103 protein-coding genes and 7 pseudogenes (1 of these 110 only partly in view) are annotated in these 115343 nt (G+C 59.4%); 46 read left to right on the top strand and 64 right to left on the bottom strand.

Annotation, left to right across the window (positions count from 1 at the left end; genetic code table 11):
• Positions 1-363: 363 nt before the first annotated feature.
• Positions 364-1764 (bottom strand): glutamate decarboxylase, encoded by a 1401-nt coding sequence (locus PVA48_RS08980; RefSeq protein ID WP_102728561.1) that lies wholly within the window; start codon positions 1762-1764, stop codon positions 364-366.
• Between the two features lie 472 nt (positions 1765-2236).
• Here PVA48_RS08980 and PVA48_RS08975 point away from each other — a divergent pair, with 472 nt between their 5' ends.
• Positions 2237-5890 (top strand): autotransporter outer membrane beta-barrel domain-containing protein, encoded by a 3654-nt coding sequence (locus PVA48_RS08975; protein WP_022396579.1) that lies wholly within the window; start codon positions 2237-2239, stop codon positions 5888-5890.
• A gap of 231 nt (positions 5891-6121) precedes the next feature.
• Here PVA48_RS08975 and PVA48_RS08970 read toward each other — a convergent pair whose 3' ends face one another.
• From PVA48_RS08970 to PVA48_RS08955, 4 genes and pseudogenes are all read right to left on the bottom strand, one after another.
• The gene (locus tag PVA48_RS08970; protein ID WP_423231619.1) at positions 6122-6586 is read right to left on the bottom strand and encodes a GNAT family N-acetyltransferase; all 465 of its coding nucleotides are present in this window, start codon (positions 6584-6586) and stop codon (positions 6122-6124) included.
• A gap of 90 nt (positions 6587-6676) precedes the next feature.
• Entirely contained in the window at positions 6677-7105 is a 429-nt protein-coding gene (locus tag PVA48_RS08965; protein WP_423232512.1) for a hypothetical protein, read from the bottom strand.
• Positions 7106-7117: 12 nt separating this feature from the next.
• Positions 7118-10200: pseudogene (gene dnaE / locus PVA48_RS08960) on the bottom strand (DNA polymerase III subunit alpha); the annotation flags it as partial.
• Positions 10201-10232: 32 nt separating this feature from the next.
• The gene (locus PVA48_RS08955) at positions 10233-11279 is read right to left on the bottom strand and encodes a quinone-dependent dihydroorotate dehydrogenase (protein WP_102728468.1); all 1047 of its coding nucleotides are present in this window, start codon (positions 11277-11279) and stop codon (positions 10233-10235) included.
• Between the two features lie 87 nt (positions 11280-11366).
• Between PVA48_RS08955 and thiE the strand changes: the two genes are divergently transcribed.
• Positions 11367-12011 carry a thiamine phosphate synthase gene (gene thiE / locus PVA48_RS08950; RefSeq protein ID WP_102728467.1) on the top strand — a complete coding sequence of 215 codons (645 nt, stop codon included), beginning with the start codon at positions 11367-11369 and terminating at the stop codon, positions 12009-12011.
• A 42-nt stretch (positions 12012-12053) separates the two neighbouring features.
• Here the strand turns inward: thiE and PVA48_RS08945 are convergent, their stop codons facing one another.
• From PVA48_RS08945 to PVA48_RS08920, 6 genes are all read right to left on the bottom strand, one after another.
• Entirely contained in the window at positions 12054-12728 is a 675-nt protein-coding gene (locus PVA48_RS08945) for a TetR/AcrR family transcriptional regulator (protein ID WP_022396574.1), read from the bottom strand.
• A gap of 29 nt (positions 12729-12757) precedes the next feature.
• Entirely contained in the window at positions 12758-13498 is a 741-nt protein-coding gene (locus tag PVA48_RS08940; protein WP_022396573.1) for a thioredoxin-like domain-containing protein, read from the bottom strand.
• Between the two features lie 19 nt (positions 13499-13517).
• Complete coding sequence (locus PVA48_RS08935) at positions 13518-15797, bottom strand: tetratricopeptide repeat protein (RefSeq protein ID WP_102728466.1); 2280 nt, start codon at positions 15795-15797, stop codon at positions 13518-13520.
• Positions 15798-15892: 95 nt separating this feature from the next.
• Positions 15893-17218, bottom strand: a complete 1326-nt coding sequence (locus tag PVA48_RS08930; protein ID WP_102728465.1) for a hemolysin family protein — start codon at positions 17216-17218, stop codon at positions 15893-15895.
• Positions 17215-17688 carry a transporter associated domain-containing protein gene (locus tag PVA48_RS08925; RefSeq protein ID WP_423231618.1) on the bottom strand — a complete coding sequence of 158 codons (474 nt, stop codon included), beginning with the start codon at positions 17686-17688 and terminating at the stop codon, positions 17215-17217. Before PVA48_RS08925 ends, PVA48_RS08930 begins: the two co-directional genes overlap by 4 nt.
• Positions 17664-18548: a hemolysin family protein gene (locus PVA48_RS08920; RefSeq protein ID WP_423231617.1), complete on the bottom strand. Its 885-nt coding sequence runs from the start codon at positions 18546-18548 to the stop codon at positions 17664-17666. The genes PVA48_RS08925 and PVA48_RS08920 overlap by 25 nt, the downstream gene beginning before the upstream one ends.
• Positions 18549-18722: 174 nt before the next feature.
• Here PVA48_RS08920 and PVA48_RS08915 point away from each other — a divergent pair, with 174 nt between their 5' ends.
• Positions 18723-19889, top strand: a complete 1167-nt coding sequence (locus PVA48_RS08915; protein ID WP_418177666.1) for a hypothetical protein — start codon at positions 18723-18725, stop codon at positions 19887-19889.
• A gap of 318 nt (positions 19890-20207) precedes the next feature.
• On the opposite strand, the gene PVA48_RS08910 is transcribed toward PVA48_RS08915, so the two are convergent.
• From PVA48_RS08910 to PVA48_RS08835, 16 genes are all read right to left on the bottom strand, one after another.
• On the bottom strand, positions 20208-22352 hold the full coding sequence (locus PVA48_RS08910; RefSeq protein WP_423231616.1) for a polyribonucleotide nucleotidyltransferase: 2145 nt from the start codon (positions 22350-22352) through the stop codon (positions 20208-20210).
• 453 nt (positions 22353-22805) lie between these two features.
• Positions 22806-23141, bottom strand: coding sequence for a TolC family protein (locus PVA48_RS08905; RefSeq protein ID WP_423231615.1), 336 nt, complete (start codon positions 23139-23141; stop codon positions 22806-22808).
• A complete protein-coding gene (locus PVA48_RS08900; protein ID WP_423231614.1) occupies positions 23090-23947 on the bottom strand; it encodes a TolC family protein in 858 nt (285 codons plus the stop codon). Before PVA48_RS08900 ends, PVA48_RS08905 begins: the two co-directional genes overlap by 52 nt.
• Complete coding sequence (locus PVA48_RS08895; RefSeq protein ID WP_423231613.1) at positions 23878-24204, bottom strand: hypothetical protein; 327 nt, start codon at positions 24202-24204, stop codon at positions 23878-23880. The genes PVA48_RS08900 and PVA48_RS08895 overlap by 70 nt, the downstream gene beginning before the upstream one ends.
• The gene (locus tag PVA48_RS08890; RefSeq protein ID WP_180975189.1) at positions 24201-25745 is read right to left on the bottom strand and encodes an MFS transporter; all 1545 of its coding nucleotides are present in this window, start codon (positions 25743-25745) and stop codon (positions 24201-24203) included. Before PVA48_RS08890 ends, PVA48_RS08895 begins: the two co-directional genes overlap by 4 nt.
• A 24-nt stretch (positions 25746-25769) precedes the next feature.
• Complete coding sequence (locus tag PVA48_RS08885; protein WP_423231612.1) at positions 25770-26159, bottom strand: HlyD family secretion protein; 390 nt, start codon at positions 26157-26159, stop codon at positions 25770-25772.
• The gene (locus PVA48_RS08880) at positions 26114-26779 is read right to left on the bottom strand and encodes an HlyD family secretion protein (RefSeq protein ID WP_423231611.1); all 666 of its coding nucleotides are present in this window, start codon (positions 26777-26779) and stop codon (positions 26114-26116) included. The genes PVA48_RS08885 and PVA48_RS08880 overlap by 46 nt, the downstream gene beginning before the upstream one ends.
• Complete coding sequence (locus PVA48_RS08875; RefSeq protein ID WP_102728460.1) at positions 26776-27393, bottom strand: TetR/AcrR family transcriptional regulator; 618 nt, start codon at positions 27391-27393, stop codon at positions 26776-26778. Before PVA48_RS08875 ends, PVA48_RS08880 begins: the two co-directional genes overlap by 4 nt.
• Positions 27394-27541: 148 nt before the next feature.
• The gene (rpsO, locus tag PVA48_RS08870) at positions 27542-27796 is read right to left on the bottom strand and encodes a 30S ribosomal protein S15 (RefSeq protein WP_022396563.1); all 255 of its coding nucleotides are present in this window, start codon (positions 27794-27796) and stop codon (positions 27542-27544) included.
• A gap of 101 nt (positions 27797-27897) precedes the next feature.
• Complete coding sequence (locus PVA48_RS08865; protein WP_102728459.1) at positions 27898-28539, bottom strand: sugar O-acetyltransferase; 642 nt, start codon at positions 28537-28539, stop codon at positions 27898-27900.
• Entirely contained in the window at positions 28517-29167 is a 651-nt protein-coding gene (locus tag PVA48_RS08860; RefSeq protein WP_423231610.1) for a L,D-transpeptidase, read from the bottom strand. Before PVA48_RS08860 ends, PVA48_RS08865 begins: the two co-directional genes overlap by 23 nt.
• The gene (locus tag PVA48_RS08855; RefSeq protein WP_423231609.1) at positions 29143-29379 is read right to left on the bottom strand and encodes a hypothetical protein; all 237 of its coding nucleotides are present in this window, start codon (positions 29377-29379) and stop codon (positions 29143-29145) included. Before PVA48_RS08855 ends, PVA48_RS08860 begins: the two co-directional genes overlap by 25 nt.
• A gap of 116 nt (positions 29380-29495) precedes the next feature.
• Complete coding sequence (locus PVA48_RS08850; RefSeq protein WP_102721919.1) at positions 29496-31127, bottom strand: hypothetical protein; 1632 nt, start codon at positions 31125-31127, stop codon at positions 29496-29498.
• Positions 31114-36297 carry a hypothetical protein gene (locus tag PVA48_RS08845; RefSeq protein WP_423231608.1) on the bottom strand — a complete coding sequence of 1728 codons (5184 nt, stop codon included), beginning with the start codon at positions 36295-36297 and terminating at the stop codon, positions 31114-31116. Before PVA48_RS08845 ends, PVA48_RS08850 begins: the two co-directional genes overlap by 14 nt.
• Positions 36297-36863: a hypothetical protein gene (locus PVA48_RS08840; protein WP_423231607.1), complete on the bottom strand. Its 567-nt coding sequence runs from the start codon at positions 36861-36863 to the stop codon at positions 36297-36299. The genes PVA48_RS08845 and PVA48_RS08840 overlap by 1 nt, the downstream gene beginning before the upstream one ends.
• Positions 36823-37602 (bottom strand): hypothetical protein, encoded by a 780-nt coding sequence (locus tag PVA48_RS08835; RefSeq protein ID WP_423231606.1) that lies wholly within the window; start codon positions 37600-37602, stop codon positions 36823-36825. Before PVA48_RS08835 ends, PVA48_RS08840 begins: the two co-directional genes overlap by 41 nt.
• A gap of 115 nt (positions 37603-37717) precedes the next feature.
• On the opposite strand from PVA48_RS08835, the gene truA reads away from it, so the two are divergent.
• Entirely contained in the window at positions 37718-38509 is a 792-nt protein-coding gene (gene truA / locus PVA48_RS08830) for a tRNA pseudouridine(38-40) synthase TruA (RefSeq protein ID WP_102728456.1), read from the top strand.
• Here the strand turns inward: truA and nadD are convergent.
• Complete coding sequence (nadD, locus tag PVA48_RS08825; RefSeq protein WP_423231605.1) at positions 38454-39107, bottom strand: nicotinate (nicotinamide) nucleotide adenylyltransferase; 654 nt, start codon at positions 39105-39107, stop codon at positions 38454-38456. The genes truA and nadD overlap by 56 nt on opposite strands.
• A 21-nt stretch (positions 39108-39128) precedes the next feature.
• Entirely contained in the window at positions 39129-39806 is a 678-nt protein-coding gene (locus PVA48_RS08820; protein ID WP_022396555.1) for a M23 family metallopeptidase, read from the bottom strand.
• A 190-nt stretch (positions 39807-39996) separates the two neighbouring features.
• Between PVA48_RS08820 and PVA48_RS08815 the strand changes: the two genes are divergently transcribed.
• Genes PVA48_RS08815 through PVA48_RS08805 form a run of 3 tightly spaced genes read left to right on the top strand, consistent with a single transcriptional unit; the run spans position 39997 to position 42073 of the window.
• On the top strand, positions 39997-40650 hold the full coding sequence (locus tag PVA48_RS08815) for an alpha-L-fucosidase (protein ID WP_309557248.1): 654 nt from the start codon (positions 39997-39999) through the stop codon (positions 40648-40650).
• Positions 40647-41681, top strand: coding sequence for a discoidin domain-containing protein (locus PVA48_RS08810; RefSeq protein ID WP_423232511.1), 1035 nt, complete (start codon positions 40647-40649; stop codon positions 41679-41681). Before PVA48_RS08815 ends, PVA48_RS08810 begins: the two co-directional genes overlap by 4 nt.
• Positions 41678-42073: a discoidin domain-containing protein gene (locus PVA48_RS08805; protein WP_423231604.1), complete on the top strand. Its 396-nt coding sequence runs from the start codon at positions 41678-41680 to the stop codon at positions 42071-42073. Before PVA48_RS08810 ends, PVA48_RS08805 begins: the two co-directional genes overlap by 4 nt.
• A gap of 154 nt (positions 42074-42227) precedes the next feature.
• Here the strand turns inward: PVA48_RS08805 and PVA48_RS08800 are convergent, their stop codons facing one another.
• From PVA48_RS08800 to rph, 3 genes are all read right to left on the bottom strand, one after another.
• Positions 42228-43076 (bottom strand): PEP-CTERM sorting domain-containing protein, encoded by an 849-nt coding sequence (locus PVA48_RS08800; RefSeq protein WP_102726618.1) that lies wholly within the window; start codon positions 43074-43076, stop codon positions 42228-42230.
• A gap of 349 nt (positions 43077-43425) precedes the next feature.
• Positions 43426-44184 (bottom strand): type II secretion system protein, encoded by a 759-nt coding sequence (locus tag PVA48_RS08795; RefSeq protein WP_022396552.1) that lies wholly within the window; start codon positions 44182-44184, stop codon positions 43426-43428.
• 191 nt (positions 44185-44375) lie between these two features.
• Positions 44376-45167, bottom strand: a complete 792-nt coding sequence (gene rph / locus PVA48_RS08790; RefSeq protein ID WP_251828029.1) for a ribonuclease PH — start codon at positions 45165-45167, stop codon at positions 44376-44378.
• Between the two features lie 80 nt (positions 45168-45247).
• Between rph and PVA48_RS08785 the strand changes: the two genes are divergently transcribed.
• On the top strand, positions 45248-46627 hold the full coding sequence (locus tag PVA48_RS08785) for an alkaline phosphatase family protein (RefSeq protein WP_249853118.1): 1380 nt from the start codon (positions 45248-45250) through the stop codon (positions 46625-46627).
• Positions 46628-46645: 18 nt separating this feature from the next.
• On the opposite strand, the gene PVA48_RS08780 is transcribed toward PVA48_RS08785, so the two are convergent.
• The 4 genes from PVA48_RS08780 to cdaA all read right to left on the bottom strand — a co-directional run bounded on the left by PVA48_RS08780 (position 46646) and on the right by cdaA (position 50577).
• Positions 46646-48811: a family 20 glycosylhydrolase gene (locus tag PVA48_RS08780; protein WP_423231603.1), complete on the bottom strand. Its 2166-nt coding sequence runs from the start codon at positions 48809-48811 to the stop codon at positions 46646-46648.
• A gap of 190 nt (positions 48812-49001) precedes the next feature.
• The gene (gene bioD / locus PVA48_RS08775) at positions 49002-49643 is read right to left on the bottom strand and encodes a dethiobiotin synthase (RefSeq protein WP_102728451.1); all 642 of its coding nucleotides are present in this window, start codon (positions 49641-49643) and stop codon (positions 49002-49004) included.
• A gap of 12 nt (positions 49644-49655) precedes the next feature.
• Positions 49656-49808: a hypothetical protein gene (locus PVA48_RS08770; RefSeq protein ID WP_012419453.1), complete on the bottom strand. Its 153-nt coding sequence runs from the start codon at positions 49806-49808 to the stop codon at positions 49656-49658.
• The gene (gene cdaA / locus PVA48_RS08765; RefSeq protein WP_022396547.1) at positions 49786-50577 is read right to left on the bottom strand and encodes a diadenylate cyclase CdaA; all 792 of its coding nucleotides are present in this window, start codon (positions 50575-50577) and stop codon (positions 49786-49788) included. Before cdaA ends, PVA48_RS08770 begins: the two co-directional genes overlap by 23 nt.
• A 393-nt stretch (positions 50578-50970) precedes the next feature.
• On the opposite strand from cdaA, the gene PVA48_RS08760 reads away from it, so the two are divergent.
• Positions 50971-51579 (top strand): hypothetical protein, encoded by a 609-nt coding sequence (locus PVA48_RS08760; protein WP_146021129.1) that lies wholly within the window; start codon positions 50971-50973, stop codon positions 51577-51579.
• A gap of 365 nt (positions 51580-51944) precedes the next feature.
• On the opposite strand, the gene PVA48_RS08755 is transcribed toward PVA48_RS08760, so the two are convergent.
• Positions 51945-52097, bottom strand: coding sequence for a hypothetical protein (locus PVA48_RS08755; protein WP_417001613.1), 153 nt, complete (start codon positions 52095-52097; stop codon positions 51945-51947).
• On the opposite strand from PVA48_RS08755, the gene PVA48_RS08750 reads away from it, so the two are divergent.
• Positions 52096-52737, top strand: a complete 642-nt coding sequence (locus PVA48_RS08750) for a M28 family peptidase (protein WP_423232510.1) — start codon at positions 52096-52098, stop codon at positions 52735-52737. The genes PVA48_RS08755 and PVA48_RS08750 overlap by 2 nt on opposite strands.
• A 35-nt stretch (positions 52738-52772) precedes the next feature.
• On the opposite strand, the gene PVA48_RS08745 is transcribed toward PVA48_RS08750, so the two are convergent.
• Both PVA48_RS08745 and panC read right to left on the bottom strand, forming a co-directional pair.
• Positions 52773-53426 carry an ABC transporter ATP-binding protein gene (locus PVA48_RS08745; RefSeq protein WP_022396544.1) on the bottom strand — a complete coding sequence of 218 codons (654 nt, stop codon included), beginning with the start codon at positions 53424-53426 and terminating at the stop codon, positions 52773-52775.
• 29 nt (positions 53427-53455) lie between these two features.
• A pseudogene (gene panC / locus PVA48_RS08740) lies at positions 53456-54300 on the bottom strand (pantoate--beta-alanine ligase).
• Between the two features lie 149 nt (positions 54301-54449).
• Between panC and PVA48_RS08735 the strand changes: the two are divergent.
• Positions 54450-55046 carry an OmpH family outer membrane protein gene (locus PVA48_RS08735; protein ID WP_022396542.1) on the top strand — a complete coding sequence of 199 codons (597 nt, stop codon included), beginning with the start codon at positions 54450-54452 and terminating at the stop codon, positions 55044-55046.
• A gap of 39 nt (positions 55047-55085) precedes the next feature.
• Positions 55086-56123, top strand: a complete 1038-nt coding sequence (gene lpxD / locus PVA48_RS08730) for a UDP-3-O-(3-hydroxymyristoyl)glucosamine N-acyltransferase (protein ID WP_102721935.1) — start codon at positions 55086-55088, stop codon at positions 56121-56123.
• 56 nt (positions 56124-56179) lie between these two features.
• Here lpxD and PVA48_RS08725 read toward each other — a convergent pair whose 3' ends face one another.
• From PVA48_RS08725 to PVA48_RS08715, 3 genes are read right to left on the bottom strand one after another with little or no spacing between them, the layout of a single operon-like run.
• Positions 56180-56971, bottom strand: a complete 792-nt coding sequence (locus tag PVA48_RS08725) for an ABC transporter permease (protein ID WP_022396540.1) — start codon at positions 56969-56971, stop codon at positions 56180-56182.
• Positions 56968-57756 (bottom strand): ABC transporter ATP-binding protein, encoded by a 789-nt coding sequence (locus PVA48_RS08720; protein WP_102721936.1) that lies wholly within the window; start codon positions 57754-57756, stop codon positions 56968-56970. Before PVA48_RS08720 ends, PVA48_RS08725 begins: the two co-directional genes overlap by 4 nt.
• The gene (locus tag PVA48_RS08715; protein WP_102721937.1) at positions 57753-58799 is read right to left on the bottom strand and encodes an ABC transporter substrate-binding protein; all 1047 of its coding nucleotides are present in this window, start codon (positions 58797-58799) and stop codon (positions 57753-57755) included. The genes PVA48_RS08720 and PVA48_RS08715 overlap by 4 nt, the downstream gene beginning before the upstream one ends.
• A 229-nt stretch (positions 58800-59028) precedes the next feature.
• On the opposite strand from PVA48_RS08715, the gene PVA48_RS08710 reads away from it, so the two are divergent.
• Positions 59029-59688: a hypothetical protein gene (locus tag PVA48_RS08710; RefSeq protein WP_146019193.1), complete on the top strand. Its 660-nt coding sequence runs from the start codon at positions 59029-59031 to the stop codon at positions 59686-59688.
• Between the two features lie 103 nt (positions 59689-59791).
• Here PVA48_RS08710 and PVA48_RS08705 read toward each other — a convergent pair whose 3' ends face one another.
• The 6 genes from PVA48_RS08705 to PVA48_RS08680 form a co-directional block, all read right to left on the bottom strand.
• Positions 59792-60886, bottom strand: coding sequence for a discoidin domain-containing protein (locus PVA48_RS08705; protein ID WP_423231602.1), 1095 nt, complete (start codon positions 60884-60886; stop codon positions 59792-59794).
• A complete protein-coding gene (locus tag PVA48_RS08700; protein WP_423231601.1) occupies positions 60883-62784 on the bottom strand; it encodes a beta-N-acetylglucosaminidase domain-containing protein in 1902 nt (633 codons plus the stop codon). The genes PVA48_RS08705 and PVA48_RS08700 overlap by 4 nt, the downstream gene beginning before the upstream one ends.
• A gap of 346 nt (positions 62785-63130) precedes the next feature.
• Positions 63131-63451 (bottom strand): hypothetical protein, encoded by a 321-nt coding sequence (locus PVA48_RS08695; protein WP_423231600.1) that lies wholly within the window; start codon positions 63449-63451, stop codon positions 63131-63133.
• 180 nt (positions 63452-63631) lie between these two features.
• Positions 63632-64138 carry a D-glycero-alpha-D-manno-heptose-1,7-bisphosphate 7-phosphatase gene (locus PVA48_RS08690; protein ID WP_022396534.1) on the bottom strand — a complete coding sequence of 169 codons (507 nt, stop codon included), beginning with the start codon at positions 64136-64138 and terminating at the stop codon, positions 63632-63634.
• Positions 64128-64697, bottom strand: a complete 570-nt coding sequence (gene gmhA, locus PVA48_RS08685) for a D-sedoheptulose 7-phosphate isomerase (RefSeq protein WP_102721941.1) — start codon at positions 64695-64697, stop codon at positions 64128-64130. Before gmhA ends, PVA48_RS08690 begins: the two co-directional genes overlap by 11 nt.
• Positions 64694-66184, bottom strand: a complete 1491-nt coding sequence (locus tag PVA48_RS08680; protein WP_102721942.1) for a PfkB family carbohydrate kinase — start codon at positions 66182-66184, stop codon at positions 64694-64696. The genes gmhA and PVA48_RS08680 overlap by 4 nt, the downstream gene beginning before the upstream one ends.
• Positions 66185-66413: 229 nt before the next feature.
• Here PVA48_RS08680 and rpsU point away from each other — a divergent pair, with 229 nt between their 5' ends.
• The 3 genes from rpsU (at position 66414) to PVA48_RS08665 (ending at position 69140) form a co-directional block, all read left to right on the top strand.
• A complete protein-coding gene (rpsU, locus tag PVA48_RS08675; RefSeq protein WP_022396531.1) occupies positions 66414-66665 on the top strand; it encodes a 30S ribosomal protein S21 in 252 nt (83 codons plus the stop codon).
• A gap of 82 nt (positions 66666-66747) precedes the next feature.
• Positions 66748-68028 carry a glutamate-1-semialdehyde 2,1-aminomutase gene (gene hemL, locus PVA48_RS08670; protein ID WP_102728448.1) on the top strand — a complete coding sequence of 427 codons (1281 nt, stop codon included), beginning with the start codon at positions 66748-66750 and terminating at the stop codon, positions 68026-68028.
• Between the two features lie 50 nt (positions 68029-68078).
• Positions 68079-69140 carry an ankyrin repeat domain-containing protein gene (locus tag PVA48_RS08665; RefSeq protein WP_423231599.1) on the top strand — a complete coding sequence of 354 codons (1062 nt, stop codon included), beginning with the start codon at positions 68079-68081 and terminating at the stop codon, positions 69138-69140.
• 317 nt (positions 69141-69457) lie between these two features.
• On the opposite strand, the gene PVA48_RS08660 is transcribed toward PVA48_RS08665, so the two are convergent.
• The 3 genes from PVA48_RS08660 to PVA48_RS08650 form a co-directional block, all read right to left on the bottom strand.
• Positions 69458-71419: an MFS transporter gene (locus PVA48_RS08660; protein ID WP_022396528.1), complete on the bottom strand. Its 1962-nt coding sequence runs from the start codon at positions 71417-71419 to the stop codon at positions 69458-69460.
• Between the two features lie 80 nt (positions 71420-71499).
• Positions 71500-71724, bottom strand: a complete 225-nt coding sequence (locus PVA48_RS08655; RefSeq protein ID WP_146021128.1) for a hypothetical protein — start codon at positions 71722-71724, stop codon at positions 71500-71502.
• Positions 71725-71763: 39 nt separating this feature from the next.
• Positions 71764-73287, bottom strand: a complete 1524-nt coding sequence (locus PVA48_RS08650) for a HEAT repeat domain-containing protein (RefSeq protein ID WP_102728446.1) — start codon at positions 73285-73287, stop codon at positions 71764-71766.
• 523 nt (positions 73288-73810) lie between these two features.
• Here PVA48_RS08650 and PVA48_RS08645 point away from each other — a divergent pair.
• The 9 genes and pseudogenes from PVA48_RS08645 to PVA48_RS08605 all read left to right on the top strand — a co-directional run bounded on the left by PVA48_RS08645 (position 73811) and on the right by PVA48_RS08605 (position 83662).
• A pseudogene (locus tag PVA48_RS08645) lies at positions 73811-75489 on the top strand (glutamine--tRNA ligase/YqeY domain fusion protein).
• A gap of 23 nt (positions 75490-75512) precedes the next feature.
• A pseudogene (locus PVA48_RS08640) lies at positions 75513-76714 on the top strand (bifunctional 3,4-dihydroxy-2-butanone-4-phosphate synthase/GTP cyclohydrolase II).
• A gap of 24 nt (positions 76715-76738) precedes the next feature.
• Complete coding sequence (gene ribH, locus PVA48_RS08635; RefSeq protein ID WP_102728444.1) at positions 76739-77227, top strand: 6,7-dimethyl-8-ribityllumazine synthase; 489 nt, start codon at positions 76739-76741, stop codon at positions 77225-77227.
• Positions 77228-77258: 31 nt separating this feature from the next.
• A complete protein-coding gene (gene nusB / locus PVA48_RS08630) occupies positions 77259-78152 on the top strand; it encodes a transcription antitermination factor NusB (protein WP_102728443.1) in 894 nt (297 codons plus the stop codon).
• 15 nt (positions 78153-78167) lie between these two features.
• Positions 78168-79016, top strand: coding sequence for a signal recognition particle-docking protein FtsY (gene ftsY, locus PVA48_RS08625; protein WP_022396522.1), 849 nt, complete (start codon positions 78168-78170; stop codon positions 79014-79016).
• 17 nt (positions 79017-79033) lie between these two features.
• On the top strand, positions 79034-80113 hold the full coding sequence (rlmN, locus tag PVA48_RS08620; RefSeq protein ID WP_102728442.1) for a 23S rRNA (adenine(2503)-C(2))-methyltransferase RlmN: 1080 nt from the start codon (positions 79034-79036) through the stop codon (positions 80111-80113).
• Between the two features lie 101 nt (positions 80114-80214).
• Positions 80215-81669 (top strand): replicative DNA helicase, encoded by a 1455-nt coding sequence (dnaB, locus tag PVA48_RS08615; protein ID WP_022396520.1) that lies wholly within the window; start codon positions 80215-80217, stop codon positions 81667-81669.
• A 391-nt stretch (positions 81670-82060) separates the two neighbouring features.
• Complete coding sequence (locus PVA48_RS08610; RefSeq protein ID WP_102749484.1) at positions 82061-82888, top strand: PEP-CTERM sorting domain-containing protein; 828 nt, start codon at positions 82061-82063, stop codon at positions 82886-82888.
• 153 nt (positions 82889-83041) lie between these two features.
• Positions 83042-83662, top strand: coding sequence for a methyltransferase family protein (locus PVA48_RS08605; protein ID WP_215451144.1), 621 nt, complete (start codon positions 83042-83044; stop codon positions 83660-83662).
• Between the two features lie 90 nt (positions 83663-83752).
• Here PVA48_RS08605 and PVA48_RS08600 read toward each other — a convergent pair whose 3' ends face one another.
• Positions 83753-84895 (bottom strand): competence/damage-inducible protein A, encoded by a 1143-nt coding sequence (locus PVA48_RS08600; protein WP_423231598.1) that lies wholly within the window; start codon positions 84893-84895, stop codon positions 83753-83755.
• Between the two features lie 112 nt (positions 84896-85007).
• On the opposite strand from PVA48_RS08600, the gene pyk reads away from it, so the two are divergent.
• Complete coding sequence (pyk, locus tag PVA48_RS08595; protein ID WP_022396515.1) at positions 85008-86429, top strand: pyruvate kinase; 1422 nt, start codon at positions 85008-85010, stop codon at positions 86427-86429.
• Positions 86426-86944 (top strand): GNAT family N-acetyltransferase, encoded by a 519-nt coding sequence (locus tag PVA48_RS08590; protein WP_022396514.1) that lies wholly within the window; start codon positions 86426-86428, stop codon positions 86942-86944. The genes pyk and PVA48_RS08590 overlap by 4 nt, the downstream gene beginning before the upstream one ends.
• Here PVA48_RS08590 and PVA48_RS08585 read toward each other — a convergent pair.
• Positions 86932-87642: a hypothetical protein gene (locus PVA48_RS08585; RefSeq protein ID WP_146021154.1), complete on the bottom strand. Its 711-nt coding sequence runs from the start codon at positions 87640-87642 to the stop codon at positions 86932-86934. The two genes, PVA48_RS08590 and PVA48_RS08585, sit on opposite strands and share 13 nt — an antisense overlap.
• A 34-nt stretch (positions 87643-87676) precedes the next feature.
• On the opposite strand from PVA48_RS08585, the gene PVA48_RS08580 reads away from it, so the two are divergent.
• Positions 87677-88048 carry a hypothetical protein gene (locus tag PVA48_RS08580; protein ID WP_423231597.1) on the top strand — a complete coding sequence of 124 codons (372 nt, stop codon included), beginning with the start codon at positions 87677-87679 and terminating at the stop codon, positions 88046-88048.
• A 64-nt stretch (positions 88049-88112) separates the two neighbouring features.
• Here the strand turns inward: PVA48_RS08580 and PVA48_RS08575 are convergent, their stop codons facing one another.
• The 6 genes and pseudogenes from PVA48_RS08575 to queG all read right to left on the bottom strand — a co-directional run bounded on the left by PVA48_RS08575 (position 88113) and on the right by queG (position 92872).
• Positions 88113-89039, bottom strand: coding sequence for a hypothetical protein (locus tag PVA48_RS08575; protein WP_022396512.1), 927 nt, complete (start codon positions 89037-89039; stop codon positions 88113-88115).
• Between the two features lie 124 nt (positions 89040-89163).
• Positions 89164-89931, bottom strand: a complete 768-nt coding sequence (locus PVA48_RS08570; RefSeq protein ID WP_102728715.1) for an HAD family hydrolase — start codon at positions 89929-89931, stop codon at positions 89164-89166.
• A 156-nt stretch (positions 89932-90087) separates the two neighbouring features.
• A pseudogene (rpsD, locus tag PVA48_RS08565) lies at positions 90088-90698 on the bottom strand (30S ribosomal protein S4).
• Positions 90699-90730: 32 nt separating this feature from the next.
• The gene (rpsK, locus tag PVA48_RS08560) at positions 90731-91282 is read right to left on the bottom strand and encodes a 30S ribosomal protein S11 (RefSeq protein WP_102728716.1); all 552 of its coding nucleotides are present in this window, start codon (positions 91280-91282) and stop codon (positions 90731-90733) included.
• Positions 91283-91316: 34 nt separating this feature from the next.
• Positions 91317-91694, bottom strand: coding sequence for a 30S ribosomal protein S13 (gene rpsM, locus PVA48_RS08555; RefSeq protein ID WP_022396508.1), 378 nt, complete (start codon positions 91692-91694; stop codon positions 91317-91319).
• A 311-nt stretch (positions 91695-92005) separates the two neighbouring features.
• On the bottom strand, positions 92006-92872 hold the full coding sequence (gene queG, locus PVA48_RS08550; RefSeq protein WP_423231596.1) for a tRNA epoxyqueuosine(34) reductase QueG: 867 nt from the start codon (positions 92870-92872) through the stop codon (positions 92006-92008).
• A 100-nt stretch (positions 92873-92972) separates the two neighbouring features.
• Between queG and PVA48_RS08545 the strand changes: the two genes are divergently transcribed.
• The 4 genes and pseudogenes from PVA48_RS08545 (at position 92973) to dprA (ending at position 96208) form a co-directional block, all read left to right on the top strand.
• Positions 92973-93896 carry a mitochondrial fission ELM1 family protein gene (locus PVA48_RS08545; RefSeq protein WP_022396506.1) on the top strand — a complete coding sequence of 308 codons (924 nt, stop codon included), beginning with the start codon at positions 92973-92975 and terminating at the stop codon, positions 93894-93896.
• Positions 93893-94291, top strand: coding sequence for a glycosyltransferase (locus PVA48_RS08540; RefSeq protein ID WP_423231595.1), 399 nt, complete (start codon positions 93893-93895; stop codon positions 94289-94291). Before PVA48_RS08545 ends, PVA48_RS08540 begins: the two co-directional genes overlap by 4 nt.
• Entirely contained in the window at positions 94288-95004 is a 717-nt protein-coding gene (locus tag PVA48_RS08535; protein ID WP_423231594.1) for a glycosyltransferase, read from the top strand. The genes PVA48_RS08540 and PVA48_RS08535 overlap by 4 nt, the downstream gene beginning before the upstream one ends.
• Positions 95001-96208 (top strand): annotated as a pseudogene (dprA, locus tag PVA48_RS08530) (DNA-processing protein DprA). The gene PVA48_RS08535 and the pseudogene dprA overlap by 4 nt, the downstream one beginning before the upstream one ends.
• A 17-nt stretch (positions 96209-96225) precedes the next feature.
• On the opposite strand, the gene PVA48_RS08525 reads toward dprA, so the two are convergent.
• The gene (locus PVA48_RS08525; RefSeq protein WP_022396502.1) at positions 96226-96840 is read right to left on the bottom strand and encodes a hypothetical protein; all 615 of its coding nucleotides are present in this window, start codon (positions 96838-96840) and stop codon (positions 96226-96228) included.
• Positions 96841-97408: 568 nt separating this feature from the next.
• On the opposite strand from PVA48_RS08525, the gene PVA48_RS08520 reads away from it, so the two are divergent.
• The 5 genes and pseudogenes from PVA48_RS08520 to gcvP all read left to right on the top strand — a co-directional run bounded on the left by PVA48_RS08520 (position 97409) and on the right by gcvP (position 104066).
• Entirely contained in the window at positions 97409-98332 is a 924-nt protein-coding gene (locus PVA48_RS08520) for a D-alanyl-D-alanine carboxypeptidase family protein (protein WP_022396501.1), read from the top strand.
• A gap of 58 nt (positions 98333-98390) precedes the next feature.
• Positions 98391-99512 carry a redox-regulated ATPase YchF gene (gene ychF / locus PVA48_RS08515; protein WP_022396500.1) on the top strand — a complete coding sequence of 374 codons (1122 nt, stop codon included), beginning with the start codon at positions 98391-98393 and terminating at the stop codon, positions 99510-99512.
• Positions 99513-99587: 75 nt separating this feature from the next.
• Positions 99588-100670, top strand: coding sequence for a glycine cleavage system aminomethyltransferase GcvT (gcvT, locus tag PVA48_RS08510; protein WP_423231593.1), 1083 nt, complete (start codon positions 99588-99590; stop codon positions 100668-100670).
• 70 nt (positions 100671-100740) lie between these two features.
• Positions 100741-101121, top strand: a complete 381-nt coding sequence (gcvH, locus tag PVA48_RS08505; protein ID WP_012419500.1) for a glycine cleavage system protein GcvH — start codon at positions 100741-100743, stop codon at positions 101119-101121.
• Positions 101122-101218: 97 nt separating this feature from the next.
• Positions 101219-104066: pseudogene (gene gcvP / locus PVA48_RS08500) on the top strand (aminomethyl-transferring glycine dehydrogenase).
• 137 nt (positions 104067-104203) lie between these two features.
• Here the strand turns inward: gcvP and PVA48_RS08495 are convergent.
• Complete coding sequence (locus PVA48_RS08495; protein WP_102728720.1) at positions 104204-104935, bottom strand: alpha/beta hydrolase; 732 nt, start codon at positions 104933-104935, stop codon at positions 104204-104206.
• 92 nt (positions 104936-105027) lie between these two features.
• Positions 105028-105384 carry a DUF805 domain-containing protein gene (locus PVA48_RS08490; protein WP_423232509.1) on the bottom strand — a complete coding sequence of 119 codons (357 nt, stop codon included), beginning with the start codon at positions 105382-105384 and terminating at the stop codon, positions 105028-105030.
• Between the two features lie 69 nt (positions 105385-105453).
• Between PVA48_RS08490 and PVA48_RS08485 the strand changes: the two genes are divergently transcribed.
• A complete protein-coding gene (locus tag PVA48_RS08485; RefSeq protein ID WP_423231592.1) occupies positions 105454-105585 on the top strand; it encodes a hypothetical protein in 132 nt (43 codons plus the stop codon).
• A gap of 80 nt (positions 105586-105665) precedes the next feature.
• Here PVA48_RS08485 and PVA48_RS08480 read toward each other — a convergent pair whose 3' ends face one another.
• Positions 105666-107825, bottom strand: coding sequence for a sulfatase-like hydrolase/transferase (locus PVA48_RS08480; protein WP_423231591.1), 2160 nt, complete (start codon positions 107823-107825; stop codon positions 105666-105668).
• A gap of 385 nt (positions 107826-108210) precedes the next feature.
• Between PVA48_RS08480 and PVA48_RS08475 the strand changes: the two genes are divergently transcribed.
• A complete protein-coding gene (locus PVA48_RS08475) occupies positions 108211-108417 on the top strand; it encodes a hypothetical protein (RefSeq protein WP_102722657.1) in 207 nt (68 codons plus the stop codon).
• Positions 108418-108486: 69 nt separating this feature from the next.
• Here the strand turns inward: PVA48_RS08475 and PVA48_RS08470 are convergent, their stop codons facing one another.
• Complete coding sequence (locus PVA48_RS08470; RefSeq protein ID WP_102722656.1) at positions 108487-110301, bottom strand: DEAD/DEAH box helicase; 1815 nt, start codon at positions 110299-110301, stop codon at positions 108487-108489.
• A 221-nt stretch (positions 110302-110522) separates the two neighbouring features.
• Between PVA48_RS08470 and PVA48_RS08465 the strand changes: the two genes are divergently transcribed.
• The 7 genes from PVA48_RS08465 to PVA48_RS08435 all read left to right on the top strand — a co-directional run.
• On the top strand, positions 110523-110753 hold the full coding sequence (locus PVA48_RS08465; protein ID WP_423231590.1) for a hypothetical protein: 231 nt from the start codon (positions 110523-110525) through the stop codon (positions 110751-110753).
• A complete protein-coding gene (locus tag PVA48_RS08460; protein WP_423231589.1) occupies positions 110753-110977 on the top strand; it encodes a hypothetical protein in 225 nt (74 codons plus the stop codon). The genes PVA48_RS08465 and PVA48_RS08460 overlap by 1 nt, the downstream gene beginning before the upstream one ends.
• Positions 110935-111297 carry a hypothetical protein gene (locus PVA48_RS08455; RefSeq protein ID WP_423231588.1) on the top strand — a complete coding sequence of 121 codons (363 nt, stop codon included), beginning with the start codon at positions 110935-110937 and terminating at the stop codon, positions 111295-111297. Before PVA48_RS08460 ends, PVA48_RS08455 begins: the two co-directional genes overlap by 43 nt.
• Before the next feature lie 11 nt (positions 111298-111308).
• A complete protein-coding gene (locus PVA48_RS08450; protein WP_022396491.1) occupies positions 111309-112847 on the top strand; it encodes a sialate O-acetylesterase in 1539 nt (512 codons plus the stop codon).
• Positions 112848-112868: 21 nt separating this feature from the next.
• Complete coding sequence (locus PVA48_RS08445) at positions 112869-113846, top strand: GDSL-type esterase/lipase family protein (protein ID WP_102728725.1); 978 nt, start codon at positions 112869-112871, stop codon at positions 113844-113846.
• Between the two features lie 235 nt (positions 113847-114081).
• Positions 114082-114543: a DoxX family protein gene (locus tag PVA48_RS08440; RefSeq protein WP_022396489.1), complete on the top strand. Its 462-nt coding sequence runs from the start codon at positions 114082-114084 to the stop codon at positions 114541-114543.
• Positions 114544-114646: 103 nt separating this feature from the next.
• Positions 114647-115343, top strand: partial view of a phosphoribosylformylglycinamidine cyclo-ligase gene (locus PVA48_RS08435; RefSeq protein WP_423231587.1) — the 5' portion only. Its footprint extends 134 nt past the window's final position; the window shows 697 of its 831 coding nt (coding positions 1-697); the start codon lies at positions 114647-114649; its stop codon lies beyond the right edge, outside the window.

Genomic DNA, 115343 nt, shown 5'->3' with positions numbered 1-115343 from the left:
AAGCATGCCTTTTCCCAAACGAAACGGAAGACGCAGGAATAACAAAATCCCCGGTCTTTTTATAAGAAGACGGGGAACGCGCAGGATTTCACGAAGCAACTTGGAAACACGGCATTCCGCGAATTCCGGAGGGGGAACGGAAAAGTCCGCCAGGTCTCACAAAGCCCCTTTTGGAAACAGTTCCGGAGCGGTCCGCGTTCATCCGCAACAGAAGCCTCCATCACGCTTCCGCCGTCCGCGGCGCAGCCGCCGGAGCATAAAAAAACTCCGCAGCCGCCAGGTCCACGCACAAACCTTGACAACTGCGGAGCTGCGCTTACACACACTTATTCATCCAACAAAAATCACTCAGCGTGGCTTCCATCAGGAGTGGTGGAAGGCCGTGCCTTCTTCCGCCGTCATCGGGGAAGTGACCGGGTGTTTCTCGAAGAAGGCCAGCATGCGCTTGAAGTCTTCCAGGAACAGGTCTGCCAAGTCCTTGGTGAAGCCCTGGCGGACCATCACGCGCATCACCACCGTATCCTGGCAATTGGCAGGGAGGGTGAAGGCGGGCACCTGCCAGCCGCGGGTTCTCAGCTTGTCCGAAAGGTCGAAGAGGGTATAGTTCGTCTTGGCTCCGTCCTTGATGAAGAAACAGACGGCGGGAATGCCCTTTTCCGGATCGCCCGTGCAAATGAATTCGTACGGCCCGAGCTTGGAAACCTCATCTGAAATGTACTTGGCCACTTCATAGGCCTGGGTATGGATGTTGGTATACCCTTCCTTGCCCAGACGGATGAAGTCATAATACTGGCAGATGATCTGTCCGGCCGGCCGTGAGAAGTTAATGGCGAAGTTGGGGATTTCACCGCCAAGATAGTTGACGTTGAAGATCAACCCTTCAGGCAGGTCGGCGATGTCTCTCCATACCACCCAGCCCACTCCGAGCGGAGCCAGGCCGTATTTGTGGCCGGAAGCGCTGATGGACTTGACGCGGGGAATGCGGAAGTCAAAGACAATGTCCGGAGCGCAGAACGGGGCCAGGAAACCGCCGCTGGCGCCGTCCACGTGGATGTCCACACTGATGCCGGTCCTGTCTTCGTAATCGTCCAGGGCCTTGGCAATCTCCGCCGGCAGTTCATAAGCGCCCGTGTAGGTCACGCCGAACGTGGGAACCACCACGATGGTGTTTTCGTCAATCTGTTCCAGCATGCTGTCCACATCCATCTTCCATTTTCCGGGTGACATGGGGATTTCACGCATTTCAATATCCCAGTAGCGGCAGAACTTGTGCCAGCAGATCTGGACGGGCCCGCATACCAGGTTGGGCTTGTCAGTGGGTTTGCCGGCAGCTTTCTGGCGGGCTCTCCAGCGCCACAGGGCGGCCATACCCCCGAGCATGCACGCTTCACTGGAACCGATGGTGGAACAGCCGATGGGTTTTTCATCCTGGCTGGCGTTCCAAAGGTTGGCAATGATGGCAGCACAGCGCATTTCAATAGCGGCTGTCTGGGGATATTCATCCTTGTCGATCATATTCTTGTTAATACTGATATTCATCAGCATCCTGACCTGCTTTTCATCCCACGTCTGGCAGAAGGTGGCAAGGTTCTGGCGGGCATTGCCGTCCAGCATCAATTCATCGGACACCAACTGGAAGGCGTCCTCCGCACGCATGGCGTAATCCGGGAACTGATCCTTGGGCAGTAGGTTGTCTGCTTCCGGAGAGCCGAAAATGGAATTTTCTGCCCGGGCTGTATCGGGTTTTTGATTTGGATCAAACATGACGGTATCTATTGTTTCATCATTTCCGGGCCAGCCGTGAAAGACCGCCCGCATGAAGGATAGAAGCTTCTACGAACAAAAGTGTTCATATTTCTATTGTCATTCACCCCCGCATAACTTTTCTACAAAAATACAGGAACAAGCTTTATTTTATTATCCATGCGTTACTAAAAATCATTAAATTACAAAATTTGTTATATTTCCTGACCTACACTCATAAAACACCCTATGTATGACACAGGCCATATTTTCACAGATGAGGGGCCCGGACGTTTTCAGCTTCAACGGCCAAGCGGAATAATATGTTAGAAGAGCCTTGCGCATAGCATGACATCCGTTGAGAAAAAACGCGCTCAAAAGACTCTTATAGTTTCCAGACACCGGTGCCAGCGCGCGCAAAAGCCCCCACCCGGGCGCCCGGGCAAAAGACGGCTCAGGTCTGGTACCTAACAAAGAACCTTACCGCATACTAATGAAACCAAAATTTGCAGTATCCGCCATCCTTCTCCTGATGACAGCCTCCCTGGCGCAGACGGGAACAGCCCAACAGGCTGAAGACCTCTATCAGGGCACCGTTGTCACGCGCCAGGAGACGCAGGACAGCATCACTTACACCTTGAAGGAGGACCTGAGCTTTTCCGGATTCCGGACGGAAGACACCGTCTTCGCAGGCAGCGTCTTCTTCAATCAGCTGGCAGACCACACCCGGCCCGCCAGCGAGTCCGTCATGACATTTACCGGCACGGGAATGTCCATGAGCTTTGACGATTGTTCCTCCATCCACAGCGACCGCTGGGTCAATGACAACGAAGGGGGAGGCGCCATCCGCGGAGAAACGCTCACCTTCACGGACATGGGCGACCTTTCCTTCAACAACTGCAAATCCATCGTGAATGCGGATACGAATGCCGGGGGCGCCGTGAACGCAAGGGGTGACATCACCTTCTCCCACATGGGCAATATTTCCTTCACCAACAACATGCTGGGTGACGACAGCCAGCAGGGGCAAGCCCTCGGAGGGGCCCTGTTCACGTGGGGAAAGATCGACTTTGAAAATACCAAGTCCATCCTGTTCAGCGGAAACTCCACCGGACACTCGCCCACGAGCGCCCACTCCAACATCGGGGGCGCCATTTATGCAGGCGCGCATGATTCCACTTCTACGGCAACCAAGGCTTACATTCCCGCCGGGGAATATGCGCTGACGTTCCAGAACGTTACCGGAAACATGACCTTTGAAAACAATTCCGCATGGATAGCCGGCGCCATTTACGCTTATGCAGGCGCCGTAGACGGCTACGATAATACCGGAGGCGGCATGAAGATAGCCGGCGTCACCGGAGACGTGATTTTCAGGAACAACCGGGCGGACGCCGGGGAACTGGCCTCCGACTGGAACGGCAACTTCGGCGCAGTATACAGCGGCCAGGACCTGGACATCTCCAACATCGGCGGAGACCTGCGCTTTGAAGGCAACCAGGCCAGCAACAGCGCCGGGGCATTCGGCGTCAGCGGAAACTTCAACCTCAATAACATCGGCTCCATCACCTTCATCGGCAACCACGCGGACAAGACGTATGCCGTAGGCTGGATCAGCAAGGACTGGAACGTCACCAATACGGGAAACATCACCATTTCAGGAAACAGCTCGGACAATCAAATGGGAGGTGTAGCCGTCTTCGGCAATACCACGTTCAGCAACAATGGGGACATCACTGTGGAAGGAAACTCCACCAAGGGTTCCAACGGAGCCCTGCGCTTTTACGGAACGTTCAGCGTGACGGATGCAGGGAACATTTCCCTTTCCGGAAACAGCGCGGACCAGTACAACGGCGCCATTGAGGTGACCGGTAATACCTCGTTCACCCGGACCGGAAACATCTCCATGGACAATAATACGGCGGGCTGGCACTACGGCGTGGGGCAGTTCCACGGGAACCTGTCCTTTGCCAACACGGGAGACATCTCCATTTCCGGCAACAAATCCACGGACTACGGTTATGGCGCCCTCCTGGTGGATGGGAAAACATCCTTCGTCAATACGGGGAAGGTCACCATCTCCGGCAACTCGGCCAAATGGGACGTTGGAGCACTTCAGGGGGCCAACGGCCTGGAGTTCATCAACAACCGCGGCGGTGTGCTTATTGAGAACAACTCCGTTGACGGTGTTGCGGGAGCCATGCTCCTCTATTACAAGGATGCCGTCTTTTCCGCTGACCAGGGGGACATCATCGTGAAAGGCAACACGGAAAAACGCGGCGGGGCCAACCCTATTCTGAACTCCCTGGTGTTTGGAACCAACGGAAGCGCTTCCATGGACAGCGTGGTGCTCCGCGCGCAGGAAGGAAGGACGGTCACCTTCTACGACCCCTTCCGGAATGAAGGCGACGGAGCGGAGTATGACAACATTGTCTATGACTTCAACAAGTCCGAAGGAGTGGATACCACTCCTTACAACGGAACGGCTCCGGAATTCACCGGAACCATCCGCTTTTCCGGAGCGGAGGCGGACAAGCTGATCACCCAGGCCGCCGGAGAAACGGAAGCCGACTGGCAAAACCGGCTGGCGGAGTCCAAGTACTTCAATGTCAGCGGAAAAACCACCTTGTACGATGGTACCCTGATTCTGGAAGACGGTGTGACATACGGCAACAAGGACCTCACCAAAGACTCATCCTTCACTGTGAATAAGGGCGTTCTGGAAATCACGGGAAACAGTTCCGTGAACAGCAGGAACATCACCATTGAATCCGGCGTGACCCTGAGAACCGGAAGGGGCGCCGCCTTCCATGCGGACACGATCGACATCAGCAAGGGCGTCATCTTTGACTTCCGCCCCTTCATGGACGATTACAGCTCCGGCCTCAGCATTGAGCAAGCCAACAGCCACACCATGGGCGGCTCCATGGGAGTAGCGGATTCCCTGGAGGATTACGCCCACAAGAGATGGGCCGAGAAGCAGCGCTTCCTGGCCATGGCCATCGGGGAAGCGGCCATTCCCGGAACTTCCGGGGATTTTGACGACATCTATTCCACAGCCACCGGAACCAATACGGTCAACTCCCCCTATACCTACGAAGGGTACTGGACCAAGGAATGGGAAGACCTGGACGGAGACGGAATCAACGACCATCTGTACGCCGTCTGGAACCCCACCGCCGGCATTGAAGAGATTCTCCCGGAACTGGACGGGGCGGACATCGGCAACTCCATGTGGAGCTCCGCTTCCAACATGAAGTCCGTTTCCAATGCCGCTCTGGGCCAGGTGGGCATCACCCGGTTCCTGATGGGTCCGAAGAATAACTTCTGGATCAAGGGAATGGGAGACTTCACCTACCATGCCACCCGCGACGGCATTGACGGCTACGACTACAATGGCGGCGGCTATGCCGTGGGTGCGGACCGCAGGTTCACCCCGAACACCATTCTGGGCGCCGCCTTCGGCAACCTGTACGGCACCAACAAGAGCCGCAGCTGGCCCAGCGAAGTGGACCAGACCTCCTACGTTGCCCTGCTTTACGGAGCATGGAGAAAGCAGCTTGCCCCCAAGGACATGCTGACCATCAGCGGAACAGCCGGCTTCGGATGGACAACCAACAAGCTGGACTCCTATTATGACGGAGGGGCTTCCCACGGCAAATGGCAGAACAGAATGGGCTTCGCCACCCTTCAGGCCACGTGGGACCACAGCCTGAACAAGGGCTGGACGCTCTCCCCCTTCCTGGGAATCGAGTACACCCAGGTCAACCAGAATTCCTTCACGGAAACGGGATATGACGCCCGGCACTTCGACCGCGGGAATCTGAAGAACCTGAGCCTGCCCGTGGGCGTAGGCGTCAGCAAGGCCCTGCAATTCAGCAACGGCGTGCTGTGGGTGAACAGCCTGTCCGTAAGCTACGTGCCCGACGTGGTGCGTGACAACCCGGAAACCAGGGCCACGCGCCTGCTGAACGATTTCAGCTGGACCGCGAGGGGTTCCCGCCCGGACCGGAACGCCGTACGCGTCAATTACAACAGCACCGTCGTCATCAACCCCAAATGGACGGCCTACGCCGGCTATGAATTCGAAGGCAGGAGCAAGTCAACCTACCACCGGGTCAACGCCGGGGTAAGCTACGCCTTCTAAGTCGCGCATGACGGCAGCGGGCACGTTCCGCTGCCCTGCGCCCCCTGCCCAGTCAACGGGCTGCATTCCTCCGGGATTGCAGCCCGTTCGATTTTTTCCGGAAACCGGCAGCAACAAGCGTAAAGAACGCACTGGCCATTTCACCGGAAATGCACGCGTCCGTTGCTTTCCAGGAGGCAGAACAATTAAAAAAATGGACCGGCCGGCTACACCGGAAACCCCGTCATGGAATCATGCGTGGGAAGCTTCCCTTACATACAGCACATGCGGATACAGGACGGAATCCGGAGCTACTTTGGGATGGTTGAATTCCGCCGTCTTCCTCATTCCGGCACGCTGCATCACGGCCTGGGAAGGAAGATTCACACAGACGGTGAAGGAATACACCCGGTCAAGGCCCAACCTGGCAAAACCGTGCTCCAAACAAGCCCTGGCCCCTTCCGTGGCGTAGCCATGCCCCCAGGCTTCCGGCACAAGCCGCCAGCCTATTTCCACACAGGGCGTGAAGTCCGCTTTAAAATCCGCCCAATGAAAACCAAGGAGGCCGATGAGGGAGCCGGAAGATTTCAGCTCTACGGCGTACACCCCGTAACCCTTTTCATCCAGTTCCGCCCGCAGGCGGTTCCACATGGCGCGGGATTCCTCCTCCGTCATGACGGCGGGGAAGAAACGCATCACCCGGGGATTGGCGTTCATGGCCGCAAAAAAGGGCCAGTCCCTTTCCCCCACGCCCGGAATGCCAGCCGTTCCGATTCCGGCAAGAGCAGTTTTCCTCCCGGCATGGCGCTAGTTGTACATGGAAAGTTCCGTTTCCAGCTCCGGACAGCGGTTCACGCGGAACCGTTCGTCCAGCTCCAGTATTTGACTATGGCCCAGGCTGTCCTTGATCGTGAGATTGACCTTGGAACGACCGGGGTACCTTTTCAGGATGTCCCGTATCTGCTCCAGATTTTTCCTCGTGTGGCGCAGGGGGCTGACAATGATATTCAGAGGGCCCTGGTCCCCGGCCTTGGACTTGCGCCTCCTGCCTCCCAGCGGGTCCACGCTCTGCGCGGCCACGCTCTTGGCGGAAGTGCGGTCATCCTCCCGGATGTTGGCGCGCACGGAGACGAAGACGCCCGGTTCCAGGCCGCCTTCCATTTCCAGGGCCTTTTCATAGACATCCGACCACAGCAGCACTTCAATGCTGCCGGTAAAGTCTTCCAGTGTGAGGATGGCGAATTTCCTGCCTGCCTTGCTGATCTTGGGGATGATGGAGCGCACCATGCCGGCGATCTGGTGCTTCTGCTTGAGTTCGTGCGACTCCAGCGCGTCAATGAGACCGATGCGGGTGTATTTTTCCGCATCAATGACGCCGCGCATGGAGTCCAGCGGATGGCCGCAGAAGTAGGCGCCCAACAGGTCCTTTTCATCCCCCATGCGCTGCTCCTTGGACCATTCCAGAACAGCAGGCTCATCCTTCACCCTGGGAGCTTCAAAAGTCATGTCAAACAGGGCGCCCTGCCCCAGGGCCTTGTCCTTGTGCACCTGGGATGCGCCGCTGAGGGCCAGGTCCACCCGCTCAAACAGGGCGCAGCGCGGTTCCAGCGTCCAGTCCAGCGCTCCCGCGCGAATCAGGGATTCCAGAATCTTCTTGTTGACGGATTTGGAATCCAGCCTGTTGCAGATGTCCTCCATGCTGGTGAATTCCCCGTTTCTTTCCCTTTCCTCCAAAAGAATCTGCATGGCTCCTTCCCCCACATTCTTGATGGCCGCCAGTCCGTAGCGCACGGCCAGCTTGCCGGAAGGCGTTTCCTCCGGAGTGAATTTGAGCATGGATTTGTTCACGTTGGGGGGCAGGATTTCAATGCCCATGCGGTTGGCTTCCTGAATGAACACGCCGATCTTGTCGTTGTTCGCTTCATTGGACATCAGGCCGCAGAGGAATTCCACCGGGAAGTGTGCCTTGAGGTAGGCCGTCCAGTAGGAAATGTGGCCGTAACAGGCGGAGTGGGATTTGTTAAAGCCGTACCCGGCGAATTTCTCAATCTTGTCAAAGATGGCCGTAGCCGTCTTTTCATCAATCTGGTTGGTTTTCCAGCACCCTTCCACGAAGTGGGCCTTTTCCTTGGCCATTTTTGCAGGGTCCTTCTTGCCCATGGCGCGCCTCAGCAGGTCGGCCCCGCCGAGCGTGTAGCCCGCCAGCAGCTTGGCCGCCGCCTGAACCTGTTCCTGGTAAATCATCACGCCGTAGGTCTCTCCGCTGACCTGTTCCAGCAGCGGGTGTTCATACACCACCTGGCGCAGCCCCTTCTTGACCTCGATCATTTCATCCATGAACTGCATGGCTCCCGGACGGTAAAGGGCCAGCAAGTCAATGATGTCTTCAATCTTCTGGATGCCGTAGCGCCGGCAGGTATCCACCATGCCGCCGGATTCCAGCTGGAACACGCCCATCGTGTCCCCCTGTTCAGCAGGTCCAGCGTTTCCCGGTCATCCAAGGGCACGGAATCCAGCTTGAAGTCCGGCACGCGCCAGCGGGCGTATTCCTCCGCATCATGCATGACGGTCAGGGTTTTCAGACCCAGGAAGTCCATTTTCAAGAGACCCACTTCATAAATCGCGCTCATGTCGCACTGGGCGACGACGGCTGCATGAGGATCAGACAGGTCGTCACGGGTGAGCGCCACATGCTCGTCCAGCGGACGGTCACCAATCACGACGCCCGCCGCGTGCACGCCCACGTTGCGGATCAGCCCTTCCAAGCGCGTCGCATAACCCCAGAGCTCCGCGTATCCTTCATCGGAGGCGATCAGCTCCCGCAGTTCCTCACTGCTCTTGTAGCTGGACTGGAGGGTTACCTTGGGACCGGGTTCAATCAGCTTGGAAATGCGGTCTCCATCCGCGTAGGACATGTCCATCACGCGGGCCACGTCCCTGAGCACGGACTTGGCGCCCATGGTGCCGTACGTGATGATGTGAGACACGGCGCGCTCCCCGTATTTCTGCCGCACATAGTCAATCACCTCCGGACGGCGCGTCTGGCAGAAGTCAATGTCGATATCCGGAGGGCTGACGCGCTCCGGGTTCAGGAAACGTTCAAAGATCAGCCCGAACCGCAGGGGGTCGATGTTCGTGATCTTCATGGCATACGCCACCAGAGAACCGGCGGCGGAACCGCGGCCGGGCCCCACGGGAATGTCATGGTCCTTCGCCCAGTTGATGAAATCCGCCGTAATCAGGAAGTAGGAGGGGAATTTCAACTGGTTGATAATCCCCAGCTCATAATCCAGGCGGTCGCGGAGTTCCTTGTCCTTAGCCACGCGTTCTTTGCCGTACCGCTCCTCCAGTCCTTCATAGCATACCTTGCGCAGGTAATCCTCACGCGTGGAGCCGTCCGGAGTGCCGAATTCCGGGTATTTTTCCGTACTGGCGGAGTCCAGCTTGATGGTGACGTTGCACCGTTCCGCGATTTTCAGCGTGTTTTCCACGGCGTCCGGATAGTCCCTGAACACCTCCCTCATTTCCTCGGGGGATTTCAGGTAGACTTCCGTGGAGTAGCGCATGCGCTTGGGAGAAGCCAGCTTTTCGTTGGTGCCGATGCAGATCAGCACGTCGTGCATGTCGTGGTCCTCCTTCCGGAGGAAGTGCACGTCATTGGTAGCTAGAATGGGGGTATTGGTCTTGCGGGCGATGCGCACCAGCTCCGGCAGGCATTTTTTCTGCTCCTCCATGCCATGGTCCTGAAGCTCCACAAAAATGTTGTCGTCCCCGAAGATATCCTTCAGCGCCAGGAGGGCTTCCTCCGCCTTTTCAGGCTGGTCATTGAGCAGCCATTCGTTCAGCGGCCCGGCAAGACACGCCGTACAGCAAATAAGGCCTTCATGGAATTCCCGCAGGGTTTCCATGTCCACGCGGGGCTTGTAATAAAAACCTTCCAGATGGGACCGGGATACCAGCTTGACCAGGTTCTGCCAGCCGGTTTCATTTTCCGCCAGCAAAAGCAGGTGCGTATATTTGCGGCGCCCGGGAAGCTGTTTTTTCACGCCGATGGGCGTGGGGGAAAGGTACACCTCGCAGCCGAAGATGGGCTTCACCTCCTGCTTCTGCGGTCCTTCCGGATGTTCCTTGTTCCAGGCGGCCACGGATTTGTTAAGGCTGTTCGCCTCCATGACCAGCTCAATGGCTCCGAAGAGGTTGCCGTGGTCCGTGATGGCTACGGCCGGCATTCCCATGCGGGAACATTCGGCAATGAGGTCCTTGATATGGACTGCGCCGTCCAGCAGAGAGTATTCCGTGTGATTGTGAAGATGTACGAAGGAACCGGGCATGAATGAAACCTGTAGGCAGTGAATAAGGAGAATCAGGAGTTAACGGGGCATTCAGCCTTCATGGCTTCCACGCATTCCCGGATGAGGTCCGGCCCGCGGTAAATGAACCCTGTGTAGAGTTGCACCAGGCTGGCCCCGACCTTGATTTTCGCGACGGCGTCCGCGCCGCTCATGATGCCGCCTACGCCAATGATCGGGATGCGCCCCTTCAATTCGGAGGCGAACGCTCCAATGACTTCCGTAGACCGCGCCGTCAACGGCGCGCCGGACAGGCCGCCGGCTTCTTCACGGCGCGGGCTGGCTTCCACCCCGGCCCGGGAAAGCGTGGTGTTCGTGGCAATGAGGCCGTCCAGGCCTTCATCCAGGAAAACGCGGCTGAGTTCCGCAATTTGCTCATCCGTCACATCCGGCGCCACCTTCATGAAAATGGGCACATTGCGTCCGGTTTCCACAGCCAGGTTGGACTGCTCCGATTTCAGGGATGCCAGCAGGCGCGCGGCGGGTTCGGCCGCCTGAAGGTCGCGCAGTCCGGGCGTGTTGGGAGAAGAGAAGTTGATGGCAATGTAATCCGCCACGGGCCATGCCGCACGCAGGCAGGTCAGGTAGTCCTGGGCCGCATCTTCATTGGGCGTCACCTTGTTTTTTCCGATGTTAACTCCCAGGACGCCATGAAAACGGGTGGCGGAGCGGATGTTCTCCACTCCGGCGGCAATGCCTTCATTGTTGAATCCCATCCGGTTGATAATGGCCTGCTGGGGAATCAGGCGGAACAGGCGGGGTTTGTCATTGCCCGGCTGCGGCCGCGGCGTCAGCGTGCCTACTTCCACAAAGCCGAACCCGGCCTGGCCGAAGGCGTTCACCGTATCCGCCTCCTTGTCCATTCCGGCGGCGAGACCCACACGGTTGGGGAATTTCATCCCCAGGATTTCCACGGGGTCGGAAGGAACCTCCCCCATCAGAAGGGGCAGTACGCGCATCTTTTCTGCCAGGCGCAGCCCCCACAAGGTCACTTTGTGGGCGGTTTCCGGATTCATCTGGAACAGTACACTTTTAGCGGCGGAATATAAGGCGGGTGACACGATGCGGGGAGTGTATCACACCCTCCTTTAGGGTCAAGAATGGGAAGCGTCTTGCCGGGATGATTTTATCCGGTACAATTCCCTGCCATGAACAGGAAGGAACGCCTCTCATCCTGCCGGCTATACGGCATCGCGGATATGGGATATACCGCTGAACATCAATTAATCTCCGTTACGGAAAAATTGCTGGCGGGCGGTCTGGGCATCCTCCAGCTCAGGGCGAAAAACCATGATCCGGAACATATCGCGCGCATGGGTAGCCGGCTTGCCCCGCTGTGCCGCGAATACGGCTGTCTTTTCATCATCAACGACTATCCTGAAATTGCCCTGGGCACAGGGGCGGACGGCGTCCATCTGGGCCAGGACGACGGGGAACTGGCTCCCGTGCGGGCCATGCTGGGGGCGAACGCCATCATCGGGCGTTCCACGCACAGCCCGGAACAGGCTCTGGGCGCGTTCCGGGAGCGGGCGGACTACATCGGATTCGGCCCCTTGTTTCCCACGGGCACCAAGCCGGGAAGGCCGGCGATCGGCCTGGAAGACATTGCAGGCGTGCGGCGGCAATTGCCGGAAGAGTTTCCCGTCTTCTGCATCGGAGGCATTAATGGAAACACGCTGCCCTCCGTTCTGGAGGCGGGAGCAAGCAGGGTCGTCATCGTTTCCTGGCTGCTTACACACCCGGATATAACGGAAACGGTCGCGGCGCTTAGAAAAAGACTGGGAGAAGCGTGAGGAAAGACGCGCCTTCCCGGGTATTGCATTCCACTTCCGCGGTTACCCCTGTCTTTCCTCTACCTCCGGAGAAAGAGCCGGACGGGAAATCAGCAGGACCGCCGTATCTACAATCATTTGCAGGATGCGGTCCTGATCCTTCATCCACGGCTCCTTGTCATGAAGTTCCAGCCGTGTGACGTATTTCCCCAGCGTGGCATGGAAAATGGAACTCATGATATGTATGTGCCAGGATATGGAAAGCTCATCGTCCCATGGGCAGAATCGGCGAACCCTCAACGTCATCTCCCGGATGAGCGGAGCATAGAATTCATCGTAAATCTTCCTTCCCAGGTATTCCGGTTCCTGGGGCAGCCGCCACAGCAGGCGCGCGTGATCCGGACCGCCCAGATTTTTATCCAGCAGCAAACGGAAAGCGGGCTCAATGAAGGCACGGGCATACGCCCTGAGGGACGGATGAAGGTCCGCTTCTTTCAGCATTTTCATGCGCTCCTCCATCAGGGGTTCCGCATATTGCCTGAAAACGGCCAGGTACAGTCCTTCCTTGTTTTCAAAGTAGTAAACAATGGAGGCCAGATTCACCCCTGCTTCAGAGGCAATCGCCCTCATGGTCACTCCGTCAAATCCCCTGAGGGCAAAAAGTTTCTGCGCGGCACGGAGAATTTTACCGCTGGTTTCCGCAGAGCGGTCCGACTGGGATTTGCGGATGGAAGCCATCGTTTCAAAAGATCAAACGGTGCTGCCGCTTAGCGGGAGGAACGGCTTGAACCAGCGGCTTTCACCAACTGTTCCATGTCCTGGGAAGACTGGATGGGCTTGCCGTCCTTATCCACCAGAATCATCGTAGGGATGCCGCGCGGAGCCACCTTCTTGGCAAGCTCCGTCAAATCCTGCCTCAGCAGGATGGGCCAGGGCATGTTGTTGGCGGCGGCCCATTTCTGGGCGGCTTCCAGGTTCTGGTCCAGATTGCACATGATCACTTCCACATCCGGGTTGTCCTTCACCGCCTTGTTGTAGGCCTCCACGCTGTGGGGCGCATTCCGGCAGCACGGGCCGCACCAGCTTGCGCTGAAATACAGGATGAAATGCCCGGGATTCAGCTTCCCGTCCTTCTTTTCAAGCTTGCCGTTTTCCAGCATGTAGGTTTTCCCCTTCATTTCCTCCGCCACGGGGCCGGACGGCACGGAGGACCATTCCGCAACAGGCTTGCCTATCACTTCCTTGTGTTCCTCCAGCCACGCGCGGTCTTCCTCGGAAAGCTTTTCCAACGGCATGGTGATGGGCTTTTTGGCCGTAGTTACCAGCTTGACGGTCTTCATGTTCAAGGCAATAGGACGTGCCTCCACCGTACTGCCCGTGCTTTTATTCGTCCAAATGCGGAGGGACGGATCCTCCGACGCTCCGGGAGCGTCCGCAAAACAGAAGGAGGAACCCGCTACGAATGCGGACACCAGCAGAATACGCCAGGGGGAAAATTTCATGCGCATAACGCTGATATACTACTTCTTACCTTCCATGTCGAGAAGCTGATTCCAAAATCTGCCTTGCCTGCGCGTGCCCAGGATCGCGGCGCAGGGCTTCCGCGGCGGCGGCGGCGGCGTCACGGTACCGTCCGTTGCGGTAAAGCATCACCGCCAGCGTGAACGGAATATCCGCATTCTCCTTGTCCAGGGAGGAACAGTTTTCCAGGTCCTGAAGAGCCTGTTCCAGCCGTCCCACCTTTTCATTCAGCAGGGCGCGGTTGAACAGGGCACGGATGAAGGAGGGTTCTATTTTCAGAGCTTCATTAAAGGATTCCAGCGCGCCCGGCTCATCGTTGTTTTCAATCTGGCCCAGGCCCAGCAGATACCACAGATTGGCATCCTTCGGAGCCAGCCGCACGGCCTCCCTCATCTGGTCCACCGCCTCCCCGCTGCGGCCCTGGGAGGCCAGGAAAACGGCATAATCCCGGTGCACCACGGAAGAGGTGGCATCCCATTTCAAAGCCTTGGCAAACCACTGTTCTGCCGCCTTCGCATCCTTGCGGCTGATGGCTATCTGGGCCAGCTTCATCGCCCCGGACGGCTGGTCCGCCTGGTGCAGGGCGGCGGCGGTCAGCTCCTTCATGCCGGGGCTGTCCGGCGGCAGGGAATCCCGGAGGGCCCACTCCGCCTGCAGGCGCACTACCTTGAAGGGATCATTGAGCAGTTTGCCCGCGGCGGGATTGCCCGCACGGCCCATCACCTTGGCGGCGGCGGCGCGCGTCAGGGAGTCCGGATCCTTGACCGCCGCTGCAGCCAGCTCCTGAACGGCAGGTTCATGCGCCCAGGCATCCATCAGATCCAGCAGCGTCGCGCGCCATGCGCCCACTTCCTCCCGCTTGAAGCATTCCATCAGGAGGGGCAGCACATCCTCCCGCCCTTCATAGGCACGCTGCACGGCCCGGGTGCGGTCCCTGTACTGCGCCATCTTGGGCTTGGCCCCGTAATATTTTTCCACCGCTTGCGCGGCCCATTCATTACTCTTTTCCCGGTGGCACATGGTACAGGCATTCGGAATGCCCAGCTCCACGCTCAGGAGGGGATCGGGAGAATTGAAGGAATGGTCCCTGCGCGGATCGCGGGCCATGTACAGGCTTTCCGGCATGTGGCATTCCACACAGCGGGCGCCCATGCTGGACTGCGGACACGGCGTATGCCTGGCCATGTCAATGACGGGGGCTTTTACGCCGTTTACCGCCTCCCCGGTGCCGTGGCACCGCAGGCAGAGCGTGTTATCCTCCTGCGGAAGCTTCAGCGTTCCCGTATGCGGGTCATGGCAGTCCAGGCAGGTGACGCCCGCCTTGCCCATGCGGCTCAGGCGCAGCCCGGTTTCGCAATAATCCTCATCCCTCTGCATGCCGTTGGGCCAGAAAACGCCGGGCTGTACGGGAAGCACGAGCTGGAAATGGTTGTCAAAACGGTCGCCAACGGCAAAATCGTGATCGAATTCATCCCGCCGGGCATGGCAGGACGCGCAGTTGTCGTGAATTTGCTCCGGCGTCAGCTTGTTTTTGGTGGAAATCATGCATCCCGTTCCCGCCTCCGGCTTATCCAGCAAGGGGCCGTGGCACTGGATGCAGGTCACGCCGGGTTCTGTCCAGGTGGAGGCATAGCGGTCCTTGACCGGATCATAATTTTTATGGAACAGGGACATGTGGCACCACGCGCACTGCGTGTTCCAGTTCATGCCGCGGCCCGTCCAGTGCCCCCAGTCCCCTGGTTGCCGGGCATCCTTGCCAAAGATATCAAACCATTCCTTGCGGTTCACGTCCCACGCGGCGCTCAGGGTATGATAACCGCCGTCCTTGGCGGGAACCAGGTACTGCACCAGGGGGATTCTCCCCGTGGCCCAGTCCGCGCGCCAGGAGGTTGAGGACTGGCCGTCATGCACCATGCGCCCCTCTGCATTTGTGGAGAATTGAAGAATGCTGCCGTGGGCGTTCAGCTTCATGTTATGGAACGCCTCAGATTCCCACTGGTCCCCCAGCTTGCGGAACGCCCAGGCGTGATCCGATCCGGCCCACTGCCGGAATTCCTTTTCATGGCAAGCCCCGCACTGCATGGAGATGGGAACTTCATTCTGGTCCCAGTGCTCGCTGCCGCCTGAGAAAACGGCCGGCTGGGCCTCCGCGCCGGAACGCCGGTCCATCCATGCCTTCATCATCGTGCCTACCCCGATCAGCGCCCCAAGAACAACAAGGAGAACAACCCACTTTTTCATGGAGGGGCGTTTCATGGAAGCATCGGCGGACTCAGGTTGGGACATGACGGAAAATATTCTGCCATATCATACGCGCTCCACCAAGGAACTTTTGCACAAAGCAACGCGGTTCCGGCGCATTCCCGCCTGAGTCCCGCGGATTATTCCTCTTCTTCCAAAGCTTCCTCCCGCATCAGTGGAGTAATCCGGGTTACGGTGCAGCGTTCCACACCGCCGTTCTCCGTCCGGGTCACCTTGAATTCCAGGCCGCGGTAGCCCACAGTGTCCCCTTCCTCCGCCGGAGCTTCCAGCAGATTGAGAATCAGGCCGCCCACAGTATCGATTTCCTCACTCTGCAAGTCCATGTCCATGGCTTCCCCCAGCTCCTCAATACGGGCGAGTCCGGACACGTCGCAGGAGAAGCCCACTGCGTCCCGCGGCAGGTCTGTCAATACTCTGATGCGGCCGCGGTCCCAGCCCATCACCTCGGAAAACACGTCCGTCAGGGTCAGCAGGCCGGAGGTTCCCCCATGCTCGTCCAGAATGATGGCAAGGCGCACATTGTCCTTCCTCATGATCTCCACCACGTTGTCAAACTTCACCGTCTTGGGCACCTTGGGAATGGCGTGGATGTATTCGGACGTCAGGGCCTTCCCGCGCAGCATGATGCGGAACAGGTCACGGGCATGCACCATGCCCACCACGTGGTCCAGGTCCCCGCGGTAGACAGGGTAGCGGGTACGGCGGGTGCGGCGCACGATTTCCCTTATCTGCTCATGCCCAGCTCTTTCCGGAATGGCGTCTATCCTGACGCGCGGAGTCATGACCTGGTGAACATACAGGTCTTCCAGGTCAAACAGGCCGTCCATGATGCGGCCGGATTCCTGCGGCAGGGCGCCGTTTTCATGGCTTTCCTCAATGATGTACTGAAGTTCTTCCGCAGAATGGTAATGGGATTTGGATTCATTCCTGTCCACGCCCAGCAGCCTCAGGAAGAAGTTGCCCAGGGTGTTCATGCCCACCACCAGCGGATACAGGCAGAGCTGAATCACGTACATGGGCATCGTAATGATGAGGCAGAGCTTCGTGGCGTACTGGAGGGAAAGAGCCTTGGGCACCATTTCCCCGAGCACGATGTGCAGGTACGTCAGCACCGCTACGGACAGAACGCTGGCTGCGCCATGCGCCACCAGCCAGGAGGCCCAGCCGTACTGGGCCAGCCATTCGTGGAGCCATCTGGCCACGGCATGCTCCCCGTACATGCCCAGCCCCAGGCTGGCGAATGTGATGCCGAGCTGGGCCGTGGCAATGTAGCGGTCCTGCAAACGGGGCGTTTTCAATATCTGGGAAACACGGCGCGCCACCATGTTGCCGGACGCCCCCATTTGCTCAAGAGCCGCGCGGGGCGCGCCAAGCAGCGCAAATTCCGCGGCCACAAACAGGCCGTTCAGTACAATCAGCAGCAGAATAATAAAAATCGTCATCATGATTCCACCCCGCTTTCCATGGCAGGTTCATCCTCCTTTTTCTCCGGAGGCAACAGAAGGATGGAGGAAACGCGGTTGTGGTCCATCTTTTCCACCACCAGCACGCGCCCCGCAATAATCAGGCGGTCCCCCTCCTTCGGAATGCAGGACATGTGCTTGATCACGCAGCCGCCCACTGTGGTGGCGCCGTTCATCAGGAAGGGCACCAGGCATTCCGCCTTATGGGCGCGCATCATGCCGGGAATACGCACGGAACCGTCCGGCAGGTATTCCACCTTTTCCCCGGAGCGGATGAATTCCTCATCAATATCCCCCACCATTTCACCCAGCAGCCGTTCCAGCGTCACCAGCCCCACGAACTTGCCGTACTCATCCAGCACAAAGGCTTCCTTGGCCTTGTCCTCCCGCAGACGAGACATCAGCATCTCCACCGTCTGCATCTCCATCACGCACGGCACCTGCCGCAGCATGGAGCGCAGGGGGGCAGAACACCCTTTTCCGCATACGCGGCCACCATGTCCTTGATGTGCAGCATGCCGATGACGGCCTCCCGGTTTCCTTCATACACCGGAATATGGGTATGGGGCCTGTCCGCAATCATGTTCAGAATATCCTCCTGGGTAGCGTCCACATCCAGGCAGACGAGCTGGAAACGGGGAATCATGATCTGCTCCACCGTACGTTCCGCCAGGGAAAGCGCGCTGTGCAGCCGTTCGTGTTCATCCTCCTCCAGCATGCCGCCCTGGTGGCTTTCATCCAGCAGCATGTTGATCTCCTGCTGGGAGTGGATGTGCTGGTGGCCTCCGGGGGGCAGACGGAACAGTTTAAGCAGCAGAAGACCGCTTCCGTTCAGGAAGTCAATGAACCATGCGAAGAAGGTCAGCGTCCAGCGCATGGGGTAATACGTGTACAGGGCCGCCTGCTTGGGAAACTGCAGCGCCAGGGACTTGGGCATCAGTTCCCCCAGAATCACCTGCAGGACCGTCAGGACGACCAGCACTACAATGGCGGCTACGGAATTGGCCATCACGGAATCCATGCCGCCAAACCGTTCAAACAGGGGGAGCAGGTAGGCGGACAGTTCCACCTGGCCGTACGCACCCAGAATCAGGCTGGAAATGGTAATGCCGAACTGGCAGGCCGCAATGTAGCGGTCCAGTTCCTTCGTGTTTTCCAAAATCCTCAGCAAATGGGCAGCCACCTTGCTGCCGCCTTCCGCCATCTCCCGGATCATGTTGCGGCGCACGCTCACCGCTGCGAATTCTGCGGCAACGTAAAAGGCGTTGACCAGAATCAGGAAAAGAATAACGAAGATGATAAAAAGAATCATGTATGGCGGGGGTGTCCGTAAAACGCAACGGGCATCCGCATCATAGGAACCAAAAAAATCCTGTCAAGAACGGGAAACAAAAAAATCTGCCATGCGGACCGCGCACTTCATTCCTCCAGCATTGCTTCCCGCCCTTCTTCCATGATAGGCTGGGGAATGCCTTCTATCCGCTTTTTGCTGCTTCCACTGCTTCTTTTCAACCTTTGCGTGGCCTCCATGCCGGAAACGCAGCCGCCTTTCAGCGGCCAGTCCATGGAACGTCTGGCTTCCCTGCTGGACATCCCCTCCACTTCCGGAGCGGAAGCCCCCCTCCAGCAATTCTGGCTCAAGCACGTGGCGCCCCTGGCGGACAGTTCCGGCACGGACGCGCATCAAAATGCCTGGGCTACGTTCCGCAGCCCGGACCCGGACGCACCGGAATTGCTGATAGACGCCCATGCCGACGAAGTGGGCGTTGTCATTGCAGGCATCACTCCGTCCGGCTTTCTGAAAGTAAGGCCCGTCGGCTTTCCGGACTTCCAGTCCATGCTTTCCTGCCCTTACCGTTTTGACGGGGAACACGGCCCCGTCACCGCCTTTGCCGGGGCGGTTCCCGGCTGGTGGCTGAACCGCGAGCCCCTTCCGGCAGGAGGGGAATACATCCTGTTTGACGCAGGGGCATCCAGCGCGGAGGAAGCACGGGAAATGGGCTTGAGCGTCGGCCGGCGCGGCGTTCCCTCCACCAAGCCGGAATTGCTGCACGGCACGCGCCTGATGGCCCACGGCCTGGACTGCCGCCTCAATTCCTTCATGCTGATGGAGCTGGCCTCCTTCCTGTCCCGGCACAAAAAAGACCTGAAATACCACGTCACGCTCCTTTCCTCCTCCCAGGAAGAAACAGGGCTGGCAGGAGCCACGGCGTATTGCGGCAGGAACCGTCCCAAACTAGCTATTGTTATTGACTGCACGCTGGATACCGTCCAGCTGGACGACCTGCCGCCCCGTGAAGAAAACGAGCGATTGAGCCGCCAGGCCATGGGGGAAGGCCCCGTCATTTTTACTCATGACAAAATTTTTTACCAGCCTATCACTGCCCAACTGCTCCAACTGGCGGAAGAACACGGGATTCCGTTCCAGAAGGACGCCGCTTTCCCGCCCGGCATGGCCAATTTCGTCCCCGTCAAGCTTTACGGCGGCCACGCCGCTTTTCTGGGCCCCCCCATCCGCTACATGCATTCTCCCCGGGAGCTGGCGGACCTGAAGGAAGTGAAAGCCACGCTGGATCTGCTGGGCCGCTTTCTGTGCACGCCTCCTTCTGCTGAAGTGAAAACGGCGTCCGTGCAGAAAAAGGAACATCCCTGACGTCCCGCAGGAATGCCGTACGGCAAAAAAATCTTCTTACGGAAGGAACGGCAATAACGCAGGCGCGAATCCAGCCCGCGGTCCAGAAACATACCGCTGCAAAAACAAAACCGCCTTCCGGTTTCTTCCGCAGCCTGTTCTCCTTGGCTGCCTGATTTTTCCCGGCTCCTCCCTGAAACAGCAAAAAAACATCCGGAAGATCACGCGAACAGCCCTTCCCTTCTTACAGTCAACCCCCCCCTTAAACAATCAAACAGCCCCGCTCCCGGAACAAACCGGAAACGGGGCTGGAAGTTTAAAGGCTCAATGGAAAAACCGTTATTCCGTGATGCCGGCGGCTTCCGCTTCGGCTGCCTTGGCGTCGCGCAGAGCGGCGCGCACGGACATCTTCACACGGCCCTTGTCGTCGATGCCGATGCACTTGGCAGTCACCACGTCTCCCACGCTAACGACGTCTTCCGTCTTGGCGGTGCGGCCTTCGGCCAGCTCGGAGATGTGAATCAGGCCGTCCTTGCCGGGAAGCACTTCCATGAACGCGCCGAAGGTGGTCGTGGAAACAATCTTGCCGGTGTACAGTTCACCGATTTCAATGGTCTTGAACATGCGGGTGACCAGTTCCAGCGCACGGTCCAGGCCTTCCTGCTTGGAGGCGTAGATGTGCACGGTGCCGTCTTCCTCAATGTTGATGTCGGCGCCGGATTCAGCCTGGATGGCCTTGATGTTCTTGCCGCCGGGGCCAATCAGCTCGCCAATGCGGTCGGCGGGAATCTTGGTGGTCTCAATGCGGGAAGCATTCGGGCTCATCTGGGCCGGAGCCGCAATGGCGTCATTCATGACTTTCAGCACGTCCGTGCGTCCGGCCTTCGCCACGTGGATGGCTTCTTCCAGAATGGAGAGGGGGATGCCGGGCAGCTTGAGGTCCAGCTGGTAGCCCGTCACGCCTTCAGACGTGCCGCAAAGCTTGAAGTCCATGTCACCGTAGAAGTCTTCGGAACCGATGATGTCCAGAAGGGTCTTGTACGTGGTGATTTCATGCTGGTCATTCTGTTCCGTCACCAGGCCCACGGAAATGCCCGCCACGGGGCGCTTGAGGGGCACGCCGGCCGCCAGCAGGGACATCGTGCCCGCGCAGACGGAAGCCATGGAGGTGGAACCGTTGGATTCCATGATTTCAGAAGAAATGCGGATGGCGTACGGGAATTCCTGTTCACTCGGGACAACCGGAGCGATGGAACGTTCCGCCAGGGCGCCATGGCCGATTTCACGACGGTTCTGACCGCCGAAACGACCGGTATCGCCCACGGAGAAGGGCGGGAAGTTGTAGTGCAGGATGAAGCGCTTTTCATTCACGCTGCCCGTGTAGTTGTCCATGTACTGGCGTTCTTCCATCGGAGCGAGCGTCGCCAGGCAGAGGGACATGGTTTCACCGCGGGCAAACATCGCGGAGCCGTGCACCACGGAGGGCAGCACGTTGATTTCCGCGGTCAGGGGGCGCAGTTCCTTGAGGGCGCGGCCGTCGGCGCGCTTGTCCTTGTCCATGATGGAGATGCGGAAGGCCTTCTTCTGAATGTATTCAAAGACCTGTTCCACGTCAAAATCGGTAGCTTCCGGATGGCGTTCCTTGATGGCGGCTTCCACTTCGTCGCGCAGGGCTCCCACCTTCTTCTGGCGTTCCACCTTGGAGGCGGCATAGATGGCGTCTTCAATGCGGTCACCGGCGATTTCATAGCCGATTTCCAGCAGTTCCGGCTTGGCAAGGCAGAGTTCGTAGGAACGCTTTTCCTTGCCGCAGACGGCGCGGAGCTCTTCCTGCTTTTCGCAAAGAACCTTCACGTTTTCCTGAGCCAGGCGCAGGGCGGCGATGAAGTCTTCTTCCGGCAGTTCGTTGGCGGAACCTTCAATCATGATCACCTGGTCCTTCGTCCCGGCAAACACCAGGTCAAGCTGGCTGTTTTCACGCTGGGAATTGGTCGGGTTGATGATGAACTGGCCGTCAACGCGGCCCACGCGGACGGCGCCCACGGGTTCGGCAAAGGGGAGGTCGGAAACGACGCAGGCGGCGGAAGCGCCGTTGATGCTCAGAATGTCCGGTTCATTTTCACCGTCGGCGGAAAGCAGAAGGGTGATCACCTGCGTATCATAGAAGTAGCCCTTGGGGAACATCGGGCGCAGGGGGCGGTCCGTCATGCGGCACGTCAGGATTTCCTTTTCCGTGGGGCGGCCTTCACGCTTGAAGTAACCGCCGGGGAACATGCCCGCGGCAGCGGCCTTTTCCTTGTATTCCACGGACAGGGGGAAGAAGGTCTGGCCTTCCTTGACTTTGGTGGCGCTCACCACGGTCACGAGAACGACGGTATCGCCGCTGCGGACGACAACCGCGCCGTCTGCCAGACGGGCCATTTTTCCGGTTTCAATCGTGATGGGATTCGTACCAACGTTGCATTCAACTGAATGTATGCTCATTATATTTCTTGTCTTTCAGTCACCCGCAGCCTCATCAGCCCATTCAGACCGGCTCCGGGCGGGAAGCCTGAATGGCGTCAGGTACGGGCAGTGCCTCAGGAAGAGTGTTATCCGCAGCAGCCTTTTCCCAAAAATAAAGGGGAACACTGTCCGCGCGGCAGGGCGCACATCCCAGATGGATCAAACGCTCCGGCCCAGTCTTACCGGCTTGACAGCCTGTGAAAATCCGAAAATTTCTCAAGGCATGCCCGACAGAAACGCACCGGGAAACGAGTCCCCGAACGTCGGATGCCAGCATAAGCCCTGTCAAGGAGAATGCAAGCAAATAGTTTGATAGCCCCGCTGTTCCGTGCTTTTCCCCGCCACCTGCCGGGAATGGACATCCCCTCCCTTCCCTGCCGGAAAACTTCCTCCGGAGCAGATGGGGGCATCCCCGGCGGCAAGAACCGTTCCTCATGAGGAACCGGGGCGCCGCTGCCATCCGCCGCCGAGAGCCTTGCAGAATTTGACGACGGCATTCAGCCGCATCTGCGCGGCATCCGCCATGTCCAGCTCCCCGCTCAGCAGGCTCCTGTGCGTATCCAGGGCATCCATCAGCCCCACATACCCGGCCTCATACTGCCTGGACGCAATGTCCCAGCTGCGGCGCAGGCAGTTCACTTCATCAAGCGTGGCCTCGTAAACCTCCGCGCTTTTGCGGCGTTCCACCAGGGCATCCCTGATTTCCCGGAAAGCGTTCAGGACAGCCTGCTCATACGCGGCCTGGACGGCGGCGCATTTGGCGTCCACGGCGCGCACGACGGCTCGCTTCCTCCCCCGTCAAACAGGGTCTGGAGAATGCCCGCTCCCAATTCATAATTTCTGGAAGACTGGTTCAGCAGTTCGTTCAACTGGGTGCTGACCTGCCCCAGCTGCCCCGTCAGCACCAGGGACGGGAACCTGTCCTTCCGCGCCGCCTCCCTTCCGTAAAAGGCGGCTTTCAGCCGGGATTCCAGCTCCCAGATATCCGGACGGCGTTCGATCATGTCACCAGGGAGCCGCGCCGGAATGACCGGAGGAGAAGCCAGCAGGGCGGCATTACCCCCGCCGGGCCTTCCGCCCTTCATCACCTGCCTGGGACTGTCCCCCACCAGCACGGACAGCACGCTTTCAGCACGGGACAGTTCGTTTTCCGACAGCCTGAGCTGGGCCAGCGTTTTGGAGCGCTCCGCCTGGACGCGGCGCAGGGCAAGCTCCGGGTACTGCCCCTGCACAAACCTTTTTTCATACATGGCGCAGGTCTGTTCATAAGAGGCATGGACGCGGCGGATGATAAGGCATTTTTCCTCCCACGTGCGCACATTGATGTAGGCGGAGGCCACTTCCGCCGTCAGCCGCAGATAAACCGCATCCCGAGCGGCGGCGGAAGCCAGCAGTTCCGCCCGGGCGACCTCCGTGCGCGCCCGCAACTTCCCCCACAGGTCCACTTCATAGGAGAGCACGCCGGACATGGACCACAAATCCCTCGCCCGGTCCGGCAGGTTGTTCATATAGCGTTCACCTTCGGACAGTTCCTCGCTGCTGGCTCCAGCTTCCAGTTCCGCCCGGGGCAGCATGGCGGATCCGCCTGCGCCGCCAGGGCGGAGGCCTGGTCCACCAAGGCGGCCGCGCGGACAAGATCGCGGTTATGAGCCACGGCCTTTTCTTCCAGGCGGTCCAGCGCACGGTCATTGAAGATGCGCCACCACCCGGTCCCCACGGGAGAAGTCCGGGCCGTTCCCTCCGGCATTTCCATGACGGGCCTTTCAAATACGGCGGGACTGCCGCAGGAAGCCAGCAGTGCGGCCATGAGAAGAAGCATCAGACGTTTCATGAAGCGGCCTTCCTTTCCTGGCCGGATTTCAGGCAGAACAGGGCAAACAGCACACCTGCCGCCCCCACGATCACGGTGCAAAGATAAAAGGTATCCACGGAGAACACCTGGCTCTGGAGCGCCACGGCCTTTTGCAGCACCGCATCCACGGATGCATGGATTTCCCGCGCCGTGCCGCCGGTTTCCGCAAAGTGCCTCTGCCACATGTCAAGCGTATGCGCCGTTCCCGGGGAATCGTCCCTTACCTGTTCCGCCATGCTGAAGCGGAACCCCGTTTTCATATGGGCCAATACCGTGCTCACACTGCTGACGTACAGGGAAATAAAGATGTAGCGCACGGTGTTCAGCGTCCGGGAGGAAGCGGCGGCGGAACGCCCCTCCACCCCTCTCAGGGCAAGCGGCGTAGCCGTATTCAAACAGAAAGCATAACCGATTCCGAACAGCCCCAGGGGCCACGCCACGTCCAGCCAGGAGCAGCCCGCGTCCAGCCGGGACAGGAAGAAGGCGGAGGCGCCCAGCGCCAGCAGCCCCGCCATCATGCCCACCCGCAGGGCCAGCCTGCCCTTCTGCATCAGGGGGAGCACCAGCGCCGCGCCGCCGCAAAATCCGGCCACCAGAACCATGAACACATAGGCAATGCCCACCGGTTCATAGTTCATGACATTGCGCATGAACTGCACCGTCCCCACCCGCACCCAGCAAATGCAGAAGATGTTGCACAGGGACGCCAGCAGGCCGCACAGGAACCGCCAGTTGCCCAGCACGCGGACATCCAGCAGGGGGGTGCGGTGGGTCATGCAGGAAATGAAGGCCAAGGCAAAGGAACAAAATCCGCCGTACATCCAGGCCAGCACGCCGGGCGCCGTCCAGCCGTCCGTCTCCCCGTAAATAAGCACCATCAGCATGCACACGCATCCCATCCCCACCGCCAGGAAGGAAAACCAATCGAATTTCCCTCCCTTGGGAATCTTCTGGTTGGGAACGTACAGCGTCGTCAGCACGGCCAGGACGGCCGCGGCCGCACCCACGATGACGAACAGCCCCCGCCAGTGCCAGTACTGCACCAGCAGGCACCCCACTACCGGGCTGGCGCAGGAAGCCAGGCCAATGGAACAAAGTTTCACGCCCATCGCCACGCCGCGGCGCTCCGGCGGCAGGGCGGCATTCACCAGCCCCGTTCCGTACACCAGCGCCAGGCCGCCTCCGGCCCCCTGAAGGAAGCGGGCCGCAATCATGAGGAAGAAATGGTCCGCCGCCAGTCCCAGCAAGGTTCCGGCCAGCATGATCAGCAGGGCCGTGCGCAGGGACCTTCTCAGCCCGATGCGCGCCCACAGATACGCCGCCACGGTAAAGGAAAGGGCAGTTCCCAGCGGACACGCCGCACCCGACCAGGAAACATCCAGGGTGCCAACCACAAATGTGCCTGACAAATCCGGTGTGGCCGCCGTGATGCAGCCCATATTCAGAAACGTCAGCATCGTGCACGCGCAGGCCATCCCCGTCAGCAGGCGCCGTTTCCACGCCGGAAACATTGTTTGCATAACCGGACCGCTCATACTTTTTCCTTAAAAATCAATGGAAACCTTTCCCTGCATTCCCGGGCGGAATACTACGCCATCCTCCGGCTTCGGCAGGCTCACCTTGACGGGAAAGCGCTGCATGACCTTGGTGAAGTAACCGCTGACGTTCTCCGTGGAAATCAGGGAGAATGTCGCATAGGTGGCCGCCCCTATTTCATAAACCGTGCCGTGAAAAACCCTGCCGTCATAACCGTCCAGCGTGAACTGCACGTCCTGACCCTGCCGGATGCGCCCTATCTTGGTTTCCTCCACGCGGACGTTGAGCCAGACGTCCCCGCCGTCCACAATAGAAAATAGCTTCTGGCCGGAACTGACCATCTCCCCGCCGTTCACCAGCTTGCGGGCCACCACGCCGTCCACGGGGGATTTAACCACGCATTCCCCGCACAGCACTTCCAACTCCTCCAGTTCCGCCCGTGCGGCTTCCAGCTGGGCCTGGGCGGATCTTTTTCCTCCTCGCGGTAACCTTCCAGCTTGAGGGCCAGATTCTCCTGCTCCGCCTTCTCCAGCGCCTGCGCCGCCAGGTAGGTGGCCCGTACGGCGTCCCGGTCCGCGGAGCTGATGCCTGCCTGCTCCCTCACCAGCTTTTCAACGCGCTCGTAATCACGCCGCGCATGTTCCAGGCTGGCGGAGGCCTGGGCCGTCCTGGCCCGCTGGGACTCGATTTCCTGAGGGCGGAAGCCGGCCAGCATCTCGTCATGCCTGGCCTGCATCAGCTTGACGCGGGAACGCGCGGCCATCAGGCGCGCCTGCATGGTGCGGCTGTCCAGATGGGCAAGCGTCTGCCCGCGGCGGACGGTTTCCCCTTCCTCCACATCCACGCTGGTGACGCGCTCCGCCAGCTTTGATCCCACGGAAACGATGCTCGCCTCCACGCGGCAGTCGTCCGTTTTCATGGTGCGGCTCTCCCGGAAATGCCAGACTCCCCAGCCGATGGCTCCCACGGCCGCCAGGGCCATGCTGCCCAGTGATATAGCCTTCAAATGCTTGCTCATGCGCCGCAGGATGTGCATTGCCGGGAAAATCCCTGAATGAACAGGCCAATGGTCAGCTTCATGGAGGCCACCTTGTCCTGCCATGCCTTGCTGTCGTCATTCAGGCAGTACATCAGCATGTAGCCGTGCAGGGTATTGACAAAGGCGCGCACCATGAGCCCCACATCCCCCTCCCTGACCTTTCCTTTTTCCTGCATGGCGCCCATGTAGTCACACAGGAAGGAATGAAGCTCCCGCGGGTCGCGCAAAAAATCATCTCCGTTCGTATCCACGGAGTCCAGCGCGCTCAAGTAGGCCCGGAAGGCGTTCCTTTTGGCCTTCGTCGCCTGGAAGTACAGGCGCGCAGCCAGTTTCAGGTCATGCGCCAGGTCCCACGTTTTCCTGTTCTCGAATTCCTTTTTCAGTTCGCTGGCATATTCCCGGTACCGGATGATTTCATCCAGCAGGGACTTTTTGGTGGCAAAGTAGCGGAAGACGGTCTTTTCACAAATACCGGCCTTTTTCCCTACTTCCTGAACGCTGACGCGGTGGAACCCTTTTTCACTCATCAGTTCAATGGCCGCCTCCACGATTTTTCTCAGCGTGTTCTGCTGGACCCGTGTCATTTGTTCCATAGATGTCTGTCAGGCTAACAGACATTTTTTAAAGGTCAAGGCCTCTTCCGGAACAAAAATACGGGGAACCGCCCTTCCCCCCGCGGCAAAAAAACGACCGCTGCGGAAAACCGCAACGGCCGAATCAAACGGGAATATGCTCCGCCGTTTAGCGGCGAAGGCCAAGACGCTGAATCAGGCTCTGATACTGGGCCAGATCTTCACGCTTGACGTAATCAAGAAGCTTGCGGCGCAGAGCCACCATCTTCAACAACCCGCGGCGGGAAGAAACATCGTGCTTGTTCGTGCTCAGGTGGTCGGTCAGGTGGGCGATGCGCTGGGTCAGGTGGGCGATCTGGTAGCTGGAGCTACCGGAATCCTTTTCATGCATCTTGAATTCCTGCAAATTGATTTCGTTACTCATAAGTGTTTTCTTTGAATGTATTTAGCTCGTGGCAGCGGCTAATCGACACTGTGAGGGCGCCAACTATGCACCATCCGTCCCCAAAAGCAATTCAAATTTCATCATGCAGGAGAATTTGCCTCCGTTCCTGCGGTAGCGGCCTCCCCACCATTTTCCACCGCACCCCAGGCCTCGCGGTCCTTTTCCGTAATGGGCCGTATCACGCGGCAGGGGTTTCCCACAGCCACCACGTTGGCGGGAATGTCCTTCGTCACCACGCTTCCCGCGCCTATCACGGAATTGCGCCCGATGCGCACGCCCGGGCCAATGGCCGTATGGCCGCCTATCCACACCCCGTCCTCAATGGTGACGGGAAGCGCAAATTCCAGACCGTCCCGCCTCAGCCCCGGGTCCACGGGGTGCGTGGCGGTGTAAATCCCCACATTGGGGCCTATCAGCACATCACTGCCGATTGTGACGGCGGCACAGTCCAGCACCACCAGGTTGAAGTTGGCATATACGCGATCCCCCAGCCGGATATTCGTTCCATAGTCACACCGCAGCGGAGGTTCCAGATAGCAGTTTTCCCCCATGCCGCCGAAGAGCTCCCGCGCCAATTCCCGGCGCAGTTCTTCCTCCTCCGGGGCGGACTGGTTGTAACGGAAGACGAGCTTGCGCGCCCGAAGGCGCCTGGCTGTCAATTCGGAATCCTGGGCATGGTACAAACGCCCGGCCAGCATGTTATTCCAGTCCTTCGAGTCCATGGGATGAAGAGGGGGTCACGGCGTCCGCGCCGGAAGAAGGCAGCGGCGCGTTTTCCTGTTCTCCAACAGGCGGCATGGCAGCGGCATCCTTCTCTACGGACGCCTCTGACTTTACAAGCTCCTTCTTCCCGGAGGAAGCTGAATTTGCGCCAGCCCGCTGGGCGGACGGCTTATGCACCGTTCTGAAAATACCGGACGGCTTTTTCTGAAGCTCGTGAATATTCCAATCCCCGTCTCTGACAATCACGCGGGTTCCCACGGGAGCCACTTCAAACAGGTTCTTCGCCACCAGATGGGGGATGCGGATGCACCCGTGGGAGGACGGGCGGCCGGGCAGGTACCCCTCATGAATGCCTACAGCCCCGTTCACCCTCATGAAATAGGGCATCTTGGCCGGTTCAAACCTTTCTCCGGGCCGTGCGGCATCCTTCCGTATATCCCCGTCCCGCAGCTCCCCGGCGGCATTGATGAACGCGCCGTAATAGGAATGGTGGTCCGCATCCTTGGAGGCGATGCGGAAATAGCCGGAGGGCGTCATGCCGGAACTCCTTCCGGAACTGATGGGCGCATACGCGATGCGGTGCGTCCCGCGGTACACGTACATCATCTGCTTCTTCTTGTCCACCACGACCAGAACTTTCCGGGCAGGGACGGATTGTCCTCCCATTTGAGCAGGTGTCCCGGAATGGTTCCGCTTTCCTCAAAATACCCGGTCATTTCCTCCACCGGAACATTGGAAGAGGAAGAAGGGGAAGAGCCCCCACCCGTGGTGCCGCAGGAGGAAAACAGGAACGGAACGCACAGGCAGGGAACCAGCAGATGGAAAAGGGGTAACTTCATCTCGGGGAGTCGCATCACTGCGTTAGACAACGGAAAGCCGGAAAAAGGAACCGCTTTTTGACAAAACTGTCAACCATCAATCAAAAAAATCTCTTCCCGGCCCCGTTTTCCTTCCATCACCACATCCGTGCGCGCCTGCCGCGGCCCCGGTCATTCCCGGGCCCGTGGAGCAGTCCATGGGACCACGCCTCTGCAAATGTGCGCGCGGCATCCGCCGTATGGGAATGTCCGTCATGCACGGGGCTCTCCACCACGGAACCGCCCGCACCCGGCGGCCTGGACCTGTACAATTCCAGATGTTCCACGCCGCCGGGCTCTTCCTCTCCGCGCACGCCGCGCACCCTTTCCTGGGTGCGGGCATGGAAGAAGCTGCGCTCCAGCAGTTCCCGCAGCGTATTGATGCCGCGCCAGACGTCCGTGGTCCTGGGAACGACGCGCACGTTCGCCAATCCCAGACGTGACATGTTCTCCACGTAGGAAATGCCGTGGGCATCCCTCCGCGCGGCGTCGTGGGGCAGCAGATGGGCCGTTACCGCCACGCCGTGCGCCTTCTCCCATTCCTTCATTTTTTCCACATAATGGGCCAGGGGCTGCTGGTTGGCGGCGTAATGGTCCAGCCAGTGGAAGCTGTCCCCCATCACCTGCACAAGCCAGATGGCCGTATGATCGCTCAACCCCAGGTCCCACGCCGTGAAGGTGGGGGCGTCCGGGTCCGCCGCAAACTCCGTCCCCACGCGCCCGCGTTCCCGCAGGGCCATGATGCGGCTGCCGTAAATGCTCCCCTCCTCCCCGGTGGAGAAAGCTTCCTGCGGCGTTCCCGGGTACTCCTGCTTCATGGCCGCCCCCATCACGCGGGCCATCCTGGCGTACCACCTTTTCTGGCCCGCATCCAGCGCCACCCCGGTTTCCCGTTCCAGGGAAAGGAAGTACTCGTCCAGTTCCCGGCTCCATCTGCCGCGCCCCGGCAACGTGTACTCCTCCTGGTCAAACCAGCTAAAGAAGAAGAACCGGAAATCCAGGGGAGAAAGCTCGCTCTTGCCCATGTTCTCCATGGCCTGGCGCGTCAGTTCGTAATTCACGCCATACCGGCCGCCCTCATGGGTGCTCTCCTTCAGGATAAAGCCGCCGGGGGGCACCGTATTGATCGCCCCCGTGCGGATTTCCCTGGCACGCCACGGGGCGTGCACGGAAACATGCGCCAGCTCGGAAACGTGCAGGAACTGCATGGTGCCCCCGCGCAGGTTCGTCCCCACGCGCACGTCGCTCCCGTTGGCGAAAGCCAGGCGGTTGCGCGCAGACGTGCAGGGCCGCCATTCCCCCTTCTTCTCCACGCCGGACAGGCTCTTGATTCTCTCTCCCAGCCGGGCCAGGGCCACATCCATCGCGGAAGGGTCGGGCGGCACGTAATCCAGATGGTCCCAGGCGAAACGCAGCTTGGCAAGCTTCTGCTGGGCGTCCGGCAGGCTCTTATCAATAATGCCGCAATGGAAATTGGACCGGAACAGGCTCATGTCCAGCATCAGCATGGCCACATACGTGGAAATGCCCAGTTGGCGCGCCTTCAGGATGTCGTTCCTGTACCACAGCCGCTCATGCAGCCGCCGCTGCGCCCTGTTCAGGGAGAAGCGCTGGAGCTGCCCGGCCTTGTTTTCTATCCAGTACAGGTGCTCCAGCCTCCAGAGCTGGCTGGACAGGACAGACTGCCAAGGCTGGCTCCAGGATTCCGTCAGATGATTAGAAGTTTCCATGTTCCTCCACTAGTTCTTTCAGCAGGACTCCCTCCCTGGTCATTCCCTTCAGGGCCTCCGTCCCCTTGTCCAGGGGCAGGCGGTAGGCCAGGGGATTGTTCAGCACGTGGGAGACGAAGCGCAGAGCCTGAACCATCACGGGATCAAGCAGGTCAAGCTCCCCCCTCAGATAGCCTGAGCGTACCCCCAGCTCTTCATACAGCCTGACGACGTCTTCCATGAAGCACCCAACGGCCTGCTCCCTGTTCCACCACCAGCGTTCCTGCGCATCCGCATCCCCCAGCGTTTCCAGAATCCGGCCCAGGGACCGGGCGCGGCTCTCCCGAGCGGTTTCCAGAGAAGGCTCCTCTCCCGCGCCTGTGAAGCGCTCCAGCGGAATATAGGAATCCCGCTCGGACGCCGCAGGCAGACCCCGGCTGTCCAGGTAAACGCCGTTCCACGCATGCACCACATACGGAGCGCGCGCCTGCCGTACGGGGCTTTCCGGAATGCCCGGCATCAGGCGAACGGTATGCCCCGGATCGTCCGGGTCACGGTAAATCACGCAGTTGGCGTACATCGCGCGCGCCTCCTCCGGATCAGGCAGGAAGGGGAGCATGCCCCCTCTCATTTCCTCCTGCCTGCGGTCCAGAACATCAATCAGGGAGGCGGCTTCATCCAGGGGAAGTTCCCGGCTCCAGGCCGTTGCCACCCCTTCGGGGGCCGTCCAGGAATCAATCCGGTAGGTTCTTCCTTGCCAGATGACGCCGGACTCCGCGGCTTCCGGCCGGGCTGCAAAATCCCGCCTCACCACGTCCAGCGTTTCCACCGCACGGATTACCTCCGGACGGCTGCGCCATGCGGCAGGGGCAGGAACGCCGCTCCTGACGGAAAAATCCTCCTCCATATACAGGGGGGCCTCCAGAACAGGTTCCGGCAGGAGTTCTCCCATGGCTTCCAGAGAAACATCCTTCGCGCGCAGGGTTCCCTTCCCGGCCTTGAACGGCCGCTTCACCAAATGCAGGTACAGGCCGGGATGCTCCGGGTCCGGACGCCATGCATTCAACTGGGGAAACTCCTGAAGCGCCCGTGCCAGTTCCGTCATGCGGTGTTCCGCCAGCCGTTCCATCCTGCGGACGGACCCGCCCTCATATCCGTCCAGCGCGGCCAGAGAACGCAGCAGGTCCTCCCTCACGTGGTCCGGCGCGGTGGACAGCAGCCTGCCGGTCATCAGGCTATGGGCGTACCTTTCCATCATGGGAAGGCGCACCTCCTCACCGCCTGCGTCCCAGGCGCGTTCAGCCCGTATCCGGTCATTCATTCCCACCGTTTCACGGAGCATGCCCATGAATTCGGCGGTTTCCGGCCCCTCCTTCAGCGTTTTCTTCAGCAGCCCGGCGCGGCGCACCAATTCCTCCAGAGGTTCCAGGGCCTTGTCCGGGCTTGCGGCCCCGTAGCGCGCCCAGGAAGCTACCGTCTCCGGCACGGCGTCATGGTCCAGATGGGCAAAAAAATACTCCTTGGAGAGCTGGGAAAGCTCTTCAATCAATTCCGTTTCTCCGGGAAGCGCCCTGCGGCGCGGCACGCGGCCCAGACGTTTCAGCATCTCCCACGCGTCCTCCGGGGAAAGCTGGTCCGTGCGCATCAGCCGGTCCCATACGACCTCCGCCTTGTCCTCAATCAAGGCCAGGGGATTCTCCGTATTATGGAGCCGCAGCCGGTGCATCACCAGTCCCTTGGCCGAGGGAACGGGCTGATTGTCCGCATCCACTCCCAGCCGCTGCACGTCCCCCACGTACTTGCCGTGGATATCCATGCGTTCCCGCAGGGCGTCATGGCTCATCAGCGTTTCAGCGGCCACGCGGCCCCTGCCCGTCACCTCCAGACGGTCCCCTGAACCCACGGCGCCCCGCACGCCGTAACCGGCCTTCAGCATATCCGCCACCGCCATGGCCGTCAGGCTGTCATACAGGCAGGAAAGCCTTTCCCCCTGCACGTTTTCCAGTCCTGCGGTCAGCCGCAGATAATTGGTATCCCATTCCGGATGCCCGCTGCGGGCGTGCCATTCCCAGCTCCGGATCAAATCCCTCTTGGCCGTGCAGGCGGGGGAAAACATCATGGAGACATTGGCCATCAGGTCCGTTCCCGCCGCCTCCTGCGAAGGATGCCAGGCCGACCACCTGCCATTGGGATATTTTACCCGCCACAGCCTTTCCCCGCCTCCGCTCCCACGCGAGGACTGGAACAGGCGCGGAGTCAGGCGGGAAAGATTTTCCACCGCTTTCTGCGTACCCGGATAAACGCGCGGAACCGCCCGCTCCGGACCGGCATGCAGCCGCGGCGCATCCAGCACGGTGGCATAACGGGCCACGTGTTCCGGTTCCACTTCCAGAAAACGGGACAGCAGCCGCCCGTAACTCTCCACCGGCGTGTAGCCGCGCCCTACATGCACGTCAAACTCCTTCATATTGGGAAGCACCTGGTACAAGCTGTTCACATCCGCCTGGGTTCCCCATACCATGCGGTTCATCTCCCGCAGCTCCGGGCTTACCCGGTGGCGTTCCCGGTCCCCCAGGGAAGCCATCATGCCGCTCATCCTGGACAGGGCGGCGGCCAGGCCGTCCGGACCGGAAGCCCCGGCCAGCAAATCCGGAGCGTTCAGCAGGGAGCTCCCTTCCTCCAGCCAGCGGCGCGCCCTGGCACAGGAACCCTCATCACGGCAAAACGACTCCCACAGGCGAAGGGCCACATGCCCGGACACCTCCTCATGGGAAGCGCCGTGCACCCGTTCCATCACTCCCTCGTAAACATTGGCGCGCGTCCGGCGCTCCATTTCCACGGTGACGGCGTCCCAGTCCCTGCCGGAAAAACCGCTACGCCCCGCTTCCTCCGGATAAGCCAGCAGCAGCATCCTGTACGGGCGGTAGGCGCGCTTCTTCAGCCTGTCTTCCACAAACGCGCGGCGCAGGGCGTCCGCCTGCACGTCGTAATCCGCCGCATTCCTCAAACGCCACGGAATTTCCCTCCCGTTCCTGTTCCTGGCCAGCCCCAGGTCTTCCTCTTCCATACGGCACAGGGCTTCATACCAGGAGGAAAGGGCCTCTTCTACCGAACTCCGGCCCCGGGTTCTCTTCATCTCCATGCCGGGGGCCGGCTCCGCCTCATAAACGCGGCGGCCATCCGCCGCGGCGGACTCTCCCACGCGGGGCAGCCCGGCCCGCAACAGCCACTTGGTCCTGGCCGCCGCATGGTCCGGATGGGGAAAAAGTTTTTTCAACACCGCTTCCGACTCCGGAAAATCCCTCATCTTCCAAGGCTTCGTGCGCACGGGAGAAGGCAGTTCCAGAAAATCCCTCACGTCCTGTTCCGTCCTTAAAAAAGGCTCCCCGGCTTCATCCAGCGCGCGGGACCATTCCAGCGCCTTTCTGGAAATGTACAGGGATCCCCACAGGGGAGAATCACGCAGGGACTTCTGCAGCAACTCCCCGGCACGGCGCATGTCCTTCTCCCGCAGGATGCGGGTTACCGCTTCATCCGGAATGCCAAACACCTTCAGAGGTTCTCCGTCCCCCAGCAAGGTTCCGGCATGGCGGAAATGGTGCAGGGAAGCCTTTCCCGCGCCGATCAGCAGGAACGGCATCATCATGGCCGCCTCCCTCAACTGGTCGTCCACGGACATCTGCCGCTCCTTCCATCCCTCCCAGTCCACGCCGGACACCCTGTCCGTCAACGCTCCCACGCCTTCCTGGGCCACCATGGGCGTCAGCTCCATCAGCTTGTTCTCCGCCGCCATCTTCACGGCATCCGCCGCCATGGCTCCCGTTCCGGAAAGAACCGCTCCCACATTCCCGGAAGCGGACCTCATGGCCCGGAACGCGCGCATCCCCTGCCCCAGCATCCGCTGGCCCAGCTTCGTCATCCCGAAGGAAAGCAGGGTGTTCATCCCCCCGGACACGACCGCGCCACCCATCTGGGCGTCAAACACGCCGTCCGGATTCATGCGCCGGGCATCCGCCATGTGGCGGCCCGTCTCCCCGGCCATCAGCAGTCCCAGCCCGGCCGGGCCGCTGAACGCCAGCGCCGTGGATGCGCCCTGCTGGGCCATGTCCACCAGCATCTCCCGGAACCAGGGGGCATCCTTTCCTCCGCGCAGGGGAGCAAACTCCATCCTGGCAAAATTCCGCAGTTCCTCAAAACTCCGGGAATACCTGTCCAACGCCTCCTTCTCCCGGCCTTCCGGGAGGGCCCAGGCCGCACCGTTCACGGCCAGATGAGCCACATTTTCCGCTGCTTCCGCTGCTCCGCGTTTCAGCGCGTTCCCCAGGGCATCCCGGAAAGCGGGCCGGGAACGCAGGTAGGGGGCCATCATGCGGAACACCTTCCGCCGGTCCCCGTCCTCCAGGGACGCCAGACAATCCACGGCGCGAACGACGTCCGGAACTCCGGCAACCGCCTTCCGGTTCACCTGCACGGCGGGAAAACCTTCCGGCGCCGGGGCCTCACTGGCTACCAGCCCTTCCAGCCCCCTGCGGATAATTCCGGCGGCGTCCGCCAGACGGTTCCTGTCATCCAGGGCGTCGGACACGGCCCTGCTCTTCAACTGGTCCGCCACGGCCTGCATCTCCTCCGGCCACGCGGAAACAGCCTCTTTCCTCCGTTCGTCCGGAGCCGTTCCACTCCCGGCCAGCGTGCGGTCATACTCCTCCTGGTACAATTCAAACAAGGTCTCCCGCTGGGAAAGGCGCACCTGGTTGTGCATGGAGACGGCCACAAACAATTCGTCATCAGACTTGCCGGACGCTCCATACTGCCGCGCCACCTCTTCCCGGATACTCTTCCAGTCCCTCCGGATGCGTTCGCGGGGGATTTCCCCCGAATCCGCCACCCATGACTGCATCACGCACGCGGCAATCCTTTCCCGGTCAGCCGTTCCCGCCGGATACATCGCTTCCGCCTTCTGCCTGACCTCCCGGGGAATGGTCATCACATCTCCCGTCAGCACGCTGTTCCAGTACTCTTCCTTCGCCGCCGCCCCCTGCTCCGGGAATTCTCCCGCGCCGGAAGGGACTGCGGATACCGCGTTCTCCTCCTGCAACCGGTTTTCCTCCATCGTTGCGGAGGCCTTTTCCGGCACGCCTTCTTCTACCAAAAATGTCCCGTCCTGTTCCTGGTTCCTCTCATCTTCCATCATCACTTGCCTTCCTTTCCGTTATTCATATTCATATCCATAAAACCTACCCAGCCTGCATCCTGGAGGCGGTTTTCCTTCTCAAAAACTTTCTCCATCTCCTCCGCCGGCTGTTCCGGAGACCTCTGCACGGCCTCCGCCAACTCCATCTGGACGCGTTTCCATTCCTCCACCGCACGGGCGTCCTCCGGCGGTCCCCAGGCTCCGTTCCGGAACATGGAGGACAGGCGGCGGGAAGCCGCGCGGCGCAGCTCCAGGGGAACATTCATCATCACCTCCCGCCGCCGGAGGAGTCTTTCCACCTGCGCCGCAGGCAGGCCGGAAGTAGCCACTTCAATCATGGCGTCCGCATCCCCCTCTCCTCCGCAATCCTCATCAATCAGGGAGGCCATGCGGCACAGCAGCATGTCGTCTCCCGGAATACTGACGCCGGAAAACTCCGCCGCCTGCCTCCGGTCCCTGGAAGCCGTATAACGCCTCAACTGCTCGGAACTGATCAAGCCGTGCTTCTCCGCATTCGCCAGCCCGTCATCCCGCAGCAGGCCGCCGCCGGATACGGTAGCCGCCACAGCATCCGCATAACGCCGCTTTCAGCTCTCCATATGCCGCAGAAGCCTCTTGCGCCACTCTTCTTTCCTCCGGGGTCTGAGGCATTTCCCGCTCCCGGGAAACGAGGCGCACTGCCGCGGCCGGATCACGGCGAACCTCCTCCACCGCCCGGTTCAGCGCCACACGGGCACGAGCTTCCTCCGCCATGCGGGAGGCTTCATCTCCGGTCACAAACACGCCGCGGCCTTCTTCAATCCTGCGTTCGGCCAGGGAATCCTCCCCCTGCTCTACGGCGGACTCCACCCCTCCGGCCCAGGACCGCCGAGCCTCCTCCAACTGGCCCAGCCGGGACATCTTCTGCAAATAAATGCTTCCGGCAGTCTCCAGGTTCTCCCTCGCCAGCTCCACGCGCTCCCTCACCGGGGCGGACATCCGGCCCGGCAGGTAGGCGGGAAGCCGTTCCGCCAAAGCCTTCTTCCACTTCTCCTGAAGGCGGTCCGGCTCCCCGCCGGCCTCCAGCTCCCGCATCACGTCCTGTTCAAAGCGGTACAGGCCGTCGCGGGCCTGCGCCCACTGCCCGGCATCCCTCACCTCCTGCATCTCCTTCAGCGCGGCACCCGCCGTTCCTGCCAAATCCATCGCGCCCGCAGCCAGGTTCCGCACTCCGGCGGCCTGCGCTTCAAACGCGTTCAACGGAATCACGCCGGACAAATCCGGAGCCACATGCAGCATTCCAAAATCCTGTATTCGTATAGCCATCTTTTTATGGCCTCCAAGCTAGGGAGCGGACGGAACGCACGGCATCCATTCCAAACCGTCACCGCACGGTACTTGCCGCTTGCCAAAACCGGACCGTTCCAACACAATCGGCCCCATGCCCCGCATCCGTTTCACCACCGCGTACGATGGACGCCCCTACCTGGGCTGGCAGAGCCAGCCGGGAGGCCGCACCGTACAGGACGCCCTGGAACGCGCCTTTTCCGCCCTCTTCGGCTCCGCCGTCCGCATCCACGGCTCCGGCAGGACGGATGCCGGCGTGCATGCGCTGGGCCAGGTCTTCCATGTGGATGCGCCGGACACCCACCGCATTCCTGCGGACAAATGGCCCACCGCCCTCAATACCCGCCTGCCCCGGACCATACGGATCACCCATGCGGAATACGTTCCCCCAGGCTTTCACGCCCGGTTCAGCGCGGCGGGAAAAACCTACCGCTACTGTATCTCCCGTGCGCCTGTCCTCAGCCCTTTTGACGCCGGGCTGGCCTGGCACCGTCCACTGGCCTGGAGCACGGACATTCTGGAGCAAGCCGTCCGGCTCTTTCTGGGAACGCATGACTTTACGGCCTTTGCGGCCCTGCGCGGCAATGAACCGCGCCCCATCCCGGCGGACTACTTCCTCCGCACCATCACGCAGGCGCAGGTGGTGCAGGAGGGGGAACGTGTCTTCATCACCCTCACCGGAACGGGCTTTCTCTATAAAATGGTGCGCCTCATGGCAGGAGCCGCTCATGAAGCCGCGCGGGGAAAAATCACGCTGGACGAACTGGCGCGCCTCATTAACTACCCACGCCCGGATGATAAAAGCCCGTTCTGCGCCCCGCCGGACGGGCTCACGCTGATGCAGGTCCACTACGCGGAGGAAGCCCCCGGAAACAAGCAGGAATGAGGTAAAAACAGGCTGCTTCCCCCCAGCTGCGCGCCGCGCCGTACAGGCCTTCCCGCCTGATCAGGCTCTCCACCTCCGGATTCAAATGAGGCACGGGGCATACGCCCGTACGCAAATCATGCCGCACACGGGTGGAAGAAGCGGGCTCATCCCCCTCAATGAAAACGGCGCGCACCCCTTCCCTGGGCGCCGGTTCACCGCCGCGGTGGTACACGATGAACGTCACCAGCCCGGCCAGGTGCTCCCAGCGGCCCCACTGTTCCAGGGAATCCCACTGGTCCTTGCCCATCAGCCAGAACAGCTCCGCGCCGGGATAACGGTCCGCTACGCACTCCGCCACTCTCCAAGACCACGAAGGCGGCGGAAGATTCAAATCCGTCCGGTCAAGCACGGCCCAATCCAGTCCCCGAAGCGCCAGATCAATCATCCGGCAACGCTGGTCATCCGTCACGGCGGGGGCCTGCTCCTTCAGCGGAGACAGGGAGCACGGCATGAACAGCACACGGTCCAGCCCGCAGTACTCACGCGCATGCGCAGCCACACGAACGTGCCCTTCATGCACGGGATCAAACGAACCGCCGAAAATGCACAGCTTCACCGTCCGTCATCCGTCAAAAAATCAAAGTCCTTCCGTGCCCTTGTAAGGCAGGAACCCGCCGATGGGCACGCGCACCATCCTCTTTTCCAGAGGCAGGCGGCGGAAGCGGGTGATGAAATCCGTCAGGCGGCCGTAATTGCGCTCCGTCTTGGGAATACCCTGCTGGCCGCAATTCACGTCCGGATTGTAATGCAGTTCAATATGAAGGTGGGCCGGATACATGCCGCGGTTCGTGCCGATGGTGCCCACCTGGGTGCCGCGGAGCACCAACTGCCCCAGCACGACGTTAATATCATTCAAATGGGCGTAAAGCGTCTGGCAGCAAAGAACCTTTCCGGACTTGGGCTCGCGGAAGGCATGGCGGACAATCACCACCTTTCCCCACGCGCCGCGGGCGTCCGCCGCGTAAGTCACCACGCCGTGGCCCACGGAATAAACGGGATCGCCCAGATCGGAATTGCCCCCGCTGTTGCCGTTCCAGTCCTCGCCCATGTGGCGGGGGCTTTTCACGCGCAGGCCGCGGGACCGGTAATAGCCGTTGCCGTCAGGCTTGCCTACCGGAAAATCAAAACCGTCGCAAAGAGGGACGAGCGCGAACTTGCTGTCCCGCCGGGCCATGTAAACGGGAGCGCTCTCGCTGATAAACGCGGAACCGGTCAGAAGAACCAGCGCCAGCAGTAAAAAACGGAAATAGGACATGGGAACAAAAGTCCTCTGTATGCTAAACGGACCCCGGTCCCGTATCAAGCGGAATTCCCCGCATGTCGAAGTTAGAGCCTGCTAACCCCCTTCGTTCCCCTTCCACCCTCCCTTTCAACTTGACAGCCAAGCCCCCGTATGAAAGAAGGGTGGAACATTCCCCGTATTTTTTAACACACGTTTTTTCTGCATGAACAAGCTTGCCTCCCTCTTCCTCGGAACGGTTCTCTCTTCTTCAATGCTGCCCGGCTGGGCCGCAGACCCTCCCAAGCCCTACGGGGCGGTGCCAACCCCCTCCCAGGTCAACTGGCAGCGCATGGAATTCTACGGCTTCATCCACTTTGGCCTGAATACCTTCACGGGCAGGGAATGGGGCTATGGCGACGAAAATCCGAAAATCTTCAACCCTACGGACTTCAATGCCTCCGACATCGTTTCCACCTTCAAGAAGGGCGGCATGAAAGGAATGATTTATACGGCCAAGCACCACGACGGCTTCTGCGCGTGGCCCACCAAGTCCACGGACCACAACATCACCAAAAGCCCGTGGAAAAACGGCAAGGGAGACGTGGTCAAGGAATTCGCCCTGGCCTGCAAAAAGCACGGCATTAAATTCGGCACCTACCTCAGTCCCTGGGACCGCAACAATGCGGACTACGGCAAGGAAGGCTATCTGGACGTTTACTACAAGCAAATCCGCGAACTGCTGACCAACTACGGCCCCGTCTTTGAAATCTGGTTTGACGGCGCCAACGGGGGGACGGCTACTACGGAGGGGCCAAGGAAAAGCGCAACATCGGCGACGCGGAAAAGTACTACAACTTTGAAAAAATCGTGGAGATGATCCGCAAAATCCAGCCCAACTGCATCATCTGGGGCGCGGGCCACTACGGAGACGCCCGCTGGGGCGGCTCTGAAAAGGGCCACGTCAACTACCCCCATTGGAGCACCGTGGGGCTGAACGGCGGAGGCGGAGGAACCGGCAAGCGCGGCGGAGAACGCTGGGTGCCGGCGGAAGGGGACACCACCATCAACCATTCCGGCTGGTTCTGGCACCAGGGGCAGGCTTCCCGCGTCAAATCCCCGGAAGAACTCATGCAGGTATGGTTTGACTCCGTGGGACGCGGAGCCAACCTCATCCTCAACGTGGCGGCGGACAAAACCGGCAAACTGGACCCTGCGGACGTCAAATCCCTGATGGAATTCAAGGAACTGCGCGACAAGCTGTATGCCAGGGACTATGCCCTGGGCGCCACCGTCACGGCCACCCAGACGCGCGGCAATGACAAAAAATTCGCCCCCTCCAACATGACGGACGGCAACATGGAAACCTACTGGGCCGTGGAGGACGACAACCTGACGCCCACCGCCTTCATTACGCTGCCCAAACCCGCCACCTTCGACGTCATCCGGCTGCGCGAACAGATCCGCCTGGGCCAGCGTGTGGACTCCTTCAACATTGACGCCTTCATCAACGGCAAATGGGTCTGCATCGACAATGAAGGAAAGACCATCGGCAACCAGGTCATGCGGCGTTTGAACCGCCCCATCACCGCCCAGAAGCTGCGCCTGCGCATCACGGGCAGCCAGGCCACGCCCTGCATCTCTGAATTCTCCCTCTTCCGCCAGCCGGCAGGCGCCGTGCGGCCCTCCATCTTCCGCCGCGGAGACAACCTCATCATCCTTGCGGACGGCAAGAACAAAATCCTGTACACGACGGACGGCAGCGAACCCAAGGAAGGCTCCCCGTCTATAGACAGGGCGCCAAATTTGCGGAAAGCGGCACTGTCAAGGCTCGCTGCCAATTCTCCAACGGCAAGCTGGGTCCCGTCAGCCAGGCCAAATTCGGCATCAGCAAAACCGGGTGGAAGGTGAAAAACGCCACTTCCGGAAACGCTGCGGCGGCCATTGACGACAATCCGGAAACCTCCTGGTTCGCCAAGGCTGAGGCGCCCCAATCCTTTGTGGTGGATATGGGCAAACCCTACCAGGTCTCCAGCTTCTCCTACCTGCCCAGGCAGGATGGAAAAACCTCCGGAATGACGGACAAATACCAGTTTGAAGTGAGCCCGGACGGAAAAACCTGGACGAAGGCGGCGGAAGGGGAATTCTCCAACCTCCGCGCCAATCCCATCGAGCAATCCGTCAACCTCAAGAACGTCAAGGAACCCGTACGCTACTTCCGCTTCACCGGCACGAACTCGCTGGACGGCAACAGTGCTTCCGCTGCGGAAATCAACGTCTTCGGCACGCCCGCAGGCAAATAAAATCCATTCACTTAGCTGCATGAAGGCGTTCCGGCTTTTTCAGGCCGGAACGCCTTTCTCATGACACGGCCTGTTTGCAAACCATGTTCCGGCGTGGAAAAGAAAAGCCATTCCTTCCCGGCTGGAAAACCGGAATGGAGAACGGGACCGGAGTTCAACTCCGCTTGCGCCGCATCAGCAGGCAGGCGATGCCGAACATGCCCAGCATGGCGGAAGACGGTTCCGGAACGGCCTCCGCCTTCAGAGACGCCGGCAAACGCAGCGTCTTGGGATCGGGAGAAGACGTCGGCACCGTATTTTCAGTAAGCAGGGAATCCAGAGAAAGCTCTTCCTTCCCGGAATCAGCCACAGCCTCATCTCCGGCCGCCTCTGTCCCTCCGTCGGGCTTCCTGTCCGGAGAAACAGGCGTCTCCTTGTCGTCTGACGGCTTGGAGCTGGCCTCATTATCCGGAAGACTTGGTTTAAGCTGGTTGGCGGCAAACCCGTTTCCCCTGCCGGGAGGCCCTCCGTAAAATCCTCCGCCGCCGCCATGGGAAACCATCGCGCCGGACAAGGGGCCGTACACGGCCTCCCGCACCAGGACTTCCTCACAATGGGGCATATAGGATCTTCCATAGGAAAACATGGCTACCACTTCCCGTTCCAGCTTCCAGGATACGTCTTCATCCAGCTCTTCCCGGGCCTTTACCTGCACGGGAAGAGCCATCCCAAGGGCCTGGAGCTGGTTTCTCTCCAACACGGAAAAAGCCTGCACTACATTCCCGCGGGAGGAAACAAAACGGTACACGGTATAATAACCGGAAGGAAAAGAGGGGGAGGAAATAGTCAGGGCTCCGCCTTCATTGATCTCCTTGACCATAGCGGGAGACAAGGACATGACGCCCTTCATTTGAACCACCTTCTCCTCACCAGGGGCGGCGGCTCCGGAGGGTGAACCGGAAGGCAGGGCGGCGCATGCCAGTGGCGCCGCTAAGGATAACAGGGCAATCACAATCTTGGTCATGATAAGTGTATTGAAACCATGACCACTCCGTAGCGCACAACGGATGACCCATAAATGACAATAGCTCACGGGCCGCGCCTTTCCGCTGCCCCATCATGCGGCTATCCGGCGGCAGATATAAAAAATAGCTAATCAAATGCAATCCAAACAAACATGGGGAAATCCAACAACGTTTTTTACTCCTTGTTCCCGGACCAACCGTGGCCGCTGCCTCTTTTTACCGGGCCGGCCATTTCTGTCATACGGTGTGGACCGGCGGTTCGGAATGCTCCAGATTCCAGTGAAGGGGCATGAAAAAGGACGCATCCCTAAGGATGCGCCCTGTGCAAATCATGCTAACGGAAAAAACTTATTCCTGGCCGCTGAAATCAGGCGTGAGAATCAGGAACTGATCACTGACATCCTTGCCCCTTCTCTTGGGAATGAAGGTGTCCTGAAGGTTGTCGTTGTCATCCAGTTCCAGAGTCTTGGCGCTCTGGGCGGTCGTGAAAATCAGAACCTTGCCGCGGAAGCTTTCCGGGTCAAAGCGGACGGCGTTGCCAGCCACGACGGTGCTGCCGTCTTCACCGGGGAGCACGGAAGTAACCATCAGGGGATATTCACCCACGGAGCTGCCAATGCCTACCTTCTTGTTATTGTCACCCTTGCGCATGACGTAGGAGAAGCCCACTTCACCGGGGGTCAGGGCCTTGCCGTCATAGATTTCACCGTCGGGAGTAACGGTGGAACCGCCGGAAGGAGTCTGCACCTTGGCGTAGAAGTTGCTTTCGGAAACGGACTCATTGCCCAGAAGCTGGCGGAAGTAGTCATTGGAGGTATCCCCCTGGAGCGCGCCCAGGCCGCTCATGTAATTGTGCTGCGCCACCACGCGGTCCGCGGTGATGTCATCGGGGAAGTTGCCCAGCTTGCTGTTGGACTTGAACTCGTTCATCGCCACACCCACGTTCTTCATGTTGGTCAGGGCCTGCATCTGGTCGCCCTTGTTGATCTGGTTCAGAATCGGACCGTACGCCACGGAAGCCAGCAGGGCGATAATGGCAATAACAACCAAAAGTTCGATCAGGGTGAACCCCCTGCGTAACTGGCGTGTTGCAAAAGATACTTTCATTGTTGGATATGATGGAATGTTTACAGTTTAAGAAAACCGTACGTGGTTATCTATGTTCGTCTCTACTATTAACGTGATTTCCCAGTCAGGACAAGCATATTCTCATAAAAATGTTGGGCCTGGAAGGGCGCCGGGATTCCTCCGCGGCCCCCGTTTGCCGGGAGCCGGAACAATCCCGCGCCATGGGAAATTCATGCCTGCCTGCCGCTGCCGAAAAAGGCGCTCAGCCCTTCCAGCGCGTCGGCGTCCGGCTTGTCCGCATCGGCGATCACCTGGCGCTGAAGCCCGGCAATCTCTTCCAGGCCCTTGCGGCCCAGTTCCAGCATCCGGCTCATCTGGTCCGCCGTAAACACGGCCTCCTCCCCGGAGCCCTGCACTTCCACAAACTCACCGCGGTCCGTCATCACCAGGTTCATATCCACCTCCGCATCCTTGTCCTCCACATAGCAAAGGTCCAGCAGGGCTTCCCCGCCCAGCATCCCCACGGAAACGGCGGAAACCAGCCTCTTCATGGGAGACTCCGCCAGCTTGCCTTGCGCCACCAGCTTGTTCACGGCAATGGCCAGGGCCACGGAAGCCCCGGTGATGGAAGCGGTCCGGGTGCCCCCGTCCGCCTGCAAAACATCGCAGTCCACCCAGATCGTGCGCTGCCCGATCTTGCCCAGGTCCACGGCAGCCCTCAGGGAGCGGCCTATCAGGCGCTGGATTTCGCTGGAACGTCCGTCCAGCTTCCCTGCCGTAATATCGCGCCGCTTGCGGTCAAGCGTGGAATAGGGGAGCATGGAATACTCCGCCGTCAGCCAGCCGCCCTCCACACGCTGAACCTTCATCCAGCGGGGGACATCCTCCTCAATCGTAACGGCGCAAATCACCTTGGTGCGGCCGAAGGTCACCAGCACGGAGGCCGTGGCATTCGGGGCAATCCCCGTTTCAAAGCTGATCGGGCGCAACTGGTCCACAAGTCGTTTATCCTGACGTTCCATGCGGGGAATCATGACGGATGCCGCCATTTTTTTCAAATGGAAAGATGGAATTCCCGCATCAAACCGCTAATATCCCTTCCATGAAACTCCCTCGCACCCGTGTGGCCGTCATTGACGTGGTGGCCCTTTCCCGCCAGATGATGGAACACATGCCGCGACTCTCCGCCTGGGCGGAGGGGAGGCGCGTTTCCTCCTTCCCCCCTGCCTTTCCGGCCCTCACCTGCTCCGCGCAGAGTACTTATGTGACGGGGCTTTCCCCGCGGGAGCACGCCATCCCCGGCAACGGATGGTACAACCGGAACATGAGTGAAATCCAGTTCTGGAAGCAATCCAACAAACTGGTGCAGGGACCGCGCCTCTGGGAAAAGCTGCGGGAACGGTACGGACCCGGCTTCACCTGCGCCAAGCTCTTCTGGTGGTACAACATGTACTCCACGGCGGACTGGACCATCACGCCGCGCCCCATGTACCCGGCGGACGGCCGCAAGGTCTTCGACATCTACACCCAGCCCATGGAACTCCGGGAGACCATTAAAAAAGACCTGGGGGAATTCCCCTTCCCCACCTTCTGGGGCCCCATGGCCGGCATCCAGTCCTCCCGATGGATAGCGGACTCCGCCCGGTGGGTGGAACGGAAACACCGCCCTGCCCTCAACCTCATCTACCTGCCCTACCTGGACTATGACCTTCAGAAATTCGGCCCTTCCTCAATGCAGGCGGCCCGGGCGGCGGAAGCCATGGACGGTTTGCTCTGCGACCTGGTCGACTTTCTGGAACAGGAAGGCGTCACCCCCGTTATCCTCAGTGAATACGGCATTTCCGACGTCTCCCGCAGCATTGCCCTCAACCGCCTCTTCCGTGAACGGGGCTGGATCGCCGTCAAACCGGAAATGGGTACGGAAATGCTGGACTGCGGCGCCTCCCGGGCCTTTGCTGTGGCGGACCATCAGACAGCCCATATTTACATCAACGACCCTTCCGTGAAGGAAGAGGTGAAAACGCTGCTCGCCGCCACCCCCGGAGTGGAGGAAACCAGGGAAACGGACTTCTCCGGCCTGAATCCTGCGGCGCAGGAACGCCTGCCGGACTTCACTGCCGTCGCGGCCCCGGATGCGTGGTTCACCTACTACTACTGGCTGGACGACGCCAGGGCCCCGGACTTCGCCCGCTGCGTAGACATCCATCGCAAGCCCGGCTACGATCCGGCGGAAATGTTCTTTGACCCGACCCTCTCCTTCCCCATGTTCCACGCCGCCGCCTTCCTGCTGAAAAAAAAGCTGGGCTTCCGCGCACTGATGAAAATCATTCCCCTCAACGGAGACCAGGTGAAAGGCTCCCATGGCAGGGACCGGGTACCCGCAAACCAGCAGCCCGTATTCATCGGCCCGGCATCCCTGCCGGAAATCCGTTCCGCGCAGGACGTGCATGAGGCCATCCTCTCCGCCTTTGAAAAAGAGTGACGGCAGGAAGCCTGCCTGTCAGCGGGCGTCCGGGCGGGGATCATATTCCAGGCCCGGAACCTCCCGGTAATGGACACCATCCCACAGGACGGGAATACAGCAGAAAAACCAGCTTCTCTGCCCGTTGTCCCCCTTCCAGTGGCCGAACACGCTGCGTATCAGTACGCGGTTCAATCCCTTGCGGAGCTTCACCTTCACGGGGGGACAGAAATACCCCTCCCAGGTCAGGGGGGCTTCTTCAATGCGGCCTTTTCCCCAATCCGTCCAGGGCAGGCTCCTGAACGGCCACCTGGGCGGATTCACGCGCTTTCCGTTCAGCCACACGTCCCCGCCGGAAAAATCCCAGCTCCCCTGCTCCGGAGCACGGGCACTGCGGTACCCGCCTGAATGCCCCCACATGCCGTTCAGGCCAACCATCAGCCACACTTCCTGATCCTTCGGGCTGCGGATGGAAGTCAGCGCATAGCAGGTTCCGCTGCCCTTTCCCACGTCCCCCGACATCAGCGTGGGCCAGTGGTCCAGCCGGTACTGGTTCCGGTGCATATTGAACATCGCAAAAAGGTGCCTGATATGCACGGCTCCACCGTAAACAGGCGTCTTCTTCCACTCCAGCGTCCTGTCCCCGTCCCGGTAGAAAGGCGCAATCTTGCGCTCCGGTTCAAAGGACGTGTCATTCTTACCCCGGTGGTCGAATGGCCCTATCAGGCTCCAGGCCATATCCGCCTGCTTCACGTACGCAAAGGGAACGTCCCGGAAAAACCGGTCACGGTGGGAAGCCAGCCGTTGTTCAAACTCCCGGAACTCCGCCCATCCGGCCGTTCCCCTGGGAGGGAGCTGCGCCATGTAATCCTTCCGCTTGGTGGCGCTCCCGCGCCAGACGCGCTCCGCAAACGTCAGTACGCAGGGGTAAAGGGGATACTGTTCCAGCACCCTCTTCTCACTGCTCAGGTTCCCGTCGCACCACACGGGCATGATGGCTCCCAACGCCTTCTCATCCCCCTGCGGCACCTCGCAGGGCTGCTGGAAAAACACTTGGTATACGCCGGACTGGGAATCAGCCCAGTCAATGTAAAAGCCATTGCTGTCAATGCGCTTCATTCCCTTGTCCATCCGGGCTCCGGCCTCGCTCTCGCCCCAGCACATCAGCACGGAATCCTTATCGTGCGGGCCACCCGGCGACCACACGATCACCTCCTTGCCCTTCCCGCGGATATACTCCGCCATGCGCGGAATAAAATCCTTCATCGTAATGTGCACCTCGTCGGACCCCATGTGAAAAAACCTTCCTGGAAACAGGGCAACGGTCTCGTCCACGACATCCTTCAGTATGGAAATGCCCTTCTCCGTCTGCATGCCGGTCTTCATGGCCTTGGCGAACGGCTGGCTGTGCCCCGGCATGTCGATCTCCGGAATCACCTGGATATTCAGCCGGGCGCAATAATCCGTCAGGTCCTTCAACTGTTCCTGCGTATAAAATTTGCCCGGTAACCGTGACTTCCAGTGAAAAGCGCGGTCTGTCAAAGCCGGATACTTCTTCACCTCCAGCCTCCACGCGGGATCATCCGTCAAATGCAGATGCAGCGTATTGATCTTGTAGCGGGAAACCCGGCGCATCAGCTCCTTGATAAACGCGGGAGACATGTAATAGCGCCCCACGTCCAGCATCATACCCCGCAGGGCGAAGGCGGGTTCGTCACTGATCTGCACGGACGGCATGAAAAAACCTTCCTTCTCTTTGGAAACCAGCTGCCGCAGCGTTTGCAGGGCATTGAAAAAACCGCCAAAGTCCCCTGCCCTGACAGTTGTCTTTTCCGGCGTGACGGACAGGACATACGCTTCTCCCTCAATTCCGGCGTCCAGGCTTAACTCCCATGTCAGGGAACCTTCCTCAAAAACATCCTTGCTCACGGCAGCCGGAATGCCGGATATCCTGAATACATCCTTCATTTCCCTCACCAGGTCATCTCTGCGGGGAACATCCCGGCCCAAATGTACATGAACGCTTTTAAAACGCGTGCTACCCTTACCCCTGACGACTTTGGAAGGATAGGGAATCAGCGCAGGGGAGGAAAACTCCGGCACAGGCGCAGTTACCACCTCCCCTGCCAGCAGCTCCCACGGGAAACAAACCAGCAGGGCAATAAAAAACCGTACAGGAATGCTGAAAACTCTGGACAAAAACATTCCTTATTTACGCCCTCCCGTCTCAATTCCTGTCAAAACAGGACTTCCGGAGCTGAAAACCTGTCCCTCTCCCCTGGTCTTTTAACACTACATGCCGGTTCCTCTACGCCGCCAGTTCACACCCTGAAACGAACGGGGAGGAAAGAGCTTCTTCCCCCATCTTCTTCCATCCGTCAAACTGCTACCGTGCTCAGCGCAGGCGTTCCATCAAGGCGTCAATGTCCATGGAATCCTGCCCATGGATCAGCTCGCCGAGAATGGGCGCGTCGGAAAACTCCTCCACCATGCTCCTGTTCGTCACGCAGGCCGTATCCCATTCATCCTTCACGTTATTAAACACAATGCCCAGGCATTCCAGGCCGCGCGCCTTGACCGCATTCAGCGTCAGCAGGGCATGATTGATGGCCCCCAGCTTGTTGCCGATCACCAGCAGCACGGGCAGCTTGAAATCCGCGGCCACGTCGCTGAAATTCCGGCCGGGGCCTATCGGGACTTCCCATCCCCCCACACCTTCCACCAGCACGCATTCATGCGCGGCGGCCAGGGCGTCATAGGCGCGGCGGATGGATCCTTCATCCACCTGCGTATTCTCCAGCCGGGCCGCCACATAAGGGCAGGTGGCGTTCTTCAGGAAAACGGGATTCAGCTCGTCCAGCGTCAGCCCCTCCGGTCCTGCCTCGCGCAGAAGACGGGCATCCTGCCTGTCTCCGCAGGCCACGGGCTTGAACCCGGCGGCATTGATGCCCGCTTCTCTCAGGGCCTTGACGATCAGGCAGCTCACATAAGTCTTACCGACTTCCGTATCGGTTCCGGTAACAATGAAATTCCTCATAACGGTAAATCTTCAGGGATGGGATCTTCTGATCTCCTCAAGCTGCCCACGGGAGGGCACGCCGTCGTTCGTGGTCACCCAGTGATTGATAAAAGACCAGATGATCACGGCCAGCACCAGGCAGAACAGCTTGGCCGGCCAGTTAAGCAATAGCAGTTTTTTCATTGGAAGGAGAAATATTCAATAGCTCTTCAAGGCGGCCCTTCAACTGTTCCGGCGTCAGGTTGCGCTCCAGCTTGCCGCCCACGGCCAGGGCAATCGCCCCCGTTTCCTCGGACACCACCACCACCACGCAGTCGCTCTCCTCGGACATGCCCACGCCCGCCCGGTGGCGCAGCCCCAGGGTACGGTCGCTCATCTCCTTCTGGGAAACCGGGAACACGCAGGCCGCCGCGGAAATGCGGTCGCCGGAAATCACCACGCCTCCGTCGTGCAGGGCGGTCTTGGTATGGAAAATCGTCAGAGCCAGTTCCGGAGAAAAAATGGCGTCCAGCTTCACGCCGGAATCCTCAATGGGCTTCATGCTGATGCTACGTTCAAAGGCGAACAGGGCGCCGAACCGCTGGTTGGAAAGCTTGCTCACCGCCTTGCAGAAATTGTCCAGAAAGTCAACCCGCTGAAGCTTGGCGAAGGAGGAGAAGAACGGATGGCTGCCCAGCTTCGCCAGCCCCACACGCAGCTCCGGCTGGAAAATCACCACCAGCGCCAGCGCCAGGCCGGGGGCGAAAATGCGCGTCAGGATCCATGAAATCACGTTCAACTGGAAGAAAAAGGCCAGCACCACCAAGGCCAGGAAACAGGCGAACAGCCCCACCATGATGCGCGCGCCGCGCGTTGCATGGAAAGCGCGGTAAATCTGGTACAGGAATACCCACAGGATGAAAATTTCAACGATTGCCCGGAGCGCATCCTTGATCATAATCCAGTCCCACATGCGCAACAAGCTACACAACAACCCGCATGATTGCAATACCGATCCTCTCCTTCCACGTTGCCGTTGGAGGCAGAAGAACAATACCGCCTGCGGCAGACGTAAATTCAGGAGCGCCCAGCACTTCCATTTTGTCTATCTCATGCAAGCATGCGATAGAGGACAGCCGGATATGAAACAGTTAATCCGCACCCCGCAAGGCGCTTTCAGAAATAATATCTCATGCTTGGAAAAGAGAAGACGGAAACTTCCGGAAAGCCACATACAATAACCATACAAACCCGCGTTTTCGAAATATACCGTACATGCGGTGAGTATTTCCCGCTCGACACAGGTTTGTTCTAGTGAATCCGAAAAACCGGATCATATCAAATACGACAGAAATAAATACTATTCATGAAAACATTACCTGATCTGCTCCGGCAAGAAGCAAAAGGAATTTCAGCATTGAAAGAAAAAATAGGAGAAAAACTTCAAACTACATCTTCATTCCCCATCCCGTCAGGATGCAGTTGCTATGGTTTTTATCTGGCAAAAGACGAACTTACGCCACCTTTCAACGACATAGATACACAAGGCATTAATATCGTGGTACATAAACCGGAACAAGAAATAACCTGCTATCCCATTCAACATGCGCGTGGAGAAAAAATATACGCCGTCAGCTTTGACTTCAGCGGATGCTTCATGGCCCTGTTTGAGCAAGAGGGTATCTTGTATGCTGCACATATCACCACATCCAGCGATGGAAAGGTGGACGGAAGAACAGCCTTTCAAAACCTTATTGGGAAAGAAGGAACAAATTATATTGTATATAATCCTTATAGCGGCATGAAAGACCACACGGCAGGAATTATGGAATTTACCGATTTTGACAACTTCCATTGCTATTCCTTTGGACAAAACAATCACCTTTTCATTGAAAAAAAGGTGGAAAAAAATGATGCCAATGCATTAACGAAATCCGTATCCCAAGGTAAACAAAGTGGATGCGCTATTCTCTAGGAATATAGGGCGGACTCTTCTGAATGCCGGACACCTCCTCATGGATATATGGTTCATCAGAAATCCCCCATTCAGAGTGATGCCCACTAGGAAGAAAAGGCTTCCATGACCCGCACATATGCTTTGCCACATTGAAATTGTCACGCCTGATGCGTATTGATATAAAGGGAGCATGAAACTCCGGGTTACCTCTCTCTGTTTTCCGCCCTGGCCATCCTCACCGTCTCCACGGGCTGCATCATTTCCCACTGCACCACCCCCGCGGCCGGCGGCGCTCCCGCCGCTGCCGTCCGCCCGGGGCTGGAGCAGGAACTGAAAAAGGACGTCCTCTACCTGGCCAAAACCTGCCACCCGCGCCCGGCGGGTTATGAAAAGAACCAGGCCAGGGCGGTCCAATACATCGCCCGGTCCCTGTCGGAATCGGGAGCCGCGGTCACGTACCAGCCTTTCACGGCGGACAAGCGCACCTTCGTCAACGTCAGCGCCGTTTTCCCCGGCAAATCCGCCAAAAGGGTCATCGTCGGCGCTCATTACGACACCTGCGGAAGCACCCCCGGAGCGGACGACAACGCCAGCGGCGTAGCCGGACTGCTGGCCCTGGGACGCATGCTCAAGGGCATCTCCCCCCATGACACCATTGAACTCATCGCGTATGCCAACGAGGAACCGCCCTACTTCGGCACGGAACAGATGGGCAGCGCGCAGCACGCCCAAAAACTTTATACGGAGCAGATAGGCGTGAAAGCCATGATCTGCCTGGAAATGATCGGCTACTTCTCGGACAGGGAAAACAGCCAGTCCTACCCCGCCGCGGGCATGGGCGCCCTGTACCCGGACAAGGGGGACTTCATCGCCATCGTCGGCAACTGGGACAGCGTCAGGCTGGCGCGGACAGTCCAGAAAAACATGCAGTCCTTCCTGCCTACCGTCCGCCTGAACCTGCCGGAAATCAAGGGCATGTGCATGGACTTCTCCGACCACCGCAACTTCTGGGCCAAAGACCTGCCCGCCGTCATGATTACGGACACTTCCTTCTTCCGGAACCCGAACTACCATCAGCCCGGAGACCTGCCGGAAACGCTGGACTACCGCCGCATGGCCCAAGTGGTCCGGGGCGTGCACCAGGCCGTCCTGCATTTGGCGGCGGACGGCAAATAAAAGGAGAGATAAAAAACTCGCAGGACCGGACGGCCTCAGACCGCCTGCCCGTCCATGATCGTGATGATGCGGTCCCCCCGGCGGGCCAGGTGTTCGTCATGCGTCACGATTACCAGCGTCTTGCGGGATTCGTCCGCCAGGCCGAACAAAAGGTCCAGCACCTCCGCGCCGTTCTTCCGGTCCAGGTTCCCGGTAGGTTCATCTGCAAAAATAATCGGGGCGTCATTCGCCAGGGCGCGGGCGATCGCCACGCGCTGCTGCTCCCCGCCGCTCAGCTCGCTGGGCAGATGGTTCAGGCGGTGGGACAGGCCCACGCGCGCCATCAGCTCCGTCACGTACTCCACGCGCGGCCTCCTTCCTATGGAGGAAGCCAGGCACGCGTTTTCCAGCGCCGTCAGCTCCGGCATCAGCAGGTAATTCTGGAAAATGAATCCCATGTTCCGGTTCCGGAACACGGACCGCGCCGTAGCGGACAAGGCGTAAATATCCGTGCCGTCAATCGTCACCTTTCCCTCCTGGGGCGTCTCCAGCCCGGCCAGCGTGTACATCAGCGTGGTCTTGCCGGCTCCGCTGGGACCGCACAGGAACACCTTCTCCCCGGCGGCAATGTGCAGGTCCACCCCGTGCAGGATCTCAATGGATTTCTTGCCGATGGAATAGCTGCGGTGGAGGTTGGCGGCGGTAATCACGGGCGCAGTATAAGGGAATCCGTGCCGGATTAAAGTTCTATATTGTCAATAAGACGCACGTCGCCAAAATAGACGGCGGCGGCCATCAGGGCCGGATTCCGGTTCTCCTCCAGCGGCTGCATCGTCTCCGCATCCACAATCTCCAGATAATCGATGCGCGTGCCGGGCACGGCCCCAATCATGGCGGCGGCATGTTCCTTCACCGTCCGGACATCCGTTCCGGCCCGGAACTCGTCCCTGGCCTGAAGCATGGCCTTCCGTATCACCACGGCCTGCTCTTTCTGTTCCGCCGTCAGCCGGGCGTTCCGGGAGGAATAGGCCAGGCCGTTCCCATGCCTCACAATCTCCGCCCCGTGGATGTGCACCGGGAAATCCAGGTCACGCACCATGCGGCGGATAATCGCCAGCTGCTGGTAATCCTTCTTGCCGAAAATGGCGTCCGTGGGCTGCACCAGGTTGAACAACTTGGCAAGCACCGTGCAGACGCCGGAAAAATGTCCGGGGCGGGACGCCCCGCACAGCGTAGCGGATAAAAAGCTCTCCTCCACGGTAATGCTGCGCTCCCCGGAATACATCTCCTCCGGGGAGGGGAAAACACGTAATCCACGCCCGCTCCCTCGCACACCTCCAAATCCTTTTCAGGGGTGCGGGGATAGGTCTGGAGGTCGGAGGAATTGTTGAACTGGATGGGATTGACGAAAATGCTGGCCACCACCACGCCGTCTTCTCCCGCCAGCTTGCGGGCCTGTTCCAGCAGGGCGCGGTGCCCGTCGTGAAGCGCTCCCATCGTGGGAACGAGAACCACGTGGTCATGCTTGCGGTGATGCTTGAGAAGGGCCGCCTTCAACTGGGCCTTGGTGGAAAATGTTTGCATGCGCCTAAAGTGGCCCCATGATGACAAAAGTTCAATCCTGAAATATAGCTAGAAGGTTGACGCATGCCGTTCCACATGTAAACTGGCAAAGTCAGAAGACGCTAAAAATTATGAGATTCTTCAAAACAGCATTATGTGTATCAGCTGCAATGGCATTAAGCGCCACTGCCAACGCCGAACTTAAAGTAGCAACGGTGGACGTGCAGAAACTCTTCGCCGACTACTATAAGACCCATGAAGCCCAGGCAGAAGTAGACAAGGCTGCCCAGACCGTGCAGGAAACCAACAACACCCGCGCGGAAACCATCAAGAAGATGGAAGCCGACTTCAACGACATGGTCAAACAGCTTCAGGATCCCATGCTGAATGAAAAGGACAAGAAGGAGCTGGAACAGAAAGCCCAGATCAAGCGTCAGGAAGTCATCGCGCTGGAACAGGAACGCCGCGGCTTCGTGGAACGCCAGCTCAAGTCCCTTCAGGAACAGATGAAGGTGCGCTCCACCAAGATCATGGGTGAAATCACCAAGATCACGGAAGGCATCGCCACCAAGGGCAACTATGACCTCATTCTGGACAAGAGCGCCCAGGCTCTCCGTTCCAACCAGGTCTTCGTGTACACGAAGCCCAGCATGGACATCACCCCCTCCGTGATGAAGGAACTCAACAAGGACGCTCCCAAGGGCTTTGACCCCACCAAGAAAAAGACCCCGGCCGTTCCTGCCGCTCCCGCGGCTCCGGCCAACTAACCCTTGACATTACCCCCGGGAAGGCGGAATCATACTCCCATGAAGCTTACACTTGAAGCCGTGGCCGCCCTCACCGGAGGGAAAATCCTTTCTGGCGACCCCGAACTGACTGTGTTCGGGGTCGCTTCCCTTCTCGACGCATCTCATGAGGAAGCCTCCTTCCTCGGCAACGAGAAATACTTCGAAGACTTTCTTCACACCTCTGCCGGAATCGTCCTGGTGCCTCCGGCCCTGCCCGCGTACCCGGAAAACGTCGCCTTTGTGGAAGTGGACAATCCTTCCATGGCATTCAACGCCCTGGTGAAATACTTCATGGCTTCCGCCTACCGGTTCACGCCCGGCATCCATCCCACAGCCATTATCGACCCCACGGCCACCTTCAATCCGGACAAAATCCATGTGGGCGCCTATACCTGCATCGGCGCCCATTGCGTAATTGGCGACGGCACGGACATCGGCAACGGCTGCGACATCGGGGACGGCGTCACGATAGGGGAAAACTGCCGCCTGCACGCCCATGTCATCATCCGGGAACGCTGCAAGCTCGGCAGCCGGGTGACCATCCAGCCGGGGGCCGTCATCGGTTCCGACGGCTTCGGCTTCCTGATGGGAGACAACGGCCGTTACGTGGGCATTGACCAGGTGGGCATCGTGGAGCTGGGGGACGACGTGGACGTAGGAGCCAACACCACCATTGACCGTGCCAGGTTCGGCCGCACCATCGTGGGGGAAGGCACCAAGATAGACAACCTCATCCAGCTCGGCCACAACGTCGTCGTCGGCAAGCATTGCGTGATTGTCGCCCAATCCGGAATCGCCGGCAGCACCCAAGTCGGCGACTATGCAACCATCGCCGCCCAGGTCGGCATCTCCGGACACCTTAAAATCGGCTCGAAATCCGTTCTGGGAGCCAAAACGGGAGTCATCTCGGACATCCCGGAAAACGTCGCCTACTGGGGTTTCCCGGCATCTCCGTTCAAGGACGCCAGCCGCCAGTACGCCGCGCTCAAAAAGCTCCCGGCCCTCATCAAGGAAGTCCACGCTCTTAAAAGGAACCTGGAATCCCCCGGCAAGTAACGGGCTTTCCCCTCGCCGGACGCAACCAGCTCATCTGTGTCTGCAAGGCGCAGCCCTCAGGCCTGCCCCGTCCCCCAGCGGCGGTGCAGGAACCGTTCCAGCGGGGAAAACAGAATCTTGTCAGACAGCAGGCCGATCACCACGATCACGAACATGATGCCCACCACCTGGTTCATCGCGTTCAACTCCCGGCCAAAGTGCAGAAGCTGGCCCAGGCCGAAGCCGGTCAGGATGGGAACGAAAATTTCCGCCGCCATCAGGGAACGCCACGCAAAGGCCCAGCCCTGCTTCATCCCGCTCACCACAAACGGGGCGGAGGCAGGCAACGTCACGTGAATCAGGCAATAAATGGGACCAGCGCCCATGGTGCGCGCTGCGCGGGCATAAATGGGCGGAACGTTCCTCATGCCGTTGGCCGTCGCCAGAATCACGGACCACAGCGTCCCCATGATCACCACGAACAGCATGGCCCCCTCCGTCTGGCCGAACCACAGGGTAGCCAGCGGAACCCAGCATACGCTCGGGAGGGCCTGGAACCCCAGGGAAACGAGGCCCAGGGTATTCTGCATGAGCTGGAAGCGGGAACACAGCATGCCCAGGGGAATCCCCATCACCAGGCCTATTCCATACCCCATCACCAGCCTCTTCACAGTAATCCATGAAGCTTCCTCCAGAGATCCGTCCAGGAAGGAGGAGCATAAATACTCCCACACCTCCAGCGGAGAGGGAAACAAATAGGGCTTCCAGACCTTCTGGTCGCTCAAATACTGCCACAACCAGATCACGAGAATGAAAAACACGAGCGAGCAGGCATGGGCTCCCCACTTGGACCATTTGTTCCTGTTCATGCCATGGCTCCTTTCAAATCACGGGTGATGCGGGATGACAACTGCGCCAGATCGCGGCTGTTGATATCCCTGGGATGGGGGAGGTCCACGAAATACTCCTCACAGACCCGGCCCGGATGCGGAGTAAACAGCACCACGCGGTCCCCCAGGCACACGGCCTCGCGCATATTGTGCGTGACGAAAATGATCGTCATGCCGCAACGGAAATGGATATCCTGAATATCCTGGTAAAGCTGTTCGCGGGTCATGGCGTCCAGGGCGGCAAAAGGTTCGTCCATCAGCAGGATGCGGGGGCTGGTAGCCAGGGCGCGGGCAAGCGCCACGCGCTGCTTCATCCCACCGGAAAGTTCATGAATATGGGAATGCGCGCATTCCTTCAGCCCTACCAGCTCCAGATTCTTCTCCGCAATGGCGAGCCGGTCCCCCCGCGTCAGGCCGGGCGTCAGCTTCAGGCCGAACATTACGTTCCCCATCACGTCCAGCCACGGAAACAGGGCGGACTCCTGGAACATCACGGTGCGGTCCCGTCCGGGCCCCGTCACGGGAACCCCGTCCAGCTCAACCACCCCGGAAGTGGGAAATTCCAGCCCGGCGATGATATTCAGCAGGGAAGTCTTTCCGCAGCCGCTGGCCCCCACCAGGCAGACGAACTCGCCGCCCCTGATATTCAAATTGATGCCCTCCAGCGCCACCACCTTTCCGCGCCGCCCGTCAAACACCTTGCTCACTCCGGCAATGCGGAGCTTGCACCCTCCGGGGCCGCAATGTTCTTCACCCACAATCATCTTCCGGCAGCCTCCTTCACCATGGTCAACTGTTCCTCCGCCGCCTCCGGCACCACCAGGCCGCCCACGTCCGGAACCTCTTTCATGAAACCGGCCTCATGGGCGTCCCGCACAAACTGCTGGAGCTTGGGAATGGAAATCCTGTCCTTCATGACGATGCTCTTCCAGGCCTCCGCAATCAACGCCGGGTCTATCCTGGAATGGGTCAGCTCCTCCAGTTCCTTGACCACGATCGCCCGGGCCTCCTCCGGATGCTGCCTTATCCATTCATTCAGCTCTTCATGCGCCTGCACCAGGGCCTTCGCCACCTCCGGCTTCTCCTTGAGGAAATCCGCTCCGCATACCAGCACGGTGGCGATGGACTCCTTCTCGTCCACCAGCACCTTTCCCCCCGCCGTCATCACCAGGCGGCTCACCCACGGCTCCACCGTCCACACGCCGTCCAGCTTGCCCTGCCGGAACAGGCTGAGCTGCTCCGGATTGGGGGTGGGCAGAATCGTCACGTCCCCGCCGCGCTGCGTCACGTGCAGGCCGCCGCGGGAAAACCAGGCGCGGGCGGAAACATCCTGCGTATTCCCCAGCTGGGGAGTGGCGATCACTTTGCCGCGGAAATCAGCAGGCTCCTTCAGGGTGGAATCCTCCGGAACCACCAGGGCGGCGCCTCCTTCCACGGCCCCGGCAATCATCCTGATATCATCCCCGCGGGAACGCACAAACGCATTGATGGCCGGGCTTGGTCCCACGTAAGCCAGTTCAATGGAGCGGGCAAACACGGCCTCCATGGCGCTGGGCCCCGCATTGTACACGTACCAGTTGATCCTGACGTCCTTTCCGGTGGCCTCCTTGAGCCGTTCCTCAAACCACCCCTTCCCCTGCCGGGAAAAATGGTGTGCCACCAGGCCCTGCACATGCGTCACGTTGGGAAAATGGCCGAAGTTCAATTCAATGACGTTCGGATCATCCTTCTCCTTCTTTCCGCAGGAAACAGCCAGCAGGCAGAAAAACAGGGCCGGTAAAATCGTCAGGAATCTGGAATGGGACATAATCAAAAGGAATGAGTTACTGGGGCACAGCCATTTTTCCGCGCCCTTTCAGGCACCGACTAGCAGAAGAAGCCGCCCGCGGCAAGAATCCGATGGCAACAACTTTGTCACAATGTGGACAGCAGGAATGCCCATTTTGTTGAAAAACAATCCCGGTTCCGGACCTGAACCGGGCTTTATTGACAAAGCCGCCTATTCCCGTTACAAAAGGCTCCATTCCCAACCCGCCATGCAGTACCCCTCCAACCAGCCCCATTCCGGAGCATGGCTGGGCCTTCCTCCGGATGAGGAACGCCCGGTGGGCCGGGGCGCCAGGTACCGCTGCATTCTCCTGATGCTCCTGTACTGGGCTCTTCTTTCCGCCGTTCCGCAGGGCGCGGACCGCTACGCTGAAATAGGCACCGTCCTCCCCGCCTGGATGGGAGCGCTGGAACTGACGCCTTTCCTGCTGGTGCCCGCTTTCCTGTTCCTGGCGGTGCGTACGGGCGCCCAATGGAGGGCCCTGATGATCGCCGTTTATGCGGGACTGCTCCTGAACCTGCTGATGAACCTGGCGCTTCCCGCGGGAGCCATGTGGGGCGACCTCCCCGCAGCCGGCCCCTACGGCACGCTTGTCTGGCCCGGCGGGGACCACCGGGAATGGCTGGTCACGCTGCCCCGTTTCCCGCAGCTATGGGCCCTCGTCATCTACGTCTTCCTCTCCGGCAACGGAGCTCCGCCCCTGCTCCGCCTGCTGGCCCTGGGCTGGTGGTTTCTGCTCTGCGTGGCCCCTGTGAACACGGGCATGGTGGGGTATGCGGACATCCTGGGTCCGCTGGTCATCATCGCCCTCGTCCTCGGCTGCATGCACCTGGCGGAAAAACGCGCCTCCCGGCAAACCAGGAACTGAAAAAAGCCGGGGCGGCCATTCCATGGAGGAAACAGCCGCCCCAGGGTCAACGGGCATCGCCCCGCGGAAGACTGCCGCATGCGGCAGCCCCCGGCGGAACCCGTTACTTCCAGATCACTTCAAAAATATTCACGGAGCTTCCCTTCTTCCCGGTCAGGCCAAGGGCCTTCACCGGCTTCTTGACGGACTTCAGGCTGAACGTATTCACCTTCCTGCCCTTGGCCAAATTGCCCACGGGAACCCACCGTCCGTCGGCCCCGCAGGCCAGCACGGAAGCTTCCTTACCGTCGGACAGGACAATGGCGGAATTCGCACGGGGGGAATCACAGGGAATCTCCACCTTCTCCGGAGACAGCTCCACCGGGAGGAACGTAGCCAGGTTGAAATCCCCGGCGGCTCCGTTGTCGGCAGACTTTCCTCCCTTGTTGGCAAGATTCAGCTTGAACTCTTCCAGGGTCACCTCCTGTGGGGAGGATCCGGCGTTCAACAGCCTGATGCCTTTGATCACGCCGCCAATCTCCGCAGAACCGTCCGCCTTCAACGGAACCTCCGTCCAGGACTTTCCGTCCATGGAAATGTACAATTTGGCCCACTTCATGTCCGGCGTCTTCAAATTGACGGAGGCGGACTCCACGGATGCTCCCGCCGGAATTTGAAGCCCCAGGGACTTCTTCGGCGGCAGGGGATGCACCTCCATGATGCGCTTCAGGGAAATATCCTTGTCCCCGGCTTCAACCACAGCAGTCTTGAACGCCGGAGCGTCCGTCAGCACGGAAGGAGCGGCGGGGGCATTCACCTTGAAATCCCGGATGGCCGTCCACACGTCGGACTTCCCGCCCGGAACACCCTGCGCCGTAGCACGGTAGCGTACAAAACGGCCCTTCTTGCCATTTCCCTGGTACTCCACGCGAAGCCCGCTGGACTCCGGCATCAGGGGCGACCAGGACTGCCCGTCCATGGATACCTCAAGCTGGCCCTTGTTCACGGCATCCGTATCGGAATCATTGCGGCCCATCACGATGGAAACGGTGCGTATCTCCCGCGGAGCGCCCAGGTCCACGCCGAAAAAGTCGCCCTTCTTCTGGACCTCCTTGCAATAATAGAAGGACTCGGGATCGTCATCCAGCATCTTCTCAATCCCTCCCTTGGACTTGGTGGAAACATAAGGCTTCACACGGCCAACGGCCTGTCCGCTCACACGGGAAAGCACGGGGTGGACCCCATGTCCAGCAGCTCCCGCACGGCAGGGGCCATCACCAGTTCGGACGGCTTGACGGCGGTCTGCCACGGGGAATTTTTCTTGGTCACCTCCGTCACGTGCTTGTTGATGGCCTTGCTGATCTCCTTGCTGTAACGCTGCATCTCGGCAAGCAGGCAGGCGGCCTCCATGGCGTAATTCAGCGCTCCGGAGGCATTTCCCGCCTCCGTGGCCTCAATCATCTGCATGCTGTTCATTCCAGCTTTGCCCAGGGACTCGAACTGGATGAGCCACGGCTCTACCTCTGCGACGAAAGCGGGATTGTTCGATTTCGCCCGGATCATGTCCGGAGCCTGGGCCATCTTCGCAAACTCGGCCTTCAGGCGGTCAAACGCCTTGCTTTCAGACACCTTGGCGCCGCGGCGGCACAATTCCAGCACCTGCTCCACCACGGGGGCAATCTCTACGGACTCCTCCTTGCGGTAATTGTGCCCGCTGGGCCCCCCGTCGCTGTTATGGTCGGCAAACGTCTGCATGGCGGAGGCACAGCCGGGGAACAAAATCCGGATGCTGTCCTTCCATGTCTTGTCGGAATCATAGGCCTTGGCATTCCAGGTCATGTTAGCCACGCTGAACAGGGAAATCTTGGAGGCCTCCGGCTTGTCCATCGGATTGGAAGCAAACCCCTGCATGAACGGCATCGCGTCCGCATCCACGCCATAGGTGCGCCCCAGGAACAGGGCGTGGCGCACGTAATCCGTCACCGGGAAATTCCACCAGATGAACGCCGGCCGCTGCAAATACTTGTTGATCCCCTTCAAGGCCGGGGTCCGGATATCGCTCACGATGCTGGACCCGGTCCACATGATGCCGATGTCCTTGTCCAGATGTTCCCCCATCACCTCGTGGTAGCGGCCACCTCCGCCGGAATACGCCGTGGGGCACACGATCAGCGGAGTCACGTCTGGCTTCTTGTGGATAAACTCCTTGTTCAGGTAATTCAGGAACTCCACCTGGCCTTCCGGTTTGGCGCCCTCCCCGCCGATGTCGTCAAAAAACACGGCAAAGGAGCGGAACCCCAGGTCATACATCATCTCAAACTTCTTCACGGCGGCTTTCCGGTCCGCCTCCCCCCAGTGAATGTCCGCTCCGGGGTGCACCGCCCAGACAAAATTCACCTTGTTCTGCTTCGCGACCTTCACCAGCTCTTTCAGGTCCTTCGCCATGTCCGCGGGATACGGCTCGCGCCAACGCTTGGAAAAACCGTGGAACACGTCGTCCTTCGGGCCGTAGATGTAAGTATTCATCTTGTACTTCCCGTAAAACTTGAACTGGCTGATGCGTCCTTCCTGCCCCCAGGGCAGGCCGTAAAAGCCTTCAATGGTGCCGCGGAAGGGAACGTCCGGCCAGTCCAGAACCTCCACCACAGGCACCGTTACGCCGGAAGGAGTCTTCTCCGCCAGTTGAAGCAGCGTCTGGGCCGCGTAAAACAGGCCTTCGTCGTCATAGCCCGTCATCCGGATGCCCTGCTGCGTGACGCTCAGGGAATAAGCCCCGGCCTTCTGCGGAACATTCCCGGCGGCCTTTTTGCTTCCCTTGATGATGGACATCTGCACGGGCAGCCCGTTCGGAGCGATGGAAAACATGCTCTTCAGCGCATTCACGGTAGGTTCGTCCCGCGCTCCCGACAGCTTCAGGGCCGGAACCGTCACGGAACCGCCGCTCCTGGTCATCTTCTGCGGGATGGGATACACCGGCATCTTGGCCGTTTTTTTGGCGCGGGAGGCCGCAGGCGCGGAGGAAGAGGCCGGAGAAGAGGACTGGGCGAACACCGGAAGGGCAAGGCCGGCTCCCAGCGCCGTAACCGCCATCATGGATCGGAAGGAAATCAAGTTCATATGTGCAAAAGTAAAAAGCCTGTACAGGACAAGTCCACGAAACTACGGACCAATCGCCCCACTTCTAACAGGGCGCTCCCCGTATGTCAAATTACTTCGCCCCATTCGGGAAGTTGCCTCTTCCGGGGATAAGTCATTCAGGAATCCGGTTGTTCCCGCAAACACCGCCGGATTCCCAACCCGGCTCTCCGTTTCCCTCCTTCATGCCCGGTTCCACATCGCGACGGCCGCCGCTGGAGGAGCAGCTCCCGGGACGGGAAAAGCGGGAATGTGCTAAAACACGGGAACGACCGGGCAGACAGCCGGGGACGGCACGCCATCAAGAGTTGCAAAAGAACGGCCTCCCCTATTCTTCACGATTGAAGAATCCGGAAATATCGAAATAGACGACCAGCTCCTTGCCTTTTTTCGTCCTGATCGTGACCAGGTCATAATACTTGCCTCCTTCCTTGACGAGCGCCTGCTTGAGCTTTTCGTAATTTCCGTACTTCTTCTTGAGCCATTTCCGTTCGGCAGGAACGCCATCCATCGAACTTTTCGCTCCGGCAATCACGACGGCCTTCTCAAAGCTGGAGCCGTCTCCGCCCTGATAGGTAATGCGGGTGGCCGCTTCTCTTTTTCCAGCCGCTCGGGCATGGCCGGCTCTGCGGTTTTGGCAGCGGCGCACAGGCCAGGAAACAACGCAATCAATAACAGGGGTAGCAAGGGTTTCATCCTATTGGATAGATAAGAAATATTCATTCCCTTGTAAAGCTTTCTTTTTGAAGCAGGAACATCCATCATTACATCCCGGCGGCCGGAACACGGGGAGGGCTGACAGGGCAGTCCTGAGCAATCACTCCCAAGCTTACAGCCACGCCGCTACTTCTTCCAACGCCTCCACACGGGCTGTGGCGAGAGTCGGGACATCTTCCGCGGAAAAAAGGAAATTCCGCCCCACTCCGGCGGCAAGCGCAGCGCGAATGTCTCGCTCCCGGTCACCCACGGACACGCAAGCCGCCATATCCAGTCCATGGGCGGCGGCGGCTTTCAAAAACAGGCCGGGATTCGGCTTCCGGTCAGGATGGCCGTCATCCACGCTGGGACAGTGGAACACATCCGCTATCTCCGCTCCGGCGGCGCTGAACGCGCCTTTCATATGCTCCGTCAGCCGGGTGAAATCCCCTTCCGTAAACATGCCGCGGCCTATGCCGGACTGGTTGGTCACCACCAGCACCAGATACCCCTTCTCCTTCGCCCGGCGGCAAAGGTCCAGAATACCGGGAACCAGCTGAAAATCCTCAATGCGGTGCACGTAGCCGCCGTCCACATTGACCACGCCGTCCCGGTCCAGAAACAGAGCCTTAGCTGCCATACATTTCCTGCTCAACCAGCTCGCAGACCAGATGGCCCACGGCAATGTGCATCTCCTGGATATTGTTCGTGGCATCGGAAGGAACGGCAATGCAGAAATCCGCCACGGTTTTCATCTCCCCGCCGCCCTGGCCCGTCAGGGCCACGGTCCTGACGCCCATGCGGCGCGCCAGCTCCATCGCCAGGACGATGTTCTGGCTATTGCCACTCGTGGAAAGCCCCACCAACAGGTCACCGGAACGGCCTAATCCCTGCAATTGCCTGGAAAAGACCGTTTCATACCCGTAATCATTCCCTACGGCGGTCAGGATGGAAGTATCCACCGTCAGGGCCAGCGCATTCATGGCGGGACGGTTCAGCTTGTAGCGGCCCACCAGCTCGGCGGCCAGGTGCTGGGAATCCGCGGCGGAGCCTCCGTTGCCGCAGAACATGATCTTGTTCCCGGCCTTGAGGGTATCCGCGCAGACGCGGGCGACCTGTTCAATCTCTCCGGCCATGGCGGCCAGAGCCTTGAAATTATCCGCTATTCCTAAAATCTGATTCCTGATGTACTCGCTCATTCCGGACTGTTCTTCATGCGGTTGATGATATTGGTGGAGGAAAAGCCCTCCAGGCGGGGAAGCTCAAGAGCCTGTCCCCCGTAAGATGTGACGTACTGCCCTTCCGGCCAGCGTTCCAGAGGATAGCCCTCCTTGGCGATCACGTCCGGGCGCAACTTCTCAATCAACGGCAGCGCCGTATCCTCGTCAAACGGCACCACGTAATCGATAAAATCCAGGGAGGCCAGCAGCAGGGAACGCATCTCCTCATTATTGATCGGCCTGTCCTCTCCCTTCAACCGCTTGATGGAGGCGTCCGTATTCAGCCCCACGAAAAGCACGTCGCACGCTTCCCGCGCCTTCATGAAGGAATGCAGGTGCCCCAGGTGCAGCAGGTCAAAACAACCGTTTGTAAACCCCACCACCTTCTTCTCCCGTCGGAAACGCTCCGCCAGCTCCGCCGCGGCTTCCGGCGTCAGAATATTGTTCCGGTGATGCCAGGAGGATGCCTTGAGGGCCTTCTCCTCCAGCGCCTTCTTCAGCTCCGCTCCGGTCACGCTGGCCGTTCCGAACTTGCCCACCACGATTCCGGCGGCCACGTTGGACACCACCAGGGCCTCCGGCACCGTAGCTCCGGCCGCCAGCGCCGCGCCCAGGCTGGCGAGGGAGGTATCCCCCGCTCCGGACACGTCAAAAACCTCACGGGCCTCCGTGGGAATGCAGACAAAATCGGAAGGATTGGAGGAAGGAATGAAAATCATGCCGTGCTCGCTCAGGGTGACGAGCAAATTCTCAATGCCGAACTCGGAAAACAGCCGTTGCGCCCCTGCGATGGCATCCCTTTCCCAGCCTGTCGCGGAAGGATTCAGCGTCACCCCGGTCGCCTCCTGGAACTCCTTCATATTGGGCTTCACCAGCGTGGCCCCCTTGTAACGGGAGTAATCCGAACCCTTCGGATCCACAATCACGGACTTGCCCGCCGCACAGCACCGGGCGATCACGTCAGGGGTTGTCTGCCCGTCAAACAGCCCTTTCCCGTAATCGGACAAAAGAACAAGGTCGGCCTCCGGCAGGCAGGCGTCCACCCGTTCCAGAAAACGGGAGGCCAGCTCCGGAACCATCCGCAGCGGCTGTTCCTGGTCCGCCCTCAGCAAATGGTGCTTCCCCGCCACAAAACGGACCTTCACGGTCGTCTCATACCCTTCGCACTCCACCAGCTCCGGAACGCAGCACGTCTCTTCCAGAAAACGCCTTACCTGCCGTCCATGGCCGTCATTCCCCACCACGCTGACGAAGGTGGTGCGGCATCCCAGTGCGCACAGGTTGGTCACCACGTTGCCCGCGCCGCCCAGCATGCGCGTCTCCCGGTCCATCTTCATGATGGGAACCGGAGCCTCCGGGGAAATCCGGCTGACGCTCCCGTACAGAAACTTGTCCAGCATTACGTCACCGATGCAGAGAATCCGCACGCGGGGAAATCCGTCAATCAATGTATGCAGCCGATTCATGGGAGACGTTCCTTTCTACCATGCCCCATACCGTAAGGCAAGGACAGTTGAAGCCCGTTCCGGAGCCGGAAAACGGCGCAAGACAGGCTGTCCCCTCCGCCCCGGGCACCGGAACCCTTCTTTCAGAGGCAAAAAATGGGTCAGCCATGATAAAAATCTTGACCTGTAAGCAGGAAAGCACTACGTATTGTCTCCCGTTCCCGGACGAATAGAAAAAGGAAAACAAATCATGCGTGAAGTTACCGTAAGAAAAGGTGAACCTATCGACCGCGCTCTTAAGCGCCTCAAAACAAAACTGGATGTTGAAGGCATTCTGGATGAAATGCGCCGCCGCCGCGCCTTTGAAACCCCGATGGACGAACGCCGCCGCAAGGCCCGTTCCGCCAGCAAGCGCAACAAGGTAAAATGGCGTTACAGCAACAAGAGCGAAGAAGCCGCTCCCGAAACCGCTGAAGCTCCCGCTTCCGCTCCTGAAGCTTAAATCAGTATTGGTTCGGGAATAGAACCCATTTCAATGAGGGCAACCCTTTCTCAAGGTTTGCCCTTTTTGCTTCCCTCAGCACATGAATCAATCCGCCCAGCTCTTCTCCCGCGCGCGCGCCGTCATCCCCGGCGGCGTCAACTCCCCCGTCAGAGCCTTCCGCAACGTGGACGGCGACCCTTTCTTTGTCCAATCCGCCAAGGGAGCCTACATCACTGACGCGGACGGACGCCAGCTCATTGACTACATCGGCACCTGGGGCCCGGCCATTCTGGGCCACGCTCCGCAGACCGTTCTGAACGCCGTCCATGCCGCCGTGGACAGGGGGCTGGGCTACGGCATCCCCGCGCCGGCGGAGGTGGACATGGCGGAAATGATTACGGGCATGGTGCCCTCCGTGGAAAAAGTGCGCATGGTCAACTCCGGAACGGAAGCGACCATGTCCGCCATCAGGCTGGCGCGCGGCTACACCGGACGCCGCAAAATCATCAAATTCATCGGCTGCTACCACGGCCATGTGGACTCCCTGCTGGTGGCGGCGGGCTCCGGGGCGCTCACCTTCGGAGAACCGGACAGCGCAGGCGTACCCAGGGAAATGACCCAGCTCACCATTACGGTGCCCTACAACGACCGGGAAGCGGTGAAAAAAGCCTTTGAACTCCATGGGAGCGACATCGCCGCCGTCATCCTGGAGCCCTTCCCGGCCAACGCAGGGCTTTACTTCCCGCAGAACGATTTTCTCCATTTTCTGCGGGAAATCACGCTCCGGCACGATTCCCTGCTCATCTTTGACGAAGTCATGACGGGCTTCCGCGTCGCGCCCGGCGGCGTGCAGCAGCTTCACGGCATCACTCCGGACCTCACCTGCATGGGAAAGGTCATCGGCGGCGGCCTCCCCGTGGGGGCCTTTGGAGGCCGTGCGGAAATCATGGACTGCCTCTCCCCAATCGGCCCCGTGTACCAGGCGGGCACCCTCTCCGGCAACCCCGTCGCCATGGCGGCGGGCCTTGCCCAGCTCCGGGAGCTCCTGGACGGAAACGCCTACGACCGCCTGGAACAGCTCGGCGCGCGTCTGGAAGAAGGCATCCGCGAGGCCATCCGGAAGCACGGCAGGAACTACACCTTCCACCGCGCAGGCTCCATGTTCTGCCTCTTCTTCACGGAGCAGGAAGTCTATGACCTGGACTCCGCGCAAAAAGCCTCCAAGGAACTCTTCAAACCCTTCTTCTGGAACATGCTGGAACAGGGCGTCTACTTTGCCCCCTCCCCGTATGAAACGGGCTTCATCTCTACGGCCCATACGGAAGAAGACATTGACCGTACGGTGGAAGCAGTCCATGTCAGCCTCTCCAAACTGGGATAATGCCCCTTATTTGAAGTGACAGGCCACTTTCCTTCCCCTATAAGGATGCCATGAGACAAATGACAGGGTCCATGCTGCTTCTGTCCGCAGCAGCCGTCGCAGCCGCCCCCCTGGCGGATGCGGAGGAAAGGACGATCCAGCTCACGGAAGCGGAAAAACAGGAAATCCAAGCGGCAAATGAAAAGCTGCTGGGACTTACCCTCCGCTTCCTGCACGACTCCTGGCCCCTGGAAATCATGTTCGCCGGAGAGGCTCAACAGGAATTCCACTTCATCCTCCAGTGCTACCGGATGCTGGAGCAATTCCGGGAGACTGGCAACCTCATGCTTCAGGCTCCGGACCGCAACACGCCCCTGCACCTCTGCATTGCCCTGGGATTGAATCAACTGGCCATCCGGATGATAGAAGCGGGCGCTCCCGTCAACGCCCAATCCATCTTCATGCATGACGGCACTAAGGAACCGGGAGACACCCCCCTCACCTGGGCCTGCCTCTCGGGCCTTTACATGAACTCCACGGCGGAAGACAGGCTGCCGCTGGTGCAGTCCCTGCTCAAGCACGGGGCCGACCCGGACCAGCCGGGACCGTGGGGCGTCACCCCGTTCATGTACTCCGCCGCCCTCAATGACTCTGATCCGGGACAGGAAAAAATAGCCCTGGCCCTGCTGGACGCCGGTTCTCCGGACCTCAAGCGCAGGTTAAACGCCCAGGCGCGCGGAGTCGGCTTCCTCAGCCTTTCCCCTGCCATTTACGAACGGCTCATCAAGGCAGGCTGCGACGTCAACGAACGCTTCTTTGAAAGCAAGCAGTCCCCCCTGCATCTGGTCTGCACCAAGGAAAAACCGGCGGAACGCCTCATCCCCCTCATTGAACTTCTCATCAAGGCGGGAGCGGACCCCAACCAGCCGGACGTGGACGGCCTGACGCCGCTGATGGCCTGCAACTCTCCGGAGATAGCCGTTTGCCTCATGGACAACGGCGCCAATCCCGCCCTTCGCAACGATGACGGCCAGACCGCCTATGACTTCCACATAAAAAACGGGTATCCCCCCATTGCGGAAGCCATTAAAGACTGGCAGGCCAAACAGAAAAAAGCACCGCGTACCGAGTAGCGCCATCTTCCTTTCCAGTGAAAGCGGAAAAAGGGGTCTGGCCGTTCCCGTCCGCCATGGGTCTTTCAAGCGAGCCGCAGCAGAGCCTTGGCCTGCTCGTTCCTGGATTCATCCCCGGACCTCTCCGGTACAAAAGAGACCTTACGCAAGCCGCCTCTTCCGGTCTTTAAACACGCCCGGCATGCTCCTTCCGGAAATGCCGGAAGCCCGGAACAGCCAGGTTTCCGGAGCCATGGAGCAAACATTTTCCTCTGGCGGAACATGAAAAAGCCGCCCCCCGGACGGGGAGGCGGCTTTGAAAACCACAGGAGGGAAGATTATTCTTCCGCTTCAATGCCTTCACCGATCATCTTGAGATCTTCCGGCATCTTGCCTGTTGTGAAGTAGCCTTCGATTTCCTCCAGGGAACGGCCCTTGGTTTCAGGCAGGAAGAAGGTCACCGTAATGAAGTACAGCACCGTAATGCCGCCCAGCGTAAAGAACACGCCGGAATAGCCGCAGCTTCCCACCCACGGAAGGAAGGAACCGGCAATGATCGTGGAAACAAGCTGGTTGATCAGCAGCGCAATCGCCATGCCGTTGGAACGGATGCGGGCGGGCATCAGTTCGGACAGGGCCAGCCAGACGCACACGCCGGGGCCAGTGGCATAAAACGCGATGAAGATGATGAAGAAGGCGGTCACGCCCCAGCCCATGGAGGTATCCGGCTTCTCGCCCAGTTCCGCCTTCAGGATGGAAACGGGCTTCATGGCATAGCCGTCCTTGCCGTTCACCACCATCTTGTTGGTGGAATCCGGAACGGCCTTGATCACGGCCAGGGAAGCCTTGTCCTCTTCCTTCTTGATATCCTTGGCATCCTTGGTCAGCTCGGAAAATTCCACCACGGAAAGCTGGGTGGAAGAACCCATCAGGAACTGGTACCAGGCGGGATTGGCTTCCGGCTGGTCATAGGTGATGATGAGCTGCATCCTGTTGATGTCCTTGTCGCCCATGCCGTTCTTGGCAAGCAGGTTCTTGACGAAGGGGGAATCGGGCGTGCGTTCCAGCTGCAGCGTGCGGATGGAGCCTACGTCCTTGCCCTGGTCAAACTCCTTCTGGACGGAAGGGCTCTGGGCGGCCAGCAGGGCGGCCACGTCCGTGGTCACGTCCTTGCGGGCTTTTTCCACATTATTGAACAGGAACCCGGTGCCGAGCAGACCCACCACAATGCCGGCAGTGCCGATCTTGAGCAGGAACTTGCGGCCCTTGCGGTCCACCAGGATCATGGCGACGATGGTCATCAAGCAGTTCACCACCTTGATGGTGAAGTCCGCCCAGTTGGCGGTGGTGCCTTCCAGGCCGGCCTGCTGGAACACCTTCACGGAGTAATTCAGCACGGAGTTGATACCCGTGGCCTGCGTAAACGCCAGGACGAGGACCGCCAGAACAAAGGGATACACATACTTGCGCTGAAGAAGGGATTCACCGGAAGAACTCTGCTTCTTGAGCTCTTCAGCCTTCTGCTTCTCTTCCTCTTCAATGTGGACCATTTCATCAAACACCTCCTTGGCGCGCACATCTCCATAACTGCGCACCAGCACGGCCATGGCTTCATCCTTGCGGCCGCGGCGGAACAGGTAGCGGGGGGATTCACTCAAACGGAAGGAACCGAAAAACAGGAAAAGGCCGGGAACGGCGCAAACCCAGAAAATGGCCTGCCACGCAAAAATCTTGGCGGAAGTCAGCGTTTCCTCGCTCGCGCCGGAATTTTCCACGCCGCCCACATAACTGGCGGCAAGCAGACCGACTACGGCGGCGAACACCAGGCCCACCGTCAGCAGGAACTGGAACATCCCCGTCCCTTTGCCACGGGATTCCGCGCTCAAACACTCAGCCAGGTACAGGGGAACCACCACGCCTACAATACCAGCGCTGGCGCCCTGGAGAATACGGCCCAGCAGCATGATGCCGAACACTTCCTGGGACAGGCAGATCACGGGAATACTCACCGTGAACAGGGCGGCGGCTACGGTAATCAGCGCCTTGCGTCCCAACTTGTCCGCCAGATACCCGGCAAACAGGGAAGAAAGCACGCTGCCGAACAGCACGGCCGCCACCACCTGGGAAAGCTGGGAGGGATTGAAACCAGCCGTCTGCTCAATGTAGGGGAGCGCCGCAGCAATCACGCCGACGTCCACACCGTAGAGCAGGCCGCCCAAACCGGCCATGATGAGGAGGTAGCGCATGTATCGCCTGGCCGCATCCGGAACGGCGGCCTTCATGTTTTCTTGGTCTGTCATGGTCGTTGCATTCTAGTAAATTGGCTTTTCTCCGCAACCAAAAAAGAGACGCTTCCGGGACAAAAACAACTTTCCTCCCCTCAAATGCGCCCAAATGGTAAAAATATCACAAAAGAAACAACTAGGAAGCCGTACAGGAAAGGAAGATCGTTTAAAATGACTCCAAAAACACCTCTTGCCATTTTCCCCGCATCTTCATGAAAAAACAGCCGCAAAAGAAAAAAACGCGGCCGCCTTCCCTCCGGCCCCGTGAACCATTCAGCTGAAAAAAGAGCGGTGCGACGCGTCCCAATCAGACCGGGCATAAAAAACCTCCCGCCCTCTTCCGGAAACGGATGCCGTCCCTACTGGGGGTTCTTCGCGGAAGAATCTATCCCCAGCCGCTTTTCAATCAGGTTTACGGACAGCTCCGCGCACAGGCGCAATTCGTTGTCGGCGTCATGGGTGAAAGCCTTTAGCGCGGACAGGGAAGCCTCCGAACCGATTTCCCCAAGAATACGGGCGGCGGAACGTTTCAGCACAAAATCGTCCGACTCGTTCATCAGCCGGATAATGTCGGCTTCCCCGGTGGGACCGACGGCCTTGCACTCGTCCTCCCACTTCTGGGGATCCTTTTTCCATTCATCCAGAAGCAGCGCAAAGCTCTTCTTCTCCGGACCGTGCAGCAAAAACCTGACCAGAGAGGCAGGAATCTCGCAGTCCGCCTTCTTCAACTCCGTAGCCACATAGTAAACCACGCGCTGCGCCTCCGTGTTATCCGGCTCCGCCCACACGACGAGGGCGGAAGCCAAAGCGGTCACATACTCCGCATCACGCCCCCACGGCTCCCGGAGAAGCTCCACCAGCTTGGCGGAAACTTCATGGCGCATCTTGTCCGGCTTCACGGAAGCCAGACGCTTTGCCGCGGCAATCACGCGCCGGATGTCCAGACAGGACAATTCCTTCAAATTGGCCAGTACGAAATACTGGTGGCGTTCATCCTGCAACGCGGCGGAAGCCGGGCGCGCTTCAAACTTGTCCCGGTTCAGAACCACTTCCACAAAGAAATGCTCCTTGTCCTGCAAAGTCACGTTCCCCATCTTGGCTACCACGTCCACAAACTCCTTAAACGTGATGGGAGTAGGAGTAATAACGAACAAGCCGCCGCCCGTGCCTTTGCGGTCATAAAAAATCGGCTCGTCTTCAGACTGGGCCATCCTCTTCAAATACGCCTTCACCATGTCCCGGTTGGCCGCATTCACCCCGACCACCCACACGCCCAGAACACCCTGGGCCTCTTTCCGGTCAATGGCGGCAAACAGGGGCTTCAAATCCCCTTCCCCGTAATTCTGAACGGAAGCGTTCTGTTCGGCCAGTTGTTCCAGGCTCATGCTGGTAAAGCCGGAGACGCCTTCCTCCTCCTCAGCCTGGGCGACCGCTTCCTTCCCGCCGAGCAGGGAGGGATTCATTTTGACCGGATACACGAAAGGCAGGGAGGCAATGCCCCCCGCCACCAGAAAGCCCAGCAAAATGAAAACAATCTTGTGCCTGCGTCCGGCGCAGGCCATCAAGCCCCCCGCAAGACAGGCGAAAAACAGGGCGAACGCCTTTTGCTGAGGCTGCTGCAGCATGGAAAGGAAAAAGGTCCCGTCCATCTCGGAAGAGGCATTGTAAAAAAGCCAGACGCAGCCGGCGGCGATGACCAGGGAGGCGCAAAGGCACATCAGTTGAATCAGCCCCGTTTCCATCAAGGCGCTCTGAATGGCCTCCCGGCGGTCTTTGGGGGTATGCACGGTAACGGCCTTCTTCGCCCTGGCAAAAGGCTTCTTGGGGATCAGCTTTTCCCTGTCGCAAAGAAACTCATGGCCGCATTTGCTGCAATTCACCATGGAACCCTCCGCAGCGGAAGGAACATTGATATGTCGTTTGCACTGTGGACAATTCAGATTCACCGGAGTTCAATATGCACGTTTTTGATTCTTTTGCAATACCTGTCTTTCAAACTTTCCTTTTGCCGGTTATTCTGCATAAATTTTCAAGGATGTCCCATTGAACTCCAGCTCAGCCGCTTTCCCGAACCATCCTGTTCCACCTCTTTTTTCCTGAACTTTAAATTTAACCTAGGTATCTTACATTTAAAATATTCTATAACTGACAACCATTCCTCAGAACCTTGAACACAAGGCGAAGCGGCCGACAACATTTTTTCCTAGTAAAAGACTGGGGATTTTTTAGCCAACCTTCATCAGAAATCCACATTCCCAAACATTCCTATATATAAATTATTTAAATTTTATAACCGGTGCCTTCCGGGAAAAGATAAAAAACTCTCTTTATCCGCCGTATTCCTCCCCATGTCATTCCGAGTGAACACGCTTGCAGAGAAGGAAATTTGGTAGTAGAATTTTCGCCATGTCATTGCAGCCTGCCGAACGCCGAGATTTCATCCGCGATATGATTTCTGATGACCTTGCCTCCGGCAAGCATCAGGCACCGGTAACCCGCTTTCCTCCGGAACCCAATGGTTACCTCCATATCGGACATGCCAAATCCATCTGCCTCAATTTCGGTATCGCCCAGGAATTTCCGGGCGCGCGCTGCCACCTGCGCTTTGACGACACCAACCCCAGCAAGGAAGACCAGGAATATGTGGACAGCATCCAGGAAGACATCCGCTGGCTGGGCTTCGACTGGGGGACAATCTCTTTTTTGCCAGCAACATGTTCGATTTCTTTTACGAATGCGCCGTCGCCCTCATCAACAAGGGACTGGCCTACGTGGACGAACAGACGGTGGAGGAAATACGCGCCCAGCGCGGCAACGTGAACGTGCCCGGCCAGGAATCCCCCTACCGGAACCGTTCCGTGGAAGAAAACCTGGCACGCTTTCAGGCCATGAAAAACGGGGAAATCCCGGAAGGAAAAGCCATTCTGCGCGCCAAAATAGACATGGCCTCCAGCAACATGAACATGCGGGACCCCGTGCTGTACCGCATCATGTTCGCGGAACACCACAACACGGGCGGCACATGGTGCATCTATCCCATGTACGACTTCGCCCACCCGCTGGAGGATGCCTACGAGCACATCACCCACTCCCTCTGCACGCTGGAATTTGAAAACCACCGTCCCCTGTACGACTGGGTGATTGAAAACTGCCCCGTGCCGGCACGCCCGCGCCAGACGGAATTCGCCCGCCTCAACCTCACCTACACCGTCATGAGCAAGCGCAAGCTGCTCCAGCTGGTGCAGGAAGGGCACGTCAGCGGCTGGGACGATCCCCGGATGCCCACCGTCTCCGGCATGCGCCGCCGCGGCTACACGCCCGCCGCCATCCGCAACTTCTGCCAGACCATAGGCATCACCAAATTCAACGGCTTCACGGACGTGGCCCTGCTGGAATACAGCGTAAGGGAAGACCTGAACGCCAACGCTCCGCGCCGCATGGCCGTGCTCAATCCCCTCAAGGTAACCATCACTACTCTGCCGGAAGGCTCGGAGGAAATGGCGGAAGTGCTGAACAATCCGGAAAAACCGGAGGAAGGAACCCGCCGTCTTCCCATCACCCGGGAAGTCTGGATTGAACGGGACGACTTCATGCTGGACCCGCCCAAGAAATACTTCCGACTGGCTCCCGGCCGCACAGTGCGCCTCCGCGGCGGCTACTGCATCACCTGTACGGACTACCGGCAGGATGCGGACGGAAACATCACGGAAATCTTCTGCGAGCATATCCCCGGCACCATCGGCTCCAACCCTCCGGAAGGAATCCAGTGCCGGGCGGCCATCCACTGGGTAAGCACCAGGGACGCCGTGGACGGTGAAATCCGCATCTACGACCGCCTCTTCACGGAAGAAAACCCGGATGCCGCGGAAGAAGGTTTCCTCTCCGTCATGAATCCCAGCTCCCTGACCGTCATCACGAACGCCAAGCTGGAACCATCCCTGGCTGAAGCGGAACCTGAATTCCGCTGCCAGTTTGAACGCCTCGGCTACTTTGTGGCGGACCGCAGGGACCATGTACCGGGCAAACGCGCCGTCTTCAACCGCACCGTGGCCCTTAAGGACTCCTGGGCCAAAAAGCAAAAATAACCTCCTCTCCTTTCACCCCCTTTATGGACAACCAACTTCAATTCTGCACCGTTGACGAAGCCGTGGAAGAAATACGGCAGGGACGGATGATCATCGTTACGGACGACCCCGGTCGTGAAAACGAGGCTGACCTCATCATTGCCGCCGAATTCGCTACGACGGAAGCCATCAACTTCATGGTCACCCACGCCAGGGGCCTCGTCTGCGCCCCGCTTTCCCCGGAACGGGCGGACGCCCTCCAGCTCCCGCTCATGACCTCCGTCAACCGGGAAAACATGTCCACCGCCTTCACCGTCTCTGTGGATGCGGCCCATGACATCACCACGGGCATCAGCGCCGCGGAACGCGCCCTGACCATCCGCACGCTGGCGGACCCCAAGGCCACCGTCAATGACTTTGTGCAGCCAGGCCATACCTTCCCTCTCCGAGCCGTTCCCGGCGGGGTGCTGCGCCGCGCCGGCCATACGGAAGCCACCATCGACCTCGTGCGCATGGCGGCCCTCCAGCCTGCCGGCGTCTGCTGTGAAATCATGAAGGAAGACGGCACCATGGCCCGCACCGGCGACCTGGGCGGCTTCCAGAAAAAACATGGCCTGAAAGCCTGCACCGTGGCCCAGCTTATCGAATACCGCCGGGCCAAGGAAAAGCAGATACGCCTGGTGGAAACCGTCAAGATGCCCACGGACTACGGCGACTTCATTTGCCACCTCTATGAATCCCATCTGGACGGAGCCCTTCACCTGGCCCTGGTGCACGGGGAAATCTCCCCGGACAAGCCCACGCTGGTGCGCGTGCACAGCGAATGCCTTACGGGGGACGTCTTCGGCTCCCGCCGGTGCGACTGCGGCAGCCAGCTCCACACCGCCATGCGCCGCATTGCGCAGGAAGGCGGCGTGCTCCTCTACCTGCGCCAGGAAGGCCGCGGCATCGGCCTGGCGGCAAAACTCAAGGCCTACAAGCTCCAGGAACAGGGGCTGGACACTGTGGAAGCCAACCTCAAGCTCGGCTACCCGGACGACCTTCGCGACTACGGCATCGGCGCCCAGATTCTGCATGACCTGGGAGCGGACCAATTGCGCCTGCTCACCAACAACCCCCGGAAAATCGTGGGGCTGGAAGGCTTCGGCATTAAAATCACGGAACAGGTTCCCCTCGTCATCCCCCCAACGAACAAAACAGCAAATACCTGGCTACCAAAAAATGCAAGCTGGGCCACATCCTGTAAACTCCCACTCCATCCCATCCCTCCATGTCCACGGAACTTCCACGCCGCCAGCGCGCCACGGGCACGCGCGCCAAAATCAGCATCGTCGCCTCGGAATACAATGAGCAATACACCCAGGCCCTGGTAGACAACTGCTCGGAAGAACTGGAAGCCGTGCTCCCCGCAGTCCGGCTGGAAATCATCCGCGTACCGGGAGCCTTTGAAATCCCGGTCACCATCAAATCCGTTCTCTCCCGCTCTCCGGAAAAACGCCCGGACGCCGTGGTGGCCCTGGGAGTCATCCTGCGCGGCAGCACGGACCACGCGGACCTCATCGGGTCCACCATCACGCAGGCCCTGATGCGGCTCGCGCTGGAATTCACCACGCCCGTCATTCATGAAGTCCTTCTCCTGAACGATGAAAAGCAGGCCTTTGCCCGCTGCATCGCCTCCCAGCTCAACCGCGGCCGGGAAGCGGCCCGCACCGCAGCCCGCATGGCGGAACTCTTCCTCAACTCCCTCTCCCGGCAATAAGGCACATCCTCCCTCTCTCTTCTCTACCGCCATGCTCTCACGCAACCAAATCAGACAAGCAGCCCTCCAATACCTCTACGCCACCTCCCAGACTCCGGAAGAGGAGCAGGAACAGGACGAAGGCATCTGGGACATCCTGATGGAACCCTTCCGCGGGGACTACTGCAAGCTCAGGGCCAAGGCCGTCTCCGGCCACCTGACCCGGGACTATCCGGACAAGCTGCGCCTCTTCGTCACCCGTGCGCGGGAAACGGCGGACAAGCTTCAGCACGACCCCCTCACCCTGCCCGTCCGCGACCTGCTCCAGGACCTGCTGGTCAAGGAAGGGGAATTCAACGCCTCCCTGCTCCAACTGAAAAAAAACCTGTACGAAGACCCCTCCAATGACAAAGGCGCGCTTTCCGCCGCCTGTGACGCCGCGCAGGAACTCAACACCACCCTGATGCAGATGCGCCGCCGCCTGCTGGATGCCCTCAAGGACTTCCCTGCCTACAACGGCATCTGGGCTCCCCTTGTTTCCTCCTGCAACAAGCTCCAGGAAATCAACGACCGCATCAACTGCCTCATCCACCCGGACGGCCGCCCCTCCCTGGCGGAAATGAAAAAAGTGGTGGAAGCCGGAAAGGATGCGGATGAACTCTACCGTGAAGCCAAAGCCCTGGGAGAAGACATTCTGCGCCGCCGGGACGAACTGGACGCCGCCATCAACGGCACCCTGGAAAACTACTCTCCGGAACGCGTCAGCGCCATTGACCGCGCCATCCTGCGCCTGGGCGCCTACGAACTCCTTCACCGCAAAGACCTGGCCGCCCCCATCGTCATCTCGGAAGCCATCCGCCTGGCGGAACGCTTCTCCTCCGCGGAATCCCCCCGCTTCGTCAACGGCGTGCTGGCCGGCATCTCAAAAACGGAACGCCCGGCGTAACCACTACCCTGTACCATGGCTGGATTCTTTAAAAAACTCTTCACCAAATTCTCCCGCGGTTCCCGGATAGACTGGGATGAACTGGAAGCGGACCTGGTTACTGCGGACATCGGCATCCGGCGCGCCATGAACATTGCGGACCAACTGAGGGAAAGCAAGGGACTGGATGCGGAAAACCTGGTGGAAGCCACCCGTGAAGTCCTCCGCCAGGCCTTTCCTGCTACCGCTCCGTCCCTGCCCGCTCCTCCGGAGGGAAAGCCGCTGGTCATTCTGGTCGTAGGCGTCAACGGCACGGGAAAAACCACCTCCGCCGCCAAACTGGGCCACCTGCTGCAAAAACAGGGCTCCCGCGTTCTCCTGGCCGCGGCGGACACCTTCCGTGCCGCCGCCGTGGAACAGCTCCAGAGCTGGGCGGACAAGCTGGGAATTCCCATCTACAAGGGAGCGCCCAACCAGGACCCGGCCTCCGTTTGCTATGAGGCTCACACTCAGGCCATCCGGGAAGGCTTCCAATACCTTATCTGCGATACCGCGGGGCGCCTGCACACGCGCCACAACCTTATGGAGGAACTCTCCAAAATCCGCCGCACCCTCGCCAAGCAAGATGCAGCGGCCCCCCACCGCACCCTGCTGGTGGTGGACGCCACCACGGGCGCGAACGCCCTGGCCCAGGCCAGGGAATTCCACAAGGCCACTCCCCTGGACTCCGTCATTATCACCAAGATGGATGGCTCCGGAAAAGGCGGCGTGGCCGTAGCCATCATGGATGAAATGCACATCTCCCCTGCCTTTCTGGGAACCGGGGAAGGAGCTGAAGACTTTGAACCCTTCAACCGGGACCGCTACGTGGATTCCCTGCTGTAACGGGTCCGTTCAACCCCATGCCCTCTCTTCCCCTCATTACTGCCCAGACGGAGGAAAAGCTGCTCGCCTTCCTGACGGAACGCGGCCACACCAAATTCCGTGCCCAGCAGGTCCTGGACTGGGTATGGCGCAAACGCGTCACCTCCTTTGACGCGATGACCAACCTTCCCCCGGCGCTCAGAAACCTGCTGTCGGAAAACTTCCGTTTCCACACACCGGAAATCGTGGAAGTCCACGGCTCTGCGGACACCACACGGAAATTCCTGACCAGAATGGAAGACGGCAGTCTGGTGGAATCCGTCATCATTCCCGCCGCCGCTGCGGAAAACGGGGAACAGGCGGACCGCATCACCCTCTGCGTTTCCTCCCAGGTGGGCTGCGCCTTCGGCTGCAAATTCTGCGCCTCCGGCCTGCTGGGCCTCAAACGCAACCTCACGACCGGGGAAATCATCGGGCAAATCCTCTCTGCGGAAACCATCGCCGGAAAACGGGTCAACAACCTCGTCTTCATGGGCATGGGGGAACCGCTCTCCAACTTCGACAACCTGGAGGACGCCCTGGAAATCATCACCTCCCACCGCGGGCTGGAAATAGGCGCGCGCCACATCACCATCTCCACGTCAGGCTTTGTTCCCGGCCTGAAAAAACTGGCCGCCTATCCCAGGCAAATCCGTCTGGCCGTCTCCCTGCACGGAGCCACGGACGAGGTGCGCGACCAGATCATGCCAGTCAACAAAAAATGGCCCCTCTCCCAGCTCATTCCCGCGTTGGAGGAATGGGGGAAGGACAGGAACCAGATGCCCACGCTGGAATACATCCTCATCCGGGACGTGAACGACTCCCTGAACGACGCATCCCATCTCGTCCGGATCGCCAAGCGCCTGCATGCCAAGGTCAACCTCATTCCATACAACACTGTGGAGGGGCTCCCATGGGAACGCCCTGCGGAGAGCCGCTGCCGCGCCTTCCGGGACGCCGTCCACAAGGCGCGCATCCCCGTTACCATGCGGTATGAAAAAGGCCATGACATCAACGCCGCCTGCGGCCAGTTGAGACTGAGGAAGGAACGGGAAAACAACGGTGGAACGTCCCTCTGACGGAACGAGGCTTTTCTGAATTTACGACGTTGCCTATTGCCCGCCGCCCTTCGTTGTGCTATTCCTTTCCAGCCGGATGCCACCCATCCCGCCGCCGCATCATGGAAACTACGGAAACCATCACCGCCGCCTCCCCGCTGGAACTGACCAAGGCCCCCCGCAAAGCCCCGGCCCTGGACCTCAGGGACATTCCGCAGGCTCCTGGCCCGGAAAAAGGCGTGCTGGCCCTCATGGCCATGGACCCCGCCACCTACGTGGGCCAGTGCGTGACCATCGGCATGACGGAGGACTACTTCTACCTGCCCGCGCATAAACTGCTCTGGCGCCTCTTCCAGACCCGTTACAATAAAAACGAGCCCATCGACATCGTTTCCATCACCCAGGCCCTGGAAGACATGCACCAATTGGAAGCGGTGGGCGGAAGCGCGGGCCTGGCAGAAATCTACACCTTCACCACCACCGGAGCCTACTTTGAGCACTACCTCAACGTCCTGAAGGACAAATTCATTCTCCGCTCCATCATTGACATCGCCACCCGGTCCACCACCCAGGCCTTTGACAATCCGGACGACGTGGCGGAACTGCTGGACTCCGTGGAAACCCACATCTTCCAGATACGGGAACGCTACAACAGCGCCAAGGACGAACAAAGCCTGGCAAGCATCCTCAAGCAGGCTGTCACCAACTTTGAAAAATTCATTGCCAGCAAGGGACAGATCCAGGGGCTGACCACGGGTTTTGAAGAACTGGACAAAAAAAGCAACGGCCTCAAGCCTGGGGACATGTTCATCATCGCCGCCCGTCCCTCCATGGGTAAAACCTCCTTCCTGCTCAACATCGTCGAGCACATTGCGCTGAATGAAAAAAAGCCCACTCTGCTCTTCTCCTGTGAAATGCCCGCGGTCCAGATCGTGGAACGCCTTCTCTTCGCCCGCTCCGGGGTCCGCAGCCGGGAAATCATCAAGAGGGGCAACCTCACCCAGCTTGAAATGAAGCACTTCAAGCAGGCGGTCAAGGAAGTGGGGGCCTCCCAGCTTGTCATTGACGACACGGCTGCCATCTCCATCAACGAACTCCGGGCCAAGGCGCGCCGCGTCATGCGGGACCAGGGCGGCCTGGCCGCCATCGGCGTGGACTACCTCCAGCTCATGCGCTCCCACTCCAAGCAGGCCGCCAACAGCCGCGAACGAGAAGTGGCGGAAATCTCCGCCGGCCTCAAGGCCCTGGCGAAGGAACTCAAAGTGCCCGTCATCGTCCTGGCCCAGCTCAACCGCGGACCGGAAAGCCGTACGGGCGCCAGCCTGGGCGTGCCCCGCATCTCCGACCTGCGTGAATCCGGCTCCATCGAACAGGATGCCGACATGATCGGGCTACTCTACCGCTCCGCCTACTATGCGGAAGATGAGGAAAAACGCCAGCAGATGGCCGGACGGGCCAACCTGCACCTGGCTAAAAACCGCAACGGCCCCACCGGGGACGTGCCGCTCCACTTTGAAGCGGAACTCATGCGCTTCTCCACCCGTGAAGCGGATGAACACGACCAGGAAAACGAATAAAATCCCTTCCGAGCTTCAAATTTCTGCGGATTTACAATCCGGAGTCAAGCTGTGATTCTAAGGGAAAAGAACTTGCGATGACGCCCCTCCGCCTATGAGGAGCTGTTTATAAGAGATGGGGACCCGTCGGGAGCTGTCGGACTGGGGCGAGGAATGCCGCAGGCTTCTGCGGCATTTGAATTTGAAAGGGAGCGTTAGCGAACTCTCTTTCCTGGAAGCCGGTACGTCCTGACGGGCACACGTATTTCAATTGCCGCAAGGTATGCGGTACTCCCTGTAAGGAGATGGACATTTCTCCGGTTTCAGACCGTGACGGATTGTAAATCCGGTAGCCTCATTGCAGCGCCAGCGTCTCTTCTGGGCTTACTTATCAAGTCATTTCTGTTTTAATATGAAAAAAACCTTATCTATCGCCGCCCTGCTCTGCGGATTGTGCGTTTGCGCCAATGCCGCCAGCATGGTCACGGAATGGACCGGTGGGGCCGGCCCTACGGAAGGCAACACCTATGAACTGGGCAACGCGGGCAACTGGAGCAACGGCATTCCCAGCCGCGGCAACGGCCAGGGCCCGGATGTCATCTTCAACAATGCCGGAACCGTCAACGTCAACGGCGCCATGGTGGACACCTCCGACGGCGGCGGCATCACCGTTACGGGCAACAGCAACGTTACCGTCGGCGGCACCCGCTATACGGGGAATGTAACGGTCGGCTCCGGTTCCACCCTGAACCTCGGGCAAGTGGACTTCAAAAGCAGTGACATCACCCTTGACGGAACCCTCAACCTCACCGTCTGCGGCATTGATCCCGGCGGCAATGGCGCACGGCTTGTCTTCGGTATTGGAGGCATCATGAACGTCAACCAGAAAATCTGGGGCGCGTCCAGCTTCTCCGTCTCCGGACTGCTGGCCACCACATCCACGGACCTGACTGTGGGAGAATTCCAGTTCGTTACCCGCACGCTGGTCACCTCCGCCGGTTTTGACGGCGGGTCCATCTCCCTGGGGGACTTTACCGCTGAAGACGGCAGCGCGCTGACCAAGGCCTCCGGCCTCATGGAAGGAAATGCAGCGGACTATCAGGGCCAATACTACCTCTACACGGAAAACGGAGACGTCAAGGTGCAATACGTAGTAGCGGGCGTCGTGCCGGAACCCGCCACGGCTACCCTCAGCCTGCTGGGGCTGGCAGCTCTGATGCTGCGCCGCAGGCGCGCCTGATTTCCGGAATCCCATTTTTTCTTCAAGAGGCTGTACGCTAATGCGTACAGCCTCTTTTGCATTCGCCGGGCGGGTGACGGAAACGTCACGGAAAATATCTTCACGCCATTGCCGGAGGCCGTAACATCTTTCCATTACCCTTTATTCAGCATTATGCAAGCTCACGCAAAATCACTCAACGAGCGCTTCCGCACACTCATCTCACTCCTCTTCGGCCTGGCTATCGGCTGCGCCCTGCTCTTTGGAGAATCCCGGTGGGAAATGTCCCCGCTCATAGAAGAAAGCCTCATGCTCCTGGCCTGTTTCATGGCCGGCATAGGCGCCTTCGGGCGCATCTGGTGCTCCCTCTACATTGCTGGTTATAAAAACAACGTCCTTGTCATTGAAGGGCCGTACTCCATGTGCCGCAACCCGCTTTACTTCTTCAGCTTCATCGGCGGCATAGGCGTAGCGTGCGCCACGGAAACCTTCACGGTCCCCCTGCTGACGGCATTGGCCTTCGGCATTTACTACCCGTCCATCATCAGGAAGGAACAGGAACGGCTCATCTCACTCTTCGGAGACGCCTACCGGAACTACTGCCGGAGCGTCCCCTCCTTCATTCCCTCCCTATCGCGGCTGAAGCCGCCGCCCGCAACCTACTCCGTTAATCCTGCCACCTTCACGCACAACATCGTGGACGCGCTGTGGTTCATCTGGTTCATCGGCATCTTTGAATTCATCAGCGGGCTACATGAAGCCGGAGTGCTCCCTGTGTGGTTCCTCATTCCGTAACCTGCTCCCTTCTTCTGGCGTCCAGAAGCCCCGCCAGGGCCTTCTGGGAAACCATCTGCCGGAAAGACCCTCGGTCCCGCGGATAAAGCATCATCTCCGTCCGCGTCTCTCCCCCCGGAAAGCCCAGGCGAGCCATACGGTACCCACAGGTTTTTCCGGCGTGCCGCCTCCCGGCCCCGCAATGCCGCTGACGGCAACCGCCACACCGGCACCGGAACGGTCCAGGGCCCCCTTCGCCATCGCTTTCACCACGGGTTCGCTTACCGCTCCGTGAAGCTTCAGGATATCCTCCGGCACCCCCAGCATCTTCGTCTTTGCCCGGTCGGCGTAAGTCACCCAGCCGAACTCAAAAACGCCGGAGGAACCCGGCACATCCGTAATCCTCTTGGCAATCAGGCCGCCGGTGCAGCTTTCCGCCGTCGCCACCTTCAACCCCTGTTCCGCCAGATGGAGCACCACCGCCTTCTCCAGGGATACTCCCGCGGGAGTCAGCATATACGCTCCTGCCAGGATGCGCAGGCGCGCCTCCCCCTGTTTCAGCGCCACTTCACTGCCCACCAGGCGCACATCCACCTCTCCGATGCGCGCGCAATACGCCACCTCCAGTCCCTCCACCTGGTGCAGGGAATCATCCACCAGCTCCTGAAGGTCGCTCTCCCCGATTCCTACCAGCCGGAAAACGCGCAGATGTGGAATATCCTCATCCGCCAGATCTTCCAGAAGCGGCATCACTGACTGCTCCACCATCGGTTTCAACTCCGACGGAGGTCCGGGCAGCAGGATGAACATGGGAAGGGAACCGCTGGCAGGCATCACCAGGCCGGGCGCCGTGCCGTTGGAATTCTCCAGCACCGCGGCGCCGTCCGGAACCATGGCCTGTTTGAAATTGCATTCCGCAATGGAAATCCCCCTGCGTTCAAAATAGCTCTTCAACCTCTCCGCCACCTGCTCGTCACGATGCATGTCCACGCCGCACACGTCGCACAGGGCTTCTCTGGTCACATCGTCGCTCGTCGGTCCCAGGCCTCCGCTCACAATCACGATATCCGCCCGCCGGGCGCTCTCCCTCATGGCCTCGTTAATGGCATAGCCATCGGGAACCACGGTCTCCCTCTCCACACGGAATCCGGCCTCAAACAGCCTGTTGCCCAGCCACGCGGCATTCGTATTCACAATGCTCCCCAGTAAAATTTCCGTCCCGGTGTTGATCAATTCAACCCTGATCTGCTTCATGCCGCCAGTATGCTCCCGCATCCGCTCCGTGACATGCAACAATCCTGCCATGTACCACAAAAAACTTCATTTGAACGTCCCGTAAGATACAGTATGGGCACTGACAAAGACCATGAGCACACCTTCCCGGCCCCGCGCCACCAAAATCATCTGCACCATTGGACCAGCAACAGACACTTCCGACATGCTGGGCCAGCTTATTGAAGCCGGAGCCAACGTTTTCCGGCTCAACATGAGCCACTCCAAACACGACTGGGTCCGGGAAGTCGTCTTCCGCATCCGCCGGAAAGCCGCAGAGCTGCAGGCGAACATAGCCATTCTCTTTGACCTCCAGGGGCCGTCCATCCGCACCGGGGACCTGCCCGAACCCTACCATCTGAAAAAAGGGGACACGCTGGAAATCCGCCTGAGCACGGCCAAGCCGGAACTCCCCTTCTCCACCACGGTGAACTATGACGGGCTCCTGCAGGACGTCCAGGTAGGCCATACGATGGTGGTGGACAACGGAGGCATTCTCATGCGCATTGAGGAAGTGCGCCCGGACAGGCTCATCTGCAAGGTGCTCACGGAAGGAGTATTCGGCTCCCGCCGCCACATCAACCTCCCCGGCGTGGCCCTGCGGCTCCCCGCCCTGACGGAAAAAGACCTGGCGGACCTGGCCGTAGCCGTGGAATGCGAGACGGACTACGTAGCCATGTCCTTCGTCCGGGACGCCGCCCACATTGCCCAGCTCCGGGAGCATATCGACAACCTTGGAGGAAGGGCCCAGATTGTCGCCAAAATCGAGGACCAGCAGGCCATCCGCCACATTGACGACATCATCCTGGCTGCAGACGTCATCATGGTCGCGCGCGGCGATCTGGGCATTGAAGTCAGCATTGAGGAACTTCCCATCATCCAGCGCCGCATTATTCGCCACTGCCACAGGCTGGGGCGCCGCTGCATCGTCGCCACGCACATGCTGGAATCCATGATCACGCAGCCCACCCCCACCCGTGCGGAAGTCACGGACGTTTCCAACGCCATCTTTGAACAGGCGGACGCCGTCATGCTCTCCGGAGAAACCTCCGTAGGCCATTATCCCGTGCGCTGCGTGGAGGTCCTGGACTCCATCGCGCACCGCATGGAGCGCTCCGGCAACCTTAACTTTGCCGCCTCCGCCATCCTGAACGGAGACAGGCAGAAGGCCACCAAGGCAGCCATCTCCCTGGCGGACTCCGTGGAAAACGCCTGCATGGTCATCTTCACCCGCCGCGGCCTGGCCGCCACGCAGGCAGCCGTCCTCAGGCCGGAACGGGCCCCCATCTTCGCCTTCAGCAATGACCCCGTTGTCGTCCGGCAGCTCGCGCTGGCACGCGACGTGACCGCCTTTGAATCCCCCTTCCTGAAAGACCCGGCCCGCATGATCTCCACCGCTCTGAACCTGCTGAAGGAAAAAGGGCTTATCACCTCCGGCCAGCCCGTCGTCATCCAGGGGGACAGCCTGCAAGGGGAACTGCTGGCGGACTCCATCATCTTCATGCGCGCGGAATGATGGCCCCTGCCTTCCATGTGGCGCAGGAAACAGCCGTGTGGCCTCCGCCCCCTCCCCTCAGGGAACTTCTGCTGGATGCCGATCCGGACGAACGGCAGGTAGCGGACCATCTGGCCCACGGCGAACTTTACGTCGCACGGAGCCGCGGAGCTGCCGCCGGAGCTATCGTCATCCGGCAAACGGGGGAAGACACATGGGAAATCATGAACTGTTCCGTAGCCCCTGAATACAGAAGGCACGGTTGCGGAACCGCTCTGGTGCTGCACGCCCTGCACATCATCAGGAACAAGGGGGCAAGATATGCGGAACTGGGAACGTGCGATGCCTCCCCGGGCCCAATGGCCCTGTATGAAAGCTGTGGCTTCCGGATTTCAGGCGTCGTCAAAAACCACTTTACGGACAACTACCCGGAACCCGTCTGGGACAACGGCGTGCAGTGCATTGACATGATCCGCATGCGTGCGGACCTCTTCCCGCAGGAGGGGGAAACACCTCCAACTGGTCAGAAGCTATAAACCAGGCTGACGCCCGTCACCCAGCTATTGCCCTTCACCAGCGTTCTCCCATACACCCGGTTCACTCCGTGGGCTCCCTTGCCGAGCCAGTGCAGCCCCACAAACGGCTCCACAAAAATATTCCCGAACAAACGGTAATTCGCCGTCACCCTGACGTACAGGGACTGCCAACCGTTGCTGCCGGAAGGCCAGTAGGAGGAACTCAGCACCGCGCCGAACTTGAAACCCATGTAAAGGTTTTCCGTCATCCGGAAATCCGACCCGGTGCACATGTCAAACCACCAGCCCGTAATGCCGTAAAAGGAATAAGCGGCGCTTCCCTGCGCATAAAAACCGGGCAGGAAGCCCAGATCATGGCGCAGAATCAGCGCCGTTTCATACGTTGTCCCACCGTTGCCGAACAAATGTTCGGAGGCAAACCCCGCCAAACCGCCGTCATTCGCACGGAAGGATAATGCGGCGTAAGTGGCCTTCCCGAACTTCCTTTGAAGCCCAAGATCAGCCATTGTCTCATTCTCCAAGTCAACCGCCGGATGCCCCAGGAAAATTTCCTCCTTCAACGCCAGAATCAGGGAATACCGGTCATTCAGGTCGCTTCTCCAGTCCAGACGCAAGGGGGCCGTGGGATTACAGCCGCCGGGAATCAGGCCGCGGAATTCGTAATTCGTGGAATAGCCCGCCTTCAAGCTGCCGCTCACGGGTCTCAGAGGCGGATCGGAAGGAACATCCGGAATGCGTGACTCCGCCAGGGAAATTGAAATGGAAACGGCCAGAACCGCCCCAAGAGCAGAAAAAAAGGAAAAACTCATAAACTTGGAACTCCTGTTCCGCGGCATTCTGAATAAAAATACTGCCTCTGGCAACAAGCAAAAAAGGAGCGGAGCAATTCTCCTTTACCCCGGAAAGTCAATTCCTCCGCAAGCCGCTCATCCTGCAAGGAATAAAAAAATCCGCCCTGCCGCTGCCCCAAATTTTCCAGCCAGTGCAGCAGCAGCCATATCCGTGACGGCTTTTCCTAAGCCATCACCGGCCGGAACAGGAACAATGGCCGGATTTAGTCCCCGCCTTAATCGGCAATTTCTCCTTCCTCCATCCGGAACATGAAAGAAAAAGAGCGGCGGATTGCTCCGCCGCTCTTGAAACATGATTCAATCGTAAGCCGGACGGCTTAGAAGGAATAGACGAGGTTGGCGCCAGCCACCACGCCGAAGTTCTTGTAAGGCTTGGAACCTGCGTCCACGCCCTTGTTAGCCTTCAAGGCGCCGTTGCCGGCCCAGTTGAAGCTGACGAAGGGAACCACGGCCAGATTCTTCACGCCCAGCTTGACAGGCAGTTCAGCCTTCACCCACCAAGCTTGCGCGCCGTTGGACATGAAAGCGGACTTGCTGTCGAAGTAGCCGGCAGTGGCAGACATGCCGCCCGTGATCACGATGTCCGTGGCGGGGCAGATGGAAGCCTTCCAGCCCACATACGGCTGGAACCACCATCCGGTCATTCCCTGGAAGCCATAGCTAGTGGTCACACCGGCGAACCAGTTGCTGCACAGGTCATAGTTCAGGTTCAGATAGAATTCCTGAGCCACGGAGTGGGCATGACGCTGGCCAACGACGCCGTTTGCAAGGAGGTTGCTGTAATCATACTTGGCAAAGTTGCCGAGCAGACCGCCATGAATCAGATTCCAGCCGAGGGTGGTGGACAGGTTCTTCAGCAAACCGTCCTGGTTCTTCCAGCCAAGGTTGAAATTGGTTTCATTGTGGAAAGCAATATCTTTCATGCCAAGCAGCTCGTGACCGGAGGTCAGGGAGGTGTAGGAAGCGGCACCCACAATGGAGTTGGCGTCGCTCAGCTTGTAATTCAGATTTACACCGGCAGGGATAACGCTATCCCCTCCCACCAAGGCGTGGGAAGCCACGATGCCGCGGCTGGTGTAATTGGAGGCATAACCGGCGTAGATATCGCCGGACAGCGGGCTGACAGTCGCCACGGGAGTGGGAACCGGAGTCGGAGCAACAATCTTGACGGGAGTGCCCGCAAGAGCAGCGCCGGCAAAGGATGCCACAGCTGCCGCAACACTGATGATGTTCTTGGTTTGCATGACTATTACTTGGTTAGGGTATTAATTGTTGATTTGCTAACAAGGAAAGAAAAGTATCTTTTCCCCCTTGTTAAGGAAAGTGAAACATTTCCGTCACAAATGTAAAGCCTTTTCTCCCCCACAGTTAGCTAATCATTGATTTTCTAACATTTATATTTACCATCCCCATGACAAAAAGAGCAATCTTCCAGATCTTGCCAAGCTTTCCTCTCCATGGCCGGGCAGGATACAGGCATTCCGCCCCGGCCAGGCGTTCGTCTTCCTTCAGGGAAGGAGAAGGATTCACCAGGACCCTTTGTCCGCAGGAAAGCAGCATGGGCATATCCGCGCCACTGTCGCTGTAGGCGGCGGCGTTATCCAGAACGCCGTGCTCCGGCAGCACCTTCCGCTCGCGCAGGCGCTCCACCTTTATCTGTCCCTTGTTGTTGCCGTTCGGCAATTCCGGCATCGCCGGCATGCGGCCGTCCAGAAGCACGTCCGTTCCCAGAACGCCGTCAAATCCCAGCAGCTCACCCAGAGGTTCCGCGTAAAAGGTTGGGGAGGCGGAAACCATGAGGCACAGATCCCCCTTCTTCCGGTGTTCCTCCAGCCGTTCCTTCAGTTCCGGATAAATCCATTCCTGTGCCAGAGAGCCGAATTTCCTTCCATACTCCCGCACCGTTTCTGCGGGGAGTCCCCACAAATAAATGAGATAGGCCCTCTTCATCCGGTTTTCATCCCATATCCTCAGAACATAAAGAGGAATGCAGGCCAGGAAAAGAAGCACCAGCAGGCGCCGCCATGGATGGAGCCTCAGCACGAAACAGGAAAAAACGTATTGCGTATCCCAGGGCAGCAATGTTCCGTCCATATCAAAAAGGGCCACTCCCCTTTCGCTCAAATCATCCGTCATACCCCCATCCTATACTCTCAACCCTCAACTCTCAACCCTCAACTCTCAACCCTCAACTCTCAACCCTCAACTCTCCATCCTCTTCCCTTAAACGCCCAAAACCCCGGCCGCCAAAAGGCAACCGGGGTTTTGAAGCAAATCCAGAAGGAAATAAGATTAACGGGAGTAGAATTCCACGATGAGCTGCTCATTGACGATGGGAGCAATCTCTTCCTTGGAAGGTACGCGAGCAATCTTGCCCGTGAGCTTGTCACGGTCGCATTCCAGCCAATCCGGAACCACAGTGGCCTGGGTCAGGTCAAGGAAACGGGTAGCCAGCTGCTGGGAGGAGGCCTTTCCACCGACGGCGATCACATCGCCAGGGCGGCAGGAGTAGGACGCAACGTTCGTCTTTTTGCCGTTCACGGTGATATGGCCGTGGGAAACGAGCTGACGGGCGCCGGCGCGGGTGTTGCTGAAACCGAGACGGTACACAACATTGTCCAGACGGAGTTCAAGGAGCTGAAGCAGGATGTCGCCGGTAATGCCGCGGCGGCGGGCGGCTTCTGCATAATACTTGCGGAACTGGCCTTCAAGCACACCGTATTGGAAACGCAGCTTCTGCTTTTCAGCAAGCATCACGCCGTAGTCGGACTTCTTCTTGCGGCCGGCGCGCATGCCATGCTGGCCGGGGGGAAGGGGCGCTTTTCAAGAGCCTTGGTGGAACCGAAAAGAGCAACGCCAAAACGGCGGGACACTTTATCGCGGGGACCGGTATAACGAGCCATGATATATTTGATCTATAGGTAAAAGGATTCAATTAGACGCGGCGGGCCTTCGGGGGACGGCAGCCGTTGTGGGGAATGGGGGTCACGTCCTTGATGGAGGTGATTTCAATACCGATCGTCTGCACGGCACGCACGGCGGATTCACGACCGGAACCCGGTCCCTTCACACGCACTTCCACTTCACGCAGACCGTGGCCCATGGCCTGGCGGCAGGCGTCCTGGCAAACCACCTGGCCGGCGTAAGCCGTGCTCTTGCGGGAGCCCTTGAAGCCCATCTTGCCGGCGGAGGACCAGCCGATCACGTTGCCGCGCTGGTCGGTGACGGTCACGACGGTGTTGTTGAACGTGGAGGAAACATGAACCACGCCGGAGGAAACGTTCTTGCTGCCCTTGGCCTTCAGGATTTTGGGCTTGTCATCATCGCCGCCCAGACCGAGTTCCGCAAAAATGTCCTTGCGGGGTTCGGGCTTCTTGACTTCTTCAGGAGCGGAAACAGCGGCGGCCGGAGTTTCAGCAGCGGGAGCGGGAGCTGCCGCTTCCACGGGCTTTTTGGCGGTTTCGTTGGTGATTTCTTCGCTAGCCATAGTAAAGCTATATAGTAAAATTCAGGTTGCCGGATTACTTCTTCTTGGCCTGCGCGCCAACGGTCTTCTTCTTGCCTTTACGGGTGCGGGCATTCGTGCGGGTACGCTGGCCACGGACCGGAAGGCCGCGGCGGTGGCGCTGACCGCGATAGCAGTTGATGGAGGTCAGACGCTTGAGAATGGATTGCTTTTCACGACGAAGGTCACCTTCAATCAGGATTCCGTCAGTGGTGATCACTTGAACAATCTTCGTGAGTTGTTCGTCGGTAAGCTGTCCCGTACGGATGTCGGGATTGATGCCTGCTTGTTCCAGGATTCTCTTAGAAGTCGAGTGCCCGATTCCGTAAATATACGGAAGGGAAGCCTCGATGCGCTTCTCGTTGGGTATTTCTGTACCGAAAAGGCGTGCCATAATGGATTGGATTTGCTAGCTGTTATTTTTCTCTGCCTCGCGCAGAGCTATTGCTTGGGGCAAGATGGATACCATAAATTGAGGTTTTGACAAGAGCAAAACGTCATTTTTTCTATTTTTAATCTCTTGCGCCGCTTGAACATGCATGCCGCCCGTGGCGGCGCAGGATGCGTTCCACCGCCCAGGAAGCATGCTCCGCCACGAGGGGGACTCCCCGGAAAGCGCCTTCAGAAAATCAATGTCATCCGGAGTTCCCGCATTCCCCAGCACAATGCAGCCGTTGCGCAGCAGCCCCTCCCTCTTGATTCTTTTCAGGGGGAATTCCGGAACAGGTCCGCAAAGCCGCCGGCATCCAGGGCAAGCAGATCGCGCAGCGGAATGGAGGCCAGCAGGCGGGACATGCGGAACCGCTCATCCGCCTCCGGCAGGGGCTTCCCGTTCCAGGGGCAGACCGTCACGCAGGTGTCGCACCCGTACAGCCGTGTCCCTACCAGGGGGCGTATTTCCTCCGGAATGGATCCCCGGTGTTCAATCGTCCAGTAGGAAAGGCAGCGTCCGGCATCCACCTGGCCGTTTTCCATGATTGCGCCCGTCGGGCACAGGTCCGCACAGCGCCGGCAGCTTCCGCACCCGTGGGAGACCGGAGTGTCCGGCTCCAGCTCCAGCGTGGTCAGCAGGGTGGCGATGAAAAAGCGCGAGCCTCCCTTCCTGCGAACAATCAGGCCGCTTCTTCCGCGCCATCCCAGGCCGCACGCTTCCGCGTGGTCCCGTTCCATGACGGGTCCGGCGTCCACATATCCCTTTTGCTCGCCACCGTAAATGGAAAGCAGTTCCTGCAAATCCGCCAGCTTCTCTTCCAGAATTCCGTGGTAGTCCCTTCCGTGGGCGTAAAGGCAGATGCTTCCCTCCCCCTCCGGACGCATGGCGGGGCTGTCATAGTCATAGGACAGGCAGATGACGGAACGGCAGCCGGAAAGCACCTCCGCAGGGTCCGCCCTCCGCTCCGGAGAACGCGCCATCCATTCCATCCCGGCGTGCCAGCCCCGTTCCAGCCATTGGAACAATTTTTCCGCATGCGGGCTCCTTCCCGCACGGGCCACCCGGCAGCCGGAAAACCCAAGCTGCCGGGACACGGCGCACAGGGAATCTTTAATAACAGCGGGATCCGGCGTCAGCACGCCCGCATCATGGACAAGAGCGCCCCTTCCACCAAGAATTTCTTCAATCCGGTGGAAATTGGATTGCCTGCACCCTGCCGCCGCTTCATAATAGACCTATATGAACATCCGGATTCTGAGCGATGGGAAACAGGGCCATCTCAACCAGTCCCTGGGACTGGCGCAGGCTCTGATTGCCAAAGCAGGGGGGGCCGTGGAAACGGTGGACCTGCAGGGACTTTCCCTTCTGGGGAAAATCCGGAAGGTCGTCTCCGGCAGCGACACGCCGCAGCCGGACCTGTTCATCTCCGCCGGACACGCCACGCACATCCCGCTCATCTGCGCCCGCCATCATTTCAAGACCCGGGCTGTCCTCTGCATGAAGCCCACGCTTCCCTGCACCTTTTTTGACCTCTGCCTCATTCCCCGCCATGACTTGCGCCCCGGGCGCGACTATACGGATACGGGCATCTTTCCCACCCATGGAGCGCTTCACCCCATGAGGCCTGATCCCTCCATCCCGAAGGACATCACCCTGATCCTCATCGGAGGTCCCAGCAAGGATTTTGACTGGGATGACGAAGCCATGCTCAACCAGCTCTCGGACATCAGCATCAACACCCCCGGCAACATCGTGCTGACCACCTCGCGCCGGACGCCGACGGGCTTTGCAGAGAAAATCCAGACGGCCGTTCCGGAGATCACCGTCGTTCCAGTGGAGGAAACGCAGCCGGGGTGGGTAGCGCGGCATCTGGCGCACGCCTCCGCCACCTGGGTCAGCCAGGACAGCGTCTCCATGGTATATGAAGCGCTGGGCGCGGGCGCGCCCGTAGGCGTCCTGGCTGTCCCCCGCCGCCACGGCAACCGTAAATCCCGCATCCTGTCCGGCCTGGAAATGCTGGAAAAGGAAGGCTTGGTCACCGGATACCGGGACTGGAAAAAGCAGGGCTTCCGCCTGGCAGCGCCCGGAGCCCCCCTTCTGGAGGCGGACCGCGCCGCAGACTACATCCTCACCAGATTCTTTCCCCAACTCCACGCCTTATGAAAATAGTACATCTCGTCCCCTCCATGGAATCCGGAGGCGTGGAACAAGTCGTCATGGAACTGGGCAGCGGCCTTTCCGCCCGGGGCGTGGAAAACATCGTCGTCTCCGGCGGCGGACGCCTGGTTCCCCGGCTGGAAAAGGAAGGCTCCCGCCACATCCTGATGCCGATCGGCAAAAAAAGCCTCGCCACCTTCTTCCGCATCGGCGCCCTCCGCGCCTTGCTCCAGGCCGTCAGGCCGGACATCCTGCATCTTCATTCCCGCGTTCCCGCCTGGGTAGGCTACCTGGCATGGAAAAAACTGCCGCCGGAAGACAGACCCGGCCTCGTCACCAGCGTGCACGGCTTCTACTCCGTCAACCGGTACTCCGCCATCATGAGCCGGGGGAAGGGGTGATTGCCGTTTCCAACTGCATCCGGGACTACATCCTCACCCATTATCCGTCCACTCCCGAGGACCATATCAGAATCATTCCCAATGCCATTTCCCCAGACCAGCACCACCCGGACTACTCCCCTTCCCGGGAATGGCTCACGGGCTGGCATATGTCCTATCCCGAGCTCAAGGGAAAATTCACCCTGTGCCTGCCAGGCCGCATCACGCGCCTGAAAGGGCAGCTGGACCTGATTCCCATTGTAAGACAGCTTCTGGAACGGGGAATTCCGGCCCACGCCGTCATCGTGGGAGAGACCAAAAAGGGAAAGGAAGAATATAAAAACGAAGTCCTCCGGGAAATTGAGCGGGCCGGCGTCTCCCACGCCTTCACCTGGACCGGCCACCGCCAGGACCTGCGGGACATCATTTCCACTTGTTCCGTCACTCTTTCCCTGACCAAAAGCCCGGAGGCCTTCGGCAAATCAACCCTTGAGGCGCTCGCCCTGGGCAGACCCGTTGCCGGGTACGCCCACGGCGGAGTCAAGGAACAACTGGACGCCTTCCTGCCGGAAGGAAACATCGCCGTGGGGGACGCTTCCTCCATGGCTGCCCTGCTTTCCCGCTGGTACGCCCAGCCCCCTCCCCTGCCCCGTCACATACCCTCCCCTTACAAGATGGAGGATATGATTCAGGCCCATCTGGACGTTTACCAGGAACTGACCCCTTATTCATGACGCCCCGGGAAGCCGCCATAACCCTGAACCTGATACCGGGGCTGGGCCCTGTCAGGGTCATGCGCCTCATGCAGGTATTCGCCTCTCCGGAACTGGTTCTGGAAGCTCCGGCCTCCATGCTGATGGATATTCCCGGCATCGGGGCACAGCTGGCTCGCCACATCTCATCCTGGCGGAGCATCGTCAATCCGTACCGGGAGCTGGAACTGGCGGATAAGGCGGGGGCCACGGTCACCACGGTCTTTGACGCCTCCTATCCCGCCGCCCTGCGCGAGCTGACGGACGCGCCCATCGTCCTTTATTCCTGGGGATCCTGGACCGCGGGGGATTCCGAACGCTCCATCGCCGTCGTCGGTTCACGCATGGCCACCCACTACGGCAGGCTATGCGCCAGAACCGTCTCTCATGACCTGGCGGAGGCCGGGGTAACCGTCATTTCCGGACTGGCGCGCGGCGTGGATACGGAGGCCCATACGGGAGCCCTGGATGCGGGGGACGCACCGTCGCCGTCATCGGAGCGGGCCTCAGCAAGCTGTATCCATGGGAAAACAGAAACCTGGCGCAGCGCATTGCGGACGGCCATGGAGCGGTAGTCTCCGAATTCCCGATGGAGCTGCCCCCCTCCCGCACCACCTTTCCCATGCGCAACCGCATCGTGAGCGGCTGGAGCCGCGCGACGCTGGTGGTGGAAGCCTCCGGACGCAGCGGAGCCCTGATCACGGCGCGGACGGCAGGGGAACAGGGACGGGAGGTCTTCTGCATTCCCGGCCCGGTTGACCGGCATTCCTCCGACGGCTGCCACGCCCTCATCCGGGACGGAGCCACGCTGGCCGCCGGAGCCTCCGACATCCTGCATGACATGAAATGGACCGCCCCGGAACAGGGTCTGCCCCTTTTTCCCCATCCTCCCTTTCCGCCGCTGCACCTCCGCTGCCTCCCACTGCGGAGGAAAAGGAAATCCTCCATGCCGTCAGGATGGGCTTCAATACCATTGACACCCTCTGCGCCTCACTGGGGAAACCGGCATGCGCCATTACGCCGCTTCTGTCCAGAATGCAAATTGCAGGGCAAATCACGCCGGATGCAGGCGGATACTTTTCCATCAACCACAAGGGACACTAAACAGTTCTCCTCCCTTTCCGGAAATGTCTCAACAGCAGGCAGGGCGCCCCCGGACGGCGGCAGCCCGCGTCAGCCCGGTTAAAGGAACAGAAAAAGCTCCTACTGCTTAACCTCCTTGCGCACGGCATCAATCCAGGCGGAAATCGTCTCCGCCTGCTCCCACTTGACTGGGGCGGCCAGCTTCTTCTTGGACACGGGATCGGAAACTTCAAAAATCACTCCATATACAAACTTGATGTCGTCCGGGTTTCTTTTCTTCTGAAAGCGGCCTTCCTGCTGGGCCTTGAAATCTATCTTTTCATAGGACGCCAGGAAAAGCGCCAGCATCAAGCCGTCCTCTCCCTTGATCGGAGAAACGAGCGGCACCACCGGGCATTTCACCTCCTTGCCCCGGATAATGGTCTTGACCAGCCTCGGTTCCACCTTCTTCAAAATATCAAGCTTCTTTGAAATATTCTCCTTGGCAAATGCCTTTTCAAAAACGGCCAGGTTACTGTAATCGTTCTTGTCCCGGAAGGGAATCATTGCCTCCATGCTGTTCTCCCCGTCCAGCAGCTTCACTTCAACGCACGTTTCCTTCTGCTCCATGGACACGGAGGACTTGGCGCTGTCAGCGCATCTCTTGGTATCAAAAGAGGGCGTCTTGAACGGAAGAACTTCGGCGCAGGCCATGCAGGAGGCTACCAGTGACAAAAACAGGACGGAAACTTTCATGATGATTCAAATTTATGGTAAGGAACCATAATCGTCTATGCTCCGCAATGACTTTTTTCTTTGCTTCCGGGCTGCTTCCGGCAAAAAAAACTTTCTTCTCATGATGCAAAACAAATACCCTCAAACATCTAAAACAGCCGTCAAGCTACCTCCTAACAGTTATTATTCCAGAAATTAAATATGTCAACAAGGGAAGATCCCTCGCGCTTCAAGGCCTGCGGAAGAACTCTCATGCCTGCAACAGACAGTACATGCAGGGCCAAAACCCCATAACGTGTTTATATTAATGCAAACATAAAAACATGCAGAAATATTTCTTAAAAAAATAACCGTTTACGGACATATTTTGAACATCTTTTTGCGGGATAAAGTCTCACCCTTCACAAGATCTATCCGACGGGTGGGAAAAGTAACTCAAAATCCGTCCAGGGTGGTTTTTGGTTCCATAGGTAGTTAATAGAGAGAAAAGGCCGCGGATCAAACAACCCGCGGCCTTTTTTTGTCCAACTCCCTTTCAAATGCGGAGTTTGGGCTTGATGAATGAAACTTCTTACTGTAGCAACAAGACATGCGTTTGTTCGCCCTTCTCGCAGGATTCACCCTTTGCCTGAGCTCCACGAGCTGCCAATCGTATGGGGATTCAAGTGATTACATCCCCCTGGCAACGCCCGTTCCCCCGCAGCTTTCCCAGCCGGTAGCCAACGCCCTTCCCCGCCCCGCCAACTTTCCCACGCGTCCGGTAGCCATTCCGCCGAGCGCCCCCCGCACGCCCCGCTGTGCCAGCGCCTGCGTCATGGACGCCCTCACCGGAAAAGTGCTTTTCTCCCACAACGGACTCCAGCACCGCCAAGTAGCCAGCACGCAGAAACTCGTGACGGCCATGGTCGTCCTTGAACACGGCAGCCTGGACAGGAAGGTGGTTATCCAGCCTTCCGACACCAAGGCGGATCCCACCAAGCTGGGCTTCCGCGCCGGAGAAGTCTATTCCCGCCGGGAACTGCTCAATGCCCTGATGATCCGCAGCTTCAATGACGTAGCCGTGGCCCTGGCCCGCGACACGGCGGGGTCCGTTCCCCGTTTCGCCCAGTTGATGAACGCCAAGGCGCGCCAGATGGGCATGTACAACTCCCGCTTCGTCAACCCCAACGGTCTCCCCGCGGACCAGTACTCCACCGCTATTGACATGGCCCGCTGCGCCTATTACGTCTACCGCAATCCGGAACTGCGCAACATCATCTGCAAACGCCAGTACGCCTTCACCCGCGCCAACGGCAAGACGCTTCTGCTGAGAAACACCAACAAGCTGCTCACCCAGCACCCGTGGGTCACCGGCATGAAAACCGGCTACACGAACGCCGCCGGCCGCTGCCTGGTTTCCTCCGCCGGCTTCAACGGCCGCCATGTCATCGTCGTCGTTCTCGGCTGCCATCCGTCCCGCATCTGGGCGGAATCTGAAAACCTGCTCAAATGGGCCCTGGGTGACGCCGCATAAATGCACGGCGGCAATTGGTATTTGACTTTCACGGCGTGAGCCGCTATCAGTCCTGCCTATGTTACAGGCAGGTATTGTAGGTCTCCCCAACGTCGGCAAGTCCACCCTCTTCAACGCGGTCACCAGAACCCGCAAGGCCCAGGCGGCCAATTATCCCTTCTGCACCATTGATCCGAACGTGGGCATGGTCACGGTGCCGGACTCCCGCCTGCAAGTGCTTTCCGACATGTCCGGCTCTGAAAAAATCATCCCCACGCTCATTGAATTCGTGGACATTGCCGGCCTGGTCAAGGGCGCCTCGGAAGGAGCCGGACTGGGCAACCAGTTCCTGGCGAATATCCGTGAAGTGGACGCCATCGTGCAGGTGGTGCGCTGCTTTGACAATGACGACATCATCCACGAGCTTGGTTCCGTGGACCCCCTGCGCGACATTGAAATCATCAATTCGGAGCTCATTCTGGCGGACATCGCCACCATGGACAAAAGGCTTTCCTCCCGGGAGCGCAAGGCCCGCAGCGGAGACAAGGAAGCCAAGGCGGAGGTGGCCCTCATCACCAAGCTGCTGCCCCACCTGAATGAGGGCAATCCGGCCCTCACCTTTGAATCGCAACTGGATGACGACGAACGCAAGCTGCTCCATTCCTTCCAGCTCCTTTCGGACAAAAAAAGCATCTTTGCCTGCAACGTCAATGAAGACGAACTGGCGGACGCCATCAACAATCCGGACGCGCACCCCTACGTCTCCCAGGTGAAAAAATACGTGGCGGAACACCACAACGCGGAGGCCATTGTCATCTCCGCCCGGATTGAAGAAGAACTCATCGACGTTTCGGATGAAGAAGCCCGCGAATTCCTGGAATCCCTGGGCGTGCAGGATTCCGGCGTTTCCGACCTCATCCGCGCCGTGTACCACCTTCTGGGCCTGCGCACCTACCTCACCACAGGAGTCAAGGAAACGCGGGCCTGGACCATCCCGGCCGGGGCCAAGGCCCCCCAGGCGGCGGGCGTCATCCACACGGATTTTGAACGCGGCTTCATCGCTGCGGAAGTGGTGCATTACGACGACCTGGTATCCTGCGGCGGCAAGGCCGGAGCGCGGGAGCACGGCAAGCTGCGCATTGAAGGAAAGGAATATGTCGTCAAGGACGGAGACGTGGTCGAATTCCGCTTCAATGTTTAGCCCAAAGCTTTACCGGAATTCCATTGACTTTTCCTGATGCAGAGAGCAGATTGCTCATAACCTTCACATCGCCTCATGACTGATCCCGACGTCAAATCCACCCCTTTGGCAGCCAAGCACGTTGAACTGGGAGCCAGAATGGTTCCCTTCGCCGGCTGGAACATGCCGGTGCAGTACACCGGCATCCTGGACGAACACAAAGCCGTGCGCGAAGCCTGCGGCATCTTTGACATCTCCCACATGGGCCAGTTCACGGTGGCCGGCGCCGCAGCGGCTGCATGGCTGAACTCCATGCTGACCAATGACATCAATAAACTGGACATCGGCCAGGGGCAATACTCCATCATGCTCAATGACCGGGCCGGAGTCATTGATGACCTCATCCTGTACCGGATGGAGCCGGAAACCTTCTTCGTGGTGGTGAACGCCTCCAAGATTGACGAAGACTTCGCGTGGCTCTCCGCCCACAAGCCCGCGGACGTGGTCCTGGAAAACCATTCCGACGAATATGTGGGCCTGGCCGTCCAGGGCCCCAAATGCGGAGAAATCTTCGCCCGCGTCATTCCCGGCGTGGAGCTCCCCCGCAACGGCATCTCCCGCATCACGGTGGACGGAACGGACCTCCTCGTCTGCCGCACCGGCTATACCGGGGAAGACGGCTTTGAATTCTTCTGTCCGGCCCGGGAAGGCGTCAAATGGTTTGAAGCCTTCCTTGACGCAGGCGCCAAGCCCTGCGGCCTGGGCGCGCGCGACAGCCTGCGCCTGGAAATGTGCTATCCTCTGAACGGTTCCGACCTCGCTCCGGACAAAACGCCTCTGGAAGCCGGGCTCGGCTTCTTCTGCGCGCTGGATACGGACTTCACCGGCGCCGACATTCTTCGTGAACAGAAAGCCAACGGCCTCACCCAGCGCCTGGTGGCTATTGAATACACCGGCAAGGGAGCTCCTCCCCGCGCCCACTATGCCGTTCACGTTCCCGGAGGAGAAGCCATCGGAGAACTTACCAGCGGCGTGCTCTCTCCTTCACTGATGAAGGGCATTGCCCTGGCCTACCTGCCTGTCGCCCATGCCAAGGTCGGCACCGAGCTGGAAATTGACGTAAGGGGAAGGAAATTCCCTGCCGTGGTAGTTAAAAAACCCTTTTATAAGAAAGGTTGACACTACGGCGCAAAAATAAACTGACAAACACTGCATTTTACTACACTCTCACCTCAAACAATTACATCTTATGCACGACGTACCAGAAAATCTGCTGTATTCCAAGGATCACGAATGGATTGAAATTGACGGGGACATCGGCACCATCGGCATCTCAGACCATGCACAGGCCGAACTCTCCGATGTAGTCTTTGTAGACCTTCCCGAAGTAGGCGCCACCGTTGCCGCCGGCGACCCCGTCGCCGTCGTGGAATCCGTCAAGGCCGCCAGTGACGTGTACACCCCGGTTTCCGGTGAAATCCTGGAAGTGAATGAAGAACTTTCCAATGATCCCTCCCTCATCAACTCCGATCCCTACGGAGCAGGCTGGCTGTACAAAATCCGCCTGGACGTTCCCACGGAAACGGAAGACATGATGAACGCCACGGACTACGAGGAATACTGTTCCTGACCCGTTCCTCCCTCCCCCGCCCCGGTGATTCCATCCCGGGGCATTTTGAATTTAACCCGGCCCCCGCGGCCGGGCTCCATTACCTGCCAGATACCACATGAATACCCACTCAGACTTTGCCAGACGGCACATCGGCCCCCAGGGGGAAGAACGCCGGGAGATGCTTGACAGCCTCGGCTACCAAACTCTTGATGAACTCATTGCGGACATCGTTCCCGCAGACATCCGGATGCAGGATCCCCTGGACCTGCCCGCAGCCAAATCGGAAACGGAAGCCCTGGAGGAACTCCGTTCCATCCTCCGGAAAAACAAGCTTCTGAAAACCTTCATCGGCCAGGGCTACTACGGCACCATCACGCCCTCCGTCATCCTGCGCAACGTACTGGAAAATCCCGGCTGGTATACGGCCTACACGCCCTATCAGCCGGAAATCGCCCAGGGACGCCTGGAAATGCTCATGAACTTCCAGACCATGGTCTCCTCCCTGACGGGCCTGCCGGTGGCGAACGCCTCCCTGCTGGATGAAGGCACCGCCGCCGCGGAAGCCGTCACCATGTGCCGGAACGCGCGCCCCAAGGCAAACACCTTCTTTGTGGCGGACACCTGCCACCCCCAGACCATCAGCGTCATCCGCACCCGCGCCGCCTTCCAGGGCGTCAACATCCTGGTGGGGGACTGGACCTCCTTTGACCCCGCCTCCGTCGGCGCGGATCTCAGCCGGGGCGCTCGTCCAGTATCCGGACACGCTCGGCCGCATCTGCGACTACACGGACTTCTTCTCCCGCGTGCATGCCACGGGCGCGCTCTGCGTCGTGGCGGCGGACCTGATGGCCCTCACCGTCATCCGGGAACCCGGCGCCTTCGGGGCTGACATCTGCATTGGCAACACGCAGCGTTTCGGCGTTCCGATGGGCTTCGGCGGCCCCCACGCCGCCTACATGTCCTGCACGGACGCCCTGAAGCGCCGCATGCCCGGCCGCCTCATCGGCATGTCCATAGACACCCAGGGCCGCCCGGCCTACCGCCTGGCCCTGCAAACGCGGGAACAGCACATCCGCCGCGACAAGGCCACCTCCAACATCTGCACCGCCCAGGTGCTTCTGGCCGTGCTGGCCGCTTTCTACGCCGTATACCACGGGAAGGAAGGCCTCAAGCGCATCGGCACGGAAATCCACCGGAAAACCAAAAGCCTGTACAAGGCGCTCACGAACGCCGGCATCACCATTGAAAACAAGGACTTCTTTGATACCCTGCTGCTGACCGTCCCCGGCCAGGCGGACGCCATGGTCCGGAAAGCCCTGGAAGCGGGTTACAACATCCGCAAGGTGGATGCCGGCCACGTCACCATTTCCCTGGATGAAACCGCTACCTGCGCAGACGTAGCGGCGCTGGCCTCCGCCCTTGCGGGCGCGGAAACCTCCGCCCCCTGCTGCTGCGAGACTCCCGCCTGGGCCCCAGTCCATACGCGCCAGACGCCCTTCTGCACGGAAACGGCCTTCAACTCCTACCATTCCGAAACGGAAATGATGCGCTACATCCGCCGTCTGGAATCACGGGACCTGGCCCTGAACGAAGCCATGATCCCTCTGGGCTCCTGCACGATGAAGCTGAACGCCGCTTCCGAGATGATCCCCATCACGTGGCCGGAAACCAGCTCCCTGCATCCCTTTGTTCCGGCGGACCAGTCGGAAGGCATCCGGGAAATGCTCTCCGTCCTGTCCGACCGCCTGGCGAAAATCACGGGCTTTGCCGCCGTCTCCCTCCAACCCAACGCGGGCGCGGCGGGGGAATACGCCGGCCTGCTGGCCATCCGCCGCTACCAGAAGCACGCCGGGGAAGGCCACCGCGACGTCTGCCTCATCCCGACCTCCGCCCATGGAACGAACCCCGCTTCCTCCGCCATGGCGGGCCTCAAGGTGGTGCCCGTCAAATGTGACGAAGGCGGCAACATCGACATGGAGGACCTGAAAGCCCAGGCGGAAACCCACCGGGACAACCTCTCCTGCATCATGGTCACCTACCCCTCCACGCACGGGGTGTATGAACAGACCATCAGGGAACTCTGCGACATCGTCCACGCCAACGGCGGCCAGGTGTACATGGACGGCGCCAACATGAACGCCCAGGTGGGGCTGACCTGCCCCGGCTGCATCGGCGCGGACGTCTGCCACCTGAACCTGCATAAAACCTTCGCGATGCCGCACGGCGGCGGCGGTCCCGGCATCGGGCCCATCGGCGTGGCGGAACACCTCGTTCCCTTCCTGCCCGGCCACCTCACGCTGGGCCATGAGGAAGGAGCTGTGGCCTCCGCAGCATGGGGAAGCGCCTCCATTGCCGCCATCTGCTGGATGTACCTGTCCATGATGGGACCGGAAGGCCTCAAGGAAGTCACGGAAATGGCTATCCTGAACGCCAACTACATCGCTAAAAAACTCGGCCCCCTCTTCCCGGTCCTCTACTCCGGAAACAAGGGGCTGGTGGCCCATGAATGCATCCTGGATCCGCGCCAGCTCACCCATGACGCCGGCCTCACCGTGGATGACATCGCCAAGCGGCTCATGGACTACGGCTTCCACGGCCCCACCATGTCCTTCCCTGTTCCGGGAACCCTGATGGTGGAACCCACGGAATCGGAACCCAAGGAGGAACTGGACCGCTTCATCGAAGCCATGGAACACATTCATGCGGAGATCACGGCCGTCATCAACGGCACGGCGGACAAGGAAGACAACGTCCTGAAAAACTCCCCCCATACCGCGGAAATGGTCTCCGCCGACGAATGGCGGCACCCCTACTCCCGCAGTGAGGCGGCCTATCCGGTATCCGGCCTGCGCATCCATAAATTCTGGCCGTACGTGGGCCGGGTGGACAACGTCTACGGGGACCGGAACCTGGTCTGCACCTGTGACACGGTGGAGGAATTCTCCAAAGCCGTGGAAGCGTAACGCCAAATATAACTTTTAACCTAGAAGGGGCTGTTCCATTCATTGGGGACGGCCCTTTCTATTTCCACAGAACAAGACCGCTCCTTCGAGGAAAATCTCTTCCCTGGGCATCGCGCCACCAACGGGCAACCCGGACCTCACTTGATAAACTCAAGTACAAACCGATTGACCAGCTCGTGCTGTTTCTCCGTTCCGCCCCCTCCCATGCCGCTATGCGTAACTCCCTCCAGCTTCACCACCCTCATATGAAACTCCTCCTGCTCCTTTATACCGGGCAGCACTCCCTCGTCCGCCTCATAATCACATCCCCTCAAGGTATACAGCCGCGGTTTCCGGATTCTCGGCATCTTCATCCTGCGGTGATCCAGGGAAATGGCCTTATCGACCAAAAGGGGATGCCTGGCCGCAAAAAGCATGACCATGTCCCCTCCGTTTGAGTGCCCTATGAGAATAAGCTTTCCCCAATCCAATCCCGGTTTCAGCTTCCTGAACTCCTGAATGGCAAACAGGATATTTTCCACTCCCCTTTCCCAATTCGGCATGCGGGCCTCCATCAAATTCCCTTCCATTGCCAGAAGCGGATCCTGGGGCAATTCATGCTGTATGCTGATTACATAATACCCCTTTCCTGCAAGAAAACGGTTCAAATAGGAATATGCCTGGCTGGATTTGACGTTCCTGTTTCCGTCATAGCCATGATTGAAAATGATTACCTTTGTCTCGGAGCTTTCCTTCTCCGGCTGATAAACGGTTACCGGAACCACTCTGTTCCTGCCGCCATCAAAAAGGCCAATGGTGAATTCCATCTGGGAGAAGCCATGGGCAGCGCTTTGAACCAGCACAACCAGTATAACAAAAAAACTGTTCATTTTCAATGCTGCAATCATGCAGAAATTCCCTTAACCGGACGTTCCATCCCGGCCTGTTCTCCTTCAATGCGTCCAGCTTCCGGCTTCATTCTTCAACTCCAGGGCGGATCACCGTACTTGTTCTCTCCCGGCAGGCTCTCCCCATAACACAAATACATCAACAGCAGCCAGCCCACTACGGGCACGGCCAGCCATATCAGGAAAAGGCCGCTTTTCCCCACATCATGCAGGCGCCGCACCATCGTAGCCGCCAGGGGGAGAAACAACACGGGAAGCACCACGTAAGCCAGGGGAAAAAGCAGCTCCAACAGGGGGGACACGGAAAAAAAACCGCTTTTCATGATGGACGGAACCCCTGCCACGACCAGCCACGCGATGCCCATGGTGGAATAAACCTCGCGCATCTCCTGTTTTCCGGCGCGTCCTTCAAAACTGCACCATCCCTTAATGATGCGCGTCCAATACTTCTTCCGCGTCCAGGCGGGAATGGCGGGCTCTCCCCGGTTTCGAGCTCCGGCATGGCTGATTCCTCCATATCGGCATCCATGACGGTCATGGAGGGAATGAAGGAAGACAGCGGCTGCCAGCCCCCGTCGGGAAGCTTCCTCACCAGGGTACGGTTGGACAGCCGCCCATGGTTGCGAGCCTGAATCAGAAGCACCAGAGAGACGGGTCCCTTGGAGGAACCGTCAATCGCCTGGTACTCGTAAAGGTCGCTCATCGGAGGTTCTTATTCGGCCCCGCCGTCATGGCTGAACGCGGACGCGGGAATCTCCTGCTTGGACAAGCCGGGGCCTTGCCACTTCAAGACCAGCTTGGAGGCGGGACCGGCATTGCCCACATAGCCGATGCGGATGGGATGCAACCCGGCCTTTAAATAAACGGGATTCTTCCGGTCGCCCAAATCGGAGGAAACTTCGGAGCCCGGTTCGTAAGTCTTGTCCGCATCAATCAATTCCATGCCGTGCAGGCGGACAAAAGCCTTGCTTCCCTTATTCGCATCCGTGGACAGATAAAAAGTATACTCCCCGTCAGCGGGCACCTTCACGTACCCCGTCAATTCCACCCCGCGCTTCCGGGGCCCGTTCATCTTGACGGACGGAGACGGGGCCACGCCATGCGCGGCAGCCTGCTTCTTGAGCTGGCGGAAATCCGGAACCCAGGGGAACTCTCCTTCATAGAGGGACCACTTCAAGCCGGGGGAGGCAGCCCCTTTTGTCTCCACTGCCGGGACCAGCGCCGTATCAAACACCGTCTTGGAAGGAAGGGAGGCACGCCGATTGGACAGGGCAGCGGCCTTCATGCGGGCCTGAAGCTCCGGCTTGGAGGAAGCAAGGTCCTTGCTTTCCTGCGGATCATTCAGGGTATCGAAAATCATGAAATCCTTGTCCGCGTCCTTCACCCCCATGCGCAGGCCTTTCAGGCCGTCCACAAAGACGATCTGCTGCTGGCCCCGTTCCGCTCCCTTGTGTTCGCCCAGGAAATCCTTGTAGCCGGGCGTCTTGCCGCCGACGTTATATTCGGAATAAATAATGCCGGGCTTCTGCTGGTCCGCATGGCCTGTCAGCGTCGGCAGCAGGGAAACGCCGTCGCTGCGGGCGGGAACCGGCACTCCGGCGGCATCCGCCAGCGTAGCCAGCCAGTCATGGAACTGTCCGGGCTGGAGGCTGATCTGGCCCTTGGGAATGCGGGCGGGCCAGCGTACCAGCGTGGGAACGCGCATTCCGCCTTCCCAGCAGTCGCGCTTGATGCCGTCCATCATGCCGTAACTCTTGAAAAACTGCGGATTCTGCGCCCCATGCCTGTGCTTGGGGTCGGCGCCGCCTTCATTGTGGGGGCCATTGTCGGAGGTAAAGACAATCATCGTATCGTTGTCGATCTTCAAATCCTTCAGCAGATGAATCAAATCCGCCACGGCATCATCCACGCGGCGGATCATCGTGGAATGCCGTTTGGCCACCTCATTCGGGAAGCGGGCATTGTCCGGATAAATGTACGTGTCCTTGTCTTTTTCCGCCTTGGCGTCAAAAGCCGTATTTACGGATTCCGTGCCGTTCTTCTTCACCCACTGCAGGCCGCCTTTCAAACCGCCGCCGGAAGGATAGGGCGTTCCGGGAACCACCAGGTTGCCGTGAGGGGCCGGAAAAGCCAGGTACAGGAAAAACGGCTTGCCGGTCTTGCGGGCGGACTTGCGCTGGTCCACAATCCATTGCTTGGCGCGGGCGGCAAACAAATCCGTGGAATAGGCGGTCTGGGGAACCTTGTCCTTGATATTCTTCCATTCGGGATTGGAGGCGTAACCGTTGTACTCGAAAATGTCGCGGGACTCGGAAGGATAATGGAAATGCCCGGCCAGATGGTCCAGGATGCCGTAAAAATAATTGAAGCCGCGCTGGTGGGGACCGCCCGTCACCGGACCATGGCTTTCGCCGCCGCCGCCCACGCCCCACTTGCCGATGGCGGCGGTATCATAACCGGCGTCACGCATCACGGTGCCCAGCGTATGGGAATCTTCAATGGGATGGTCAAAGCGGTTGTTCCTCACCACGCGGGAATTCCCCTGGTGCACCCCCAGCAGCAGGGAGGCGCGCGCCGGAGCGCAGACCGGAGCGGCGGAATAATGCCGGCGCAGTTGAATTCCCTCCCGGGCCAGCGCGGACAAAGCCGGGGTCTTGAACTCGTTCTTCCTGTCCACCGTCCGCCCGTTCAGCTTCTGCTGGCTCCAGTTGGAATCCAGATTGCCCCAGCCCATATCGTCTACCAGAATAAAAATAACATTGGGTTTTGAATTCTTGACGGCCCGGGCGGCGGGCTTCGCAGCCTGCCCGGAAGCGCTCATGCACGGAACCAGGGCAGTCAGAAGAACGGATAGGAAAGATACCAGCTTCATGATTCAGATGAAAATAGACTCTAGGGGAAACGTTAAAACAGAGCGCAATCTTACATGAATTCTCCCATCTCTCAAGATAATTAAACGGAAAGGGAATTGATGATTGCTGTATCAGGCCTATAGTGAAAAAACTATGAAACTGCCCCATACTCTATTGATTGCATCCGCCCTTCTGCTTCCCTCCGGTACGCTCTGCGGGCTGGACGTGTGAATGGCTGACCTGGAAAAAGCCGCCGCACAAGCCGAAAAAGAGAATAAGGACCTGTTCATCGTTTACAGGGGGGCGCCTGGAATCCGGAGGCATACGGCGTGCCGGAACGGCAGATCTTCCAAATCTGCATGGCAGGGCGCCATTTAAAAAAAGGAACTGTCTGCCGGACTGGAAATGCTGAAATCCGCCAGGGGCATGGCTCCATGGAGCAAACACGCCAACAAGGCCCACACCGATTTCCTGCGCATCCCAGGCAACCGGGATACGCTGCATAGGCTGTGGAAGCAGTACAAAAACGGCGCCGAGGAGGCGGGGACCGCCTACCGGAAAGGCATCCTCCTGAATCCGGACCCCGTGCCCATGGAACTGAAACTCCAGTAAAGCAGCCGCTCCCGTGGAAAAAACCGTTTCCGGAAGGACGCAAGTAACGTGTCCGGAACCGCGGAAGCGTCAGAACCGCTTCTTCCTGTCGTCCCTGCGGGGGCGGTCGCCCCAGCGTTCACCACGGTCACTGCGGAAGCCTCCGCGGTTTCCCCTGAATCCGCCGCGGTCGCTCCGGTCCCGGTCTCCGCGGTAGCCGCCGCGGAAACCTCCGCTGCGGCGGGGTGGACGCGGCCCGTCGGAATATTCCGGCGTGCCCTTGTCCTCGCGGACGTTGACCTCATACCCGCAGACGGTGGCCGTAGCCAGGGCGTCCAGGAGCTGGGGAGCTACGGAAGCGTCCACCTCAATCAGGGAATGCTTGGGGAAAATCCGGATATCGCCCACGGCGCCCTTCTCCATTTCCACCGTATTGTAAAACAATCCGGCGATGTCCTTGGGCCGCAGGCCGATCATCTTGCCGCCGTTCATGAACAGCGTGACCGTATCCCCCTTGTGCTGCCAGGAATCTCCCTTTTGCGGGCTCTCCGCCTCTTCTCCGGGCTGGGATACATGGCGCGTCCTGCGGGCGGGCTTGTCCTCCGGAATGGGCTGTACTTCCCGGTGCGTGCGCTCCCGGAGCAAATCAAACAGGGCGGCGGCCATGGCTTCCGGAGCGGCTTCCACTTCCTTCAATTCCTCCGGCAGAACGGCATCCGGCTTGAGGCGTTCCAGAATATCATCCACCAGGGATTCCGTCCGGAGCTGGTCCACCTGAACGGCGGTCAGCACGGGTTCCGGAGTCAGCTTGACGCCGATGAAGCGTTCAATGCGGCTCATCAGGGAAAAATCACGGCGCCCCATAAAAGTGATGGCCTTCCCCTTGCGCCCGGCGCGCGCCGTGCGGCCGATGCGGTGCACGTAATCCTCCGGATCACGCGGCAGTTCAAAATTCACCACGGCATCCACATCGTCCACATCCAGGCCGCGGGCGGCAATATCCGTAGCCACCAGCAGACGCAGGCTCCCCTTGCGGAAGGAATCCATCACGCGCTCCCGCATGATCTGGGGCATGTCCCCGTGGAGACGGTCCACGGGATAACCCCGGGCCGTCAGGCCGTCCACGATGTCGTCCACCACTTTCTTGGTATTGGCAAAAACCAGGCCCATCTTGATCTTCCCCGTGTCCAGCAAGCGGCTGAGCACCTCAATCCGGGAAGAAAATACCACCTCATAATAAGACTGTTCAATGGTGGGCACCGTCAGCGTGGGCCGCTCAATGGTGATCTGGACGGGGTCCTTCATGAACCGGTTCACCAGCCGGTTGATTTCCGGAGACATGGTGGCGGAGAAAAACAGGGTCTGCTTCGTTTCCGGCATGAACTCCGCAATACGTTCAATATCTTCCAGAAAGCCCATGTCCAGCATCTCGTCCGCTTCATCCAGAATCAGCATGCGGAGATTGTCCAGCTTCAGCGCACCGGACTCCATCAGGTCCATGACGCGGCCGGGCGTTCCCACCACGAACTGGACCCCGCGCCGCAGGGCGTCCAATTGCGGGCGGAAGGAGGAACCGCCATAAATGGGAACGGCGGAAACGCCGTCCATGAACAGGGCCAGCTTGTCCACCTCCCGGCAAATCTGGACGGCCAGTTCCCGCGTGGGGCAAAGGGCCAGCACCTGGACATTCCGCTCCTCGGGATCAATGCACTCCAGGGCCGGAATGGCAAAGGCAAGCGTCTTTCCGGAACCCGTATGGGACAGCCCCACGATATCGGACCCTCCGATCGCAGCGGGAATCGCCTGCTCCTGAATGGCGGAAGGAGTATCGAAGCCGAGCACTTCAATGGCTTCCAGAATCTCCGGCGAAATGCCAAGCGTCGAAAAAGAAGATGTTTGAGTCATGGGGGAAAAATGATCTGTCAGAGTCACGGGAGAAGCTGAACATTATTCACACCTGTGTCCAGCCAAAAGAACGGAAGATGCCGTTAGATGCCACGATTTCCGCGGGGCCGCCTGCGGAGGAAAAAACCGCCTCCCCCCGCTTCTGGTCTTTACATTCACACACGGGGTTGCAACTTGCGGGGACGCATCTGCGTATGATACAAGTACCTGCCTCCGAATTCATGGATAAAACGCAAAACAACTCACGTTCCTCCCTGCTGGGAATTTTCATCAACATCCTGCTCCCGGTATTGATTCTGGACTACTGCAGCGCGGGCCCCGCCAATCCCCTGGAACGTCCGGCGGGGAAAGCTTCTGGCACATCGGCCCGGTATGGGCGCTCGTTTTCGCCCTTTCCCTTCCCCTGGTCTATGGAATCCGTTCCCTGGTCGTCACCAGGAAATTTGACCTGATGTCCGGCGTAGGCATGGCCGGCGTGCTGCTGACGGGCGTCATCAGCATCTTCGTCATCGGGCCGGAGGGGCGCATCCACAGCGCCACTCCCTGGCTGTTTGCCGGAAAGGAGGCCCTGATTCCCCTCATCCTGGCGGCGGCGGTCGTCGTCTCCCGCTCCACCGGCTCCCCCTTCTCAACATGTTCATTTACACGCCGAAGCTGTTTGACGTGCGCAGGATAGAACAGGCGGTGGCCGCCAACGGCGAGGAACAGACCTACCAGCGCCTGCTGGCAAACTCGTCCTGGATTCTGGCGGGCACGCTGGTTGCCTCCTCCATCGGCAACTTCTTCCTGAGCCTCTCCTTCATGTCCTCCGTCATGCGCCAGCCTGAGGCGGAACAGCAGGTGGCCTACAACGTGGCCATCGGCAGCATCACCTGGTGGGGCTTCCTGATCATCGGGGTGCCCATCCTGGTCGCCCTCGTCTTCATCATGACGCGCCTGATCAAACGGCTCGGACGGCTGACCGGCCTCACACGGGACGAACTCCTTCTCAAATAACCTGTTAAATCATGCATCTCCATACTCCATGCATCCTGGCTGCCGCCATCGCCCTGAATGCGGCTTGGGCGGCCGCTCCCCAATTCGACCGGGTATTCGGTTCCCACATGGTCCTTCCCCACGGGAAAAACGTGCCCGTCTCCGGCACGGCTGATCCCAACAAGGAAGTGACCGTCACCTTCGGAAGCTCCTCCCTGAAAACAAAGGCGGATTCCAAGGGAAAATGGAGCGTCACCCTGCCCCCCATGAAACCCAGCGCAGAGGGACAAACGCTGACGGCCACCCAGAACGGAGACTCTTCCAAGCTGGACGACGTGCTGGTGGGAGAAGTGTGGCTGGCCTCCGGGCAGTCCAACATGCTGTTCCGCCTGAACCAGACCTCCACGGCCAAGGAAGACATAGCCGCCTCCGCGGACGAGCAGCTCCGCTTGTTCAACAACGTCCCACAGGCCCACACGAACAACGCCCCCTATTCCGACAAGGATTTTGACGCCGTCACTACGGACAAATTCTATAAGGGGCAGTGGGCCGTCAGTTCCCCCGCCGCCTCGGGCCCGATGGCGGCCGTCGGCTACTACTTCGGCAAAAAACTCCGTGAAGGGCTCGGCATTCCGGTAGGCATCATCCATTCCTCCCTGGGCGGCTCGGAAATAGCGGCGTGGATTCCCCGGCAGGTCATCAATGCCAACAGCAGCTTCCGCACCCTGCGCGGCAACCACTGGCTGGACTCACCCCTCATCTCCGACTGGGTAAGGGGACGCGCCAGAAAAAACATCTCCCCGCGTCTGGACCAGGGGTCTCCGGACCATCCCTACAAACCGGCGTTCCTTTATGAATCCGGCATCGCGTGGATGACAGCCCTCCCCATCACGGGCGTCATCTGGTACCAGGGCGAATCCGACGCTGAAATCATTGACAACGAACAGAACGGCATGCTGCTGAAAACCATGATCTCCTCCTGGAGAAAAGCCTTCCGCAATCCGGAAATGCCCTTCGTCATGATTCAGCTCCCCCGCATCAACGATCCGTCAAAAATCCGTGCCGGCTGGCCGGAATTCCGGGAAATGCAGGACACGGTAGCCAAAACCGTCCCGCAGGTCTACAGCGTCAACACCATTGACCTGGGTTCCACCAACGCCGATGTCCACCCCCCCTTCAAGCGTCCCGTGGGAGAACGCGCGGGGAACACGGCACTCAACAAGGTTTACGGCAAAAAGGTTCCCTGTGAAGGCCCCTCCTTCAAAGCCTTCAAACCCTCCGGCAGCGCCCTTCTGATCCAACTGGAACACGCCAAAGACCTGACCACGACGGACGGCAAGGAACCGGCCCAGTTTGAAATTGCCGGGGCGGACGGCGCTTACCATCCCGCCACGGCGGAAATCACGAACAGGAAAGGCAGCACCGCTGTCATCCGCCTCACCTCCCCGGAGGTCAAATCCCCCAAACACGCACGGTACTGCTGGAACCGCTTCGTGACCCCCAACCTGGTCAACGGCGACCAGCTCCCCGCCCGCCCCTTCCGCACGGATGCGCCCACTCCTAAAAAATAACCCTTCTCACTCCACCATACCATGAACCTTCATCTTCTCTTCGCTTCCCTGGCCGCGGCCCTTTCCCTGGGCACCGCGGCACAGGCCGTCCCCACCAAAGTAGCCTGCGTGGGGGACAGCATCACCTTCGGCTCCGGCCTCCAACCCGGAGATGCCCGGTATCCGCAGGTGCTCGGCACGCTGATGGGCCCGGACTTTGACGTCCGGGGATTCGGCAACCCCGGAAAAACGGCGGGCGACTATCCGGGCCAAGTGGGCCGCTGGTACGGCAGCACCAAGGAACACAAGCAATCCCTGGAATTCAAGGCGGACGTTTACATCTGCAACCTGGGCATCAACGATACGGGCCGCTGGTGGGACCCCAAGCTGTTCGCCAAGGGTTATGACGACCTGTTCAATGCCTGGAAATCCGCCAATCCCAAGGCCAGATTCTTCGCCTGGGGCCTGCTGGGTCCGGACTACCGCGGCCCGCTCAACAAAAAGGCGTTCCCCGGCAACTGCTACCCGGATGTGCGCAAATACGCAGGCTCGGACAACGGCTCCGCGGCCAACCGTCCGGAAGCGGAAAAACTGATCGCCACCGTGGCGCGCAAGCACAAGGTCGGCCTTTTTGACGCGCTGCACCCCCTTTCCGATCATCCGGAATGGTATGTGGACGGCCTGCACCCCACGGAGCCGGGCGCGCGGCGCATTGCTGAAATCACCTTCGCCAAGCTGGCAAAAAGCATGAAGCTCAAGCAGCCCGCCCCCAAGCTGGAACCTGGCATCGGCAACGTGATTATCAACAATTCCGGAGACTCCGGCATCCTGCTGGACGGCTGGAAGCTGACGGACGGCTCCAATACGCTCGTCTTTGAAAACGCTACCGTCATCCACCCCAAAGACAGGCTTATCATCACCATAGGCGCGGAAACTCAAAAGGACCCGACCAAGCCCCTGGAAATCAAATCCGCCAAATCCCCCTCCGCCTTCCGCCTGATTCCCGCAAAAAAGCATTGAACACCCCTTGAAAAACCTATTGAAGAGGCTGTCTGCCAGCCTCTTCAATAAGAAACATTATCTCCTTCTCCACCCGCGCGCGGCAGTGTCTGCCGGCAGGCCGGAAACTGCGGAAAGTGCCCGGCTTCTCCTCAAACGGAACGTCCGCGCAGCAGGCCGCTTCCTCCTGGTTCCGGATATTTCATTTCATCCTATTTTATTTGAGCATTTCTGCCGCACGAACGGTCTACAGTGCATGGAACAGAATAAATGCAAATCATCCGCGTGCTGCCTGCTGGGCTCTTTCTCCACCAACACCAGCATGGACTTCGGCGTCCTATTGCTGCGCCTGGGCGTAGGCGCGATGATGCTTGTGCACGGCATCCCCAAGCTGGGAATGCTCATCAGCGGAAACTGGGCGGCTTTCCAGGACCCGCTGGGAATCGGCAACTTCCTGTCCCTGCTGCTGTGCGTAGGCGCGGAATTCGGATGTTCCATCCTCATCTTCCTGGGGCTCTTCACCCGCCTGGCCTCCCTTCTCCTGATCATCAACATGTGCGTGGCTCTCTTCCTCGTCCTGGGCCTCTCCGGCTGGGGCGCACAGGAGCTCGCCGCCATCTATCTGCTGATTTACCTGACCCTCTTCTACACGGGACCGGGCAAATTCTCGCTGGATGCCTGGTGGCTCTGGCGCGACTGCAAGATAGAAGTGGAATAAAAAGGCTTCCTCCTGCGCGGCCTATGGCAAAAATACTTCTTTTTTCACTCGCCGCGGCAGGAGCCTTCCTTTAGGATGCTGGCACACCCAGTCCATCCGTTCAATGTCCGGCAAACTAACCTACAAGCAATCGGGGGTCGATACCAAAGAAGCAGCCGCTTTCGTATCCGACATCAGCTCTCACGTTAAAAGAACGCAAAAGCAGAGATCCCTGCACCAGGCCTTCGGTCTTTTTGCCGCCGCCTATGACCTGAGCTCCTACAAGGAACCGGTCATCGTCACCGGATGCGACGGCGTAGGCACCAAGACGGAAATCCTTTTCGAACTGGACATGGTGGAAACCGCCGGCAAGGACCTGGTGGCCATGAACGTCAACGACATCCTTACCACGGGCGGAGACCCTCTTCTTTTCCTGGACTACCTGGGCATCTCCAATCTGGAACAGGAACGTACCCGCATCACCCGCCTGGTGGCCGGCATGTGCGACTATCTGGAATCCTGCAACTGCATCCTGGCCGGCGGAGAAACGGCGGAAATGCCCGGCGTGGTTCCGGAATCCATCGTGGAACTCTCCGGCTTCTGCATCGGATGCTGTGAAAAAAGCAAGCTGATCGACCCCAAGACCGTTCGCCCCGGAGACGTATTCATCGGCTACAAATCCGACAGCTTCCATGCCAACGGCTGGAGCCTTATCCGCCGCATTCTGGAGGAAAACCCGGACGTGGTTGATGAAGAGGAACTCCGTTCCCTGCTACAGCCCACCCGCCTGTACCATGACGTGGTGGCGGACATGCGCCGCT

It is taken from the genome of Akkermansia sp. JRP_AM1 (genome assembly GCF_049262625.1).
Classification (GTDB): domain Bacteria; phylum Verrucomicrobiota; class Verrucomicrobiia; order Verrucomicrobiales; family Akkermansiaceae; genus Akkermansia; species Akkermansia massiliensis.
This window is presented reverse-complemented; position numbering and strand designations above follow the sequence as displayed.

Bases quoted from the DNA above. Each gene is read 5' to 3' on its own strand.
- thiE (WP_102728467.1), top strand. From the start codon at position 11,367: ATGAACAGGAAGGAACGCCTCTCATCCTGCCGGCTATACGGCATCGCG.
- PVA48_RS08445 (WP_102728725.1), top strand. From the start codon at position 112,869: ATGAACCTTCATCTTCTCTTCGCTTCCCTGGCCGCGGCCCTTTCCCTG.
- PVA48_RS08700 (WP_423231601.1), bottom strand. From the start codon at position 62,784: ATGAACTTGATTTCCTTCCGATCCATGATGGCGGTTACGGCGCTGGGA.
- gcvH (WP_012419500.1), top strand. From the start codon at position 100,741: ATGCACGACGTACCAGAAAATCTGCTGTATTCCAAGGATCACGAATGG.
- PVA48_RS08690 (WP_022396534.1), bottom strand. From the start codon at position 64,138: ATGGCAGCTAAGGCTCTGTTTCTGGACCGGGACGGCGTGGTCAATGTG.
- rph (WP_251828029.1), bottom strand. From the start codon at position 45,167: ATGGAACGTCAGGATAAACGACTTGTGGACCAGTTGCGCCCGATCAGC.
- ftsY (WP_022396522.1), top strand. From the start codon at position 78,168: ATGGCTGGATTCTTTAAAAAACTCTTCACCAAATTCTCCCGCGGTTCC.
- ychF (WP_022396500.1), top strand. From the start codon at position 98,391: ATGTTACAGGCAGGTATTGTAGGTCTCCCCAACGTCGGCAAGTCCACC.
- PVA48_RS08495 (WP_102728720.1), bottom strand. From the start codon at position 104,935: ATGAACAGTTTTTTTGTTATACTGGTTGTGCTGGTTCAAAGCGCTGCC.
- PVA48_RS08845 (WP_423231608.1), bottom strand. From the start codon at position 36,297: ATGATGGAAGATGAGAGGAACCAGGAACAGGACGGGACATTTTTGGTA.
- pyk (WP_022396515.1), top strand. From the start codon at position 85,008: ATGAGCACACCTTCCCGGCCCCGCGCCACCAAAATCATCTGCACCATT.
- PVA48_RS08970 (WP_423231619.1), bottom strand. From the start codon at position 6,586: ATGAACGCCAATCCCCGGGTGATGCGTTTCTTCCCCGCCGTCATGACG.
- PVA48_RS08665 (WP_423231599.1), top strand. From the start codon at position 68,079: ATGAGACAAATGACAGGGTCCATGCTGCTTCTGTCCGCAGCAGCCGTC.
- PVA48_RS08930 (WP_102728465.1), bottom strand. From the start codon at position 17,218: ATGATGACGATTTTTATTATTCTGCTGCTGATTGTACTGAACGGCCTG.
- PVA48_RS08655 (WP_146021128.1), bottom strand. From the start codon at position 71,724: ATGCCCGGTCTGATTGGGACGCGTCGCACCGCTCTTTTTTCAGCTGAA.
- PVA48_RS08485 (WP_423231592.1), top strand. From the start codon at position 105,454: ATGGCTGATTCCTCCATATCGGCATCCATGACGGTCATGGAGGGAATG.
- PVA48_RS08880 (WP_423231611.1), bottom strand. From the start codon at position 26,779: ATGAGCAAGCATTTGAAGGCTATATCACTGGGCAGCATGGCCCTGGCG.
- PVA48_RS08795 (WP_022396552.1), bottom strand. From the start codon at position 44,184: ATGAAAGTATCTTTTGCAACACGCCAGTTACGCAGGGGGTTCACCCTG.
- PVA48_RS08815 (WP_309557248.1), top strand. From the start codon at position 39,997: ATGAACAAGCTTGCCTCCCTCTTCCTCGGAACGGTTCTCTCTTCTTCA.
- cdaA (WP_022396547.1), bottom strand. From the start codon at position 50,577: ATGTGGGACTGGATTATGATCAAGGATGCGCTCCGGGCAATCGTTGAA.
- PVA48_RS08945 (WP_022396574.1), bottom strand. From the start codon at position 12,728: ATGGCTTCCATCCGCAAATCCCAGTCGGACCGCTCTGCGGAAACCAGC.
- PVA48_RS08940 (WP_022396573.1), bottom strand. From the start codon at position 13,498: ATGCGCATGAAATTTTCCCCCTGGCGTATTCTGCTGGTGTCCGCATTC.
- PVA48_RS08980 (WP_102728561.1), bottom strand. From the start codon at position 1,764: ATGTTTGATCCAAATCAAAAACCCGATACAGCCCGGGCAGAAAATTCC.
- PVA48_RS08865 (WP_102728459.1), bottom strand. From the start codon at position 28,539: ATGGACTCGAAGGACTGGAATAACATGCTGGCCGGGCGTTTGTACCAT.
- PVA48_RS08760 (WP_146021129.1), top strand. From the start codon at position 50,971: ATGAAAACATTACCTGATCTGCTCCGGCAAGAAGCAAAAGGAATTTCA.
- PVA48_RS08460 (WP_423231589.1), top strand. From the start codon at position 110,753: ATGTCCGGCGTAGGCATGGCCGGCGTGCTGCTGACGGGCGTCATCAGC.
- PVA48_RS08525 (WP_022396502.1), bottom strand. From the start codon at position 96,840: ATGAAAGTTTCCGTCCTGTTTTTGTCACTGGTAGCCTCCTGCATGGCC.
- dnaB (WP_022396520.1), top strand. From the start codon at position 80,215: ATGGAAACTACGGAAACCATCACCGCCGCCTCCCCGCTGGAACTGACC.
- PVA48_RS08610 (WP_102749484.1), top strand. From the start codon at position 82,061: ATGAAAAAAACCTTATCTATCGCCGCCCTGCTCTGCGGATTGTGCGTT.
- PVA48_RS08875 (WP_102728460.1), bottom strand. From the start codon at position 27,393: ATGGAACAAATGACACGGGTCCAGCAGAACACGCTGAGAAAAATCGTG.
- PVA48_RS08850 (WP_102721919.1), bottom strand. From the start codon at position 31,127: ATGGAAACTTCTAATCATCTGACGGAATCCTGGAGCCAGCCTTGGCAG.
- PVA48_RS08895 (WP_423231613.1), bottom strand. From the start codon at position 24,204: ATGAAACGTCTGATGCTTCTTCTCATGGCCGCACTGCTGGCTTCCTGC.
- PVA48_RS08715 (WP_102721937.1), bottom strand. From the start codon at position 58,799: ATGTCCCATTCCAGATTCCTGACGATTTTACCGGCCCTGTTTTTCTGC.
- PVA48_RS08545 (WP_022396506.1), top strand. From the start codon at position 92,973: ATGAACATCCGGATTCTGAGCGATGGGAAACAGGGCCATCTCAACCAG.
- PVA48_RS08600 (WP_423231598.1), bottom strand. From the start codon at position 84,895: ATGAAGCAGATCAGGGTTGAATTGATCAACACCGGGACGGAAATTTTA.
- PVA48_RS08785 (WP_249853118.1), top strand. From the start codon at position 45,248: ATGAAACTCCCTCGCACCCGTGTGGCCGTCATTGACGTGGTGGCCCTT.
- PVA48_RS08660 (WP_022396528.1), bottom strand. From the start codon at position 71,419: ATGACAGACCAAGAAAACATGAAGGCCGCCGTTCCGGATGCGGCCAGG.
- PVA48_RS08605 (WP_215451144.1), top strand. From the start codon at position 83,042: ATGCAAGCTCACGCAAAATCACTCAACGAGCGCTTCCGCACACTCATC.
- PVA48_RS08935 (WP_102728466.1), bottom strand. From the start codon at position 15,797: ATGTCCCAACCTGAGTCCGCCGATGCTTCCATGAAACGCCCCTCCATG.
- PVA48_RS08910 (WP_423231616.1), bottom strand. From the start codon at position 22,352: ATGAGCATACATTCAGTTGAATGCAACGTTGGTACGAATCCCATCACG.
- PVA48_RS08680 (WP_102721942.1), bottom strand. From the start codon at position 66,184: ATGAATCGGCTGCATACATTGATTGACGGATTTCCCCGCGTGCGGATT.
- PVA48_RS08780 (WP_423231603.1), bottom strand. From the start codon at position 48,811: ATGTTTTTGTCCAGAGTTTTCAGCATTCCTGTACGGTTTTTTATTGCC.
- PVA48_RS08890 (WP_180975189.1), bottom strand. From the start codon at position 25,745: ATGCAAACAATGTTTCCGGCGTGGAAACGGCGCCTGCTGACGGGGATG.
- PVA48_RS08480 (WP_423231591.1), bottom strand. From the start codon at position 107,825: ATGAAGCTGGTATCTTTCCTATCCGTTCTTCTGACTGCCCTGGTTCCG.
- PVA48_RS08520 (WP_022396501.1), top strand. From the start codon at position 97,409: ATGCGTTTGTTCGCCCTTCTCGCAGGATTCACCCTTTGCCTGAGCTCC.
- PVA48_RS08735 (WP_022396542.1), top strand. From the start codon at position 54,450: ATGGCATTAAGCGCCACTGCCAACGCCGAACTTAAAGTAGCAACGGTG.
- PVA48_RS08725 (WP_022396540.1), bottom strand. From the start codon at position 56,971: ATGAACAGGAACAAATGGTCCAAGTGGGGAGCCCATGCCTGCTCGCTC.
- PVA48_RS08450 (WP_022396491.1), top strand. From the start codon at position 111,309: ATGCATCTCCATACTCCATGCATCCTGGCTGCCGCCATCGCCCTGAAT.
- PVA48_RS08855 (WP_423231609.1), bottom strand. From the start codon at position 29,379: ATGAAGTTACCCCTTTTCCATCTGCTGGTTCCCTGCCTGTGCGTTCCG.
- PVA48_RS08900 (WP_423231614.1), bottom strand. From the start codon at position 23,947: ATGCTGCCCCGGGCGGAACTGGAAGCTGGAGCCAGCAGCGAGGAACTG.
- rpsM (WP_022396508.1), bottom strand. From the start codon at position 91,694: ATGGCACGCCTTTTCGGTACAGAAATACCCAACGAGAAGCGCATCGAG.
- gcvT (WP_423231593.1), top strand. From the start codon at position 99,588: ATGACTGATCCCGACGTCAAATCCACCCCTTTGGCAGCCAAGCACGTT.
- rlmN (WP_102728442.1), top strand. From the start codon at position 79,034: ATGCCCTCTCTTCCCCTCATTACTGCCCAGACGGAGGAAAAGCTGCTC.
- PVA48_RS08465 (WP_423231590.1), top strand. From the start codon at position 110,523: ATGGATAAAACGCAAAACAACTCACGTTCCTCCCTGCTGGGAATTTTC.
- PVA48_RS08540 (WP_423231595.1), top strand. From the start codon at position 93,893: ATGAAAATAGTACATCTCGTCCCCTCCATGGAATCCGGAGGCGTGGAA.
- rpsU (WP_022396531.1), top strand. From the start codon at position 66,414: ATGCGTGAAGTTACCGTAAGAAAAGGTGAACCTATCGACCGCGCTCTT.
- ribH (WP_102728444.1), top strand. From the start codon at position 76,739: ATGTCCACGGAACTTCCACGCCGCCAGCGCGCCACGGGCACGCGCGCC.
- PVA48_RS08475 (WP_102722657.1), top strand. From the start codon at position 108,211: ATGCTGAAATCCGCCAGGGGCATGGCTCCATGGAGCAAACACGCCAAC.
- PVA48_RS08835 (WP_423231606.1), bottom strand. From the start codon at position 37,602: ATGGCTATACGAATACAGGATTTTGGAATGCTGCATGTGGCTCCGGAT.
- PVA48_RS08575 (WP_022396512.1), bottom strand. From the start codon at position 89,039: ATGCAAACCAAGAACATCATCAGTGTTGCGGCAGCTGTGGCATCCTTT.
- PVA48_RS08440 (WP_022396489.1), top strand. From the start codon at position 114,082: ATGGAACAGAATAAATGCAAATCATCCGCGTGCTGCCTGCTGGGCTCT.
- lpxD (WP_102721935.1), top strand. From the start codon at position 55,086: ATGAAGCTTACACTTGAAGCCGTGGCCGCCCTCACCGGAGGGAAAATC.
- bioD (WP_102728451.1), bottom strand. From the start codon at position 49,643: ATGAGGAATTTCATTGTTACCGGAACCGATACGGAAGTCGGTAAGACT.
- PVA48_RS08455 (WP_423231588.1), top strand. From the start codon at position 110,935: ATGTTCATTTACACGCCGAAGCTGTTTGACGTGCGCAGGATAGAACAG.
- PVA48_RS08580 (WP_423231597.1), top strand. From the start codon at position 87,677: ATGCGTGACTCCGCCAGGGAAATTGAAATGGAAACGGCCAGAACCGCC.
- PVA48_RS08820 (WP_022396555.1), bottom strand. From the start codon at position 39,806: ATGTCCTATTTCCGTTTTTTACTGCTGGCGCTGGTTCTTCTGACCGGT.
- rpsK (WP_102728716.1), bottom strand. From the start codon at position 91,282: ATGGCTAGCGAAGAAATCACCAACGAAACCGCCAAAAAGCCCGTGGAA.
- PVA48_RS08975 (WP_022396579.1), top strand. From the start codon at position 2,237: ATGAAACCAAAATTTGCAGTATCCGCCATCCTTCTCCTGATGACAGCC.
- nusB (WP_102728443.1), top strand. From the start codon at position 77,259: ATGCTCTCACGCAACCAAATCAGACAAGCAGCCCTCCAATACCTCTAC.
- truA (WP_102728456.1), top strand. From the start codon at position 37,718: ATGCCCCGCATCCGTTTCACCACCGCGTACGATGGACGCCCCTACCTG.
- gmhA (WP_102721941.1), bottom strand. From the start codon at position 64,697: ATGAGCGAGTACATCAGGAATCAGATTTTAGGAATAGCGGATAATTTC.
- PVA48_RS08470 (WP_102722656.1), bottom strand. From the start codon at position 110,301: ATGACTCAAACATCTTCTTTTTCGACGCTTGGCATTTCGCCGGAGATT.
- PVA48_RS08755 (WP_417001613.1), bottom strand. From the start codon at position 52,097: ATGACCCTTTTGGCGGATTTGCCGGGGAAAACGGCGCTGACGTTGACG.
- PVA48_RS08770 (WP_012419453.1), bottom strand. From the start codon at position 49,808: ATGAAAAAACTGCTATTGCTTAACTGGCCGGCCAAGCTGTTCTGCCTG.
- PVA48_RS08570 (WP_102728715.1), bottom strand. From the start codon at position 89,931: ATGACGGATGATTTGAGCGAAAGGGGAGTGGCCCTTTTTGATATGGAC.
- PVA48_RS08810 (WP_423232511.1), top strand. From the start codon at position 40,647: ATGATCCGCAAAATCCAGCCCAACTGCATCATCTGGGGCGCGGGCCAC.
- PVA48_RS08590 (WP_022396514.1), top strand. From the start codon at position 86,426: ATGATGGCCCCTGCCTTCCATGTGGCGCAGGAAACAGCCGTGTGGCCT.
- PVA48_RS08800 (WP_102726618.1), bottom strand. From the start codon at position 43,076: ATGACCAAGATTGTGATTGCCCTGTTATCCTTAGCGGCGCCACTGGCA.
- rpsO (WP_022396563.1), bottom strand. From the start codon at position 27,796: ATGAGTAACGAAATCAATTTGCAGGAATTCAAGATGCATGAAAAGGAT.
- PVA48_RS08920 (WP_423231617.1), bottom strand. From the start codon at position 18,548: ATGATTCTTTTTATCATCTTCGTTATTCTTTTCCTGATTCTGGTCAAC.
- PVA48_RS08925 (WP_423231618.1), bottom strand. From the start codon at position 17,688: ATGCTGCGGCAGGTGCCGTGCGTGATGGAGATGCAGACGGTGGAGATG.
- PVA48_RS08650 (WP_102728446.1), bottom strand. From the start codon at position 73,287: ATGGTGAATTGCAGCAAATGCGGCCATGAGTTTCTTTGCGACAGGGAA.
- PVA48_RS08720 (WP_102721936.1), bottom strand. From the start codon at position 57,756: ATGATTGTGGGTGAAGAACATTGCGGCCCCGGAGGGTGCAAGCTCCGC.
- PVA48_RS08710 (WP_146019193.1), top strand. From the start codon at position 59,029: ATGCAGTACCCCTCCAACCAGCCCCATTCCGGAGCATGGCTGGGCCTT.
- hemL (WP_102728448.1), top strand. From the start codon at position 66,748: ATGAATCAATCCGCCCAGCTCTTCTCCCGCGCGCGCGCCGTCATCCCC.